The organism is Candidatus Halobonum tyrrellensis G22, assembly GCF_000495475.1.
GTDB lineage: Archaea > Halobacteriota > Halobacteria > Halobacteriales > Haloferacaceae > Halobonum > Halobonum tyrrellense.
On record NZ_ASGZ01000013.1, the window covers coordinates 55,500 to 165,277 of the forward strand.

Annotated in this window: 101 protein-coding genes and 4 tRNA genes; 62 read left to right on the top strand and 43 right to left on the bottom strand. The window is 70.9% G+C overall.

Annotated features, from left to right (window positions below):
• Positions 1–201: 201 nt before the first annotated feature.
• On the top strand, positions 202–1,614 hold the full coding sequence (locus tag K933_RS04540) for an NCS2 family permease (protein ID WP_023393511.1): 1,413 nt from the start codon (positions 202–204) through the stop codon (positions 1,612–1,614).
• 97 nt (positions 1,615–1,711) lie between these two features.
• Positions 1,712–3,133, top strand: a complete 1,422-nt coding sequence (locus K933_RS04545; protein ID WP_023393512.1) for an aryl-sulfate sulfotransferase — start codon at positions 1,712–1,714, stop codon at positions 3,131–3,133.
• A gap of 42 nt (positions 3,134–3,175) precedes the next feature.
• Here the strand turns inward: K933_RS04545 and K933_RS04550 are convergent, their stop codons facing one another.
• From K933_RS04550 to K933_RS04565, 4 genes are all read right to left on the bottom strand, one after another.
• Entirely contained in the window at positions 3,176–3,889 is a 714-nt protein-coding gene (locus K933_RS04550; RefSeq protein WP_023393513.1) for a phosphoribosyltransferase family protein, read from the bottom strand.
• Between the two features lie 193 nt (positions 3,890–4,082).
• Positions 4,083–4,682 (bottom strand): orotate phosphoribosyltransferase, encoded by a 600-nt coding sequence (gene pyrE / locus K933_RS04555; RefSeq protein WP_023393514.1) that lies wholly within the window; start codon positions 4,680–4,682, stop codon positions 4,083–4,085.
• A 52-nt stretch (positions 4,683–4,734) separates the two neighbouring features.
• Positions 4,735–5,217, bottom strand: a complete 483-nt coding sequence (locus tag K933_RS04560) for a hypothetical protein (protein WP_049947598.1) — start codon at positions 5,215–5,217, stop codon at positions 4,735–4,737.
• A gap of 133 nt (positions 5,218–5,350) precedes the next feature.
• Positions 5,351–5,905 (bottom strand): CDP-2,3-bis-(O-geranylgeranyl)-sn-glycerol synthase, encoded by a 555-nt coding sequence (locus K933_RS04565; protein WP_023393516.1) that lies wholly within the window; start codon positions 5,903–5,905, stop codon positions 5,351–5,353.
• 270 nt (positions 5,906–6,175) lie between these two features.
• Here K933_RS04565 and K933_RS04570 point away from each other — a divergent pair, with 270 nt between their 5' ends.
• From K933_RS04570 to K933_RS04585, 4 genes are all read left to right on the top strand, one after another.
• The gene (locus tag K933_RS04570; protein WP_023393517.1) at positions 6,176–7,015 is read left to right on the top strand and encodes a proline dehydrogenase family protein; all 840 of its coding nucleotides are present in this window, start codon (positions 6,176–6,178) and stop codon (positions 7,013–7,015) included.
• A gap of 84 nt (positions 7,016–7,099) precedes the next feature.
• Complete coding sequence (locus K933_RS04575; protein ID WP_023393518.1) at positions 7,100–7,783, top strand: DUF502 domain-containing protein; 684 nt, start codon at positions 7,100–7,102, stop codon at positions 7,781–7,783.
• Positions 7,784–7,826: 43 nt separating this feature from the next.
• A complete protein-coding gene (locus K933_RS04580) occupies positions 7,827–8,354 on the top strand; it encodes a PaaI family thioesterase (RefSeq protein WP_023393519.1) in 528 nt (175 codons plus the stop codon).
• Positions 8,355–8,466: 112 nt separating this feature from the next.
• Positions 8,467–9,705 carry a potassium channel family protein gene (locus K933_RS04585; RefSeq protein WP_023393520.1) on the top strand — a complete coding sequence of 413 codons (1,239 nt, stop codon included), beginning with the start codon at positions 8,467–8,469 and terminating at the stop codon, positions 9,703–9,705.
• 25 nt (positions 9,706–9,730) lie between these two features.
• On the opposite strand, the gene K933_RS04590 is transcribed toward K933_RS04585, so the two are convergent.
• Both K933_RS04590 and K933_RS04595 read right to left on the bottom strand, forming a co-directional pair.
• Entirely contained in the window at positions 9,731–10,042 is a 312-nt protein-coding gene (locus K933_RS04590) for a DUF7536 family protein (protein WP_023393521.1), read from the bottom strand.
• Positions 10,043–10,132: 90 nt separating this feature from the next.
• Positions 10,133–11,482, bottom strand: a complete 1,350-nt coding sequence (locus tag K933_RS04595) for an MFS transporter (protein WP_023393522.1) — start codon at positions 11,480–11,482, stop codon at positions 10,133–10,135.
• A gap of 90 nt (positions 11,483–11,572) precedes the next feature.
• On the opposite strand from K933_RS04595, the gene K933_RS04600 reads away from it, so the two are divergent.
• Positions 11,573–12,919 (top strand): alkaline phosphatase family protein, encoded by a 1,347-nt coding sequence (locus K933_RS04600; RefSeq protein ID WP_023393523.1) that lies wholly within the window; start codon positions 11,573–11,575, stop codon positions 12,917–12,919.
• 15 nt (positions 12,920–12,934) lie between these two features.
• Here K933_RS04600 and K933_RS04605 read toward each other — a convergent pair whose 3' ends face one another.
• The gene (locus K933_RS04605) at positions 12,935–13,564 is read right to left on the bottom strand and encodes an FAD-dependent oxidoreductase (protein WP_023393524.1); all 630 of its coding nucleotides are present in this window, start codon (positions 13,562–13,564) and stop codon (positions 12,935–12,937) included.
• 306 nt (positions 13,565–13,870) lie between these two features.
• Here K933_RS04605 and K933_RS04610 point away from each other — a divergent pair, with 306 nt between their 5' ends.
• The 3 genes from K933_RS04610 (at position 13,871) to K933_RS04620 (ending at position 17,155) form a co-directional block, all read left to right on the top strand.
• Positions 13,871–15,640, top strand: a complete 1,770-nt coding sequence (locus tag K933_RS04610) for a 2-oxoacid:acceptor oxidoreductase subunit alpha (RefSeq protein WP_023393525.1) — start codon at positions 13,871–13,873, stop codon at positions 15,638–15,640.
• Positions 15,637–16,500, top strand: coding sequence for a 2-oxoacid:ferredoxin oxidoreductase subunit beta (locus K933_RS04615; protein ID WP_023393526.1), 864 nt, complete (start codon positions 15,637–15,639; stop codon positions 16,498–16,500). The genes K933_RS04610 and K933_RS04615 overlap by 4 nt, the downstream gene beginning before the upstream one ends.
• Positions 16,501–16,759: 259 nt before the next feature.
• Positions 16,760–17,155, top strand: coding sequence for a hypothetical protein (locus K933_RS04620; RefSeq protein ID WP_023393527.1), 396 nt, complete (start codon positions 16,760–16,762; stop codon positions 17,153–17,155).
• Between the two features lie 10 nt (positions 17,156–17,165).
• Here the strand turns inward: K933_RS04620 and K933_RS04625 are convergent, their stop codons facing one another.
• The 6 genes from K933_RS04625 to K933_RS04650 all read right to left on the bottom strand — a co-directional run bounded on the left by K933_RS04625 (position 17,166) and on the right by K933_RS04650 (position 23,291).
• A complete protein-coding gene (locus tag K933_RS04625) occupies positions 17,166–18,008 on the bottom strand; it encodes a polyprenyl synthetase family protein (protein ID WP_023393528.1) in 843 nt (280 codons plus the stop codon).
• 285 nt (positions 18,009–18,293) lie between these two features.
• A complete protein-coding gene (locus K933_RS04630) occupies positions 18,294–19,262 on the bottom strand; it encodes an electron transfer flavoprotein subunit alpha/FixB family protein (protein ID WP_023393529.1) in 969 nt (322 codons plus the stop codon).
• Entirely contained in the window at positions 19,259–20,050 is a 792-nt protein-coding gene (locus K933_RS04635) for an electron transfer flavoprotein subunit beta/FixA family protein (protein ID WP_023393530.1), read from the bottom strand. Before K933_RS04635 ends, K933_RS04630 begins: the two co-directional genes overlap by 4 nt.
• 131 nt (positions 20,051–20,181) lie before the next feature.
• Positions 20,182–21,174 carry an electron transfer flavoprotein subunit alpha/FixB family protein gene (locus K933_RS04640; RefSeq protein ID WP_023393531.1) on the bottom strand — a complete coding sequence of 331 codons (993 nt, stop codon included), beginning with the start codon at positions 21,172–21,174 and terminating at the stop codon, positions 20,182–20,184.
• On the bottom strand, positions 21,171–21,992 hold the full coding sequence (locus K933_RS04645) for an electron transfer flavoprotein subunit beta/FixA family protein (protein WP_049947599.1): 822 nt from the start codon (positions 21,990–21,992) through the stop codon (positions 21,171–21,173). Before K933_RS04645 ends, K933_RS04640 begins: the two co-directional genes overlap by 4 nt.
• Before the next feature lie 54 nt (positions 21,993–22,046).
• Positions 22,047–23,291 (bottom strand): helix-turn-helix transcriptional regulator, encoded by a 1,245-nt coding sequence (locus K933_RS04650; RefSeq protein WP_152529747.1) that lies wholly within the window; start codon positions 23,289–23,291, stop codon positions 22,047–22,049.
• A gap of 117 nt (positions 23,292–23,408) precedes the next feature.
• On the opposite strand from K933_RS04650, the gene K933_RS04655 reads away from it, so the two are divergent.
• Together K933_RS04655 and K933_RS04660 are read left to right on the top strand one after the other, a co-directional pair.
• Positions 23,409–24,872: a DUF7094 domain-containing protein gene (locus tag K933_RS04655; protein WP_023393534.1), complete on the top strand. Its 1,464-nt coding sequence runs from the start codon at positions 23,409–23,411 to the stop codon at positions 24,870–24,872.
• 147 nt (positions 24,873–25,019) lie between these two features.
• Complete coding sequence (locus tag K933_RS04660) at positions 25,020–25,475, top strand: type IV pilin (RefSeq protein WP_023393535.1); 456 nt, start codon at positions 25,020–25,022, stop codon at positions 25,473–25,475.
• 62 nt (positions 25,476–25,537) lie between these two features.
• Here K933_RS04660 and K933_RS04665 read toward each other — a convergent pair whose 3' ends face one another.
• Positions 25,538–26,233: a methyltransferase domain-containing protein gene (locus K933_RS04665; RefSeq protein ID WP_023393536.1), complete on the bottom strand. Its 696-nt coding sequence runs from the start codon at positions 26,231–26,233 to the stop codon at positions 25,538–25,540.
• 168 nt (positions 26,234–26,401) lie between these two features.
• Between K933_RS04665 and K933_RS04670 the strand changes: the two genes are divergently transcribed.
• Positions 26,402–27,148 (top strand): creatininase family protein, encoded by a 747-nt coding sequence (locus K933_RS04670; protein WP_023393537.1) that lies wholly within the window; start codon positions 26,402–26,404, stop codon positions 27,146–27,148.
• Between the two features lie 35 nt (positions 27,149–27,183).
• Here K933_RS04670 and K933_RS04675 read toward each other — a convergent pair whose 3' ends face one another.
• Together K933_RS04675 and K933_RS04680 are read right to left on the bottom strand one after the other, a co-directional pair.
• On the bottom strand, positions 27,184–27,666 hold the full coding sequence (locus K933_RS04675; protein WP_023393538.1) for a DUF5790 family protein: 483 nt from the start codon (positions 27,664–27,666) through the stop codon (positions 27,184–27,186).
• A gap of 117 nt (positions 27,667–27,783) precedes the next feature.
• A complete protein-coding gene (locus K933_RS04680) occupies positions 27,784–28,194 on the bottom strand; it encodes a dihydroneopterin aldolase family protein (protein WP_023393539.1) in 411 nt (136 codons plus the stop codon).
• Positions 28,195–28,293: 99 nt separating this feature from the next.
• Here K933_RS04680 and azf point away from each other — a divergent pair, with 99 nt between their 5' ends.
• Complete coding sequence (gene azf / locus K933_RS04685) at positions 28,294–29,082, top strand: NAD-dependent glucose-6-phosphate dehydrogenase Azf (RefSeq protein ID WP_023393540.1); 789 nt, start codon at positions 28,294–28,296, stop codon at positions 29,080–29,082.
• A gap of 21 nt (positions 29,083–29,103) precedes the next feature.
• Here azf and K933_RS04690 read toward each other — a convergent pair whose 3' ends face one another.
• Positions 29,104–29,775: a DUF309 domain-containing protein gene (locus tag K933_RS04690; protein WP_023393541.1), complete on the bottom strand. Its 672-nt coding sequence runs from the start codon at positions 29,773–29,775 to the stop codon at positions 29,104–29,106.
• Between the two features lie 58 nt (positions 29,776–29,833).
• Between K933_RS04690 and K933_RS18960 the strand changes: the two genes are divergently transcribed.
• A complete protein-coding gene (locus K933_RS18960; RefSeq protein WP_152529748.1) occupies positions 29,834–30,046 on the top strand; it encodes a hypothetical protein in 213 nt (70 codons plus the stop codon).
• Between the two features lie 372 nt (positions 30,047–30,418).
• Here the strand turns inward: K933_RS18960 and K933_RS04700 are convergent.
• Positions 30,419–30,491, bottom strand: a tRNA-Arg gene (locus tag K933_RS04700).
• A gap of 123 nt (positions 30,492–30,614) precedes the next feature.
• On the opposite strand from K933_RS04700, the gene K933_RS04705 reads away from it, so the two are divergent.
• From K933_RS04705 to K933_RS04720, 4 genes are all read left to right on the top strand, one after another.
• Complete coding sequence (locus K933_RS04705; RefSeq protein WP_023393543.1) at positions 30,615–31,100, top strand: hypothetical protein; 486 nt, start codon at positions 30,615–30,617, stop codon at positions 31,098–31,100.
• Positions 31,101–31,364: 264 nt separating this feature from the next.
• Positions 31,365–32,837: a single-stranded DNA binding protein gene (locus K933_RS04710; RefSeq protein ID WP_023393544.1), complete on the top strand. Its 1,473-nt coding sequence runs from the start codon at positions 31,365–31,367 to the stop codon at positions 32,835–32,837.
• Positions 32,838–32,998: 161 nt separating this feature from the next.
• A complete protein-coding gene (locus tag K933_RS19300; RefSeq protein WP_023393545.1) occupies positions 32,999–33,430 on the top strand; it encodes a histone in 432 nt (143 codons plus the stop codon).
• 5 nt (positions 33,431–33,435) lie between these two features.
• Positions 33,436–34,443: a histone deacetylase family protein gene (locus K933_RS04720; protein ID WP_023393546.1), complete on the top strand. Its 1,008-nt coding sequence runs from the start codon at positions 33,436–33,438 to the stop codon at positions 34,441–34,443.
• Positions 34,444–34,503: 60 nt separating this feature from the next.
• On the opposite strand, the gene cca is transcribed toward K933_RS04720, so the two are convergent.
• Positions 34,504–35,967 (bottom strand): CCA tRNA nucleotidyltransferase, encoded by a 1,464-nt coding sequence (gene cca, locus K933_RS04725; RefSeq protein WP_023393547.1) that lies wholly within the window; start codon positions 35,965–35,967, stop codon positions 34,504–34,506.
• A gap of 218 nt (positions 35,968–36,185) precedes the next feature.
• Between cca and K933_RS04730 the strand changes: the two genes are divergently transcribed.
• From K933_RS04730 to K933_RS04745, 4 genes are all read left to right on the top strand, one after another.
• Positions 36,186–36,258, top strand: a tRNA-Asn gene (locus K933_RS04730).
• A gap of 90 nt (positions 36,259–36,348) precedes the next feature.
• A tRNA-Ile gene (locus K933_RS04735) sits at positions 36,349–36,421 on the top strand.
• Positions 36,422–36,680: 259 nt separating this feature from the next.
• Positions 36,681–37,835, top strand: coding sequence for a Fic family protein (locus tag K933_RS04740; RefSeq protein WP_049947600.1), 1,155 nt, complete (start codon positions 36,681–36,683; stop codon positions 37,833–37,835).
• 96 nt (positions 37,836–37,931) lie between these two features.
• Positions 37,932–38,675 (top strand): hypothetical protein, encoded by a 744-nt coding sequence (locus tag K933_RS04745; protein ID WP_023393549.1) that lies wholly within the window; start codon positions 37,932–37,934, stop codon positions 38,673–38,675.
• Between the two features lie 44 nt (positions 38,676–38,719).
• Here the strand turns inward: K933_RS04745 and K933_RS04750 are convergent, their stop codons facing one another.
• A complete protein-coding gene (locus tag K933_RS04750) occupies positions 38,720–39,535 on the bottom strand; it encodes a DUF6663 family protein (RefSeq protein WP_023393550.1) in 816 nt (271 codons plus the stop codon).
• 168 nt (positions 39,536–39,703) lie between these two features.
• On the opposite strand from K933_RS04750, the gene K933_RS04755 reads away from it, so the two are divergent.
• The gene (locus tag K933_RS04755; RefSeq protein ID WP_023393551.1) at positions 39,704–40,819 is read left to right on the top strand and encodes a sensor histidine kinase; all 1,116 of its coding nucleotides are present in this window, start codon (positions 39,704–39,706) and stop codon (positions 40,817–40,819) included.
• A 433-nt stretch (positions 40,820–41,252) separates the two neighbouring features.
• On the opposite strand, the gene K933_RS04760 is transcribed toward K933_RS04755, so the two are convergent.
• A complete protein-coding gene (locus K933_RS04760) occupies positions 41,253–42,755 on the bottom strand; it encodes an FAD-dependent oxidoreductase (protein WP_023393552.1) in 1,503 nt (500 codons plus the stop codon).
• A 151-nt stretch (positions 42,756–42,906) separates the two neighbouring features.
• Between K933_RS04760 and K933_RS04765 the strand changes: the two genes are divergently transcribed.
• Both K933_RS04765 and K933_RS04770 read left to right on the top strand, forming a co-directional pair.
• Positions 42,907–43,644 carry a metallophosphoesterase gene (locus tag K933_RS04765; protein WP_023393553.1) on the top strand — a complete coding sequence of 246 codons (738 nt, stop codon included), beginning with the start codon at positions 42,907–42,909 and terminating at the stop codon, positions 43,642–43,644.
• Complete coding sequence (locus K933_RS04770) at positions 43,641–43,997, top strand: hypothetical protein (RefSeq protein WP_023393554.1); 357 nt, start codon at positions 43,641–43,643, stop codon at positions 43,995–43,997. Before K933_RS04765 ends, K933_RS04770 begins: the two co-directional genes overlap by 4 nt.
• 79 nt (positions 43,998–44,076) lie before the next feature.
• Here the strand turns inward: K933_RS04770 and K933_RS04775 are convergent, their stop codons facing one another.
• Positions 44,077–45,423: an NAD(P)/FAD-dependent oxidoreductase gene (locus K933_RS04775; protein ID WP_023393555.1), complete on the bottom strand. Its 1,347-nt coding sequence runs from the start codon at positions 45,421–45,423 to the stop codon at positions 44,077–44,079.
• A 209-nt stretch (positions 45,424–45,632) separates the two neighbouring features.
• Between K933_RS04775 and K933_RS04780 the strand changes: the two genes are divergently transcribed.
• The 5 genes from K933_RS04780 to K933_RS04800 all read left to right on the top strand — a co-directional run bounded on the left by K933_RS04780 (position 45,633) and on the right by K933_RS04800 (position 49,520).
• Positions 45,633–46,799: a threonine synthase gene (locus K933_RS04780; RefSeq protein ID WP_023393556.1), complete on the top strand. Its 1,167-nt coding sequence runs from the start codon at positions 45,633–45,635 to the stop codon at positions 46,797–46,799.
• 42 nt (positions 46,800–46,841) lie between these two features.
• Entirely contained in the window at positions 46,842–47,063 is a 222-nt protein-coding gene (locus K933_RS04785; RefSeq protein WP_023393557.1) for a hypothetical protein, read from the top strand.
• 85 nt (positions 47,064–47,148) lie between these two features.
• Positions 47,149–47,832: a metal-dependent transcriptional regulator gene (locus K933_RS04790; protein ID WP_080509199.1), complete on the top strand. Its 684-nt coding sequence runs from the start codon at positions 47,149–47,151 to the stop codon at positions 47,830–47,832.
• Positions 47,833–47,896: 64 nt separating this feature from the next.
• On the top strand, positions 47,897–48,700 hold the full coding sequence (locus K933_RS04795) for a TMEM165/GDT1 family protein (RefSeq protein ID WP_200862285.1): 804 nt from the start codon (positions 47,897–47,899) through the stop codon (positions 48,698–48,700).
• Between the two features lie 76 nt (positions 48,701–48,776).
• Positions 48,777–49,520: a LysE family translocator gene (locus K933_RS04800; protein ID WP_023393560.1), complete on the top strand. Its 744-nt coding sequence runs from the start codon at positions 48,777–48,779 to the stop codon at positions 49,518–49,520.
• Between the two features lie 20 nt (positions 49,521–49,540).
• Here the strand turns inward: K933_RS04800 and K933_RS04805 are convergent, their stop codons facing one another.
• Positions 49,541–50,569 carry a hypothetical protein gene (locus K933_RS04805; protein ID WP_023393561.1) on the bottom strand — a complete coding sequence of 343 codons (1,029 nt, stop codon included), beginning with the start codon at positions 50,567–50,569 and terminating at the stop codon, positions 49,541–49,543.
• An 88-nt stretch (positions 50,570–50,657) separates the two neighbouring features.
• On the opposite strand from K933_RS04805, the gene K933_RS04810 reads away from it, so the two are divergent.
• Entirely contained in the window at positions 50,658–51,704 is a 1,047-nt protein-coding gene (locus K933_RS04810) for an NAD(P)-dependent glycerol-1-phosphate dehydrogenase (RefSeq protein ID WP_023393562.1), read from the top strand.
• 28 nt (positions 51,705–51,732) lie between these two features.
• Here the strand turns inward: K933_RS04810 and K933_RS04815 are convergent, their stop codons facing one another.
• Together K933_RS04815 and K933_RS04820 are read right to left on the bottom strand one after the other, a co-directional pair.
• The gene (locus K933_RS04815; RefSeq protein WP_152529749.1) at positions 51,733–52,458 is read right to left on the bottom strand and encodes a M48 family metalloprotease; all 726 of its coding nucleotides are present in this window, start codon (positions 52,456–52,458) and stop codon (positions 51,733–51,735) included.
• Positions 52,459–52,691: 233 nt separating this feature from the next.
• The gene (locus K933_RS04820) at positions 52,692–53,207 is read right to left on the bottom strand and encodes an NUDIX hydrolase (RefSeq protein WP_023393564.1); all 516 of its coding nucleotides are present in this window, start codon (positions 53,205–53,207) and stop codon (positions 52,692–52,694) included.
• A gap of 123 nt (positions 53,208–53,330) precedes the next feature.
• Between K933_RS04820 and K933_RS04825 the strand changes: the two genes are divergently transcribed.
• The 4 genes from K933_RS04825 (at position 53,331) to K933_RS04840 (ending at position 56,552) form a co-directional block, all read left to right on the top strand.
• Positions 53,331–53,966: a DUF420 domain-containing protein gene (locus K933_RS04825; RefSeq protein WP_049947602.1), complete on the top strand. Its 636-nt coding sequence runs from the start codon at positions 53,331–53,333 to the stop codon at positions 53,964–53,966.
• Between the two features lie 101 nt (positions 53,967–54,067).
• A complete protein-coding gene (locus K933_RS04830) occupies positions 54,068–54,805 on the top strand; it encodes an NAD(+)/NADH kinase (protein ID WP_023393566.1) in 738 nt (245 codons plus the stop codon).
• A 63-nt stretch (positions 54,806–54,868) separates the two neighbouring features.
• Complete coding sequence (locus K933_RS04835; protein ID WP_023393567.1) at positions 54,869–55,321, top strand: DUF7313 family protein; 453 nt, start codon at positions 54,869–54,871, stop codon at positions 55,319–55,321.
• A gap of 235 nt (positions 55,322–55,556) precedes the next feature.
• A complete protein-coding gene (locus tag K933_RS04840) occupies positions 55,557–56,552 on the top strand; it encodes an NAD-dependent epimerase/dehydratase family protein (RefSeq protein WP_023393568.1) in 996 nt (331 codons plus the stop codon).
• Positions 56,553–56,599: 47 nt separating this feature from the next.
• Here K933_RS04840 and K933_RS04845 read toward each other — a convergent pair whose 3' ends face one another.
• Positions 56,600–57,313 (bottom strand): HD domain-containing protein, encoded by a 714-nt coding sequence (locus tag K933_RS04845; RefSeq protein WP_023393569.1) that lies wholly within the window; start codon positions 57,311–57,313, stop codon positions 56,600–56,602.
• Positions 57,314–57,615: 302 nt separating this feature from the next.
• On the opposite strand from K933_RS04845, the gene K933_RS04850 reads away from it, so the two are divergent.
• The 3 genes from K933_RS04850 (at position 57,616) to K933_RS04860 (ending at position 60,006) form a co-directional block, all read left to right on the top strand.
• Positions 57,616–58,332: an alanyl-tRNA editing protein gene (locus K933_RS04850; protein WP_023393570.1), complete on the top strand. Its 717-nt coding sequence runs from the start codon at positions 57,616–57,618 to the stop codon at positions 58,330–58,332.
• A gap of 116 nt (positions 58,333–58,448) precedes the next feature.
• A complete protein-coding gene (locus tag K933_RS04855) occupies positions 58,449–58,919 on the top strand; it encodes a FlaD/FlaE family flagellar protein (RefSeq protein ID WP_023393571.1) in 471 nt (156 codons plus the stop codon).
• A gap of 28 nt (positions 58,920–58,947) precedes the next feature.
• Positions 58,948–60,006 carry a rod shape-determining protein gene (locus K933_RS04860; RefSeq protein WP_049947603.1) on the top strand — a complete coding sequence of 353 codons (1,059 nt, stop codon included), beginning with the start codon at positions 58,948–58,950 and terminating at the stop codon, positions 60,004–60,006.
• Positions 60,007–60,018: 12 nt separating this feature from the next.
• On the opposite strand, the gene K933_RS04865 is transcribed toward K933_RS04860, so the two are convergent.
• Positions 60,019–61,845, bottom strand: coding sequence for a M14 family zinc carboxypeptidase (locus K933_RS04865; RefSeq protein WP_023393573.1), 1,827 nt, complete (start codon positions 61,843–61,845; stop codon positions 60,019–60,021).
• A gap of 379 nt (positions 61,846–62,224) precedes the next feature.
• Between K933_RS04865 and K933_RS04870 the strand changes: the two genes are divergently transcribed.
• Positions 62,225–63,655, top strand: coding sequence for a VWA domain-containing protein (locus K933_RS04870; protein ID WP_023393574.1), 1,431 nt, complete (start codon positions 62,225–62,227; stop codon positions 63,653–63,655).
• 109 nt (positions 63,656–63,764) lie between these two features.
• Here K933_RS04870 and K933_RS04875 read toward each other — a convergent pair whose 3' ends face one another.
• Positions 63,765–64,907, bottom strand: a complete 1,143-nt coding sequence (locus K933_RS04875) for a CBS domain-containing protein (protein WP_023393575.1) — start codon at positions 64,905–64,907, stop codon at positions 63,765–63,767.
• 576 nt (positions 64,908–65,483) lie between these two features.
• Between K933_RS04875 and K933_RS04880 the strand changes: the two genes are divergently transcribed.
• A complete protein-coding gene (locus K933_RS04880; protein WP_023393576.1) occupies positions 65,484–67,013 on the top strand; it encodes an amidase in 1,530 nt (509 codons plus the stop codon).
• Between the two features lie 169 nt (positions 67,014–67,182).
• Here K933_RS04880 and K933_RS04885 read toward each other — a convergent pair whose 3' ends face one another.
• From K933_RS04885 to K933_RS04905, 5 genes are all read right to left on the bottom strand, one after another.
• Positions 67,183–67,653: a universal stress protein gene (locus tag K933_RS04885; RefSeq protein ID WP_023393577.1), complete on the bottom strand. Its 471-nt coding sequence runs from the start codon at positions 67,651–67,653 to the stop codon at positions 67,183–67,185.
• A 1-nt stretch (position 67,654) separates the two neighbouring features.
• Positions 67,655–68,929, bottom strand: a complete 1,275-nt coding sequence (locus K933_RS04890; RefSeq protein ID WP_023393578.1) for a putative manganese transporter — start codon at positions 68,927–68,929, stop codon at positions 67,655–67,657.
• A gap of 431 nt (positions 68,930–69,360) precedes the next feature.
• A tRNA-Val gene (locus K933_RS04895) sits at positions 69,361–69,435 on the bottom strand.
• Positions 69,436–69,491: 56 nt separating this feature from the next.
• Complete coding sequence (locus K933_RS04900; RefSeq protein WP_023393579.1) at positions 69,492–70,034, bottom strand: cob(I)yrinic acid a,c-diamide adenosyltransferase; 543 nt, start codon at positions 70,032–70,034, stop codon at positions 69,492–69,494.
• 5 nt (positions 70,035–70,039) lie between these two features.
• Entirely contained in the window at positions 70,040–70,279 is a 240-nt protein-coding gene (locus K933_RS04905) for a glutathione S-transferase N-terminal domain-containing protein (RefSeq protein WP_023393580.1), read from the bottom strand.
• A gap of 154 nt (positions 70,280–70,433) precedes the next feature.
• Between K933_RS04905 and K933_RS04910 the strand changes: the two genes are divergently transcribed.
• Positions 70,434–71,414: a terpene synthase family protein gene (locus K933_RS04910; RefSeq protein ID WP_023393581.1), complete on the top strand. Its 981-nt coding sequence runs from the start codon at positions 70,434–70,436 to the stop codon at positions 71,412–71,414.
• Positions 71,415–71,493: 79 nt separating this feature from the next.
• Complete coding sequence (locus K933_RS04915; RefSeq protein WP_023393582.1) at positions 71,494–73,092, top strand: globin-coupled sensor protein; 1,599 nt, start codon at positions 71,494–71,496, stop codon at positions 73,090–73,092.
• Between the two features lie 53 nt (positions 73,093–73,145).
• Here K933_RS04915 and K933_RS04920 read toward each other — a convergent pair whose 3' ends face one another.
• Both K933_RS04920 and K933_RS04925 read right to left on the bottom strand, forming a co-directional pair.
• Positions 73,146–73,535, bottom strand: a complete 390-nt coding sequence (locus K933_RS04920) for an acyl-CoA thioesterase (RefSeq protein WP_023393583.1) — start codon at positions 73,533–73,535, stop codon at positions 73,146–73,148.
• On the bottom strand, positions 73,532–74,071 hold the full coding sequence (locus K933_RS04925) for an HPP family protein (protein ID WP_023393584.1): 540 nt from the start codon (positions 74,069–74,071) through the stop codon (positions 73,532–73,534). The genes K933_RS04920 and K933_RS04925 overlap by 4 nt, the downstream gene beginning before the upstream one ends.
• Before the next feature lie 150 nt (positions 74,072–74,221).
• Between K933_RS04925 and K933_RS04930 the strand changes: the two genes are divergently transcribed.
• From K933_RS04930 to K933_RS04940, 3 genes are all read left to right on the top strand, one after another.
• On the top strand, positions 74,222–74,401 hold the full coding sequence (locus K933_RS04930; protein WP_023393585.1) for a DUF7838 family putative zinc beta-ribbon protein: 180 nt from the start codon (positions 74,222–74,224) through the stop codon (positions 74,399–74,401).
• A gap of 127 nt (positions 74,402–74,528) precedes the next feature.
• A complete protein-coding gene (locus tag K933_RS04935) occupies positions 74,529–75,074 on the top strand; it encodes an iron transporter (RefSeq protein WP_023393586.1) in 546 nt (181 codons plus the stop codon).
• Positions 75,075–75,183: 109 nt separating this feature from the next.
• Positions 75,184–75,618 (top strand): universal stress protein, encoded by a 435-nt coding sequence (locus K933_RS04940; protein WP_023393587.1) that lies wholly within the window; start codon positions 75,184–75,186, stop codon positions 75,616–75,618.
• 37 nt (positions 75,619–75,655) lie between these two features.
• On the opposite strand, the gene gcvPB is transcribed toward K933_RS04940, so the two are convergent.
• Positions 75,656–77,095 (bottom strand): aminomethyl-transferring glycine dehydrogenase subunit GcvPB, encoded by a 1,440-nt coding sequence (gcvPB, locus tag K933_RS04945; protein WP_023393588.1) that lies wholly within the window; start codon positions 77,093–77,095, stop codon positions 75,656–75,658.
• 168 nt (positions 77,096–77,263) lie between these two features.
• Positions 77,264–78,595 (bottom strand): aminomethyl-transferring glycine dehydrogenase subunit GcvPA, encoded by a 1,332-nt coding sequence (gene gcvPA / locus K933_RS04950; RefSeq protein WP_023393589.1) that lies wholly within the window; start codon positions 78,593–78,595, stop codon positions 77,264–77,266.
• A 937-nt stretch (positions 78,596–79,532) separates the two neighbouring features.
• On the opposite strand from gcvPA, the gene K933_RS04955 reads away from it, so the two are divergent.
• On the top strand, positions 79,533–80,297 hold the full coding sequence (locus K933_RS04955) for an NAD-dependent epimerase/dehydratase family protein (RefSeq protein ID WP_023393590.1): 765 nt from the start codon (positions 79,533–79,535) through the stop codon (positions 80,295–80,297).
• Positions 80,298–80,455: 158 nt separating this feature from the next.
• Positions 80,456–82,723, top strand: a complete 2,268-nt coding sequence (locus K933_RS04960; protein ID WP_023393591.1) for an NADP-dependent malic enzyme — start codon at positions 80,456–80,458, stop codon at positions 82,721–82,723.
• 74 nt (positions 82,724–82,797) lie between these two features.
• On the opposite strand, the gene K933_RS04965 is transcribed toward K933_RS04960, so the two are convergent.
• Both K933_RS04965 and K933_RS04970 read right to left on the bottom strand, forming a co-directional pair.
• Entirely contained in the window at positions 82,798–85,071 is a 2,274-nt protein-coding gene (locus tag K933_RS04965) for an alpha-L-arabinofuranosidase C-terminal domain-containing protein (protein WP_023393592.1), read from the bottom strand.
• Positions 85,072–85,177: 106 nt separating this feature from the next.
• Positions 85,178–86,296 carry a M24 family metallopeptidase gene (locus K933_RS04970; RefSeq protein ID WP_023393593.1) on the bottom strand — a complete coding sequence of 373 codons (1,119 nt, stop codon included), beginning with the start codon at positions 86,294–86,296 and terminating at the stop codon, positions 85,178–85,180.
• 147 nt (positions 86,297–86,443) lie between these two features.
• Between K933_RS04970 and K933_RS04975 the strand changes: the two genes are divergently transcribed.
• Positions 86,444–87,211: an IclR family transcriptional regulator gene (locus K933_RS04975; RefSeq protein WP_023393594.1), complete on the top strand. Its 768-nt coding sequence runs from the start codon at positions 86,444–86,446 to the stop codon at positions 87,209–87,211.
• Between the two features lie 116 nt (positions 87,212–87,327).
• On the opposite strand, the gene K933_RS04980 is transcribed toward K933_RS04975, so the two are convergent.
• Positions 87,328–88,497 (bottom strand): mandelate racemase/muconate lactonizing enzyme family protein, encoded by a 1,170-nt coding sequence (locus tag K933_RS04980; RefSeq protein ID WP_023393595.1) that lies wholly within the window; start codon positions 88,495–88,497, stop codon positions 87,328–87,330.
• 323 nt (positions 88,498–88,820) lie between these two features.
• Between K933_RS04980 and K933_RS04985 the strand changes: the two genes are divergently transcribed.
• Together K933_RS04985 and K933_RS04990 are read left to right on the top strand one after the other, a co-directional pair.
• Positions 88,821–89,702: a fumarylacetoacetate hydrolase family protein gene (locus K933_RS04985; protein WP_049947605.1), complete on the top strand. Its 882-nt coding sequence runs from the start codon at positions 88,821–88,823 to the stop codon at positions 89,700–89,702.
• 157 nt (positions 89,703–89,859) lie between these two features.
• Positions 89,860–91,368, top strand: coding sequence for an alpha-N-arabinofuranosidase (locus K933_RS04990; protein WP_023393597.1), 1,509 nt, complete (start codon positions 89,860–89,862; stop codon positions 91,366–91,368).
• A 109-nt stretch (positions 91,369–91,477) separates the two neighbouring features.
• Here the strand turns inward: K933_RS04990 and K933_RS04995 are convergent, their stop codons facing one another.
• Complete coding sequence (locus K933_RS04995; protein WP_023393598.1) at positions 91,478–94,204, bottom strand: sugar-binding domain-containing protein; 2,727 nt, start codon at positions 94,202–94,204, stop codon at positions 91,478–91,480.
• 374 nt (positions 94,205–94,578) lie between these two features.
• Between K933_RS04995 and K933_RS05000 the strand changes: the two genes are divergently transcribed.
• Genes K933_RS05000 through K933_RS05015 form a run of 4 tightly spaced genes read left to right on the top strand, consistent with a single transcriptional unit; the run spans position 94,579 to position 98,367 of the window.
• The gene (locus tag K933_RS05000; RefSeq protein WP_080509195.1) at positions 94,579–95,853 is read left to right on the top strand and encodes an extracellular solute-binding protein; all 1,275 of its coding nucleotides are present in this window, start codon (positions 94,579–94,581) and stop codon (positions 95,851–95,853) included.
• A gap of 21 nt (positions 95,854–95,874) precedes the next feature.
• On the top strand, positions 95,875–96,798 hold the full coding sequence (locus tag K933_RS05005; RefSeq protein ID WP_023393600.1) for a carbohydrate ABC transporter permease: 924 nt from the start codon (positions 95,875–95,877) through the stop codon (positions 96,796–96,798).
• Entirely contained in the window at positions 96,791–97,651 is an 861-nt protein-coding gene (locus K933_RS05010) for a carbohydrate ABC transporter permease (protein ID WP_023393601.1), read from the top strand. The genes K933_RS05005 and K933_RS05010 overlap by 8 nt, the downstream gene beginning before the upstream one ends.
• Before the next feature lie 56 nt (positions 97,652–97,707).
• Entirely contained in the window at positions 97,708–98,367 is a 660-nt protein-coding gene (locus tag K933_RS05015; RefSeq protein WP_023393602.1) for a hypothetical protein, read from the top strand.
• An 89-nt stretch (positions 98,368–98,456) separates the two neighbouring features.
• Here the strand turns inward: K933_RS05015 and K933_RS05020 are convergent, their stop codons facing one another.
• Positions 98,457–99,605, bottom strand: a complete 1,149-nt coding sequence (locus tag K933_RS05020; protein ID WP_049947606.1) for an ABC transporter ATP-binding protein — start codon at positions 99,603–99,605, stop codon at positions 98,457–98,459.
• A gap of 178 nt (positions 99,606–99,783) precedes the next feature.
• Here K933_RS05020 and K933_RS18600 point away from each other — a divergent pair, with 178 nt between their 5' ends.
• The 7 genes from K933_RS18600 (at position 99,784) to K933_RS05055 (ending at position 109,236) form a co-directional block, all read left to right on the top strand.
• Positions 99,784–102,678: an alpha-L-arabinofuranosidase gene (locus tag K933_RS18600; RefSeq protein WP_023393604.1), complete on the top strand. Its 2,895-nt coding sequence runs from the start codon at positions 99,784–99,786 to the stop codon at positions 102,676–102,678.
• Positions 102,679–102,825: 147 nt separating this feature from the next.
• Positions 102,826–104,676, top strand: coding sequence for an ABC transporter substrate-binding protein (locus K933_RS05030; protein WP_200862287.1), 1,851 nt, complete (start codon positions 102,826–102,828; stop codon positions 104,674–104,676).
• Positions 104,677–104,766: 90 nt separating this feature from the next.
• The gene (locus K933_RS05035; RefSeq protein ID WP_049947607.1) at positions 104,767–105,777 is read left to right on the top strand and encodes an ABC transporter permease subunit; all 1,011 of its coding nucleotides are present in this window, start codon (positions 104,767–104,769) and stop codon (positions 105,775–105,777) included.
• Complete coding sequence (locus K933_RS05040; protein WP_023393607.1) at positions 105,778–106,788, top strand: ABC transporter permease; 1,011 nt, start codon at positions 105,778–105,780, stop codon at positions 106,786–106,788.
• A gap of 11 nt (positions 106,789–106,799) precedes the next feature.
• Entirely contained in the window at positions 106,800–107,852 is a 1,053-nt protein-coding gene (locus K933_RS05045; protein WP_049947617.1) for an ABC transporter ATP-binding protein, read from the top strand.
• Positions 107,845–108,993 carry an oligopeptide/dipeptide ABC transporter ATP-binding protein gene (locus K933_RS05050; protein WP_023393609.1) on the top strand — a complete coding sequence of 383 codons (1,149 nt, stop codon included), beginning with the start codon at positions 107,845–107,847 and terminating at the stop codon, positions 108,991–108,993. The genes K933_RS05045 and K933_RS05050 overlap by 8 nt, the downstream gene beginning before the upstream one ends.
• 9 nt (positions 108,994–109,002) lie before the next feature.
• On the top strand, positions 109,003–109,236 hold the full coding sequence (locus K933_RS05055) for a hypothetical protein (protein ID WP_023393610.1): 234 nt from the start codon (positions 109,003–109,005) through the stop codon (positions 109,234–109,236).
• A gap of 93 nt (positions 109,237–109,329) precedes the next feature.
• Here the strand turns inward: K933_RS05055 and K933_RS05060 are convergent.
• A partial coding sequence (locus tag K933_RS05060; protein ID WP_023393611.1) for an aldehyde dehydrogenase family protein occupies positions 109,330–109,778 on the bottom strand: 449 nt, incomplete at its 5' end.

Below are 109,778 nucleotides of genomic sequence, written 5' to 3' on the forward strand. Positions count from 1 at the left end.
CCGGACGCGTCGTCGCGGGCCACCGCGCGGGCTGTCACGGGCCGCCGCGCGCCGTCGCGGACACGCGGGTCGCATCGGGTTAGCACGAACGTGCATATATCAGGGGTTCGATCCGCCCTCTGCGGGGTACTATCACCACCCATACGCAAGACTGCCGTCCGAAGACCGAACCCTTAAGAGACGAATACACATGCGTGCCGTATGGCGCTCAGGGACACCTTCGCGCTCGCCGACCGCGACACCGACGTCTCGACCGAGATCAGGGCCGGCATCACCACGTTCCTCACGATGAGCTACATCGTCGTGGTCAACCCGAGCATCCTCGTCGGGCTACCCGAGGGCGCGGAGGGCGGCCCGAAACCCGGGATCATCCTTGGCAACTACTCGTACGCGGAGACGGTCCAGATGGTCGCGGTGGTGACGCTGCTGTCGGCCGCGGTGGCGACGCTCGTGATGGCGGTGTACGCCGACCGGCCGTTCGGGCAGGCGCCCGGTCTCGGACTCAACGCCTTCTTCGCGTTCACCGTCGTCGGCGCGCTGGGCGTCCCGTGGCGGACCGCCCTCGCCGCCGTCGTGGTCGAGGGGGTCGTCTTCGTCCTCCTGACCGCCGTCGGCGCCCGCGAGTACATCATCCGCGCGTTCCCCGAACCCGTCAAGTTCGCGGTCGGTACCGGTATCGGCCTGTTCCTCGCGATCATCGGACTGGAGGCGATGGGCATCGTCGTCGACGACCCCTCGACGCTGGTCACGCTCGGGGCGGTGGCGTCGGACCCGGTGGCGATCCTCTCGGTGCTCGGGCTGTTCTTCACGTTCATGCTGTACGCCCGCGGCGTCCGGGGCGCGATCATCCTCGGTATCCTGCTCACGTCGGCGGCGGGGTACGCGCTCACCGCGTCCGGGGTCGTCGCCCCGAGCGCCGGTCTCACGGGGGACCTCTCGGCGGGCGCGACGTACGACATCTCGCCGCTGGTCGGGGCGTTCGTCGCCGGCTTCGAAGGGGTCGACGCGTTCACGTTCGCGCTGGTGGTGTTCACGTTCTTCTTCGTCGACTTCTTCGACACCGCGGGCACGCTCACGGGCGTCTCGCAGGCCGCGGGCTTCCTCGACGAGGAGGGGAACCTCCCCGACATCGACCGGCCGCTGATGGCCGACGCCGTCGGGACGACGGTCGGCGGGATGCTCGGCACGTCGACGGTGACGACGTACGTCGAGTCGGCGACCGGCGTCGAGGAGGGCGGCCGGACCGGCCTGACCGCGCTCGTGGTGGGGCTGCTGTTCCTCGTCTCGCTCGCGTTCGTCCCGCTGGCGGCGTGGATCCCGCAGTACGCCTCCCACATCGCGCTGGTCGTCATCGGGGTCGTGATGCTCCGGAACGTCGTCGAGGTGGCGTGGGACGACCTCACCGCCGCCATCCCCGCCGGGCTGACGGTGCTCGTGATGCCGTTCACCTACTCCATCTCGTACGGCATCGCGGCGGGCATCGTCTCGTACCCGGTGGTGAAACTCGCCGCCGGCCGCGCCGACGAGACCCGGCCGGGCCACTGGGCGCTCGCGGCCGCGTTCGTCGTCTACTTCGTCGTCCGGACCGGCGGCTTCCTCGCGGCGAACGTCTGAGCCGGGCGACCCGTCGGCGTCCCGTCCGCCGAGTCTGGACCGGCCGCGCCGCGTCGAAGCGCAAGAGTTTCACCGACCGCTCCCCCCGGAGCGGACGATGGCGCTCACCTCCCAGTCCGGTCGGTGGGCCGCGCGCACGCTCGCGCTCATCTGCGTGCTCGGCCTGGTCGCGCCCGCCGCCGTACAGGCGGTCGGTCCCGACCGGGGCGACACCGCGGCGTCGGTCGGCCGCCAGGCCGGGGCGGTCACCGACCCGGCCAACGGGACGACCGTCGTCTCGATACAGGGGTTCCACTTCGAGGGGCAAGGCTCGACCAAGAAGCCCGCGGGTCTCGTCGGCGTCGGACCGCGGGGGTCGACCCTCTGGGAGCTCGACGGCACCAAGCGGGGCGCGACGTGGTTCTACGACGTCGACCCGCTCTCGAACGGCAACCTGCTCGTCGTCTCGACCACCCCGCTCGGCACCGTCGTCTTCGAGTTGAACCCCGAGACGCGCGAACGAGTGTGGGAACAGCAGTTCGACATCCGCGACACCCACGACGTCGACATGCTCCCCAACGGGAACCTGCTCGTCGCCAACATGCGCAACTGGAACGAGTCGGCCGGCCGGAGCGACGACCGCCTGTTCGTCTACAACCGCACGACCGACGAGGTGGAGTGGGAGTGGTACTTCCGCAACCACTACCCCGCGTCGACCGACGGCGGCTACGCGGAGGACTGGAGCCACGTCAACGACGTCGACCGGATCGCCGAGGGCCGCTACCTCGTCTCGCCGCGCAACTTCGACCAGGTGATCGTCGTCGACCGCTCGACCGGGGAGATCACCGAACGCCTCGGGAGCGACGGGAACTACGACGTGCTCTACGAGCAGCACAACCCCGACTGGCTGGTGTCGGAGTCGGGCGACCCCACGATACTGGTCGCCGACTCCGAGAACGACCGCGTCGTCGAGTACGCGCTCCGCGACGGCGAGTGGACCGAGGTCTGGGAGGTGGGCGTCGGCGGCGGGCTGTCGTGGCCGCGCGACGCCGACCGCCTCCCCAACGGCAACACGCTGATCACCGATTCGCTCAACCACCGGGTGATCGAGGTCACCCCGCGCGGCGAGATCGTGTGGGAGTACTACGCGACGTGGGGACCGTACGAGGCCGAACGGGTCGCCCACGGCGGCGGGTCGAACGGCCCGACGATGGCCGACCTGAACGCCTCGGGGAGCTACGAGCTGTCGGGGAGCGCGGGTCTCACGCCCGGCACCGGCGACGGCCTCACGTTCCCCGCGGCGGTCCAAGAGGTGTTCGCGGGCACGCCGCTCGACACCGCCGCCGCCGGGTTCGCGGTCCAGTGGTCGCACGTCGTCCCGTGGATCCGCCCGGTGTGGATGGGGAGTTGGGCGTTCGCGGGGCTGGCGTGCGCGCTGCTCGTCGGTCTCTGCTGGGGGGCGGCCGAACTCGTGGCCGCGCGCGACCGGGTGGTCGGCGCGCTCCGCCGGGCGGGTCGGCGGGTCCGGACGACCCGGTGAGCGGTCGACCCGGGCGGGTCCGACCGCTCGGACGGCACGGGCTTACTCGAACGACGCGAGCGCGCCGACCGGCGCGTCGGTGAGTTCGCGCGCGCGGTCGATCCCCTCGACGCCGGCGGCGATGAGCGCGAACACGCCGACCACCTCGGCGTCGGCCTGAGCGGCGATGTCGAGGAGGAGTTCCTGCGTCTCGCCCGACCGGATCAGGTCGTCGACGACGAGCACCCGCTCGCCCGCGTCGACGGCGCCCGCGGGCAGGTAGTAGGTGAGTTCGATCCCCGACGCCAGCCGCTGGCGCGACTCGATGAACTCCTCGACGGCCGTCTCCTTCGACTTCTTGGCGTACGCCACGCGGGCGTCGAAGTGGCTCGCCATCGCCGCCCCGAGCGTGATGCCGTCCGTCGCCGCCGTCAACACCACGTCGGGCGTCTCGAACCCCAGCGACTCGGCGGCGACGGGCGCGACCAGGTCGAGGAACGGCTGGTCGAAGACGACGCCGGAGTTGTCGACGTACCCCTCGTCGTCGAACGCGACGCGGGCTTCGAGCTCGGCCGCCAGCGTCTCGCGGCCGACGCCGCCGACCACCTCGTTCGCCCGCTCGGCGCCCGGCAGGACGTGCCCGTTGACGTAGCGGTTCAGGTCGCCCGCCGGGAGTCCGGTCAGCGCCGCGAGTTCGTCGTACGTCCGCGTCTCCTTGAGCGTCCGCAACACCGCGACCGCCCGCAACTGGAGGGCGGCCTTCTCGGCCCGGTTCATTTCCCGGATCCTCACGGTCGCGCGAGTATGAACACTTCGATACGACCGTCCGCACGAACTAGACAGGTACGTGGGTGTCGGTGCGGGGAGGGCGGTGACGGCAGCGAGGGCGAGGGAACGCGAGGGTGGCCGTGACAGTGGCGAGAGCGAGGGGGCCGAGGTGATCGGCGGGACCGCCCGCGCGACGTGTCCCCTACCGGTCGGCGTCGGCCAGCAGGTCGGAGGCGGTGAGCAGCGCCTCCAACTCGACGCCGTGGTCGGCGAGCAGTTCGCGGGCGCCCTCCTCGCGGTCGACGACGACCAACACCCGGTCGACGACCGCACCCGCCTCGCGGAGTGCCTCGACGGCGTCGACCGCGGACTGGCCCGTGGTGGCGATGTCCTCCAACACCACCACCGCCTCGCCGTCGGTCAACTCCCCCTCGATTCGGTTTCCGGTGCCGTACTCCTTCGCCGCTTTGCGCGCGATGACGTACGGCCGCCCGGTCTCCACAGCGGTCGCCGCGACCAGCGGGACCGCCCCGAGGGCGACGCCCGCGAGTTTCGCGTCGCCGACCCGGTCGGCGAACGCCGCCGCGATGAGTTCCAGGCAGCGAGGGTCGGTCTCGAAGCGGTACTTGTCGACGTAGTACTCGCTCGTGCCGCCGTGGGAGAGTTCGAACTCGCCGAACAGCACCGCCTCGGCGTCGCGGAGCGCCGCGACCAGGGCGGCGTCGCCGCCCCGGCCGTCCGCGCTCCCGCCGTCGGCGTCGCCGCTGCCGCCCGCCTCGTCCGCGTCGTCCGGGTTCGTCATCACCGAAGCGGCGGGGTCGCGGAGCGAAAAACCACCGGTTCCGACGCCGCGCTCACTCGGACGCCTCACACCGCTGGACCGCGCTCGCGGGGATGGGCTGGGTCACCTCGTGGGTCAGCACCGTCTCCGTCCCCGTCCGCCCCTCGAAGACGACCCGGTAGGTGCTCCCCTGGCGCGGACAGCCGAGCGCCGTCCCCCGCCCGGTGATGCGCGCGACGCCCGGCGCGCTCCGGGTGTCGTTCCACGGCACGCGCGCGCCGTCGCCGTCGACGACGAACACGCGGTCGGCTGCCGGCAGCGAGCCGTTTGGGTGTTCGACGACCACCGCGACGTCGTTGCCGTCGCTCTGGACGGAGGCGACCAGCCCCTCGGGCGGGACCGGACCGCCGATGCCGGTCGCGACGGTGCCCGCGATACCGGCGACGCAGAGTGTGGTGAGGAGCATGCTCGCCATCGCGATATGTGGGAGCGCCACGCGCACCCGCTCGCGGAGGCTCAGCGTCGCCTCGTCGTCCGTCGGCCCCCCCATCGTCACGTCCCGACGGGAGGGGCGTGCCCGCTAAAGCGCGTCGTCCCGGGTATCAAATCTGGGTCTGAGGAGCGAGAGGGCCGACCCCTGCGGCTCGATCCCGACCGCGTCGCGTCGTTCGGCTCCGCGGGACCCCCCGCTACCAGGGTTCGTCCTTCAGCCCGAGCCAGTAGGCGACGGCGTTCGTCCCGACGTGGAGCAGCGGGGTGACGACGACCACGACCGCGACCCGCGCGAGCGAGAACGTCGCGCCGAACCACGCGGGGGCGAACAGCGCCGCGAGCGCGAGCGCGCCGACCACGAAGTCGAGTTGGTCGAGCACGGGGAACGCCGCGCCGCGCTCGCGGCCCGTCCGTCGCTTGAGGAACGACGCCGCCACGTCGCCGCACATCGCGCCGAACGCCAACCCGACGGCGGCCGCGAGCGGGAACCCCGGGAGGTCGAACCCGACCGCGTCGCCGGCGGCGGGCGCGACGGCGTCGAGCGCGAGCGCGAGGACGACCCCGACGGCGGTGCCGACGGCCGTGCCGCGCCACGTCTTGCCGTCGCCGAGCAGGCGCCGCCCGTTGAGCGTCCGCCCGCCGTCGATGGGGCGGCCGCCCCCCGCGAGCACCGCCGCGTTGTTCGGCACGTACGCGGGCAGCATCGCCCACAGCGCCCCCGCGACGAGTTCGAGCGTTCCGAGTCCGGCCATGTCCTCGCCTGCACCGGACCCGTGATTAACCCCGTGGTCCGCGGCCGCCCCGGCCCGTATTCGACGGGACGCGGCGGAGACGGGGGACGGCTCGGCCCGTCGGGCGTGAGTGGGGCGGGACAGGGGACGGGTCGGGCGCGGGTCGGCAGGCCGGCGGAGAGCGATGGAGACGGGGGCACGGGCTGGGCGTGAGCGCGGCGACACCGAACGGGGGTGGGTGGGGTACCCCGACCGCGACACTCAAGAGACGGGGGATCGCAAGGGACGGACGTGATTCCCCCCATCGCTAGCCGGTTCGTCGCAGGGGAGACGCCGGCGGCGGCGTTCGAACACACCCGCGAGACGAACGAGGAGGGCGTGAAAGTCATCCTGAACCTGCTCGGCGAGCACTACCACGACGCCGCGGACGCCGCGGCCGACACCGAGGTGTACGAGCGACTGGTCGCCGACATCGGCGGGACGGACCTCGACGCGTGCGTCTCGGTCAAACCCTCCCAACTCGGACTCGACGTGAGCGACGCGACGTTCGTCGACAACTTCCGCCGGGTCGTCGAGGCGGGCGACGAACACGGCGTGTTCGTCTGGTGTGACATGGAGGACGCCGACACCACCGACGTGACGCTCGACGCGTTCGAGGAGTTGGCGCGCGAACACGACGGCGGCGTCGGCCAGTGCGTCCAGGCCAACCTCCGGCGGACGCGCTCGGACCTCGACCGGCTGGCGGACGTGCCCGGGAAGATACGGCTCGTCAAGGGGGCGTACGACGAGGGGGAGGCGGTGGCGTACACCGACAAGACGGACGTGAACGAGGCGTACCGCGAGGACCTGGAGTTCCTGTTCAAGGAGCGCGACGCCGGTATCGCGGTGGGGAGCCACGACCCGAAGATGATCTCGTACGCCAAGGAACTCCACGACCAACACGAAAGCGAGTTCGAGGTGCAGATGCTGATGGGCGTCCGCGGGGAGGCCCAGCGACGACTCGCCCGCGAGGGGTACGAGGTGTGGCAGTACGCACCCTACGGCGGGAAGTGGCTGTCGTACTTCTACCGGCGGGTGCGCGAGCGCCGCGAGAACCTGACGTTCGCGCTCCGTGCCGCCGCGGGCGTGTGAGCGGCCGACCGACGGGTCAACCCGTGCGGAACCGATGTGGAAGGGCTGATATGGCCCGGCCGCACAGGAGGAGGTGAGAACCGAATGTCATCGTGGAAGCGCGACTTCGCGAGCGGGCTCATCGTCGTCACGCCGATCCTCGTCATCATCTTCGTCGCGACGTGGCTGTACGACGCGCTCGCACAACTCCCGTTCATCCCCACGATCGGCCCGGAGGACCCCCCCGCGAACGTCGCCCCCTTCTACGACTTCGCGGAGGTGATGATCGCGCTGGTCGTGTTCGTGCTCATCGTGTTCTCGGCGGGCTACCTGATGCGTACCACCGCCGGACGGCTCGCCGAGGGGATGCTCGACGACCTGATCAACCGCGTGCCGGGACTGCGGGTCATCTACAACGCCTCGAAGCTCGCGGTCGAGACCGCACTCAGCGGCACCGACGACCTCCAGAAGCCGGTGAAGATCACGCCGTGGAACGGGATGCGGCTCACCGCGTTCAAGACGGGCCAGACCACCGACGACGGCCGGGAGGTCCTGTTCATGCCGACCGCGCCCAACATCACCTCGGGGTTCGTCATCGAGGTGAAACCGGACGACGTGATCGAGACCGACGAGGGCGTCGAGGAGGCGCTCACGCGCGTGCTGTCGGCGGGGTTCGGTGAGGGCGACAGCCCGAGCGGGCGGGACGTGACCGACATCCCCGTCGAGGACCTCGGCAAGTCGCCGTCGAAGACGGACTCCGGAGCCAACGCCGACTCGGACGACGACTGACGCCCGTCAGAACCGTCAAGTGCGCGCCGGCCGCCGGTCCGGTATGGACGACCCCGACGGTCCCGGCGGCCCCGGAACGCCGGACGGACCCGCGACCGACGACCCCGACGACCCGTTCCCCGAACTCGACGCCGACCACGTCGACCTGCTCCAGTCGTTCATCGAGAGCCACGGCTTCCTCTCCTGGCTGAACCTCGCGGTGGAGGAGCTCGACCGCGGGCGGGTCGTGATGTCGGTGCCGTACGACGAGAAACTCGTCAACCCCGGCTCGCCCGTCGGCTCGATCCACGGCGGCATCGCGGCGACGCTCGTCGACACCGCCTCGGGGTTCGCGCTCCGGTCGACGTTCGACGACCCCACGACCGGGTCGCTCGCGACGACCGACCTCAACGTGACGTACCTCCGGCCGGCGACCAGCGACCTCCGCGTGGAGGCGGAGGTGCTCCGGGCGGGCCGGTCGATGGGCTACACCGACACGATGGTCACCAGCGTCGACCCCGACGGCGAGGAGAAGGCCGTCGCGGTCGGGCGGACCTCCTACCGGCTGTTCCGCGACGCGACCCGGGAGTAGCCGGGACGGCGGCTCCCGTCGCGGTGCCGCGGGACGGTCGGTCGGGGTGACGGACCGGGCGACGCGGGCGACCGAGGAACCCTTATGCGGGCGCCGCGCGAACCCACCCGGCATGTACCGCGGGGAGCGCGTCGAGTACGAACCGGTGAGCGTGAAGGCGGTGCTCTCGGAGATGAAGGACACCGCGGAGCTGCTGATCGACCTGGCGTACTCGGCGGTGCTCCACGGCAGCGACGACCTCGCGGCGGAGGTGTTGACGCTCGAACGCCGGATGGACGTGCTCCAGTTGCAGGGGCGGATGAGCGTGCTCATGGCGGCGCGCTCGCCCGAGGACGCCGAGGAACTCGCCCCCGTCCTCGGCGTCATCGAGGCGTCCGAGAAGGTGTCGAACGCCGCGGGCGACATCGCGAAGGTGGTGTTAGAGGAGGTGGGCTTGCCCGACGCGATGCGGGCGGCGCTCCCCGAGGCGGTGGAGACGGTGGTGCGTGCGACCGTCGCGGACGACTCGCCGTACGCCGGGCGGACGCTCGGCGAGGTGAACATGGAGACGGAGACGGGCGTACGCGTCATCGCGGTCCGCCGGGACCAGGCGACCGGGAAGGCGTCGTGGGTCACGAACCCCGGGCGGGAGACGACGCTCCGGGCGGGCGACGCGCTGATCCTCCGCGGGTTCGAGGCGGACCTCCGCGAGGTGTACGAGACGGCGACCGGCGGGGCGTACGAGCCGCCGGCGGCGGCGCCCGCGACGGTCGACGACCTCGAACGCGCGGTCGACTCCATCGTCACGATGAAGAACATGAGCGAACTCGCGGTCGACCTGGCGTACGGCGCGCTGCTGTTCGACAGCCGCGGCGTCGCCGAGGAGGTGGCGGAGTTGGAGGCGGAGGTCGACCAACTGGAGTCGCGGTTCGAGGCGTGGACGCTCCGGGCGGCCGCGCGCATCGACGACCCCGTCCAGCTACGGGGGCTGGTCCACCTCGCGTCGGCGACGGAGGTGATCAGCGACGCGGCCCTGGAGATCAGCGAGGCCGTCCTCCGCGGGCTGACCGCCCACCCGGTGCTCGCGGAGGCCGTCGAGGAGTCCGACGAGGTGATCGTCCGGCTGTCGGTCGCGCCCGACTCGGCGCTCGCGGGCGGGACGGTCGGCGAACGCCGCGTGACCGACGAGACGGGGATGCGCGTCATCGCGGTCCGCCGGCCGGCCGGCGACGACCGGGATGGCGAGTGGGTGGTCTCGCCGGGGCCGGAGACGCCGCTGCGGGCGGCCGACGTGCTGATCGCGAAGGGGACCCGCGCGGGCGCCGAGCGGCTGTCGGAGCTCGCGGGCGACCCGCTGTCGTTCGACGAGTGACGGGCCGGGCGACTCCCGGTCCCGCTCACCGCGGCTCTCGGGCGGTCGACCGGGCGAGCCGGACCGCCGAGACGACCGTGAGCAGCGTCGCCACCAGGAGCGCCGTCGAGGTGGCGAGGACGAACGCCAGCAGGAGGAAGTACCCCTCCGCGCCGAACACCGGGTACTCGCGGCTGCCGACGAACGGGCCGAGCAGTTCGAACACGCGGACCGCGTAGACGCCGACCGCGAGCGACAGGCCGACGGCGAGACCGACCGCGGCGTTCCGGCGGACCGACAGCGCCGAGAGCAGGCCGCCGCCCGGCGGGCGGTCGGGGCGTTGGGTATCCCGGCTCACGGTCGGGGTTACGCGTGGTCGCCCATAGCCTCGTCGGGACGCGACCGTCCCGGCCGCGTCCGGGCGGCGGGGGTCGGCGGACTCGACCGCTCAGGCGTACGCCTCGAACTCCTCGCCGCGCGCGAGGAAGTAGACGGTCCCGACGAGACCGACGACGGTGGCGAGGGTGAACGCGGCCGTCGGCGAGACGTCGTAGAGGTAGCCGCCGACGAGGCCGCTCGGGATGACGACCACGTTCCGGACGAGGTAGTACGACCCCGTGACGCGGCCGCCGGCGCCCGACTCGGCGGGACCGACGATCAGCGCCTTGTGGGCGGGCAGGCCCGCGAACCGCAGCCCCGAGAACGCGAACAGCACGACGAGGACGGCGGCCGCCGACACCTCGCCGACGGGCGCGAGCGACACCGGGTCGCGCGGCGCGGTGATGAGGACGACCGGGAACGCCGCGTACACCGCGAACCCGAGCGCGACGACCGGCTTGAGACCGACCCGCTCGGCGAGACGCGCGACGGGCACCATCGTCAGCAGGGCGACGGCCATCTCGACGGCGAGGAGGACGCCGAAGAACGCCGCCGGCGGGAGCCGACCGACGACGGGGAGCGTGACGCCGACGCCGAACTCGTTGACGACGACGAGCGAGAAGAACGCGTACACCATCCCGTTTGCGAACCGGACGAGCGTGTCCCCCACCAGCAGGGGCCGGAGCGGGTCGGGGAGCGCGCGCAGGTCCGCGCGCACGGAGTCGAGTCCCTCGAACGACGTCCCGAGGCTGTCCTCGCTCGCGTCGTAGAGGACGTGTTGGGCGACGGTCGCGAGCAGGCCGAACCCCGCCGCGACGAGAAGCAGCACTCGGAACCCCGACTCGAACGCGTAGGCGGCGAGCACGCCCGCCGCGAGCAGCGGCCCGAGGAGGAACGCGGTCCGGCGGAACGTCTCGGTGCTGGCGAACCCGGCGGCGAGCCGCGAGGGGGGGACGCTCTGTTTGACCACCGCGAACGTCGCGCCCAGCCCGAACGACTTCCACGCCTGCGAGAGAAACAGTCCGAAAAAGAGGAGGACCACGGCCAGGGAGGTGGGACCGACCGCGACCGACGCGAGGTCGCCCGCGGCCCACCAGACGAGGAAGCCGACCGTGGAGGCGAGCCCGAACGCGGTGAGCGCGGTCCGCGAGCCGATCCGGTCGGAGAGCGCCCCGCCGGGGTAGGGGTACACCGCCCCGATGAGGTCGCCGACCGTTCGGTAGAGCCCGACCACCACCGAACTCGCACCGAGGGCGTCGAGGTAGACGGGCATGTACCGGCCGGTCATCTGGAAACCGAGGCTGAACGCGAACATGGCGACCGACAGCACCAGCACGTCGCCCGACAGCGCGAGGAAGCCGCGGAACGTCCCGAGCGGGTCCGGCTCCGAGTCGGTCGCGTCGGCCGGGGGGTCTCCCATCGTCGTTCACCTGGGTAGCAGCCGGCTAAAGCCCACCGGGGCCGGCATAGAACCTGAAACACTTTACCCGTCGCCTCAGTAGCCCCGGTCATGGGATTGTTCGATCGGCTGCGCGGAGACGACAACCCGCGCGTCGCGTTCCTCGGCATCGACGGCGTCCCCTACTCGCTGCTCTCTGAGCATCCGGACGAGTTCCCCAACTTCGCCGCCATCGACTCGGAGGGTACCAGCGGGGCGATCGACTCGATCGTCCCGCCGGAGTCGTCCGCCTGCTGGCCGGCGCTCACGACGGGCGTCAACCCCGGCGAGACCGGAGTGTACGGCTTCCAGGACCGCGAAGTCGGCTCGTACGACACCTACGTCCCGATGGGGCGGGACGTGCAGGCGACGCGCGTGTGGGACCGCGTGGTCGAGGAGGGACTCGACGCGTCGGTGATGAACGTCCCCGTGACGTTCCCGCCCCAGCGGAACGTCCAGCGGATGGTGTCGGGGTTCCTCTCGCCGGACATCGACAAGGCGGCCCAGCCCGACGAGCTCCGCGAGTACCTCAAGTCGATCGACTACCGGATCGACACGAACGCGAAGCTCGGGCACAAAGACGACAAGTCGGAGTTCATCGAGAACGCCAACAAGACGCTCGACGCGCGCTACGAGGCGTTCAGCCACTACTTCGAGCAGGACGACTGGGACCTGTTCTTCGGCGTCTTCATGACGACCGACCGGGTGAACCACTTCCTGTACAAGGACTACCACCAGGAGGGCGAGTACTACGACGAGTTCATGGCGTTCTACAAGAAGGTCGACGAGTACGTCGGCCGCCTCCGGAGCCAACTCGACGACGACGTGACGCTCGTCGTCGCCTCCGACCACGGGTTCACCTACGAGGACTACGAGGTGGAGATGAACCGCTGGCTCGAACAGGAGGGGTGGCTCACCTTCGAGGACGACGACCACGAGGAACTCGACGACATCGCCGACGAGACGACGGCGTACTCGCTGATCCCGGGGCGCTTTTACGTCAACCTCGAGGGGCGCGAGCCCCGCGGGAGCGTCCCCGAGTCGGAGTACGAGTCGACCCGCGACGAACTCAAGGCGGCGCTCGAACAGTTGGAGGGCCCCGACGGGGAGAAGGTCGCACAGCGCGTCGTCGAGAAGGAGGAGGCGTTCCGCGGCGACCACGACGACATCGCGCCCGACCTCGTGATGATCCCGAACCACGGGTTCGACCTGAAGGCGAAGTTCAAGGCGCACGACGACGGCGTGTTCTCGCACGGCCCGCGCAACGGGATGCACAGCTTCTCGAACGCGACGCTGTACGTCGACGACCCCGAGGCCACCATCGCCGACGCCGACCTGTTCGACATCGCGCCCACCATCCTCGACCTGATGGACATCGACTACGCGCGCGCCGAGTTCGACGGCGCGTCGCTGGTCTGAGCGGTCGACTCGCGTTCAGCCGAAGCTCTCGACTTTCGCCTCCTCGACCGGGTAGCCCGCCTCCGACAGCGCCGCGGTCGCCTCCTCGACGAACGACGCGAACCCGTAGACGAACGCCCGTTCGCCCTCGCGGCCGGTGACCGCGTCGGCCGCGCCGGCCGCGACGTCGCCGTCGGTGACGACCACCGACGCGCCGCGGTCGCGGAGGGCGTCGAGTCGCTCCCGGTGGGCGGGGGTGTCGTCGCGGTAGACGACCGCCGCCTCGTTGCCCGCGTCGAGGGCGGCCTCCGCGATGGCGACCGCCGGCCCGACGCCCGCCCCGCCCGCGAGGACGACCGCACGGGGTTCCCCCTCGTAGTACTCCTCGCCGAACGGTCCCGACAGGTCGAGTTCGTCGCCCGCCGTCAGGTCGGCGAGGTACGCCGAGAACTCGCCGCCGTCGAGACCCACGGTGGTCTCGAACGTCCCGTCGGTGTCCGGCGACGACACCGTGTAGAAGCGCGCGTGCTCCTCGCCGTCGACGGACGCCGACAGGCGGACGAACTGGCCCGGCCGCGCGTCGAACCCGGGGGGCGACTCGAAGGTGACCGCGACGGTGTCGGAACCGACCGTCGACACGGAGCGAACGGCGATCGTAGCGTCCATACCGGGCGTTGTCGCGCGGGCCACCCGAAACTGTCGGAACGCGCCGCGGCGTCCCCGGCAGGTCGAGGGTCGGCGCCGTCGCGACGCCCGCCGTCCGGGCGCCCGGGCGACCGCCGTCCCAGGGAGGCGGCGCGGGCGGCTGCCGAAACGCGGGAAATTCGGGGAGAACGACCGGGTTTCTTTCGGAATTTCGGCTCGGGCTGTCGGATCGTCGTTACTTCGGGAGCGAATACCGAAATCGGCGCGCGTGAGGTGTCTCCCCCTTTCAGAAGGCTTTTCCTCCGACCCCGGGTAGGGCAGACTAGTATGCCAGCGGACTTCAACTGGGCCATCGGCGGGGAGGCTGGCGATGGCATCGACTCTACGGGAAAGATCTTCGCGCAGGCACTCTCCCGGGCGGGTCGACACGTCTTCACGTCGAAGGACTTCGCGTCCCGGATCCGCGGCGGGTACACCGCCTACAAGGTCCGGACGTCGGTCGACCGCGTCGACTCGGTGGTCGACCGCCTCGACGTACTGATCGCGCTCACGCCGCGAACGATCGACGAGAACCTCGACGAACTCCACGACGACTCGGTCGTGATCTACGACGGCGAGCGGACGACGATGCAGGACGTCGAGATTCCCGGCGAGATGACCGGCCTCGACGTGCCGCTCAAGCGACTCGGCGAGGAGGCGGGCGGGGCGATCATGCGCAACGTCGTCGCGCTCGGGGCCGCGTGCGAGGTGACCAACTTCCCGATCGAGAACCTCGACTCCGCGCTCAAGAAGCGGTTCGGCGACAAGGGGCAGGCGATCGTCGACAACAACAAGCAGGCGGCCCGTAACGGCGTCGAGTACGTCGAGAAGGAGCACGGCGACCTCTCGTTCGACTACGACCTGGAGACGACCGACAACGACTACGTCCTGCTCAACGGCGACGAGGCGATCGGCATGGGTGCGATCGCCGCCGGCTGTAAGTACTACGCCGGCTACCCGATCACGCCCGCGACCGACGTGATGACGTACCTGACGGGGCGGATCGAGCAGTTCGGCGGGCACGTCGTCCAGGCGGAGGACGAACTCGCGGCGATCAACCTCGCGCTCGGGGCGGCGCGGGCGGGCGCGCGGTCGATGACCGCCACCTCCGGGCCGGGGATCGACCTGATGACCGAGACGTTCGGGCTGGTCGCCACCTCGGAGACGCCGCTGGTGATCTGCGACGTGATGCGGTCGGGTCCCTCGACGGGGATGCCGACCAAACAGGAGCAGGGCGACCTCAACATGCTGCTGTACGGCGGCCACGGCGAGGTGCCGCGGTTCGTCGTCGCGCCCACCACCGTCGCGGAGTGTTTCTGGAAGACGGTGGAGGCGTTCAACCTCGCCGAGAAGTACCAGACGCCGGTGTTCATCGCCGCCGACCTCGCGATGGCGGTCACCGAACAGACGTTCGAACCCGAGACGTTCGACATGGACGCGGTGGAGGTCGACCGCGGCAACCTCGTCGACGAGGAGACGGTCGGGGACCACCAGACCGACGCCGAGCAGTTCAAGCCGCACGAACTCACCGACGACGGCGTCAGCCCGCGTGCGACCCCCGGCACCGCCGGCGGCGCGCACATGTCCACCGGTCTCGAACACGACGAACTCGGGCGACGGACCGAGGACACCGACATGCGGGTCGAACAGGTCGACAAGCGCAACCGGAAGGTCGAGACCGCCCGCGAGCGCGAGGGGTTCGAGGCGCGGGAGTTCGGCGACCCCGACGCCGACACGCTCGTCGTCTCGTGGGGGTCGAACGAGGGTGCCCTGCGCGAGGCGCTCGAACTCCTAGAGGAGGACGGCGTCGACGTGCGCGTGCTGTCGTGTCCGTACATCTTCCCGCGGCCGGACTTCTCGGAGGCGTTCGACGAGGCGGAGGACGTCATCGTCGTCGAGTGTAACGCCTCGGGGCAGTTCGCGGACGTGCTCGAACACGACACCCTCACCCGCGTCAAGCGCGTGAACAAGTACAACGGCGTGCGATTCAAGGCCGACGAACTCGCAACCCGGATCAAGGAGACCCTCGACAGGGAGACCCTGGAGGCCGACCAATGAGCTCAGACGTTAGATTCACCGACTTCAAGTCCGACAAACAGCCCACGTGGTGTCCCGGCTGCGGCGACTTCGGGACGATGAACGGCATGATGAAGGCGCTCGCGGAGACGGGGAACGACCCCGACAACACCTTCGTCGTCGCCGGCATCGGCTGTTCGGGCAAGATCGGCACGTACATGCACAGCTACGCGCTCCACGGCGTGCACGGCCGGGCGCTCCCGGTCGGCGCGGGCGTGAAGATGGCCAACCCCGACCTCGAAGTGATGGTCGCGGGCGGCGACGGCGACGGCTACTCGATCGGCGCGGGTCACTTCGTCCACGCCGTCCGGCGGAACGTCGACATGTCCTACATCGTCATGGACAACCGGATCTACGGGCTGACCAAGGGGCAGGCGTCGCCCACCTCGCGTGAGGACTTCGAGACGGCGACCACCCCCGAGGGGCCGAAACAGCCCCCCGTCAACCCGCTCGCGCTCGCGCTCGCGTCGGGCGCGACGTTCATCGCCCAGTCGTTCTCCTCGGACGCGCTGCGCCACCAGGAGATCGTCCAGAAGGCGATCGAACACGACGGGTTCGGCTTCGTCAACGTGTTCAGCCCCTGCGTGACGTTCAACGACGTCGACACGTACGACTACTTCCGCGACTCGCTGGTCGACCTGGCCGACGAGGACTACGACCCGAACGACCGCGAGGCCGCCAAGGAGCGCGTCCTCGACGCCGACAAGGAGTACATGGGCGTGCTCTACCAGGACGACGAGTCGGTGCCGTACGGCAAACAGCACGGACTCGACTCGAACATGAGCGAGGTCGACGAGGGCGCGCCCGACGGCGCGACGGACCTCGTGCGCGAGTTCTACTGAACCACTTTTAGCGGGGGCCTCCTCGCTCGCGCGGCTTCGCCGCGCTCGCTCGTCGACCCCCGCCAAAACCCGTTCACGCTCGAAAGGGCCGCTCGCTCGGGCCTCCGGCCCTCGCTCGCGGTCGGCGGAGGTACCGCCGCGGCACCGCACGACACCGCACCGCCTCCGCGCCGCAATCGGATCCGCTCGTTCTGCTCGTTCCGCGGTTTCTCGGCGCGCGGCCGGAAGGTCGAAACCGCCCGCGTCCGAGACCCGAGGTGTGTCGAACGACGAGACGCCGGACACCGCGGAGGCACCGATCGGGGGTAGGATCGTCGAACGCGTCGCCGACGAACGGGGGGTCGACCCCGAGACGCTGTCGGACGCGCTCGTCGAGGTGAACGCCGTCCTCATCGGCCGGCACGGCGAACTGGAGCGGTCGGCCGACCACGTCACCGTCGACGAGGTGCGCGCCTACCGGGTCGAGGAGGGGCGGTGGGACGACCTGCTCGACGGGGCGGGGTTCGACTTCGGCGACGACCTCACCGCCGCCGTCGAGGCGGCACACACCGAGCACGCCCGCCTGCTGTTCGCCGACGCGGTCGACGCCGACGAGCGGTTCGAACCCGGCGAACTCGGCGTGGTCGTCGGCGTCGACACCGCAGAAGAGTTCTGAGTTCGGCGACTCAGCGCTGGCGGACGACGACGAACTCCGCGAGGTCGCGGAGGTAGCCCCGCGCGTCCGACTCGCCGACGCCCGTCGTCTCTAAGGCTTCGAGCGCCAGGTCGGCCTGCTCGCGCGCGCGGTCGTTCGCCTCCTCGGGCGTGAGGTCCGTCACCTGTAGCAGCGACGGCCGGTCGACCGCCTCGTCCTGCCCGGTGGGCTTGCCCAACGCCTCCTCGTCGGCGGTCGCGTCCAACACGTCGTCGCGTATCTGGAAGGCCACGCCCACCCGCTCGGCGTACTCGCCGAACGCCTCGACCGCGAACCCGTCGGTGTCGGCGGCGACCGCGCCGAGTTCGGCGGCCGCGCGGAACAGCGCGCCCGTCTTCCGGCGCGCGAGTTCCATGTACTCCGCCTCGTTCGCGGGGCGGTCGACCAGTTCGACCGCCTCGCCCTCGCCGAGTTCGACCATCGACTCCGCGACCACCTGCATCGCCCGCTCGTCCCGCGAGAACAGCGCGAACGCCTCGCCCAACAGGCCGTCGGAGGCGACCAGCGCCGCGCCGTAGCCGTACTCGGCCCACGCGCTCGGCGTCCCGCGGCGGACCGCCGAGCGGTCGATGATGTCGTCGACGACGAGCGACGCGTTGTGGACGAGTTCGACCCCGACGGCGAAGTCGACCGCGGTCTCGATGTCGCCGCCCGCCGCCTCGCAGGCGAGGAGCGTGACCGTCGGCCGGACGCGCTTCCCCCCCGCGAGCACGACGTGTTCCAACTCGCCGGAGAGTTCGGCCGGGTCGACCGCCCCGGTCACCTCCCGTAGGCGGTCGTCGACCATCGCGACCCGACGCTCCAGATACTCCATTGGCGGCGGTCGGGGCGCGGTATGCAAGAGGCTACCGGAGTGAGGCGCGCCGCTCGCGGGCGCGTCGACGACGGATCGAGCGTGGACCCGCGAACGGCGATGAGCGGCACGACGGGCGAGAACCGACGTGAAGCGAGGACGGACGACGGCGGCGAGCGGGCAGCCGAATCGAACCCGGACGGGCGGTGCGGTCCCCGTCCCCTACGGCGACGGCTCGGCCGGCGGTCGGCGGCGTCGGGCGGTCGCGAACCGCGCGGGCGGCCCGGCCGCCTCGAACGACTCAGACTACTCGAACTGCTCGATGAGCGCGGGCACCACCTCGAACAGGTCACCCACCACCCCGTAGTCGGCGATGTCGAAGATGGGCGCGTTCGGGTCGTCGTTGACCGCGATGATCGTCTCGCTGCCCTTCATGCCGGCGACGTGTTGGACCGCGCCGGAGATGCCGATGGCGAGATAGACGTCGGGCGTCACCTGTTTGCCCGACTGGCCGACCTGCCGGGCGGGGTCGAGCCAGCCGTTGTCGACGAGGGGTCGCGACGACGACAGCGTCGCGCCGGTCGCCTCCACGAGGTCGTAGATCAGGTCGAGGTTCTCCTCCTCCTCGATGCCGCGGCCGATGGAGACGAGGAACTCCGCGTCAGCGATGTCGACGTCGCCGCCGCCGACCTCCTCGAACCCCAGCACGCGCGAGGGGAACGCCGACTCGTCGGCGTCGAACGCGAACGGCCGGATCTCGGCCTCCCCCGGCGCGTCGGTGGGCGGCCACTCGCCGCCGCGGACCGTGACCGCGAACGGCTCCTCGTCGACGGCGACGGTGGTCTCGACCTTCGAGCCGTACATCTCGCGGGTCGCCTCCAGTCCGCCGTCGTACGAGAGTCCGACCGCGTCCGACACCAGCGGCAGGTCGAGCGCGTTCGCCACCGCGGGCGCGTAGTCCAACCCGTTGACCGAGTTGGGCATCACCAGCGCCGTCGGATCGAGTTCCTCGACCAGCGCCGCGGTCGCCGCGGCGTACAGGTCGTGGTTGAACTCCTCGCCCTCGTCGACCGTGTGGACGGCGTCGACCCCCTCGACGTCGAGCATCTCCGCGAACCGCTCGACGTCGCCCGCCACCACCGCCAGGTGGAGTTCGCCGCCCACCGCGTCGGCGAGTTCGCGACACGCGGTCACGAGTTCGAAGCTCACGTCGCGCAGTTCGCCCCGGCGGTGGTCGGCGACCCCGAGCACCGCGACGTCCCCGTCGGCGCTCATTCGCCGACCACCCCCCGATCGCGGAGCACCTCGGCCACCCGCGACGCCTGCTCGTCGGCGTCGCCGTCGAAGTAGGTGGCGTCCGACTGCGTCTCGGGTTCGGTCATCCCGGTCCGTCGGACCGGCGAGTCGACCGCGCCCGCGTCGAGTCCCAGGTCGGCCAGCCCCCGGACCGCGATCTCCTTCGACTGCGCCTGCCGGATGCCGCGCAGGCTGGCGTACCGCGGTTCGTTGATCCCCGTCTGGATGGTGAACACCGCCGGCAGGTCCACCTCGGTCAGTTCCTCGACCCCGCCCTCCAGTTCGCGGTGGACGCTCGCGGTCGTCAGGTCGTCGTCCAGGTCCAACTGGTTGACGACCGCCGCCCACCCGAAGCCGAGTTCGTCCGCGAGCGACACCCCGGTCGCGCCGTAGCCGTCGTCGCTCGCCTGCACGCCCGTCAGAATCAGATCGGGCTCCTCCTCGGCGGCGACCGCCGCGAGCAGTCGCGTCTTCGCCGCCACGTCCAACTCGGCGGCCGCGATATCGTCGTCCCACACGCGGACCGCGCGGTCGACCCCCTTCGCGAGCGCCATCCGGACCGTCTCATCGGCGCGTTCGGGACCGATCGTCGCCGACACCACCTCCGCGTCGTCGGTCGCCTCGGCGATCCGCACGCCCGCCTCGACGGCGTAGTCGTCCCACTCGTTCAGGTCGTACTCCAGGTACCGCTCGTCGATGTCGGTACCCTCGATCTCGAAGTCGTCGGCCGCCGACGCGACCTCCTTGACGGTGACGAGGATCTTCATCGTCCACCCGTGTCGCGGTCGCGGGTAAACAGTTTCGGAAACGGGGTCCGCGCCGCCCGCGAACCCGGCGGAGCGGCCCTCAGCCGACCGTCGCGGCCCCGTCACGCGCGGCGAGACCCCGCGGGGGTCGGCTACGCGTCCGTCTCGTCGCCCTCGAACTGTTCGACGAGCGCGGGCACCACCTCGAACAGGTCGCCCACCACCCCGTAGTCGGCGACGTCGAAGATGGGCGCGCTCGGGTCCCGGTCGATCGCGACGACCGTCTCGCTGTTCTCCATCTGGCCGACGTGCTGGGCCGCCCCGGAGATGCCGACCGCGAGGTAGACGGTGGGCCGGACGTACTGCCCGGACTGGCCGACCTGTCGACTCCGCTCGACCCAGCCGCTGTCGACGACCGGCCGCGAGGCGACGAGCGTCCCGCCGGTCACCTCGGCGAGTCGCTCGACGAGTTCGAGGTTCTCCTCCGAGCCGATCCCGCGGCCGACCGCGATCAGGAGGTCGGCGTACGTGACGTCGATCGCCTCGCCGACCTCCTCGAACCCCAACACCCGCGACCCGAGCGCGGACTCGTCGACCGCCACCTCGAACGGCCGGATCTCGGCCTCGCCCGTGTTGTCCGTCACCGGGAACGCGCCGTCGCGGACCGTCAGGGCGAACGGCGTCTCCTCGACCGCGACGGTGACCTCCAGTTTCGAGCGGTAGATCCGACGGGTCACCTCCACGTCGCCGCCGTCAGTCGAGAGCGCGACCGCGCCGGACGCGAGCGGCAGGTCGAGCCTGTTCGCCACCGCGGGCGCGTAGTCCAGTCCGTTGACCGACCCCGGCATCACCAACACCTCGGGTTCGAGGTCGGCGTACAGCGCCTCGACCGTCGTCGCGTACACGTCGTGGTTGAACTCCTCGCCGTCCGCCACCGTGTGGACGGCGTCGACCCCCTCGACGTCGAGCATCTCCGCGAACCGCTCGACGTCGCCTGCCACCACCGCCAGGTGGAGTTCGCCGCCGACCGCGTCGACGAGGCTCCGCCCCGCCGTGACCATCTCGAAGCTCACGTCGCGAAGCTCCCCCCGTCGGTGGTCGACGACCGCGAGCACGCCGCCCTCGGCGTCGGCGCCGGCGCTCATCCGTCGACGACTCCCTCGTCGCGGAGCAGGTCGGCCACCCCCGCCGCCCGTTCGTCCGTGTCGCCGTCGAAGTAGGTGGTCGACACGCCCCGGTCCGGCACCGACGCGCCCGTCCGCCGGAACGGCGACTCGACCGCCCCCGCGTCGAGTCCCAGGTCGGCGAGGCCCCGCCGCTCGATCGGTTCGGCGTCCGGCCCGTCCCCGATCGGGCTGGCCGCCCGGGGGTCGGTGCTCCCGACCTGGACGGTGAGCACCGCCGGCAGGTCCACCTCGCTCAACTCCTCGACGCCGCCCTCCAGTTCGCGGTGGACCCGCGCGCGCGCGAGCGCGTCGTCGACCTCGACCCGGTTGACGACCGCCGCCCACTCGACGCCGAGTTCGTCCGCGAGCGACACCCCGGTCGCGCCGAACTCGTCGTCGCTCGCCTGCACGCCCGTCAGAATCAGGTCGGGCTCCTCCTCGGCGGCGACCGCCGCGAGCAGCCGCGTCTTCGCCGCCACGTCCAACTCGGCGGCCGCGATATCGTCGTCCCACACGCGAATCGCGCGGTCGACTCCCTTCGCGAGCACCGTCCGGACCGTCTCCTCGGCCCGCTCGGGACCGATCGTCACCGACACCACCTCGGTGTCGGCGCCGGCGGCGTCGGCGTCGTCGGCGGCGTCGTCGAACTGTTCGGCGACCCTGACGCCGGTCTCGACGGCGTACTCGTCCCACTCGTTCAGGCCGTACGCCAAGTGACGACGGTCGATATCGACCCCGTCGATCTCGAACCCGTCTGTCGCCTCCGCGACCTCCTTGACGGCGACGAGGACCTTCATCGACCGCCCGTACCCGCGGTCGCGGGTAAACAGTTTCGGCACCCGCGGCGCGGGTCAGGTCCCGTCGGTCCCGCCCGGTCCGTCCGCCCCGTCGGCGTCGGCCGCGTCGTCGTAGTCGGGCAGCGAGATGAGGTTCTCGCGGCCGAGTCGGAGCTTCTCGACCCGCTCGTCGTCCGCCATCGCCGACAGGAGCTGTGACACCTTCGCGTCCGACCAGCCGGTCTCCTGGACGATGGCGGCCTGCCGCATCCGCCCGCCGTTGCGGTCGAGGAGGCGTTCGACGCGCTCCTCGTCAGAGAGGAGTTCGACGTCCGTCTCGTCTTCCCCGTCAGCGTCCGTCCCGCCGGTGTCGGCCGCGTCGGCGTCACTCCCGCCGGCGGGGTCGGCGGGCGCGTCGTCGCCGGCCGGCGACGTGGCCCCGCCGTCCGTCGGTCGGCCGCTCACCGGGCCGGCGGCCGCCGCGGGCGTCCGGCTCTCCCCCTCCCCGTCGCCCGCGCGCTGTCGGCGGTAGAGGAGGACCGCGACGGCCGCCGCGAGGAGGCCGCCGCCGAGGGCGACGAGCAGGAGCCCCTGGTCGTCGAGTCCCCACGGGTCGGGCGTGGTCGCCGTCGGGGCGAACCGGATCGAAAGCTGGTCGGCGTCGAGGACGGCCGCGCCCGTGATCACGACCCGGCGGTCGTCGATCTGGTAGCGGGGCGGCACGTCGACGTCGGAGGGGATGTACCCCGCCGGCGGCGCGACGACGAGCCGCTGCCCCGACTGGAGCGTGCGGAACCAGGTCGTGTTCTCGGCCGTCCGGAACACGTCCGCGAGCACGAGTTGGCCGGTGTCGTCGCGGCCGACGAACCCGGTCCACGTGAAGTTGAGCCGGAGCACGCCCGCCGTCTCGTTGACGAGCCCGGCGGACCGGTTGACGTCGCGGATCGCCATCTCGCGGCCGGTGGCGTTCTCCGCGACGGCCGCCGCGTTCCGGAAGACGACCGCGCTCGGCCCGCCGACCGCCTCGCCGGCTTCGTACCGGTCGGCGTACGCCTCGAAGGCCGCGCGGTCGGCGTCCGTCTCGAACGGGAACGTCGTGGTGACGCTCCACCGCGCGCTCCGGTCGTCGTGGACCGAGACGACGAACTCGGTCGTCGGCCGACCGAACGAGGACAACTGGACCTGCTGAGGGGAGGGGCCGGACGCGCCCGCGAGCGCGTCGTGGTCGGCGCCGCCGGCCGCCGACGGCGGGGCGGCGACGGCCGCCGTCGAGGGGGCGAGGAGACAGAGGGCGGCGAAGAGGAGGGCGACGTACCGCATCGTGAACTCGGTCACCGTGACCCGGCAAAACGCTTTCCATCGTTCGCCCGGGAGCGGGGAGAAGCCCCGAGACGGGGTTGCAGGGTCTTTTTATGCCGGGCGCGGGTACCCGGCCGTATGAGAGCCTCCCCCGTTCTCGCCGCCCTCCTCCTCGTCTGTGTCGCGGTCGTCGGGGGCGTCACCCCTCTCGCCGGGACGGTGCGGCCCGACGCCCCGGCGCGGAACGCGGCCGCGGTCGGAACCGGAACGGTCGGCGCGTCGGTGCCGGGCGTCGCCGCGGACGCCGACGGCAACGCCACCCCAGCCGCCGACTCGTCCGGCGTCGACGCCCCGCTGCCGCCGACCGACGCGAGCGTCGCCGACCCCGTCCCGGTCGCCGCCGTCAACGCGACGAACGTGACCGGGACGGTGAACGTCTCGCGGGTGCTCTGGCTCCCCTCGGGCGCCACGCCCGTCACGCGGATGGATTCGGTCACTATCGACGCCGGCGTCGCGGTGTCGTTCGGCACCAACCGCTCGGCCGAGCGGATGGAGACGATCGCGGTGCGCGAGCGGGTCCGAAGCGCCGACGGCGCCGAGGCGCGGAGCCAGGCGATCCTCGACGGGATGAACGCCGTCGAGCGCCGCGCGGTCACGCTCCGCACCCGCTCGCGGTCGACGGTCCGGTCGTACGCCAACGGCGAACTGACCGCGACCGACCTCGTGGTCGAACGCGCGCGGATCCGCGCGGAGGCGGGCGCGCTCGCCAACCGCGTCCGCCTGCTGTCGACGCTCGCCGAGGACGTCGAGGGGTTCTCGCTCAACACCGGGCGGACCCAGTCGCTCCTGTACGACCTCGAGACGTTCGGCGGCCCGGTCACCGACCGCGCGGTCGCCGCGCTCCGCGGGTCGGGCGACGCCACCCGACTGTACGTCTCCGCAACCGGTACGAACGTCGTCGTCACCACCGTCACCGACGGCGAGTACGTCCGCGAGACGTACCGGGGGGACCTGCGCAACCTCGACGGGTCGTCGATCCAGCCCGCCGTCGCCCAGGCCGTGACCGCGCGGAGCTACCCCGAGATATGGGACGCGCGGACCGCCACGAGCGGCTCCGGCCGCGGCGGGACGTTCATCTACCGGGTGGCGTACCCGGGGGGACAGCTCACCGCCTTCGTCGACGGAGGGAGCGAGCGCGTGTTCGAGGAGCACCAGCGGATCAACCTCACCACGTTCCCGAGCACGACGGTCGCGAACAACACCCAGAACGGGCTCACCCTCTCGGTGAACCGGTCGTACGCGGGCGGGCCGATCCGACTCGAACTGACCGACGCCTCGACCGGCGAACCCGTCGACGGGACGGTCCAACTCGGCCGCGGCGAGGACAGCACCACGGTCGGGCGGACGGGCGAGGACGGCGTCCTCTGGGCGCTCTCGCCGCGGGGGACGTACTACGTCACCGCGGTCGAGATCGGTACCCCGAACGCCGTCATCGTCGAGACGTCGCCGGTCGAACCGGAGACGGTCGCCGACACGTTCGACGCGAGCGAGGTCGGCGACAACGGCACCGCTACGACCCCGACCTCCGGCGGGACGCAGTGACCCCGGCTCGGCGGCCCGGCCGGCCCGCGCGACGGCCGGTCGACGGGAGCGGACGTGAGCGGTCCCGGCCGTCGGTCCCGGCGCTCGGGTGGGCGTGACCGCCGGACGCGGCTCGACTTTATCACCGATCGGGCGAGCACGACCCCCGTGTCACGCCGTGGGTCCGCCCCGGTCGTCGGGGTCGTCCTCCTCGTGTTCGTCACGGTCGCGCTCGCCGGAACCGTCGCCGCGGTCGGCGTCACCGCGCCCGACCGGCCGGCGGCGGCGACCGCGCTCTCGCTCCGCGTCGACGGCGACGCGGTCACGCTGCGCCACGAAGGCGGCGGGACGCTCGACGCGCGCGACCTCCGGGTGGTCGTCGAGGTGAACGGGACGCGCCTGCGCCACCAGCCGCCGGTCCCCTTTTTCGCCGCCGAGGGGTTCCGCGGCGGGCCGACCGGGCCGTTCAACGCGGCCGCCGACCCCGCGTGGACCGCCGGCGAGTCGGCGTCGGTCCGGCTCGCGTCGACCAACGACCCGGCGCTCGGCCCGGGCGCGCGGGTGCGCGTGACCGTCTACGCGGGCGACCGGCGGGTGGTCAGCCTCGTCACCACCGCGCGGTAGCGCGGTCGCGGACGGCTGGGACGGGGGACTGCGGGCGGGGGCGGAGCCGCCCGGGGTGCCGGTCAGAGGAAGGGGATGCGGCTCAGCCGCCCGCTGGCGGACGACTCCGAGCGCCCGTCGGCCGCGTCGGCCGCGTCGGCGTCGGTGGCGCGCGCGACGGTCGTGATGGCCCGGGGCGTGCCGGGCGCGCGCTGTTGGACGTAGTGGTCCATCTCCTCGAAGCCGGCCTCGCGGAACATCCGCTCGGCCTCCTCGGCGTCGTAAAACAGCATGATCGCGTCGGCGAGCCGCTGGAACACGCGGTTCTTCGGGTAGTCCGGGCCGACGACGAGGACGGTGCCGCCGGGCTTCGTCACCCGGTTGAACTCCCGGAGCGCCGCGACCGGGTCGGGCCAGTACTCGATCGAACCCGACGACCACACCTTGTCGAACGTGTCGTCCTTGAACGGGAGCCGTTCGGCGTCGCCTCGGTGGAACGTGACCTTCCCGCGCTTGCCGAACTTGGCGAACGCGTGCTCCATCTGGTCGACCGACTGGTCGAGCGCGTACACCTCGTCGACGTGGTTGAGCAGCCCCTCGGTGGCGAAGCCGGTGCCCGACCCCACGTCGAGCACCCGGTCGTCGCGGTCGGCGTCGAACCACTCCAGCGCCTGGTTGCGCATCCGGTCGTTCCAGACGAACGGGTTGATCGTGTCGTAGACCGTCGAGAGGTACTTGTAGAACAGCCGCGCGCGCGCCTTGTCCTCGAGGAGTCCCATCGGCGGCGTGTTGGCCCGGACCCGCCATAACCCCCACGGGTGCGGCTCCGCTCGACGGCAGCCGGGGGTGCGGTCGGTCCGCCGCCCGGCCGCCTCCCGGCGGACCCCCGACGGACGGCCGAGGTCGAAGGCGCACAGCTACAAGGCCGCCCGGCCACACGCTCGCGCATGAACCTCACCGAGGCGACGTGGACGGAGGTGCGCGACGCCGCCCCCGACGCCGCGCTCCTCCCCGTCGGGAGCACCGAACAGCACGGCCCGCACGCGCCGCTCGGCACCGACGCGCTCACCGCGGTGGCGGTGGCGGAGGCGGCCGCCGAACGGGTACGGGAGGCGGGCGACCCCGACCCGGTGGTCGCCCCGCCGGTCCACGTCGGCGTGAGCGAGGAGCACCGCGCGTTCGACGGCACGCTGTGGGTCTCGCCCGACACGTTCCGGGCGTACGTCCGCGAGACGGTCGAGAGCCTCGCGAGCCACGGCGTCGACCGGGTGGTGCTGGTGAACGGCCACGGCGGCAACGTCGAAGCGCTCGCGGAGGTGGCCCGCCGCGTCTCCAGAGACGAGTCGACCGGCGCGTACGCGGTGTCGTTCACGTGGTTCGAGGCGGTCGGCGAGCACGCGTCCGACATGGGCCACGGCGGGAAACTGGAGACGGCGCTGCTCCGACGGGTGGCGCCCGACCTCGTCCGGGAAGCGGAGGTAGGGTCGGCCGGCGACGGCGGTAGCCCCCGCTGGGGCGAGTGGGTCCGCGGGGTCAACCTCGCGCACGACAGCGACGAGTTCACCGACAACGGCGTCGTCGGCGACCCCAGCGCGGGCGACGCCGAGCTGGGGGCGGAACTGCTCGACCGCGCGAGCGAGTCGCTCGCGGCGGTGCTGGACGCGGTGCGCGAGCGCGACCGGGGACGGCGCTGACGCCCGGCCGGGCCGAGCGGGTGGGACCCGCTACGCTACGCCTCGGCCTCGTCAGCGTCCGCGTCGTCGGCGTCCGCCTCGGTCCCCTCGTCCGACTCCTCGTCGGTCTCGGCGTCGGTCCCCGCCTCGCCGTGCGCCTCCTCCAGGTCGCTCCGGAGTCCGGGCACCGTGGTGGTGAGTTCGTTCACCCGCTCGTGGGCCCCGTCGAGCGTCTCGACGAGGTCCTGTAGCTGCTCGATCTCCTCCGCGAGGTCGTCGGCGTCCTCGAACGCGTCGGCGCGTTCGCCGAGCACGTACTGCTTCTTGGCCGCGCGGAGTTCCTCGACGGCGTCGCCGGTGTCGAGCGCCGCCGACAGCCCGTTGAGCGCGCCGAGGACGTTGTCGGCGTCGGTCTCCCAGACGTCGTCGGCCTCGGGGAGGCTCGCCCGCGCCGCCCGGAGGTGCCCCTCCACCTCGTCGCGCATCTCGTCGGCCGCCTCGCCGAACAGGTCGTCGTCGTCGAAGCTGGACTGGCTCATGCTCACGCGTTTCGCCCCGCCCGGCTTTAAACCGTCGCGTGAAAGTGAAAGTGAAACGCGGGTTCTCAAGCCGTTTCGACCGGATCCGCACCCGCCGTCCGCGCGAGCGTCGACCCGTCAGCGGTCGCCGTCGGCCGCCCCCGCCGACCCGTCGTCGCCCGCGCCGTCGTCGTCGGTCGAAGTACCGTCGTCGACCACGTCGACGAGTCGCATCCGCGGGTAGCCGTCCTCCATCGCCATCCGCGTGCGGACGGTCACGCCGCGATAGCGCACGCGCATCTCGACGGTCATCAGGTGCCCGGTGAGTTCGGCGTACCCCTCGTCGTGGTCGATGGCCTCCCGGACCGCGTCGTCGTCGACGGCGACCGTGACGGACTCGCAGTGGGGTTGGTTCTCGATCGCATCGGCCATCGCGCGTTCGAGCGAGCGGGCGCTGTCGGGCGAGACGGGCGTCCCCGCGAACTGGTGGTACAGCGAGCCGAACTTGATCCCCGCCTCGAAACACGCCTGCTGGGCGTCCGTAGGCATGGGCATCGCTCGCCCGGCGGGCGGAAAGGCCTGTCGAGCGATCCGGCGGGTGGCCGGGACCGACCGTTATTTACCGGCCGGCGACCCACCCCGGATCGAATGGACGACCCGGTACTCCTCACGGGTGCGGGCGGGCGGGTGGGACGGGCCATCCTCTCGGGCATCAGCGGGGAGTACGACTGGCGCTTGCTCGACCGCGAGCCCGTGAGCGCGGACGCGCTCCCCGCGGGCGTCTCGGAGGACGACACGGTGGTCGCGGACGTCACCGACGAGTGGCAGGTCCGCGAGGCGGTGCGGGACGTGGGCGCCGTCGTCCACCTCGCGGGCGACCCCCGGCCGAACGCGCCGTGGGACTCCGTGCTCCGGAACAACATCGACGGCACCCACGCCGTGTTCGACGCCGCCGCCGCCGCGGGCGTCGACCGCGTCGTCTTCGCCTCCTCGAACCACGCGGTCGGCGCCTACGAGACGGACGAGCGGACCCCCGACCTCTACCGGACGAACGACGACTACCGCCTCGACGGCTCGGAACTCCCGCGGCCGTCGAACCTCTACGGCGTCTCGAAGGCGGCCGGCGAGACGCTCGGCCGCTACTTCCACGACGAGTACGGGCTCTCGGTCGCCTGTGTCCGCATCGGCAACCTCACCGAGGACCACCCGCCCCGCGAGTACGAACGCGGGCAGGCGATGTGGCTCTCCCACCGCGACTGCGCGCACCTGTTCGGCCGGTGTCTCGAAGCGGAGTACGACTACGAGGTGGTGTACGGCATCTCGAACAACGACCGACGCTACTACTCGCTCGAACGCGCCCGCGAGGTGCTCGGCTACGACCCGCAGGACAACTCCGCCGACTACACCTTCGAGGGCGAGCCCAAGGACGCCGCCTGACGCGCGCTCGTAGGGCCGCCGTCAGAACAGCCCCTTCACGTCCTCCTCCTTCCGCCGCCGGTTCGCCGCCTGCCGCTCCAGCCTGTCGAAGACGAACGCCCGCGAGGGGTCGCCCGCGAGCAGGTCGAAGAGTAGCGCCGCGAACGTCGACCGGCCCGTCCCGCGCTCCTCGCGGGCGTAGCGGGCGGCGTCGGCGACGACTCCCTCCGCGGCCTCGCTGAACCCGTCGCCCGCCGCGAGCGCCTCGGCCGCGAGCGCCGCCGCCTCGACCGAGAGGTCGGCGTACGTCACGTACGCGCCCTCGTGGGTCACGCGGGGCGGCGGGCCGCGTTCGACCCGCTCGGGGTCGCGTTCGAGTCCCCGGGCGTAGTCGCGGACGGCGTCCAAGTCGAGTCCCCGCGCGTCCGCAGGCAGGCCCGCGAGGTAGTCGCCCGCGCTCCGCGCCAGCCCCGTCGCGCCGCTCCAGTTGCCGGTCCGGGCGTGGTGGAGCGCGGCGGTGAACTGGATCAGCCCGTGGAGCAGCGGTTCGTCCACGGGGTCCGCGTCCGCGTCGAGGCCGAGCCACACCGCCTCCCACGGGTCGTGGGCCGGGCGGTACTCGCCGTCGGCGTACAGCGCGAGGCCGGCGCGCAGGGCCGGGCGGAACTCGGGGGGGTCGACGTCGCGTTCGGTCCGTCGCTCCGTGTCGGTCACTGCCCGCGGTTCGGCGCGCGCGGGGTTAGACCTGTCCGTCGACCTGGGGGAGTTCCGCGTGGCGAACCTGGCGAACGACTCCCGGGGCCGCGCGCTGGAGAGCGCGCCCGCGACGGTCGAACTCCCCGTCACCGGCGTCGGGGTGGGGTCGTTGGCGTTCGGCCCGCCGGGTGGCGTGACCGGCGCGACGGTCGGCAGTCCCGTCGACGAGGGCCACCTGGACCGCGACGACCTCGGGGCGGTCGGCATCGAGGTCGGAGACGAGGGGTGATCGAGCGATAGCGCGGTGGCTGCGGGCGGTTCGGAGAGCTGTATCCACCCGTCGGACGAGTTGTCGCGAGACGCAGGCTCGTCGCGTTGCGCCGGTAAAATGTAGCGTCCTGACGGAGTCCCACGCGAGCGAAGCGAGCGTGGGGCACGTCAGGTCGCGAACGCAGTGAGCGTCCTGACGGAGATTTGAACTCGCCGAGACTCGCTCCGCTCGTCTCGTCTGCTCAAATCTCCGTGTGCGGCGCATAAACCGGCGCAGGCTCCTCGCTCCGCTCGTCGCGTTGCGCCGGTAAAATGTAGCGTCCTGACGGAGTCCCACGCGAGCGAACGGAGTGAGCGAGCGTGGGGCACGTCAGGTCGTGACCGAAGGGAACGTCCTGACGGAGATTTGAACTCCGGTCCCTGGCTCCGCAAGCCAAGAGGATAGTCCACTACCCTACCAGGACTCACCCCTACCTACTGCGGACCCACATAAGACGGTTACGATAGTCGGGCGCGCGAGTCGGGGAGACGCGAGCGGGCGCGAGCGCCGCCGGCGGCCTTTTCCGCCCGCCGGTCGACGCGCGACCGTGAACCGACGACGGCTGCTCGCGGGCGTCGGCGCGGCAGTCGGCGGCGCGCTCGCAGGCTGTGCGGGCAGCGGGGACGAGAGCGGGGGAGACGGGTCGCCGTCGACGGGGACGCCGACGGACGGCGGCCCGCCGCGCGTGACCGACCGGTCGTTCGCGCGGACGGGCGACTGCGACGCGGGCGAGGAGGGGTTCGCCGCGGTCACGTACGGCGGGTCGACCGTGCGGTGTGAGGGCTGTCTCGCCGGCGCCGACGGCTGCGCCGAGGCGGCACTGGCGTCCGCCGAGTACGACGCCGAGGCGGACGCGCTGTCCGTCGTCGTCGCCACCGAGAGCGAGTCGGACCGCGGGACCGCCTGCACCCAACGGGTCGTCCACCGGAGCTACCGCGAGCTGGTGACGTTCGCCGGCGGCGTCCCGGGCGAGACGGTGGTGTACCACGAGTCGACGGGCGAGCGGACCGAGGCGACGCGCGCGTCCGCCTGAGCCGCGCGGCCGAACGTTCTTGACCGATGGGCGGACCACTCGCCGCGTGCACGCCGAGACATCCGAGACACCAGAGACACCAGAAGCATCCGAGACACGATCCACCCCGGACGCGGGCGACGCGAGCGACACGGCGGCGGTGGTGACGGGCGCGACGGACGGAACGGGTGCGGCGAGCGGTCCGCCCGGATCGCCCGACTGCGGCGGCCCGTTCGGCGGAAGACAACCCTTAAGCGACGCGTCCGCCTGGAACGGGACAGAGCCATGGGCGTGATCGAGGACGTGTACGAGGACGTCGAGGCGGACGTCCCCTTCGAGGAGTTCGAAGCCGCCGTCGAGGAGAAGGTCGAGCAGATGGGAGGACTCGCGGACGAGGAGACGGCGGCCATGCTCATCGCCCACGAACTGCGCGACGAGGAGGTGAACCGCGTCGCCGACATCAAGCCCGGGATGGACGACGTGAAGTTCCTCGCGAAGGTGATGACCGTCGGCGAGGTGCGGACGTTCGAACGCGACGGCGACGACGAGGAGGACGGCCACGTGCTCAACGTCGAGGTGGCCGACGAGTCCGGCCGGATCACCATCTCGATGTGGGACGGGATGGCCGTCGACGCGGCCGATCGACTCCAGCCCGGCGACGTGCTCCGGGTCATGGGTCGCCCGAAGGAGGGGTACAACGGTCTGGAGGTCGCGGTCGACAAGGCCGAACCCGACGACGACGCCGAGGTGGACGTGGAGGCGCTCGACGAGTACCGCGTCGAGGACCTCCAGTTGGGCGCGTCGGACGTGACGCTGGTGGGGCGCGTGCTCGACACCGACTCCGTGCGGACGTTCGACCGCGACGACGGCACCGAGGGTCGGGTCGCCAACCTCACGCTCGGCGACGAGACCGGCCGAATCCGGGTGACGCTGTGGGACGAACGGGCCGACCGCGCGACGGAACTCGCCTCGGGCGAGACGGTCGAGGTGGTCGACGGCTACGTCCGCGAACGCGACGGCTCGCTCGAACTCCACGTCGGCAACAGGGGGTCGATCGAGGCAGTGGACGCCGACGTGGAGTACGTCCCCGAGACGACCGACATCGCCGACCTGGAGATGGACGAGACGGTCGACATCGCGGGCGGCGTCATCGAGACGAGCGAGAAGCGGACGTTCGACCGCGACGACGGCTCGCAGGGGCAGGTGCGGAACGTCCGCGTGAAAGACGACACCGACGAGATCCGCGTGGCGCTGTGGGGCGAGAAGGCGGACAAGGATATCGACCTGGCCGACCGCGTCGTCTTCACCGACGTGGAGATCCAAGACGGCTGGCAGGACGACATCGAGGCCTCCGCGGGGTGGCGCTCGACGGTCTCCGTGCTCGAACGCGCGAGCGGCGGCGGGTCGGCCGAGGCGACGGGCGACCGCGACCCCGGACAGGGCGGTCTGGACGCGTTCGAGTCGAACGGGTCGGACGGGTCGAGCGAGTCGGCCGACGCCGACACCGGCGGGTCGGCGGGGGCGGGCGGGTCCGGCGGCGCGGCCGCGGCGACCGCCGAGACCGACGCGGACGACGCCGACGCCGCCGGCGAAGTCGAGTTCACCGGGACCGTCGTGCAGGCGGGCGACCCGGTGGTGCTCGACGACGGGACCGAGACCCGGAGCGTGAACACCGGCGCGAACCTCCGACTCGGCGAGGAGGTGACGGTCCGCGGGCGCGAGCGCGACGGCACCATCGACGCCGACGACGTGTTCTGAGCCGTTTCGGGGCGCTCCGGCCACGGAACGCGCCGCCCGCCGACCCAGCCGCTCCGAAGCGCGCGAGCGCAGCGACCGCGCCGCGACCGGCGGCCCCGCCGACGGAACCCCTAACCACGGCAACGGAAAGCGTTATACACGCTACACACCGGCATGAGAGTATGAGTGTCGAGTTGCCGTTCTCGCCCGTCGACGACGTCATCCGCCGGAACGCGGGTGACCTCCGGGTGAGTGCCGGTGCCGCCGAGGAACTGGCGCGGCGCATCCAGCGTCACGGGGCGGACCTGGCGGCCGACGCGGCCGAACACGCCGCCGCCGACGGGCGCAAGACGCTGATGCCGGGCGACTTCGGCGTCGAACGGGTAATCGAGCGCGACGACCTCACGCTCCCCATCGCGCCGGTCGACCGCATCGCCCGCCTCGACATCGACGGCCGGTACCGCGTCTCGATGGACGCCCGGGTGGCGCTCGCGGACGTGTTGGAGGACTACGCCGACAACGTCGCGCGGGCGGCCGCGCTGTTGGCGCGGCACGCCGACCGCCGGACCGTACAGGCCGACGACATCGAGACGTACTTCGCGCTCTTCGAGTAGATCAGATGCGCTTCGGCTACAACGAGGCCTGTCTGAACCACGATACGGGCGAGCGGCACCCGGAGAACCCCGACCGCCTGCGCGCGATCCGCGAGGGGCTCAAACGGAAGCACGGCGTCGAGTACGTCGACCCCGCGCCCGCGACCGACGCCGCGGTGGCGGCGGTCCACGACGACGACTACGTCGCCGAGATACGCGACTTCTGCGAGTCGGGCGGCGGCAACTGGGACCCCGACACGGTCGCCAGCGACGGCACGTGGGACGCGGCGCTCGCGTCGGCGGGTCTCGCCCAGTGGGCGGCCGAGGAGGCGCTCGCGGGCGCCGAGGGGCGCGAGACGCCGTTCGCGCTCGGCCGGCCGCCGGGCCACCACGCCGTCGAGGAGGACGCGATGGGGTTCTGTTTCGTCAACAACGTCGCGGTCGCCGCCCAGTCGGTGCTCGACGACGGCGACGCCGACCGCGTGGCGGTGTTCGACTGGGACGTCCACCACGGCAACGGCACCCAGGACATCTTCTACGACCGCGGCGACGTGTTCTACGCCTCCGTCCACGAGTCGGGGCTGTACCCCGGGACGGGCGAACTCGACGAGACGGGCGAGGGGCCGGGGGAGGGAACGACCCTGAACGCCCCGCTGGGGGCGGGCGCGGGCGACGGCGACTACCTCGCGGTCATCGACGACGCCGTCGCCCCCGCCGTCGAGCGGTTCGACCCCGACCTCCTGCTCGTGAGCGCGGGGTTCGACGCCCACCGCCACGACCCCATCTCGCGGATGCGCGTCTCCACCGAGGGGTACGCGCTGATGGCCGGCCGGATGCGGACGCTCGCCGACGACTGTGACGCCGGTCTCGGGTTCGTCCTCGAAGGCGGCTACGGGCTCGACACGCTCTCGGAGGGCGTCTCCATCGTCCACGAGACGTTCGACGGCCGGCCGCCGATCGACAGCGACGACGCTTCCGACGACCAAACCCGGGAACTGGTCGACGACCTGCGGGCGGCGTTCGACCTCGACTGAGACTGACTCGCGTCGGTCGACCGGTCCGGCGGCCCGCGGTCGAGCGACCGCTCGCGTCGCTCAGACCGCCGGCTCGAAGTACGCCCGAAGCTCCGTCCCGAACCCGTCCGCGAGGTCGGCAACGCCGTCGCCGACGAGCAGGTCGTACCCACCCCGGAGCGCCGTCTCGACGCGCGCGCCGAGGGCGGCGTCGAACAGGGCGGGCGAGTCGAGCAGCGCGACGGCGTCGCGTTCGTCGCGTTCGCGCTCGACCACGTACCGGCCGTCGGCGACGAACGGCCCGTACGCGTCGCCGTCGGCGTACGCCGCGTAGAAGCCCTCGGCGTGGTCGCGGACGTGGACGGGGGGTCCCTCGTGCCGTTCGACCGCCGGGAGCGTCCGGCCAGCGAGTTCGAACAGCAGCACCGCCCGGCGGTCGCCGCCGTCCGCGCCGGCGGCCTCGGCCCCGTCGGCCCCCGACGCGCCGTCGCCGTCAGCGGAGTCGGCCGCGAACGTCGCGGTCCGGAGCACGTCGAACCCCCGCCCCGACAGTTCCCGGCGCACGCCGTCGAGCGACCGGCGCAACTGCGGGTACAGTTGGTCGTCGACGATGTCGGGCGCGTCGAACGCCAGGGCCACGGGACAGGTGCCCCGGCGGTCGACGTGCTCGCGGACCGCCCGCGCGCCGAGCGACTCCGACTCGGGGGGGAAGAAGGTCGACTCGTCGGGGTCGGCCAACAGCGCGCGGGCGTGGTGTTGGAACCGCGCGAGGTTGTCGCCCGAGAGCACCGCCGCCACGTTCCGCCCGGGGTCGGTGGGGTCTATCACAACGAGGTCGTCGTCGAACGTCGCCCGGCCGTGGCCCTCGGGGTCGAGTTCGACCGGCGGCGTCCAGTCGGCGGCGGCCGCGAGGGTCGCGCGGAACCCGCCGTGGTGGACGACGAGCAGTTCCGAGAGGTAGCCGGAGAACCCCTCCGTGCGGAGGTCGCTGCCGTAGACGCCGACACCCTTGAGGAAGCGTTTGAACACCCGAACCTCGCCCGCGAGCGACTCGTCGAGGTGTGCCTCGAGGTAGGCGGTGTGGAACGGCGTGCGGTCGACGGACGAGCGGATGGCGGTGGCGTCGGCCACGTCGTAACACGGCACCAGGTCGACGTCGAACCCCTCGAACGCCCCCGTGACGTACGGGTGTTCGGCGTACTCCTCGCGGCCCTCGGGGAGCACCGCGTGGCCCACCCGGAGGCCGTACTCGGCGAGTTCGTCGTCCGCGAGGGCGGTCGGGAACCGCACGAACAGGTCGATGTCGCGGTCGCCCGCGAGCCACGTCCCCCGCGCGGTCGACCCGACCCGGAGCACGTCCGCCTCGGAGGCGGGCGCGGGCAGGTCGGCCACCGCCTCCGCCGCGCGGGTCGCGAGCGCGTCGGCCGCCCCGCGCAACCGCTCGCGTTCGGCGGCGTCGGGCGTCACCCGGTCGCGGACCCGCGCGACCACCGCGGCGAACGCATCGCCGTCGCCACCGGCGTCGGCGTCGCTGTCGTCGGTCATGCCGCGCCCTTCCGCCGGCCGGCTTACCAGCGTGTCGGTCCGGGGCGGCCGGCGGCCGTCCGCGCCGGCTCTCGCGCCCGGGGCGGCCGGGTTCGCCCGCGTCGGCGGACATCGATCCGCGTCGGTCTGCGGCGGTCGGGTCGTCGGCCGACCCGCCCGCGGGCCGTCGGGGAGAAACGAAAGCCATTTCAGATACACGGCGGTACGGACGAGTGCGCGCCGAAGTAGCTCAGTTGGTAGAGCACCTCGCTGTTAACGAGGTGGTCCCAGGTTCGAGTCCTGGCTTCGGCGCCTCACTCCTCGCTCTCAGCCCCGACGCCGGTCCCCGGACCGCTCCCGGATGGGAACTTACTTCACTCGCTCGCCAGTAGCGTCGCCGGAGGGCCCTTAGCTCAGTGGTCAGAGCGCCCTGCTCATAACGGGGTGGTCGAGGGTTCGAACCCCTCAGGGCCCATGTTGATTCGTCCGTCCCTCCCCGCTTGCCGCGGCGTGAGCCGCCCGGACGGGCGGAGATACTCGGTCGGTGGCCGCGTCCGCGCTCGGTCCCGACGAACCGTCTCCCCAAATAGACGAACCGGAGGGAATTCGCGCGGGTTTGTGTTAGAGTCTGATTCGAGACATCCACGTATAAGAAAGAACCGTCTTCAGATATTTCTAACCCAAATAGAACGGCATCTTTTTGTGTAATGACTAGATAGACAGCTCCAAGCAAAATGGTGGACGAGTCGTTGCCGGAAGACGCCCCGGGACGATACGTGCCCTACGGGGAGCGGCCCTACTACCTACCGGACGCGCTCCCACCTGAGCAGTCGTTCGATCTGGACGCTGATTTTCAGCAGTTACTGCAAGACACGATCTATCAGCTCGGCCGCTTGGAGGGCATCGGGGACGAGACGGAGACGAGTCCGTTGCTGTACACGACGATGGTCCGCCGAGAAGCGGTCGAATCGGTGGTCCTCGAAGGGGCCGACATCGAACTCGAGGACGTGTTCCGAACACGCGAACTCGGCGGCGGGGGAACCGTCCAGAAGGACGTACAAGAGGCACTCAACTACGAGCGGACGATCTCCGAGGGGGCAGACCGCGTGACGGAGGGCGGGGAGATATCCCTCGCTCTGATACGTGAACTCCACCGGATGTTGATGGATGGGGTTCGCGGTCACTGCGAACACCCGGGCGAGTTCAGGGCGAAGCCGATGAATCTTCCGCCGGCTTCGGCGTTCAGTGAGCCGTTCGTGCCGCCGGCACCGAACCGTATCCCGGAGTTGATGGCGAACCTAGAGGAGTACGTCAACACGAACAGCAGCTACCACGACTTACTGGAGTTCGCGATAGTTCACTATCAGTTCGAGACCGTTCACCCGTTCGAAGACGGGAACGGTCGCCTCGGACGCATCCTGATCACTCTCCAACTGGTCCAACGCGGCTATCTGACTCGTCCGCTCCTGTATCCGAGCGCATACTTCAATCAGCACAAGATCGAGTACGCGAATCGGATGCGAGAGGTCAGCGAGTACGGAGAGTGGCTGCCGTGGTTACGGTTCTTCGTCGAAGGGATCCGAACACAAGCGGCGGAGGCGGTCGAACGGACCAGTGAACTTCGTGACCTTCGGCGCGAGTACGAGCGTCGATACGGACGCGAGAAGACGGCCGCCGATCGCCTCGCGATGCGGCTGTTCAAGCGACCGTACGTAACTGCGAACGACGTGGCGGACCTACTGGCGGTCTCAGGACAGACTGCGCGAAACGCGATCTCCGAACTCGTCGATCAGGACGTCCTCGTAGAGACGACTGGGAAACAGCGGTATCAGGAGTTCAAGGCAGTGGATATCTTCGAGGTACTGAGTCGGCCGATGGACTCGGCGTAAGCACCCACTCGTTTAGGACACCCCCACCGCCCCGTGACACAAAGAGCGGTTTGTGTGTAAGGCAGCGTTATCTCTCTCCGAGGCGTCACGACGGCTGTGACCACCAGACGTCGGTTCGTCGGAACCGGGGCCCTCCTCGGCGCGGCGCTGCTCGCGGGCTGTACGGGCGGCGACGGAGGGGGCGAGGAGACGGGAACGGAGACGCCGACCGAGACAGGGACCGGAACCGGGACGCTATCGCCGCCGGGCGACGGAGCCGGAACCGACGGCGCGGGCGACACCCGACCCGAGGGGACGGGCGGTCCCGCGGTCACGCTCGCGTCGGTCGACCAGCGGCCGAGACTGCCGATCCGACCCACGGTCGAGGTGGTGAGAGACGCCGCGACCGACGACCACCCGCCGCGACTGCGCGTCACCGTCGAGAACGGCGCCGACGAACCGGTCACGCTGGGCGAGGCGCGGGCGGTCGTCTTCCAGTACGTGACCGCCGAGTCCGAACAGTTGATCCTGCTCCCGCCCGGGGAGGACTACCCCGCCGAGGCGGGCTGCTGGCGGCTCAAAGAGGGAATCGCCGTCACCGAGGAGTACCGCACCGTGACGCTCGACCCCGGCGAGGCGCACTCGTCGGAACTCGATCTGTACGGCGCGCCGACCGAGGAGGACGCCTGCCTGCCGGCGGGCGAACACCGCTTCGAGACGGTCATCAGCGCCTCCACGGGCGGTGGGCTGCCGGCGAACGGGACGACCGCGACCACGGACGGGACGGCCGAGTCGACCGGAACGACCGGGGCGGGGATGCCCGCCGGGGCCACCTGGGGGTTCTCCGTCCTCCTGGAGTAGCGCGTCAAGCGGCGGCGACCGCTCTACAGTCGGACGCTGGCCGCTCAGAAGTAGGTGTCGCGGACCGTCTGCGCGAGCAGACCGTCCCGCTCGAAGGCGATGTAGACGACAACGAACCGGCCGTCGGCCGGCCGGAGGACGAACACCTCGCGGGGGCCGTCGCCCGCCCCCTCGTTCGCCCGTTCGACCAGCGGGTCGATGGGTGTCGTCCCGTCGCGGAACTCGGCGAACAGGTCGCGGCCGCCGCCGCCGGCCGTCCCGGCGGTCGCCGCCCGGCGGACCGGCGAGTTGACCCCGCCGCCGTCGCCGCCCGCGTCGGCGAAGACGTACAGCGCGCCGTTCGGTTCGCCGTCGGTGTCGCGGGTGACCCGCGAGGCCATCGCGTCGCCCGCGGCGCGGGCGTCGTCCCACGCGTCGCGGGCGGCCTCGAACAGGTCGGTCACGCCGTCGGCGAACAGGTAGCGGGTGGGTCGGTCGACGTCGACCGCCGCGAACCGCGCGCCGCCGTCGGTCCACTCGACGGTCGCGTCCACGACGTACCCCGGCTCCAGGTCGGCCACGTCGGCCGCGAGCGGTTCCTCGTAGCCGTCGGCGGCGACCCGCACCGGTTCGTACGCCGCGAGGTCGCCCTCCGCCCCGTCGCCGCGGCCACCGTCCGACCCGACGCTTCCGACACTCCCGACGGGAGCGTCGTCCGTCGACCCGTCGCCCGGAAGCGCGAGCAGGACGGCCACCGGGGGGTCGCCGTCGTCGGTGCAGTCGGCCTCGTCGGTGTCGTCGCTCTCCACGCTCGCGTCCGACCGCTCGTCGGTCCCCGGCACGCTCACCACGCGGTAGCGTCCGGCGGTCGTCGCGTCCATACGCCCGCCGAGGGACCGGCGGGACAAGCGCCTTCCGACCCGGTCGCCGACCGCTCGACGGCCGGCCGTCCCGCACCGGCCACCGCGAGTCGGGGCAGTAGTGCGTAATATCATCGAACCGGATAGGAAAGTTTACCACCTGGTAACTGAACTCATCGGGCGGATGCAGTGATCACGGAGTCGACCGGTGCCGCGGGGGGGAGCCGGGGGACCAGCGGGACGCTCGGTCTGGCACTCGTCGGCACCGCCGCCGCGGCGACGTTCGCGTTCGGGGTCGTCCACGCCGCACACGAGCCGATCGACGACCCGGTCGGGGCGCTCGGGGTGTCGTTCCCGTTCGGGCTGGCGGCCGCGCTCGCCTGCGACACCGTCCGGCTCCGGCGGAGCGACCTCGGTCCCGACGGCGTCCTCCGGGTCGGGAAGTGGACCGTCGGCGCCGGCCTGCTGGGGGGCGTACTCGGGGGGCTCGTCGTCTTCCACCAACAGCAGGAGGCGGCGACGCTGGCCGACCCGACGTACGTCGCCTGCGGGGGCGCCGCGGTCGGCGCGACCGCGGGCTTCCTCGTCGGGGCGTACGACGCGCGTCGGATCGCCACCATGCGCCGGCTGAACGCCGAGCGCGACCACACCGAACGGCTCGAACAGCAGTTGCGGGTGCTCAACCGCGTGCTCAGACACGACATCCGCAACGACGCGAACGTCATCGAGGGGTACGCCGACATGCTCGACGACCGCCGGGTGCGCTCGAACGACGCCGTCGCCGCGATCCGCTCGCGGGCGCGCAACCTGGCGCATGCCGGCGAGAACGCCCGGCTCGTGGAGGAACTGCTCGACACCGAGCGGCTGGCGAGCGAGCGGGTCGACGTCGCCCCGCTCGCCCGGTCCGCGGCCGACCGGGTGGCGGCCGCCTACCCCGGCGTCCGCGTCGACACCGCCATCCCGCCGTCGGCGCCGGTCGTCGGGAGCCGGCTGCTGTCGGCGGCCGTCGTCAACCTCGTCGAGAACGCCGTCGAACACAACGACTGCGACGCCCCGCACGTCCGGGTGACGGTCGAGCGCGACCGCGAGACGGTGGTCGTCTCCGTCGCGGACAACGGTCCCGGCATCCCCGACGAGGAGCGGCGCGTGCTCGAACGCGGCCACGAGACGCCGCTGCACCACTCGTCGGGGCTGGGGCTGTGGCTCGTCAACTGGGTGGTCGAGGACTGCGACGGCCGGGTCGACATCGGCGAGAACGGGCCGTGCGGGAGCGTCGTCAGGCTGAGACTCCCGGCGGCCGAGTGAGACGGACGCCGACACCGACGCCCGAGCGGCCGGCGGAGTGGTCGAGGGCCACACGCCGGTCGTCGACCTCCGCTATCTGGTCGGCCGTGAGCGGGGCGACTCCTCCGAGAGCGCGACCGCGCCGGTCCGGTCGGCGCCGGTCGCGCTCTCGGTGCCGGTCTCCCGGTCGCCGTGGCCGTGCCGGCGGCGGTGTCGGCTCGCGACTCGTCGTCGACTTCGACGGTCTCGCCGTCGAGGACGTCGCTCTCGACCGTCTCGGTGTCGATGCCGTCCAGTCCACCACGTCGACGTGAACGCGCTTGTGGCGCGTGGTCTCGTCCTCGTAGCGCCGGCGCTCGACGAGGTGGCTCTCGAACGGGAGGTCGTCGGCGGTCGGCGGCGACGTGGGCCGCACCGCGCTACTGCCGCCGAGGCGGGGGCGGACCGCGCCGAACTACCCGTTTCCGCCGTCGAGCGCCCCGCTCGCCTCGCGGAACAGGCCGTCGAGTATCTCGGGCGTCGTCGGGTGGAACGCCCGGTCGGGCAGGTCGCGTACGTCCAGTTCGCACTCGACGACCACCTGCATCGTCTTCGCCATCGCGTCGGCGTGGTAGTGGAACCCCTGGTAGCCGAGGACGGTCCCGTCGGCGGCGTCGACCACAAGCCGCGCCCGGCCGCGGGCGGCCGCCTTGGTCTTGAACACGCCGTCCTGGTCGGCCCGGCGGTCGGCGACGACCACCTCGCGGCCGGCGTCGCGCGCCGACGCCGCCGTCTCTCCCACCCGCGCGTACGGGTACACCGCCGCCGCCGCGAACATCACGAAGTGGGTGGTGGGGTGGTACTCCGCGAGCTCCGGCTCGGGGGCCGAACTCGGACTCGGGTCCGACGCGGGTGCGGCGGCCGGGTCCGCGCCGTCCGCGTCCGCCTCGGCGCGCGCCGACGCGAGCACGTTGTCGGCGGCGGTGAACCCCTGCTCTTTGGCGACGTGCAACAGCGGCTGCCGGCCGTTGGCGTCGCCGACCACGTACGTCCGGCCGGCGTCGTCGTCGACGGCCTGCATGGTCGCGTCGACCCACGCCGGCCCGGGGTGGAGGTCGGTCGCGTCCAGGTTCAGCCCGTCGAGGTTCGGCCGCCGGCCGGCGAACAGGAACAGCCCGTCGGCCTCGACGGTCGCGCGGTCGTCGTCGCGGTCGGTGTGGAGGCGGACGCCGCCGTCGTCGAGCGACTCGACCCGCCGTTCGTACGTCTCCGAGAGGATCTCGACGCCGAACTCCTCGCGGTAGACGGAGAGCAGTTCGTCGCCGAAGGCGGGCGGCGCGTCGTCAAGCGGGCGCTCGTCGTGCTCTATCACGGTGAGGTCGACCCCCGCCTCCGCGAGGTAGGGGACGAGTTCGACGCCGACGTAGCCGAAGCCGACGACGACGCCCGACTCGGGGAGGTCCGTCGCGTCGAGTACGTCCGCGCTGGTGAGATACTCCGCGTCGTCGAGCCCCTCGATGTCGGGCACGTTCACCGTCGACCCGGTGGCGACGACGACGTAGTCGGCGTCGATGCGGTCGCCGCCCGACAGTTCGAGTTCGTGCGGGCCGACGAACCGGGCGTGTTCGGCGACGAACTCCACCCCCGTCTCCTCCGCGAGTTCGTGGACCGCGGCGCGGCGGTGTGCGGCGAACGACGACGTGTGGCCGTTCTTCCGCTCGACCGTCCGCTCCAAGTCGATGTCGGGCGGGTCGCCGACCAGTCGCTCGTCGTGGCGGGCGCGGTAGCGGTGTTCGGCCGCCGACAGCACCTCCTTCGAGGGCATACAGCCCCGGAGGATACACAGCCCGCCGCCGGGGTCGCCCCCGTCGACGAGCGTCAGGCGGTCGAGCGGCGCTCCCTCGCCGACGTGGTCGGCCAGCCGCTGGGCGGCGGCCGCGCCCGCGCTCCCGTACGCGCCGAGGATGACGACGTGCATCGTCCGGTGTACCGGCGGGGGGCACAAGTAGTGTGCGCCCCGCGGCCCGCGATGCGGGTCCGCGCGGCGGCCGCGCCGCCGGTCGCTCGACCGCTCGGCGGCGGCGTCCTCGCCCGACAGCCCTAACGTCGCCCGGCCGAAACCGCGGGGCGTGCTCGACGCCGCGTTCCGCGACCGGGCCGTCTACCTCCGGGCGGCGGACGCGCTCGTCGTCGCGGACCTCCACGTCGGCCGCGCGGAGGCGTCGGACGTGACCGTCCCGCTCGACGAGGCGGGCGACCTCCGCGGGCGGCTGGCGGCGCTGCTCGACCGGTTCGACCCCGCCGAGGCGGTGTTCGCGGGCGACGTGCTCCACGCGTTCGACCGCGCGAGCGCCGCCGCCGAGCGCTCGCTCCGCGACCTGGGCGACGCCTGCCGCGAGGCGGGCGCGCGGCCGGTCGTCCTCCGCGGCAACCACGACACGATGCTCGAGGGAGCGTGGTCGGGAGCCGTCCGCGACGCGTACGAACTCCGCCCGGCCGACGACGCGGGTGACGGCGGTGACGCGACCCGCGGCCCGGTCGTCGTCCGGCACGGCCACGAGGCGCCGCCGGACGACGAGGACGCCGGGCTGTACGTCGTCGGCCACGACCACCCCGCCATCGACGTCGAGGGGCGGCGCCGGCCGTGTTACCTCTACGCCGAGGCGGCGTACCGCGGCGCGGACGTGCTGATGCTGCCCGCATTCACCCGGCTGGCCGGCGGCGCCGAGGTCAACGGGATGACCGCCCGCGACTTCCGGAGCCCGTTCGTCGCCGACGCCGACGCGTTCCGCCCGCTCGTCCGCGCGGAGGAGGACGACGAGACGCTGACGTTCCCGCCGCTCGGGGCGTTCAGGCGACTACTGTGACCCGAGGCGACGACGACCCGCCGGGCGGCGGCGCGGGCGAACGGGTCGAGTGGGACGCGCTCGAAGCCGACCTGCGCGCGGCGGGCTACGCTGTCGACCGGCAGGGGACCGGCGACGGCGAGACGGTGTTGCTGGTGACCGTCCCCGCGGACGTGCGGGGACTCGCGGGCGACCCCGAGGGACCGCTCGACCGCCTACTCGCGCTCCTGCCGGGCGTCCGAGTGCCGACCGACCCCGCGGTGATACCCGACGACGTGCGCGCGGCCGCCGCGGCACGCGACGCGACCGCGGAGGTCCACTCCGGAAGCCCGAGCGAACTCCACGTCGTCGTCTCGGCCGACGGGGTGTGGTAGGCGAGCGGGAGGAGCGGACGCGAGGGCGCGCCGACGGGGCGTGAGAGCGGGCGCACCGTCGGAGTCGGAGCGGTCCCGGTCAGGCGTCGACCGGCTCTTCGCTCTCGCTCCCGTCGGCCCGCTCGCCGTCCGGACCGGTCCCGGTCAGCCCTCGCTCGGTGAGCAACGCCTCCGCGGCCGACCGCCCGCTCGCCATCGCGCCCTGGATCGACGACCACGCGGTGTACTCGCCCGCGAGGAACACCGGGCCGTCGGGGGCGGTCACGTCCGGGAGGTCGGGGTGGACCCCGGGCGGCTGGTCGAACTGGGCGAACCGGAGCCGCTCGGTCCGCAGGCGGTCGAACCCGTCGAAGTTACGCTCGGGGAACCACGCGGACAGCGCCGCGCGGGTGTCGGCCGCGAGCGCGTCCGCGTCGCGCTCGGTCGCCTCCTCGCCGAGGAACGTCGCACACAGGAGTTGGGAGCCGTCGGGCGCGTACTCGGGGGCGACGTCGGTCAGCGGGACGACGATGTTGGGCGCGTCGTCGTCGGCGTTGAGCAGGATCTTCCGGTCCGTCGACAGCGTCGAGTCGTCGGGGAGCGCGTAGTACTGCGTCACCGACGGCCGGCCCTCCGTGGGTATCGACTCGACGCCGGTCAACTCGCGGGCGGTCGGCGGGTCGGTGGCGACCACGGCGGCGTCGGCGTCGACGGCGCCGCCCGCCATCTCGACGCGGACGCCCCCCTCTGCGGGGTCGACCGCCTCGACCGCCTCGCCGAGGACCACCTCGGCGCCGGCGGCGCGCGCGCGGTCGGCGAGTTGGCGGGTGACGGCGCCCATCCCGTCGGCGGGGAGCGCGATGTCGCCCGCGGAGAGCGCGCGGAACGTGTACGCGAACACGTGTTTCGAGGTGGACAGCGACCGGTCGAGCGTGATGCCGCCGTAGAAGGGGGCGACGAAGTTCCGGCGGTACTGTTCGGAGAACCCCCACCCGCGGAGGAACTCCTCGATGGACTCGTCGGGGCCCGAGAAGAACCACGACTCCGGCCGCTTCGAGAGGTCGCGCCGGAGCGCGAGCGTCCGGAGTTTGTCGCTCGTCGTCACGCGGCGGTTGAGCGCCGACTCCACCAGGCTCCCGGGGTCGCGCAGCGGGTCCGCGAGCGCCGAGCGGGTGCCGTCGGTCGCAGAGCAGATGACCGCACCCGGCGAGAACGTCCGGAGGTCGAGCGCGTCGAGGTCGAGTTCCCGCTCGACCGCCGGGTAGCCCGTAAACAGCACCTGGAACCCCCGGTCGAGGACGAACCCGTCGCGCTCGCGCGAGCGGACCCGCCCGCCGACCGCGTCGCGTCGCTCGTAGACGGTCACGTCCGCGCCCGCGTCCGCGAGGTGTCGCGCCGCGACGAGACCCGCGAGACCCGCCCCGGCGACGACGACGCTGTCTGGCATACGCGGGCGTTCGGACGGGGCGTACAAATGCGTACCCGCGTGACGGCGTACCACACCGGCGCGCGTCGGCCACCCGACGCCGCGGACGGCCGCGGCGGCCGCGCGGCCGACGTGGGAGGGGCGGTCCGAACCGCCGGGCGCGCTGGGCGGTCCGGGAGGCGCGGGGCCAAACCACTACACCCTTGCGCCGGGGGAGCCTCGGTCCGACCATGGAGACGACGGAGGCGTTCGCGGGGTTGACGTGTGCCGCCTGCGGGGAGTCGTTCGACGCGAGCGAGCACGGCCGCTGCCCCGACTGCGGCGGGCCGCTCGACCCGACGTACGACCTCGACGCGCTCGACGGGCCCGCGCTCGACGGCGACGGCCCGGGCCACTGGCGGTTCGACGCGCTGTTGCCGTTCCCCGCCGAGGCGGGGCTGACCGCAGACGAGGGCGACACGCCGCTGGTCCGGGCGGACGCGCTCGCCGAGGAGGCGGGCGTCGACGCGCTGTGGGTCAAAGACGAGGGGCGCAACCCGACGGGGACGTTCCTCGACCGCGGGATGAGCCTCGCGGTCACCGCCGCGAGTGAGCGGGACCTGGAGCCGCTGGCGCTCGCGGCCGCGGGCAACGCCGGCCAGTCGGCCGCCGCCTACGCGGGAACGGCGGACCTCCGGTCGTACGCGTTCGTCCCCTCGCGGACCGCCTTCTCGAACAAGGCGATGGTGAACGTCCACGGCGGCGAGATGCGCGTCGTCGGCGGCCGGTACGGCGACGCCGCCGCCGCCGTCGACGAGCAGTTGGAGACGGGGTACCACTCGCTCCAGGAGTTCACCACGCCGTACCGCCACGACGGCGCGCGGACGCTCGCGTTCGAGATTCACGAGGCGGTGGAGACGCCCGACGCGGTGGTGCTCCCGGTCGGCACGGGCGAGTTGCTGGTCGGCGTCGTCAAGGGGTTCCGTCAGCTCCGCGACGCCGGCCTGGCCGAGGCGGTGCCGACGGTGTACGCGGTCCAGCCCGAGGGGTGTGCGCCCGTCGTCGCGGCGTGGACGGACGGCGCCGACGCCGTCGAGGCGTGGGAGACGCCGGACACCATCGTCGGCGAGTTGGAGATAGCGGCACCCGCGGGCGGCGGACTCGCGCTCGACGCGCTCTCGACCGCCGACGGCGGCGCGCTCACCGTGAGCGACGACGACGCCCTAGAGAGCGCGGTGACCGCGGCCCAGTCGGCCGCGCTGGAGGTGGGCGGCGCCGGCGGCGTCGCGCTCGCGGGCGCGTGGCAACTCGCCGAGGAGGGGCGGCTCGCGGGCGACCGCGTCGTCGTCGTCAACCCCGACGCGGGCGCGAAGACGCCCGACGTGCTCCGGAGCCACCTGATGGGCAAGGGGATCTGAACCGGGGGAGAGAGCTTTCCGGACGGGGACCGAACCGCCGTCGTGGACCGCTCGCTCGTCCGCGACACGGCGGTGGTCGGCGCCGCCTACCTCGCGGTACTGGTCGCCATCGGAACCGTCCTCGCCCTCGTCGGGGGTACGGACCCGGCCGCGTACCTCGCCGACCTGTTCACCGACCCGCTGTGGCTGCTCGGGATACCGGTCGGACTCTACTTCGGCGTCACGGGCTACCGGCGGACGAGACGGCAACACGGCGAGGCGTGACCCGACGCGGGTCGACGCGGTTGTTCGAGCCGCCGATTATAAGTTTTAGCGTCGTCTAATTCGACACGAGACGATGAGCGACGTCATGGAGGACTACCTGAAGGCCATCTACGTCCTCGAATCCGAGGAGGGACCGCCGGTGTCGACGTCGGCGATCGCGGACCGGTTGGGGAAGACCCCGCCGACGGTGACGAGCATGTTGGAGAAACTGGCCGACCGGGAGCTGATCCACCGCGAGAAGTACAAGGGCGTCGAACTGTCCGACGACGGCCGGACGCTCGCGCTCGAAGTGCTCCGCCACCACCGCCTGATCGAGGCGTACCTCGCCGAACACCTGGGGTACTCGTGGAGCGAAGTCCACGACGAGGCGGACACGCTCGAACACCACATCAGCGAGGAGTTCGAGCGGCGGGTCGCGGCCTCGCTCGACGACCCCGCGGTCGACCCCCACGGCGACCCGATCCCCGGGATCGACCTCGAACCGCCCGCCGACGACGGCTCGCGTCCCCTGACCACCGCGGCGGTCGGCGACCGGGTGGTCATCGCGCGCGTCAGCGACCGCGACGACGAGGAGTTGGAGTACCTCGACCGCGCGGGCATCGTCCCCGGAACGACCGTCGAGGTGGTCGACGTCGCGCCGTTCGGGATGGTGACCGTCGCCGTCGACGGCGGCGAGCAGAGCCTGCCCGAGTCGGTCGCCGCGTCGGTCCGCGTCCGGGCGACGGAGGCGGACAACGGCGTCCCCGACGAGGAGGTATCCGGCGCGTGAGTCGGGGGCGGAACCGGAGCCGGGACCGGGGTCGGCGCCCGGACTGCGGTCGGGGTGACTCCGCGTGGTAGCGTCGGCCGCCCCGTTCGCGCACGTGGCGTTCCCGCTCCAGAGCGGGCTGGACGCGGTGGTCGACCGCTACGCCGGGCTCGGCCCGTTTCTGGCGTCGTTCCTCGCGAACACGCTCGCGACGTTCGGCGACAAGGGACAGCTGGTGGTGATCACGCTCGCGACCCGCTACAGCGCCAAGCGCGTGTTCGCCGGCGCCGTCGCGGCGTTCGCGGCGTGGAGCGCGCTCGAAGTCGCGTTGGGCCAGTGGATCCAGGCCGCGCTCCCCGCCGGGGTGATCACGCTGGTGACCGGCCTGCTGTTCGTCGGCTTCGCGCTCTGGACGGCGGTGTCGGCCGCCCGGAGCCTCCGCGCCGACGACGGCGAGGGCGCGGCGCTGACGAGCGGCGGCATCGACGTGGGGCTGACCGGCCGACTCCTCCCGGAGCGGTCGTACCGCCACTTCGGCGCGCACGGCGGGCTGTTCACCGCGTTCGTCTTCATCGGCTTCGCGGAGTTCGGCGACAAGACCCAGCTGTTGACGATCAACCTCGCCGCGACGTTCCCCGACGCGCCGGTCGCGGTGTTCGCGGGCGTGCTCTCCGCGCTCGCGCTCCGGACGGGCATCGACGCGGTGATCGGCGGCCGGATCGAGCGTCACGTCCCGACCGAGCGGATCGAACTCGGCGCGGCCGTGGTGTTTCTCGCGTTCGGGCTGACGGTGCTCGGGGTCGTCCCGCAGGCCGCGCTGCTCGCGGTGCTCGGCGCCCTCGCGCTCGCGCTGGTCGCCGGGCTGGTCCGGTCGTTCCGCCGGAACTGACGGGCCGCCCCCGGCGGCTCGGACGCGTTCGCACGCCCCCGTGTGACTTAACACGGGCGTCCGCATCCCCAACCACGTGACCACGCTGGCCGTCACCGCCGCCGCGGGGGTCGCGTTCGGGCTGGCGCTCGCGGCGCCGCCCGGCCCGATGAACGCGGTGATCGCCGAGGAGAGCGCCGTCCGCGGCCGGGCCGCGGGCGTCCGCGCGGGGCTGGGCGCCGCCACCGCCGACTTCACCTTCTTCGTGCTCGCGCTCGCGGGCGTCGTCGAGTTCGTCGACCGCTACCCCGCGGTCCGGGGCGCGATGGTGGCCGCGGGCGGCCTCCTAATGCTGTACTTCGCGTACGGCACCGCGCGCGACCTCCGCGGGTCGTTCCTCGACGCCGGCGCGGCGGCCGGAACCGAGGAGGGAGCCGACGACGGGGAGCCGGCGTCGTCGGCGGGCTTCCGCAAGGCGCTCGTGCTCGCGCTCACCAACCCGTTTCAGGCGCTGTTCTGGCTCACCGTCGGCGTCGGCCTGCTCCGGCCGGGACGGATCGACGTGTTCGCCGCCGCGGGCGTCGACCGGTTGGCGGGCGCGCTGGTGGTCGAGACGGGCAGCCCCGCGCTGCTTGCGGGCTTCTTCGCCGGCGTCGTGCTGTGGGTGACGGGCTTTCCGACCGCTATCGCGGCCGCGCGCGACCGGGTTGAGGCGCTCGCCCCGGCGGTCGCCGCCGTCTCCGCGGTCGTCCTCGGCGGGTTCGGCGTCGCCTTCCTGGTCGACGCCGCCGGGACGTTCGGCCTCTTGGCGGCGCTCGCGGCGCTGGGCGGAGTCGCCTGAGGCCGCCGGAGGCGGGCGGGTCAGTCGTCGTCGGGCCGTGACCGCTCCGCGGCCGGGGCGCGCGCCTCCGAGAGGGGCTGGTGGCTCCGTTCGTCCATGATGAACCCGCCGGAGGCGGTGGTGTGTTCGGCGATGACCGCCGCGCGCAGGATGTACGACGTGAGCACGATGAACGGCAGCAGCGCGACGGCGTACGCGACCCCGAAGAACAGCGCCAGGTTCTCGACGCCGAAGGTGGTGCCGGCGAACGACTCCGAGGTCACCGCGAGCAGGACGTACGAGACGAACATGATCGACGGCAGTCCCGTGTACAGCAGGTCCCGCGAGAGGTACGAGAACTCCCGCTTGTAGTAGATGGTCTTGAAGTACTCGCGGGCGGTGGCGAAGTGGCGGAGCGCGTCCATCACCTCCTCGATCCGGGCTTCGGTCTCGTCGGGCAGGTCGGCGTCGCTCGCCCCGAGCAGGCGCGCCTCCTCGATATACGCCGTCGGGTCGTACGCGGAGGCGAACAGCGCCACGTCGAACGACCCGGTGGTCGAGTCGAGGACGCTCTCGGTCCGGTCGAGCGCCTCGTTGGTCCGGTCGATGAACGCCTCGAAGTCGCCGTGCGCCTCCTCCGAGAGCGACGCCGGAACGTCGAGGTCGTCGAGTTTCGTCCGCGTCGCCGCGACGATGGCGCCGAGGAACACGCTCGGGTGCGCCGACGACGTGTCCGACCCGAGCCGGGTCGCGGTCTGCTGGCGGAACTCCCACGAGTCGGAGATGCGCTCGTACTGGTTGCCGAGCGGGGTCAACTCCTGTGAGACCACCAGCGAGTTGATCGAGGCGACGATCGAGACCAGCAGGATGATCCCGCTCAACAGCGTGTTGAACAGCGTCTGTACCGTGTTCTGCTCGCTGAGCAGCTGTCGCATCTCCACCGACGCGACGACGCCGAGACCGACGAGCGTGACGACCACCGCGACGAACAGGACGAGCGTGACGAACCGGCGCTTGCCGGTGAGTACGAGCCAGTCGACCGGACGTTGCAGGTGTGCCGAGATGTCCATACGGCGGTGTGTGCGGCCGGGTCCACAGAGGTAGTGACCAGTTACGGCGGACGGGAAGCCCTTTCACCCGGCGCGGCGACTCCGAGGTATGTTCGGGAAGACGACGTGGATCAAGCTCCCGCGGAACGTCCTCGTCGGACACGGGGTGCTCGACCACGTGGGCGAGGCGGTGGCCGAACTGTCGCTCGCCGGCCGGCCGCTGTTGGTCACGAGTCCGACGCCGAGCGAACTCGTCGGCGACCGCCTCCGCGCGCAGTTCGACGACGCCGCGGTGACGACGGTCGAGTCGGCCAGTTTCTCCGAGGTGGCGACCGTCGTCGAGGCGGCGGAGGCCGCGGACGCGACCTATCTGGTCGCACTCGGCGGCGGGAAACCGATCGACATCGCGAAGATGGCGGCCGACGAACTCGGCGTCGGCTTCGTCTCCGTCCCCACGGCGGCGAGCCACGACGGCATCGTCTCCGGCCGGTCGTCGATCCCCGAGGGGGGCAGCCGCCACTCGGTCGCCGCGGACCCGCCGCTGGCGGTGGTCGCCGACACCGAGGTGATGGCGGACGCGCCGTGGGACCTCACGACCGCGGGCTGTGCGGACATCATCTCCAACTACACCGCGGTGAAAGACTGGCGGCTCGCCCACCGGCTGAAGAACGTCGAGTACAGCGAGTACGCGGGCGCGCTCGCCGAGATGACCGCCGAGATGCTGGTCGGCAACGCCGACTCGATCAAACCCGGGCTGGAGGAGTCGGCGTGGGTGGTCTCGAAGGCGCTCGTCTCGTCGGGGGTGGCGATGTCCATCGCCGGGTCGTCGCGGCCGGCGTCGGGCGCTGAACACCTGTTCTCCCACCAGCTCGACCGGATCGCCGAGAACCCCGCGCTCCACGGCCACCAGGTCGGGGTGGGGACGGTCATGGTCGAGTACCTCCACACCGGCGAGAGCGGCCAGTGGGACGCGATCCGCGACGCCCTCGCGGACATCGGCGCGCCCACGACGGCGCGGGAACTCGGCGTCGACCCCGAGACGGTGATCGAGGCGCTCACCACCGCCCACGAGATACGCGACCGCTACACCATCCTCGGCGACGGCATGAGCGAGTCGGCCGCCCGCGAGGTGGCCGCCTTCACGGGCGTGGTCTGAGTACTCCGCGCCCGGTCGGGGGTCGCGGTCAGTCGGCCCGCTCGCGCCGCGCGGCGGGGGTCGGCTCCTGCCGGTCGGCGCCGAGTCGCGAGAGGCGGGCGGCGAGCGTCGGGTGCATCGAAAGCGAGAGGCGCGCGAGCGGTCCGGGGTCCGGGTCGTCGGGGAGGTGGCCCGCCTCCGCCAGCCGGGTCAACGCGTCGGCGAACGCGCCGCCGGCCGCCCGCGCCGCGAACGCGTCGGCGTCGAACTCGGTCCAGCGGGCGACCCGCGCGGAGAGGTACGCGAGCGGGAGCGCGAGCGCCGCGCCGGCCCACAGCCCCGCGGTCCCGTACAGCGTGGCGTCGACCGCCCACGCGACGGCGTACGCGCTGGGGACGCCCACCCGGAACGGGACGTGCCGGCGCGCGAGGTGGCCGTACTCGTGGCGGACGACCGCCGCCGCCTCCGCGGGCGCGAGCGCGGCGAGCAACCCGGTCGAGACGAACACGCGCCCGTCGCGCGACGAGAACCCCGCGGCGTACGCGACCACGCGGTCGTCGGCGTCGACGACGACCACCCGGTCGGCGGGCACGCCGACCGCCGCGACGGCGTCGGCGACGGGCGCGGGGAGGTCGCCGACCCGCTGGGTCCGGGCGGCGATCCGCGGCGCGATGCGGACGCCGAGAAAGCCCGCGACGATGAGCGTCCACAGCTCCCACCAGTCGAGCATCCACGCCGCGACCGCCTCCAGCGGCGCGAGCGGCACGCTACCCACGAACTCGCTCCTCCGAACGCGGGACGGCCGGCCGGCGAACGGGACGCTGGCGGGACAGCACGCCACGGAGTCGGTCACATCGCGTTGTATGTCTTTCCCCGCTCCGCCCGGCGGTCCGGCCGACCCGCCCGGTTCGGTCCCGAACTGCCGTTCGTGTGTCCGCCCGCGCGACCGGACCGGGGCTGGGCCGCGGGGGCGCCCGCGGCGGCGGACGGGGGCGGCCGCGGCGGGGGTTACGGCGGGTACGCCCCGACCGCCGGGTACGGCACGTCGTCGGGGCGGTCGGCGACCCACCGCACCGCGTCCGTCCCGTCGCCGCGGGGACGGGGGTCGCCGCGGTCGTACGCCGCCTCGAACACCACGACCAACCGGTGGAGCGACGGCCGGGAGGGCGCCGACTCGACCACCCGACGGGCGGTCAGAACGCCGGTGAGGGCGGCGTCGACGCCGGTCTCCTCGCGGGTCTCGCGGACCGCGGTCCGGGTCAGCGGCTCGCCCGACGCCTGCTCGCCGCCCGGCTCCGACCACCCGGTCTCGTCGTCGCGGCGGACCACGAGCGCCCGGCCGTCGTCGCGGCGGACCCACGCGCCCGCGGCGCCGACGGTGCCGGCGTCGAACCGCTCGCGGTCCCGGTCCCACGACTCCGGGTCGACCTCCCGAGCCGTCCGCTTGACGGGGAATCGACCCCACTCGTCGCGGAGACGGTCGAGTGCGTCCGCGACGGCCCCGCGTGACCCCTCCGATATCACGTCAGTAACTACCTCGCGCTCGTCCCCCGTAAGTGTTGGCGGGCCGACGTTCTGTGACCGGGGAGCGGGGCGATTCGAGCGCCGAACCCGAAGACGCAAGGTCGGTCGCGTCCAAGCGCGGCCATGGCAACAGCCGACGCGTCCGGACCGCTCCGGAGCGTGAAGGAGCACCCGCGCGCCACCGTCGCCGTGCTGTCGGTCGTCGGGTACGCGCTCGTCCTCGGGACGTTCGCGGGGGTCGTCCCCGGCTTCCCCACGCTGACCGAGGGAGAGGTGAACCTCCTCAGTCACGCCATCGCGGCCGTGAACGCGGTGACGACGGTGTCGTTGGTGCTCGGCTGGCGGTGGATCCGACGAGGCGAGGTGCGGAAGCACGCCGGCGCGATGAGCGCGTCGTTCGGGCTGATCATGCTGTTTCTCGTCCTCTATCTCACGAAGGTCGGCGGCGGTCCCGGCGAGAAACACATCGTCATCGAGTCGGGGATGTTCCTCGGCGCGTACGCCGACGCGGTGTACTGGGGGTACATCGGGATGCTCGCGGTCCACATCCTGCTGTCGGTGGTGTCGGTGCCGGTGGTGCTGTACGCCATCGTGCTCGGGTGGACCCACACGCCCGAGGAACTCCGGACGGAGACGCCCCACCGGCGGGTCGGCCGTATCGCCGCCGGGACGTGGATCCTCTCGCTCACGCTCGGGGTGGTCACCTACCTCATGCTCAACTGGGTGTACGGCTACGAGTTCGTCCGGGTCGCGGGGTAGGGGACCCGCCACCGGCCCGCCGAATCGACCCACGGCGGACGGCCGCCCACCCGCGGAACCGACCCGCGGGCGTTAAGTCCGCCGGGGGAGAACCGGGGACGATGAGCGACCTCCGGGTTGCGCTGACGGGCGACGACGCCGCGGTCCGCCGCCGCGTCGACGAGGCCGGGTGGACGGTCGTACCGTCGGACGCGCCCGACGCGGACGCGCTCGTGACGGTCGGCGAGCGGGCGCTCGTCGACGCCGCGCTGTCGGGACCGGCCGCGCCGCTGTTGCCCGTAGTGCCCGCCGACGCCGGCGCCGCCGAGGCGGCCGGGGGTCGTCACGCCGTCCGCGCGGCGGAGGTGGGCGCCGCGCTCGACGCGGTGGCGTCCGGCGACGCCGCCGCGGTCGACCACCCGGTGTTGGCCGTCTCCGACAGCGGCGAGCGGGTGGCGCGCGCGCTGTTCGACGTGAGCCTGATCACGAGCGAGCCGGCGGGCATCTCCGAGTACTCCGTCCGCGCCGACGACCGGCGGCTCGACGGCTTCCGCGCCGACGGGGTGGTAGTCGCGACGCCGCTCGGCAGCGCCGGCTACGCCCGTGCGACCGGCGGGCCGCTTCTCGAACCCGGCACGGGACTCGCGGTCGTCCCCGTCTCGCCGTTCGCCACCCGGTGGGACGCGCGCGTCGTCGACGGGCGCGTGCGCCTCCGGGTCGAACGCGACGACACCGAGGTGTCGCTGGTCGCCGACGACCGGGTCGTCCGGCCGGTGTCGCCGGCGGCGACGCTCGACGTGACCCCGGCGGGGAGCGTCGAACTGCTCGACGTGGGGCGCCGGTTCCCGCCGCGGCGGTAGCGGGCGGGGACGCCGCCGCGCGGATTGGAAAGCTACTAATGAGTCGTGGACCGAGGTGGAACCATGCAACCGCTACCGCTGGAGTTCCTCGTCCCGGTGGGGGCGCTGGAGTCCGTCGCGGGGCTCCTGCCGCTCGTCATCTTCGTGCTGGTGTTGGTGAACTTCGGGCTGCGGGTGCTCGCACAGCGCTCGTACGAGTCGGCGGCCGAGGAGGGCGACGACGACGAGGCGCTCTCGCGGTACCTCCCGCTCGAAGCCGTGAACGTCCTCCTGGTCCTGCTGTCGTTCGCGTACCTGGTCGTCCACCCGCACGCCGGGATGGTGCTGTCCGTGCTCGTGCTCGGGATGGTGCTGTCGGACTTCTTCGAGTACGAGGCCCGTCGGGTCGAGGCCCGCAACGGGATGGAGCTCGAACGCCCCAACAGTTCGATCGTGATGTCGGTGCTGGTGTTCCTCTACGCCGCCTTCGAGTCGGTGTTCTTCCTCATCCAGCCCTACTGGACGCAGATCATCTGAGGCGGCCGACCCGCCCTCCGCCCGGCCGGTCGTTCGGCCGTCGCGCCCCCGTTTTCGACCGTTACGTCTCCCCTCGGTCTCACGCCGTGTTCACCGCCGAGCGGCGGTCCGGCCCGGTCGCCCGCCCCCGTCGGTCGCCGACCGGGCGGTCGGCCGACGGGCGCCGGCCCCGACGACACGCGGCAACCGGCCCGCGGACCGCGGGCTTTTCGACGCCGCCCGCCCACGGTCGGGCGTGAGCGACACCGACACGACCCTCGTCGTCGGCGGCACCCGGTTCATCGGCCGGCACGTCGTCGAGGACCTGCTGGCGCACGGCTACGAGGTCACGACGTTCAACCGCGGCAACCACGAGAACCCGTTCGCGGAGGACGACGTCTCCCGGGTGGAGGGCGACCGCACGGACGAGACCGACCTCCGGACGGCGAAGCTGTCGGTCGAACCCGATATCGTGGTCGACTGCGTGGCGTACCACCCGGGCGAGGTGGAGACTGCGGTCGACGTCTTCGCCGACGTGGACGGCTACGTCTACATCTCGTCGGGGAGCGCGTACGCCGCCGAGGAGATACCCAAACGCGAAGGCGAGACGGCGCTGTGCGACTGCACCGACGAGCAGGCGACCGACGACTCCGACGGGACGTACGGCCCGCGGAAGGCCGAGGGCGACCGGGTCGTCGCGCGGGCGGCCGACGACGGCGTGAACGCGATGTCGGTCCGGCCGTGTATCGTCTACGGGCCGCACGACTACACCGAGCGGCTGGACTACTGGCTCGCGCGCGTCGACGCCCACGACCGGGTGGTGGTCCCGGGCGACGGCACCAACCTCTGGCACCGCGCGTACGTCGAGGACGTGGCGTCGGCGCTCCGGGTCGTCGCCGAGGAGGGGACGCCCGGCGAGGCGTACAACGTCGGCGACCGACGGCTGGTCACGCTCGCGGAGATGGTCGACCTGATAGCCGACGTCGCGGGCGCCGACTGCGAGGTGGTGCCCGCGAGCGACCGCGAACTCTCGACGGCCGGCCTCTCGTCGACCGACTTCCCGCTGTACCGCGAGTACCCGCACGTGCTCGATACGACCAAGCTGGCGTCGCTGGGGTGGGAGTCGACGCCGCTCCGGGAGGCGATGGAGCGGACGCTCGCCGAACACCGCGACTCCGAGCGCGACGGCCGCGAGCGTGGTCCCGACCGCGAGACCGAAGCGCGCGTGCTCGGCGTCCTCGATACGGTCTGAGCCGGGGCGACCCGCGGCGTCCGAGCGGCGGGCGGACGCGCCCGCTGTCAGCCGTGGTTGCCGTGGTTCGCGCCGAACTCGTCGGCGTCGTGTTCCATCGCGGTGACCTCCCCCTCCAGCCACTCGCGGAACCAGCGCACGCGCTTGAGCCGTTCGTGTGCGATCGACTCGGCGGTGTCGGACTCGACGCGCGCCGCGTGGTCCTTCCCGCGTTCGTACACCCGTTGGACCATCCGCGCGGCGTCCATGTGGGTGCGGGCCTCGTACCCCATCCGGAGCAGCATCAAGGCGGTACCGTTCGCACCGATCTTGTCGAGCAGGTCCGCCTCGATCAGACAGCGCGTCTCCAGCGGCAGGTCGCCGAGCGGACCCTGATACGAGTGCGCCTCGATCGCCGAACACACCGCCTCGACGAACGAGTCGGGGTAGTCGCCCTGCGAGGAGAGGAACTCGCGGGCGACCCGGGCGCCCTCGGCGGCGTGGGCGTCCTGTTCGGCCTCCAGTTTCGACACGTCGTGGAACACCGCCGCGACCCGCACCACGTCGGCGTCGCCGCCCTCGCGGTCGGCGATCCGCTCGGCGATGTCGACGACGTTGAGGATGTGGTTGAACCGGTACTCAGCGGAGTGCCACGGGTACCACCGCATCCGCCCGCCGTCGTCCTCGCTCTCGACCGAGGCGGCGAGGTAGCCGCGGACGAACCGCTTCATCTCGTCGAACTCCTCGTCGGGCACCCGCGAGCCCTTTATCTCGACGCCCACGGGCCCCACCTCCGTCGACGGTCGGAATCGGGATCGGAAGAGACGTGTGTCGTTCTCATTACGTGAACCGACGGGTGTTTCGTTCTTAGGCGTTACGACAATCCTAACGGTTCCTCGTTCGCGCGCGCGTGCGGTCGGCTCCGGGCCGGATCTATCGGCGGGCGGTCACGTCGACCCGACCGGGAACCGGCGCGCTCGCACGCTCGGTCGTCGGCCCGGGGGCAACGTGGGGCGACCGGCGCGCGGCCGCCCCCCGCGTCGGCGAGCGAACCGCTAAGTGCGCGCCGCTGCTCCCTCCGGACGTGACCGAGCAGCTCTACCTCGCGGACAGTTCCGTCCGGTCGTTCGAGGCGACCGTCGAGCGGACGCTCAACGACCGGGTGGTGCTCGACCGGAGCCACTTCTACCCGACCGGCGGCGGCCAGCCGCACGACACCGGGACGCTCGCGTTCGACGGCGGCGAGGCGGCCGTCACCGACGTAGCGAAGACGGACACCGTCTACCACACCGTCGACGGGCCGACCCCCGAGGCGGGGACGACCGTCCGCGGGGAACTCGACTGGGAGCGGCGGTCGGCGCACATGCGCTATCACACCGCCCAGCACCTGCTGTCGGCCGTCCTCCTCGACGAGTTCGACGCCGAGACGGTTGGCAACCAACTGTACGCCGACCGCGCCCGCCTCGACGCCAGCTACCCCAAGTTCTCCGAGACCGACCTCGCGGACGTGGAGGCGCGGCTGAACGAACTGGTCGACGACGACCTGCCCGTCCGCCACTACACGATGGAGCGCGAGCGGGCGGAGGCGGAACTCGACACCCAGCGCACCCGGATCGACCTGCTACCCGACTCCATCGCCGAACTCCGGATCGTCGAGGTGGGCGACCCCGACGACCCGTTCGACCGGACGGCGTGTGCGGGCACGCACGTCGCGGCGACGGGCGAACTCGACGGCGTCGAGGTGACCGGGCGGACCACCCAGGGGAGCGAGACGGAGCGCGTGACGTTCACGCTCGGGTGAGCGACCGCAGCCGCTCGGCGCCCCGCCCCGACTTTCGTTTCCGATATTTTGAGCCGAAGGGATATACGTCGGATCCCCGACCGGGCAGGTAGCGGCACAGGAGTGCGGACGAACGAATGCTCAACCCGAGCGAGTACGACCCGGAGGAACTGCGGGCGCTGACGGGAGCGGCGGCGCCGTCGCGCGCCGACGAGGGGGACGGGGAGACCCAGTGGGACTGGGTGACCCCGGCGGACTTCCTCGGCCGAGCGGAGGCGTGCGTGCGGGCGACGCAGATGGAGGACGCGTTCCTGCTTCAGGCGGCGGCCGGCGGCGCCGACCGGCCCTACCTCCCGGACCTTCCCGGTTCGGAGGTGGGGACGCGGTTGGTGCTCGACTGGCTGTCGTACCTCGTCGGCGTCGGCGGGCGGCCGAACGCCCGCGACGCGCTCGCGTTCTACCGGCGGGTCGACTGGCTCGGCGCCGACGCCGAACGGGCGCTGGCCGCCCACCTCGGCGGGTTCGCCCCCGGAGCGGGGAACCCGCTCGGCGTCGGTCACCACCGGACGAGCCTCCTGTTCGTCGCCCGCCTCGCCGCGCTCCGATAGCGACCACCAACGACCACGACTCAGAACCATGGCAGCAGAATCCAACTCCCCCGACAGCTTCGAATCGAACGGTCCCGCCCCCGTGGGCGTGAAACTCGGCTCCACGCGGACCGTGCTCCGGTACCCCGACGACGGCGACCTGCGGACGGTCCGCTCGCTCACCTGTCTCGCCACCTACGACGACGCCATCACCGGCGACGAGAAGGTGCTGTTCGGCGAGCAGGCCGCCGCGGAGTACCCCGACAGCGTCGAGTACATGCTCCGGTCGGGCCTCCCCGAGGACGACGACCGGGCGGCGCTCGCCGACCGGTTCTTCGGCGAACTCATCCGCGCGAACGCGGTGCCCGAGGAGTCGGTGGTCGTCTACGCCATCCCGACGATGGAGAACGACGCCGGCCTCCGGAACCTCACCGACGTCATCGAGAGCTCCGCCATCGGCGGCGCCGACATGCGCTCGTACCCCGAGTCGCTCTGCGGCGCCATCCCGGCGTTCGGCGACGGCGTTGAGGCCATCGACGAGGTGTTCGTCTCCATCAACATGGGGTCGACCAACCTCGAAGCGTGCGCGTACCGCCGCGGCGACCAACTCGTCCCCTTCTCGACGGGGTCGGTCACCGGCAACGACGTCGACCGTCGCATCGTCGCGAACGTCGAAGAGGAGACGCAAGGGCGCGTCCACGTCGACCTGACGACCGCCCGCGAGTACAAGGAGCGCCACGGCGACTTCGAGTCGTTCGAGCCGTTCTCGGACGTGATCCAACAGCCCGGCGGCGGCGCCCACGAGTTCACCATCGCCGAGTCCGTGATGGACGCGCTCGACTGGTACCTCGACGCCGCGGTCGACGAGGTGGCCAACGAGTTCCTCCCCGAACTCGCGAACGACTACATGAAGCCCTACCAGCTCGCGCTCGACAACTCCGTCGCGCTCACCGGCGGGATGGCGTGCATCCCCGGTCTGCCCGAGGAGTTCGAGCGCCGCCTCTCGGCGGAACTCGACCGCGACGTCTCGGTGGTCGCGCCCGACGAGCCGGACCTGGCGGCCGCCGAGGGCGCCCGCCGCATCGCCGAACGGCTCGCCGGTCGCTGACCCGGAGCCGACTCAGAGCCGGCGGAGCGACGACCCGCCGCGGGGGGACGTTCTGCCGCGGGCGGACGGCTCGTCGCGGACCGGCGAGACGCCCCGGGCGGGCGCGACGCCGCGGTCGGCCGCCGCACCCTCGGCCGTCCCGGTCGGGAGGGTCACGTCGAGCGTGTACTCGCCGGACCCGACCGTCGTCGTGGCGGCGTCGACCAGTTCCTGCTCGTCGGCGGTGTCGAACGAGAACTCCCCGCCGGGCAGCGTGTACGACACCAGCGACAACTGGAGTTCACACCCCTCCGCGACGGTGAACGCCACCGACGCCGTCCCGTCGCTCACCGCGATGGGGTCGGACGAGACACAGTCGCGTATCTCCGAGGGGAGCGAGTTGATCCACGTGTCGCGTGTGGTGACGCCGTCGGCGTCGCCGTTGACGTACTGGATCAGCCGCTCCTGCCGGCCGTAGAAGTCGTCGTCGCTCTCGCCGAGCGTCTCGTTCGGCTCACCGACCACGAAGTCGACCTGGTAGGGGACGACAGTCTCGCCGCCCTCGCCGGGAACCTCGTCGATGGGGAACTCCTCGCCGCTCAGCGGGATGTCGAAGTAGCTCTCGGCGTCGACCGACGAGAGCTGGGGGTCGTCGGCGAGCGCCTCGAACGTCTCGAGGAAGCCGACGCGCGACGCCTCGACCTTCTGGCCGTACGCGCGCGACCCGACGGAGCTCGACTGGCCGGATATCTCGTACAGCATCCCGGCGGCGTTCGTCCGCGGGCAGAGCGCGTCGAGGTACGACCCCCACAGCGTCGCGTAGCCGTAGCGGGTGACGGTGTCGAAGTCGTCCCACGGGTCGGTGACCTCCGCCAGGCGGTCGTGGACGAGGCGGTTGAGCCGCAGCGAGCGCTCGCTCGTCTCGCGGTCGATGAACGGGTTGACCGCGTCCGCGACCGGTCCCTCGCCGTCGTAGAACGGCGCCTGGTCGAGATACGACGGTCCGAACGCCGCCATGACGCTCATGATCGACGGCTCGGGCGGCTCCGACCCCGGGTCGGTCGGGATGCCCTGGTGGTGGTGCGTGATGGCGTAGTCGGGGTCGGCGCGCAGGAACGAGCGGGTCACCGCGCGCACCTCGGGCGTGAGCCGGAGCCCGCTCGCCGACAGCGTGTGCCCCTCGTAGGGCATGTCGAGCTGCCACGACGTCTCGCCGTCGCCCTCCGAGCCGCTCCACCAGTCGGCGGGGAGGAACCCGTCGTCGTCGCGGAACCGGTCGAGGTCGGACCGGAGGTTGAAGTCGCGATTCATGTCGTAGCCGCTCGGTTGGCCCTCGGAGCCGTAGTGGTAGTACGGCTCGTGCCGCGAGTCCCCTCGCTCCCACGGCTGGGTGTTCTGACGCCTGGTGAGTCGTTCGAGGTCGTCGTCGCCGTCGAGGTCCTCGCCGTACATCGCCCCGTCCGGGTTCATGCGGGGGACGATCGTGATGCTCAGTTCGTCGAGGACGTCCTCGTAGCGGTCCGGTTCGGCGGTCATCTGCCGGAGGGCGACGAGGATGCCGTCCGTCCCGGCGGGTTCGTCGCCGTGGATCTGCGTGATGAGGTGGACGTTCGTGTCCCCCTCGCCCAACTGTACCTCCCAGACCGGCGCGCCGAGTCCGGCCGACTCGCCGATCTGACTGACCGTGATCAGGTCGCTCTGGTCCAGCAGGGCCAGTCGGCGCTCCAACTGCTCGTTGGTCAGGTACGCGTTCGGGTTGACCGGTGCCTCTTCGTCGCTCTCCTGTGCGGTGACCGCCGGGAGACCGGTGGTCGCCGCGGCCAGGCCCGTCGCCGTCGTGAGGAACTGTCTCCGTCTCATGTGGTACTCGTCGACACGGTCGGTGTCGACGCCGGCTAACCTTCCGCCCTCCCATTCAATGTACGCCTACCAGCGATCCGCTCCATCCGTCCGGGGATACCCCCCGGTTCCGGGGAAACGCACGCTCGTTCGGGGTGCGCCCGCCGATCGCCGACCCGTCGGGAGCGACCCGCGTGGGCCGACCCGGCGCCGTCGCCGGTCGACCCGCCGGACGACCGGCCGCTGGAACGGCCACACGACGGGTTACCGAGTTCGGGTGGTAACTACCCGCATGATTACGGTACTGTTTCGGCCGGGGCGTACCGGCTGTGTATAACTATTACCCAACTGACGAACCCGCCCCTAGGCGTTCGGCCGACGGTCGGACGTCACCCACACCATGAGACGACGTGACTACGTGCGACTACTCGGTGGAACAGGAGCGGCGGCGGGACTCGGACTCGCCGGAACCGGCGTCGGCGCGGCGGCGGAGCCGTGTTACTATCAGGTCGACTTCGTGGCGGGTGAGGTGGAGGAGCAACTCGGCGAGAGCGACGACGACTTCTACGGCGCCCAAGAGCGGCTGATACAGTACGCGCTCGGCGAGGGGAGTGAGGTGACCCACCGCGACACGTGGATCAACTCGCTCGACACCGAGACGCGGCGGGCGGTCACGTCCGACCCCATCGCGGTGGAGGGCGGGACGGCATCGGTGTCGTTCACCGTCGCCGACGGCGCGGAGCTCTCACTGTCGCTCGCGGTGTACTCGATGCCGGCGTCGACGTTCAGCTTCGACACCGCCGACGACCAGGAACTGACCGACTCGGCCACCGGCACGTTCGGTCCCGGCGAGCACACCCTCGAAGTCACGCTCCCGTGTGAAGACGGCGGCGAGGAGCGCGTCGAGTGTCCGGTCGACCCCGCCGAGGTGACGGAGTCCGACCTGGTCGACCTGTTGAGCGTCGAGTCGTCGTCGTTCCCGGAGGTGTCGGTGTTCGCGCGCGTGCTGACCGACGCCGGCGACGCGGGCGACCTCCCGGCGGACGCCTTCGAGGTCTGTGAGAGCGGCTACGTCCAAGACGCCTCGGTGTCGTCGTCGACCACCGGCGGCGGCGGCGCGGCGGACATCGTGTTCGTCCTCGACGACACCGGGAGCATGGGGTCGTTCATCGAGGGCGTGCTCGACAACATCCGTACGTTCGCGAACGACCTCGACTCCGGCGACATCGACAGCCGCTACGCGCTGATCACGTTCAAGGACGACGTCGAACTCGACCAGGAGTTCACCGGCGACGTGGCGACCCTCGAAGCCGCTCTCGACGACGTGGTCGCAAGCGGCGGCGGCGACTTCCGCGAGAACGACTTCGAGGCGGTCGAGCGCGCGACCGAACTCGACTACCGGCCGGGTGCCCAGCGGGTGGTCGTCGACATCACCGACGCGGCAGCGCAGGTCGACGACCCCGACGCGTACTCCAACGACGAGAGCGTCACCGACCTCACGATGGCGGACGTCGAGAGTCTGCTCGCGGGGTACACGTACATCGCCGTCTCGCGCGACTTCAGCGAGGAGTACGGCGACTTCTACGACGACTACTACGGCGACGGCGACAAGCAGGTGCTCGCCGAGAACGTCGGCGGGACGTGGATCGACCTCGACAGCCCCGACTTCAGCGCGGTGCTCGAAGAGATCAGCGGTATCCTGACCTCGACGTACACGCTGACGTACACCGCCGCTACCGACGGCGACGCCGAGCGGACGGTGCTGGTGCGCGTCGAGGACCCCGTCGAGGGAACCCTCTATCGGACGCTCACGTACACGGTGCCGTCGTAAGCTAAGCCCGGACCGGGAGCGCGCGGCCGGACGGGGCGCTTTCGCCCCGTCGCCGCCGTCCCACGCCGGGCAGGCGGCGGCCGTCGCGACCCGCCGGCCGGCGGCTACCCTACAGTTCGCCGAGTTTGCGGAGCAACTGCCCGCGGTAGCGCTCGTCGGCGGTGACGCCCTTGAGTTCGAGCACGTTCCGTTCGAGTTTGTCGAGCGCGACGTGGAACGCGTGTTCGGAGCCGTACCCCTCGCCGGACCCCGCGACCTGGCCGTGGGTGGTGCGGAGGCGGATCTGCGCTTGGATCAGCGGCGTGCCGCGGAGCTTCTCCTTGTGTTCGTGAAACCGGACGTGCGCGTGGAGCACGCGCATCTCCTGGTACTTGCCGGACACCTGCGTGATCGACTCGCGGATGTCCTCGCGGGAGATCGTATCCAGGAGGTCGACGTTCGTGATCTGGACGTCCATCGCGTCCTCCTCGGTGAACGTGAGCGCGCGGAGCACGTCGGTCTTGGTGACGACGCCCATCACGAGGTCGTCGTTCTCCTCGGGGGTGACGACCAGCCCGTTGATATCCTCGCTCAACATGGTCTCGACCGCCTCCCGGACCGACATGTCGACGGTGGTGGTCAACACGGGGCTGCTCATCATGTCGTACACCGGCAGGTCGAGCAGGCGGTCGAGGTCGCCCGACCGGTCGCCGCGGCCCTGGCGGTCGTTGTCGCGGACGACGAAGTCGACGATGTCGTGGGTGGTGAGGATCCCCGTCAGCCGGCCGTCGTCGTCGACGACCGGGAGCCGCGAGATGCCGTGTTCGCGCAGCCGGTTGATCGCTTGCCCCACCCGGGAGTCGTCGGCGATGGAGATGATGTCGTCCGTGTAGATGTCGTCGACGTCGAGCGCGTCCAGGTTCTCGAGGACCGCCTCGAGGATGGCGTCGGCCGTCACGATCCCGTACAGCTTCGACCCCTCGTAGACGGGGGCGACCTTCACGTTCCCCTCGACGAGCACGCGCGCCACCTCGCGGACGTCCTCGTGGAGGTCGACCTCGGGGGCGGCCTTCATCAGCGCCGCCGCCTTGGTGTCGTCCTCGATGCGCGACCGGACGAGGTCGCGCTCCCCGATGACCCCCGCGTACTCGCCGTCGTTCATGACGACGACCCCCTTGGGACGCTCGCGGTCGAACAGCGAGCGGATCTTCCCGAGTCGTTCGCCAGCCTCGACCTCGACGAACTCCGGTACGGCGATATCCTCGATGTCCATAACTCTCCGTGATGGTACGCCACCCCGCGTCTTGAAGGTTGGTCCGACTCCCGGCGACCGGGAGCCGTCGAAACCGCCGCCGTCCCGCGGCCGTCCCGGGTCGGGTGCGGCAGCCGCGGGCGGGGCTACCGCTCGCGCGTGACGCCGATTTTCCGCATCTCGCCGCGGGTTCGGGGGTGGGACCCGCCTTCCGCCCTCTCTCCGGACCCGATCGTCGAGCGTGTCTCCGAACGGGGGAGCGACCCGGGAGCCGTCCACCCGGTCCACCCGCGGGCGACGCCGACGCTCGCGGGATACGAGGTCACGGCCAGTCGCAGACACTCGTCGTTTAGTTCAGTTAGTCGTCGCAGACGTGATTTCGATAGTCCTACGCTCCAGTGAAATTCGGGGGACCGGAACGAGCAGAGACGGCAGTAGCCGGACGAGTAGCTACGGGACTATCGATCGGGGGATCGTTCACCTCCAACGCGTGGTAGCGAACACACTCGGCGTTCGTCTCGGCCGTCACGGACGCACGTTTCTTTCCGCGGGCGAAACGTTGAGGTTTCCGGTACTGAATCCTCGTACGAGCTCCCCATGTCCACGCCGCACGCCGACGACTTCGACCCGCTGGAGACCACTGTCGCGGAGATTCACGACGCCATGGCGGCCGGCCGCGTCACCAGCGAGGCGCTGGTCGACCGCTACCTCGCTCGAATCGACGCGTACGACCCCGAGTTGAACGCGGTGCTCGTGGCCGACGAGACCGCCCGCGAACGCGCCCGCGACCTCGACGAGCGGTTCGAGACCGAGGGGCTCACCGGGCCGCTCCACGGCGTGCCCGTCCTTCTCAAGGACAACCACGACACCCGCGACCTGCCGACCACCGCGGGGTCGGTCGCGCTCGCCGACTCCCGGCCGCCGCGCGATGCGTTCGTGGTCGAACGGCTCCGGGCGGCCGGCGCGGTCGTCCTCGGCAAAACCAACCTCCAAGAACTGTCGTTCGGCGTCGACACGGTCAGTTCGCTCGGGGGTGCGACCCGGAACGCGTACGACCTCGACCGCCGACCCGCGGGGTCGAGCGGCGGGACCGCGGCCGCGGTCGCCGCCAACCTCGCCGCGGTCGGCACCGGCTCGGACACCTGTTCGTCGGTGCGCTCGCCGCCCGCGTTCAACGACTGCGTGGGCGTCCGCCCCACCCGGGGGCTGGTGAGCCGGACCGGCATCGTCCCGCTGAGCGGCACCCAAGACACCGCGGGACCCATCGCTCGGACCGTCGGCGACGCCGCGCGCGTCCTCGACGCGATGGCGGGGTACGACCCCGCGGACCCGGTGACCGCCCGCGGCGTCGGCCGCGTCCCCGACGACGGCTACGCCGCCCACCTCGACCCCGACGGGCTGGCGGGCGCGCGAGTCGGCGTCGTCCGGTCGCTGTTCGGGCGCCGCGACGACGACGGGACGACCGGGACCGACGCCGCGGCCGTGACCCGCGTGGTGGACGACGCGCTCGCGGAGATGGCGGACGCGGGCGCGACCGTGGTCGACCCGGTCGACCCGGTCGACCTCGGCCGGCTAGAGAGCGCGCGCGTCCTCGGATTCGAGTTCGCGCGCGACTTCGACCGCTACCTCGCCGAACTCGGCGACGCCGCCCCCCACGACTCGCTCGCCGCCGTCTACGCCACCGGCGAACTGGAGCCCTCGGTCGCCGAGCGGTTCGAGGGGGCGGATATCCTCGACGTCGACGCCGAGGCGCTCGACTCGAACCCGGCGTACCTCAGACGCCTCCGGCGGCGCGAGGAGTTGCGCGAGGAGGTGCTCGCCGCGATGGCCGACGACGACCTCGACGCGTTGGTCTACCCGCCCTCGCGGGTGCCGCCGGTCGCGCTCCCCGACCACCAGCCGTTCGCGGAGATGAACTGCGAACTCGCCGCCCACACCGGCCTGCCCGCCATCGTGCTCCCCGCGGGATTCACCGACGACGGGCTCCCGGTCGGGGTGGAGCTACTCGGTCGAGCGTTCGCGGAGCCGCGGCTGTTCGAGTTGGGTGCCGGCTTCGAGTCCGCGACAGCACACCGCCGGCCGCCCGAGCGGTTCGGACGGCTGGCGGAGTGCCCCGACTCCGCGTGAGGAGTCACGGACGGTCCGCCCTCGCGGCCGGATGGCGACCCGCGACCCCGGCGGGACGGACCGGGGCGACCTCGCGCGACCGCCGCGGCGGCAGCCTCCCGTGTCGGCCGTGGGGACGGGGGCGCCGCCGCCGTGGAAGCGGCGCGACTCGGTGGACCGCCCGCCACACCTACGGCTCCCGTTCCGACCGCGACGCGTCGCGGTCGGCGGGCGTGCTCACCGTCATCACCGGGGCCGGCGAGTCCCGAACCACCCCTTCGGCGACGCTGCCGGTCAGGTAGCGCTCCAGCCCGGTCCGGCCGTGCGTGCCCATCACGACGAGGTCGACGGCGTGGTCGGTCGCGTAGTCGACGATCCGCTCGTCGGGGTCGCCCTCCAGTACGTCGACCACGAGTTCGACGCCCGCGTCGGCGGCGCGGCTCCGGATCGCGTCGAGCGCTTCGCGACTCCGCGCCTCGCCGAGTTCCTCGAGGACGTCGCGGACCTCGACTTTCGAGACCGCCAGCGCGCTCGTTCCCGTGTCGATGACGAACACCGCGTGCAGCGTCGCGCCGTACGTCGCCGCGAGGTCGAGCGCGTGGGCGGCCGCGGCCGCCGCGTGGTCGCCGCCGTCCGTCGGGAGGAGGATCCGGTCGTACATCTCAGAGCACCCCGAATCCGAACTGGGCGTACGGCCAGAAGTAGTACACGGCGACCCCGACGACGACCCCCGGGATCGTGGTGTAGATGGTGGCGACGATGGCGGCCTTCGTATCGATCGCCAACAGCGGGAACAGCGCGTCGCCGTCCTGGCTGATCGCGTTCGCCACCAGCGCCGAGAAGGGGACCGCCTCCTCGAGCGCGTACAGTTGCGCGAACACGATGTGGGCCGCACAGCCGGGGATCAGCCCGAGCGTCGCACCCGCGATGGGCGCCCACACGCCGGCCGCGTTCGCGAGCGCGGCGATGTCGAACCCGAAGACGAGGAGACCGTACTCGTAGAGGAGGTAGCCGGCGATGACCCACACCGTGACCATCGCGGTCTCCGTGGCGGCGTGCTGGAACGTCTTGTAGACGCTGCCGAACGAGTCCGGCAGGCGGCCGGTCTCCCCCTCGCCGATGTAGTGGCGGCCGACGAAGTAGAGGTAAAACGACAGCGTGGTGCCGACGAGACCCGCGACCGTGAACAGCCCGTCGTACGTGGGGGCGACGACCCACGCGGGTTCCTCCGCGCCCCGGGCGAGGTACAGCACGCCCGCGACCAGCGCGCCCGCGAGGACGACCCACCAGAGGACGTGGACCGCGTGACTGAGACGTTCGAGCAGTCGCGACTCGGGGAGGTAGCCCGGCGTGTCGCCGCCGTGGTCGTGAGCGTGGTCGTCGTCGGGCCGTTCGTAGTCGGGGACGCTCGGTCCCCCCTCGGCGACGCTCGCGGTGGCGAAGCCGCCGTCGGTCATCGGGCGGCTCATCCGGTCGACCGCGTCGTCGACCCAGCCCACGCCGAGTCCGAACAGGTCGATGGCGTAGCCGAACAGCACCGCGGCGACGAACGCCAGCCCGTAGGCGTACAGCGCCGCCTCCGGCGCGAGCGCGAGGATGATGAACGCGGAGTCGCCCGCCGTCGCCGCCAGCGCCGCGACGACGGTGCCGAAGCTCACCGTCCCGCGGATGTACAGCGGCATCGCGACGATGGCGCCGCCACAGCCGGGCGTCAGCCCGAGGAGCGCGCCCGTGAGCGGTTGGGCGCGTTCGTGCTCCTCCAGCCACCCGGTGAGCCGCCCGTCGAACGCGTACTGGACCAGGCTGAACAGGAGGACGGTCGCGCCCACGAACCCCGACACCTGCACGAACCCCTCCCGCCAGGAGCCGATCAGGATGTCGAGGACCTCCTGGACGGTGGGACCGAACGTCCCCGCCGGTAGCTGTAGCGGGGTCACGACGCCACGCCTCCCCGCCGACTGCGACGCGCCGAACCGAGGGACCGCACGGAGCGAAGCCTGCCACTCATTCTCACCCGTGTGTGGTGGCTCGAATTGCATAACAGTTGCTACCGAAGCAAAAATTTAGAGTCTTCTAATTCGGGTCGCGTCGCGGTGGTGTTCGGGTGCGACGGGAGCCGTCGGCTCGGAGCGTGTTTCGCGCGGCTCGGGCCGGATTCGAATCGACTAAAACGTCGTGTGATCGGGTCGAACGGTGGGCGGTACGGTCTCGGCTCCTCACCGTGCGTCGTCTCGGAGCCGAGGGGGGCGGATTCGAACCGCGGTCGTTTCGCTCGCTGGCGCTCGCTCCACTCCCTGCTTCGAATCCGCCACCCCGCCCCGGCGACGCGGCTCGTCGCTACGCTCCTCGCGATGCGTCGCCTCAGAACTGGGTCGGGGCGGATTCGAACCGCCGGCCTGCTCCGTGTGAAGGAGCCGTCATAACCGGACTAGACCACCGACCCGCACAGCGACGTAGCCCGCTCCGAAACTTAACCCTTCCCTTCTCCGAGCCCCGGCCTCAGTACGTCGGCTCCTCCTCGGGTTCGCCGTCGCGCGCGTTCACCAGCCGCGCGGCGGTGAACAGCGCGTCCGAGAGGCGATTCAGGTAGCGGACCGCCTCGCCGTTGACCGGTTCGTCGTCCGCGAGCGCGACCGACCGCCGCTCCGCCCGGCGGACCACCGCGCGCGCGTGGTGGAGTTTCGCCCCGCTGTCGCTCCCCGTCGGGAGGACGAAGCTCCGAAGCGGCTCCAACTCCTCGTCCATCGCGTCGATCCAGCCTTCGAGTTCCTCGACGTGGGCCGCGCGGACGACCGGCGCGTCGTCGGCGTCGGGGTTCGGGTCGGGGTTGGCGAAGTCCGCCTGGACGACGTGGAGGCGGTTCTGCACCTCGCGCAGTCGCTCGTCGACGTCGTTGTACCCCGTGGGTCGGACCGTCCCCACGAGCGCGTTGGCCTCGTCGACGGTGCCGTACGCCTCGATGCGCGGGCTGGTCTTCGACACGCGCGAGGCGTCCCGCAGGTCGGTCTTCCCCTCGTCGCCGCGGCCGGTGTAGATTGGCATCCGACTCAGGCGAGCGTCCGGTCGATGTACTCGAGGATGTTGGCCGACTCGTTCATCGTCACGCCGTGGTCGTCGTCGACGAGGACGGGCACGCCACGCTGGCCGCTCACCCGCTTCACCTCGTTCCGCTCGGAGTGGAGCGGCTCGGTCCACTCAGTCTCGTACTCCAGGTCGTTCTCCTCCAGTGCGTCGTGCACCTTCTCGCACCACGGACAGCCGTCGAGCGCGTACAGCGTCAGCGACATACCCGCCCGTTGTGTCGCCGCGGGCAAGTAGCTTCGCCCCTCCGCGCTCCGACCGACCGACGGCGACCCGACCCGCGACCGCGAGCCGCTCCGATTATCAATCCCGGCGACCCACGCGGATGATTTATCTACGGGAAGACGAACTCTCCGGTAGATGTCATCAGACCGTCGAGGGGGGGCGGCGGCGACGATCCCGGAGGCCGACGAACTGCGCGACCGCGACCTGCCGCGGTCGGTCGAACGACTCGTCGATATCTACGACGACGCGCTGGGGTGTCGCGACCGCTACATCTGGGGGTGGCTGGACGCGACGCTGCCGACGTTCGGACTCGACTGCGTCCCGCCGGACCGCCGCGAACTCACGAACGAGGGGCGACTCCTCGTCTCGCTGTACGTCACCATACTGAACGACCTGTCGGATCGCAGGGACGACCACACCGCCTTCGAGGCGGCGGCGCGCGTCCCGGCGGACGGCCGACCCGAGACGGGGAGCGACGCCGACGACCCGGCCGTCCGACTCGCGGCCGCGGCGTGGGAGACGCTCCTCACGCGACTCAGCGACGCCCCGCGGTTCGAGGCGTACCGGGAGACGCTCGAAGCGAACCTAGCCGCGACCGCGGACGCACAGCGGCACACCGCCCGCACCGCCGACGACCCGACGCACGCGGACTACGAGGAGTGTCTGGCCGAACAGTCGCCGACGATGTGCATGGACGCGCTGGCGACGGTCGACCTGATCTGTTCGCCCGGCTTCGACCCCGCGGACGAACCCGCGGTCCGCGAGGCGGTTCGCGCCGTCGAACCGCTCGGCCGGATCGGTAACTGGCTGACGACGTGGGAGCGCGAACTCGCGGAGGGTGACCTCGCCAACGGCGTCGTCGTCCGGGCGGTCGAGTCGGGCGCCGTCTCGCCCGCGCAGGTGGAGCGCGCGCGGACCGACCCGGAGTTCCGCCCGACGTTCCGCGACCTGGTCCACGGGTCGGGGGTCGAACGCGCCATCGGCCGCGACTGGCGCCGCCGGTTCCGCCGCGCGAACGAGACCGACTGGGACGCCGACTCGGTCGACCTCGACACCTACGTGGCAGCGATGGACACCGTTCGGACGCACCACGACGCGAGCCACGGCTACAAGTAGCGCGGCGATCCGCACCACGTCCTCATTTATGATACTTTGAGGGTGAGTGTTTAGACGCTCGGCCGACTCGATCGGTCGAATGAACGGGACAGCGCCGGAGGACGCGGGGATCACCGAACGGGAGCGACGGACGGTCGACGGCGGTGCACTGGCGGCGTCGATCGGGCTCGACGACGCTGAGATCGCCTGGCGCAAGCGGTTCACCGGGTTCGACCGCGAGGACGCGCGGCGGCTCGGGTCGATGGACGACCTGTTCGAACGGATCTCGGACGGACTGGTCGAGGACTTCTACGACACCATCCACGCACACGACGAGACCACCGCGATCCTCGGGCGGTCGGACAAGCCGATGGCCGCGCTGAAGCGGTCGCAGGCCGCCTACCTCCGCGACCTCGGGAACGGGACGTACGACCGGGACTACTTCGAGCGGCGCGCGCGGATCGGAAAGATCCACGACATGCTCGACTTGGGACCGAAGATCTACCTCGGCGCGTACGCGGTCTACTACGAGGGGATCGTCGAGGCCATCGCCGACGACGTGAAGGCGGAGTACGACGACGAGGAGGCGAGCGAGGGGAGCCAGGAGGCGGTTGCGGCCGCGGTCGACGACGTGGTCGAGCGGACGATGTCGGTGCTCCGTCTGCTCAACCTCGACCAGCAGGTGGCGATGGACACGTACATCGAGTCGTACAGCGCGCGCGAGGAGGAGTACGAACGCCAGCAGCGCGTCGTCTCCGAGGTTCACGACACCGTCGACGACCTCCAGACGCAGGCGGCCGAGGTGGCCGAGAGCACCGACCACATCAGCGACATCGCGCGCGAACAGGCCGAAGGCGCCCGCGAGGCGGCCGACGAGGCGGCCACCATGTCCGCGAGCGTCGAGGAGGTGGCCGCCACGGCCGAGCAGGTGGCGTCGACCAGCGCCGCCGCCGAGGACCTCGCCGAGGAGGGCCAGGCGTCGGCGGTCGACGCGATCGACGTGATGGAGGAGGTGGGCGACGCGGCCGACACCGTCGCCACGGACGTCGACCGCCTCCGCGAACGGGTGGGCGAGATCGACGAGATCGTCGACGTGATAGAGCGGATCGCCGACCAGACCAACCTGCTCGCGCTCAACGCCAACATCGAGGCGGCGCGAGCGGGCGAGGCCGGCGAGGGGTTCGCCGTCGTCGCCGAGGAGGTGAAGAAACTCGCCGAGGACTCACAGCGACAGGTGAGCGAGGTCGAGCACACCATCGAGGAGATCCGAACCGACACCCGCGAGACGGTCGAGAGCCTCGACCGGACGCGCGAGCGGATCGACGACGGCGTCGACCGGGTCGACACCACGATGGAGAAACTCGACGGGATCGTCGACCTCGTCGCCGAGACCGCCGACGGGATCGAGGAGGTGTCGGCCGCCGCCGGCGACCAGGCGTCGACCACCGCCGAGATCACCTCGATGGTCGAGGCGGTCTCGGAGCGCGCCGACGGGATCGGCGCGGAAACCGAGGCCGTCGCCGCCGCCAACCGGGAGCAGGCCGACGCGGTCGAGGGGATCGGCGACACCGTCGGGAGCCTGCTCGACGCGGACGACGCGGGCGACACGGACGATGCGAGCGACGCGGACGCCCGGAGCGCCGGCGGTCGCGCGCCCGCTGCCACCGACGGCGGGGTCGGCGACCGCTCGGCCCGGTAGGCGCGGACGGGCGGGCCGAACGGACGGGGGAGCCGGACCGTCCGCGACCGCGGCTACTCGGCGCGGTGCCGCTCGAACGCCTCCCGGAGGCCGTCGTCAAGCGGGGTCGGCCGGCCGTCGTCGTCGAGTGCGACCTGGACCGACTCGGCGGTGGCGACCCGCTCGCCGCCCGCGCGGAGGTCGTAGGCGAACGTCACGCTGGAACTGCCGACGTCGGTCACGTCGAGCGAGACGGTCACGTCGTCGAGCGAGTCGACCGGCCGCTCGAACTCGATGGAGAGCGACGCGAGCACCGCCCGCGACTCCTCAAGCTTCCGTCCCACCTCCTCGCGGAAGAAGTCGATCCGCGCCTGTTCGACGTACGTCGCGTACACCGCGTTGTTCACGTGCCCCATCGTATCGAGGTCGCGGTACCGGGGTCGAACGGTCGTCTCGAACGTCACGTCCGCCCCTCGTCGGCGGGGGGTTTTGCTGTACCGCTCCGTCCGCGCGCTCGCGCCACCCCGAGCGCCCGCCGGCCCGCGACCGCCGAGAGGTACAGCGCGGTCACGCCGACGCCGACGACGAGCGCGTCCGCGGGCGTCGAGAGGAGGCCGAGCGCGACGATGAGCGTCGTCGCGCACGCTGGCGTGTGACGCACGCGAGCGGCCGCCGTTCCGGCGGTCGTGAGTCCGACCGCACACACCGCGCTGACCGCGAGCCGCGCGGCCGCAGGGTCGGCCGGCGGGTGGGCCGCGAGCGCGAACGCGCCGCCCGCGAGCGCGTGATACGAGACGAGTCCCGCGACCACCCCCACCGCGTGGCCGCCGAGCACCCGGCTGGCGGTGGTCGACTCCGCGTCGGTCGCGAGGACGTACGCCGACGGACCGAGACTGGGGAACACTAGCGGGCGACCGGTGACCCACGCGAGCGCCCCCGCGACCGCGAGGAGCGCGCCGGCTCCGACCGACTCGACGGCGATACGGCGGCCGCTCGACACGCCGACGGGTCGGCCCGCCCGGGTCAAGAGCGCGTCGGTCCGGCGACGGCCCGGTCACCGCCGCCGCGACCGGGCCGAGTTGGGACCGCCGAACGCGAGAGACCGGGGTGAACCGGAGTGTTGAAACCCCGCGCGACCGCACGCGGTGGTATGAGCCTCGAGATGGAACACGACTGTCCCGTCTGCGGCGGCGAGGAGACGTTCTGGCGGAGCGCCAGCATGGAACTCCACCTCGGCGAGAAGTCCAAGTGGCGGTGTGCGGAGTGCGACTACGGCTTCATCCTGATCGACGACGGCGCCGACATCGACTCGTCGCGCGCGGACGCCTGAGCCGGCGCCGGGGCGCTCGGCCGTCACCGTCCGCGACCCGACCCGCTCTCGACCCGGCGAGCCGTCGGGCCGGCGCGCGAACGGCCGTCACATATTACGTCAGCTAGACACAACTACCGGTCACACCATGCCCGACAACCCCCAGAAGCAGCCGAGCGACGAAGTCGACGAGAACCAGATCCAGCAGTCGAAGACCGAGGGCGAGGCGTACCAGACCTCGGTGTCGTACATGGCGAACACCGTCGCCCACGACGGCGGCAAGAAGCAGGCGGGCGAGTACGTCGTCGGCTACGCCCAAGAGGAGGCCGAAGGAATGTACGAACTCGTCGACGAGGGCGAGTTCGAGTTCGTCGAACCCGACGACGAGAACTGCCACCTGGAGGTCGTCGTCGCCGACGCCGGCGACAAGCGGTTCGTCCCGGACTGCGGCGTGAGCGCGACGCTCGAACGCGACGGCGAGGAGCACGGCCCGTTCGACCTCCAGTTCCTCTGGCACCCCGGCGTCTACCACTACGGGTCGAACGTCGAACTGCCCGACAGCGGCGAGTACGACCTGCACGTCACGGTCGAACCGCCGACGTTCATGCGCCACGACGAGCAGAACGGCGACCGCTACGGCGAGACGGTCGAGGTCACGTTCGAGTCGGTCGACGTCGAGACCGGTCAGGGCTGACGACGGCACGGCTGTTCCGGGCGTCGCGCCCCCGACGGCGGGGACGCGCGTCGCGACGCCGAACCAGCGGACCGAAACGCCCGTAGTGGCGGAGGACGACCCTCCGCGCATGGCCCGTCAGATCCTCGTTCCGTTGGACGACTCCGACCAGTCGACAGCCGCGCTCGAACACGCCCTCGACGTCTACCCGGACGCGGATTTCGTCCTCCTCCACGTCGTCAACCCCGAGCGGTGGATCTCCGCGGGCGACGAGGAGGAGGGCGACGTCTACTACTCCTCGGAGTTGGAGGAGACGGTCAAGCAGGCGGCCGACGACATGCTGACGGAGACGGCCGACTCCGTCCGCGAGATGGGCGTGGAGGTCGAGGCGGTCCAGGTGCTCGGCCAGCCCGCGACCGGGATACTGGAGTACATCGACGAGAACGACGTCGACGGCGTGGTGATGGGGAGCCGCGGCCGGACGGGGCTCGACCGCCTCCTGCTCGGCAGCGTCGCCGAACGGGTGGTGCGGCGCTCGCCCGTGCCCGTGACCGTGGTCCACTGAGCCGGGCACCGAACGGCGGAACCCGGGCGCCTACTCGTTACTCGTCGGCCGTCGACCCCGCGTCGGCGAGCGCGTGCCACGACAGCCGCGGGTCCCGCGCGGCGCTCGTCTGGTCGATGCGGCGCGCGGCCGTCTTCCGCGGCGCGTCCGCCAGCGCCCCCTCGGAGTCGGCCGCGGCGGCGTTGAACGCGGCCGCCAGGTCGTCGAGCGAGGCGCGGCTCTCCGCCTCCGTCGGCTCCGTCAACATCGCCTCGGGCACCATCTCGGGCCACTTGGTCGTCGGCGGGTGGACGCCGTAGTCGAGCATCGCCTTCGCCACGTCCGCGGCGTCGCGGTCGCCCGCGGTCGCCGCGAACTCGTGGTGGAACGGCCCGTACGGCACGTCGAACGCCACCCGCTCGGCCAGGTAGTTGGCGTTGAGCACCGCCTTCGCGCTGGCGTCGAGCAACCCCTCGTCGCCGAGGCGGTGGATGTACGCGTACGCCTTCACGAGCACCAGCCAGTTGCCCGCGAAGCCGTGGACCTTCCCGATGCTGCGGGCGGGGTCGAACAGTTCGTAGTCGCCGTCGTCGGCTTCTCGCACACGCGGCCGCGGGAGGAACTCGGCCAACTCCGAGACGACGCCGACCGGTCCCGCGCCGGGACCGCCGCCGCCGTGGGGCGTCGCGAACGTCTTGTGGACGTTGTAGTGCATGATGTCGAACCCCATGTCGCCCGGCCGGGCGCGCCCCAGCAAGGCGTTGAGGTTCGCGCCGTCGTAGTAGAGCAGGCCGCCCGCCCGGTGGACGATATCCGCTATCTCCACGATGTCGCGCTCGAACAGCCCCACCGTGTTGGGGTTGGTGAGCATCAGCGCCGCGGTGTCGTCCGAAACCGCCGCCTCCAGCGCCTCCACGTCGACGCGGCCGTCCTCGCCGGAGGGGAGTTCGACCACGTCGTACCCCGCCATCGCGGCGGTGGCGAAGTTGGTGCCGTGCGCCGACGCCGGGACGATCACCTCCGAGCGGTCGTTGCCGTTGCGCTCGTGGTACGCCTTCGCGACGGTGATGCCGGTGAACTCGCCGGCCGCGCCCGCCGGCGGCTGGAGCGTCACGGCGTCCATCCCGCCGATGTCCGCGAGGTACTCCTGGAGGCCGTAGAGGAGTTCGAGCGTCCCCTGGACCGTCTCGGGGTCGCGGTCGGGGTGGACCGCGGCGTTCGGGTCGGCGGCGACCGTCTCGGTGAACGTGGGGTTGTACTTCATCGTACACGACCCCAGCGGGTACGGCCCGGAGTCGACGCTCCAGTTCATCTGCGACAGCCGGGTGTAGTGGCGCGCGAGTTCCGGCTCCGACGGCGCCGGGAGTTCCAGCGAGTCGCGCGTCAACTCGTCGGGGAGCGCGGACCCCTCGCCGGGGTCCACCTCGGCCGCCCGCTTCTCCGACAGCAGCGGCTCGTTCCGCTCGTCGTCGCCGTACCGCGCCTGGTCGTAGTTCACGCGAGACACCCCCGTGTCGAGCGTGAAGTAGACCGGACCGCGGTCCGGACGTGGTTCACGCGAGCCACCTCCGTGTCGAGCGTGAAGGAGACCGGATCACGGTCCGGGCGTGGTTCACGCGAGCCACCCCCGTGTCGAGCGTGCGCGCCGAACGCGGTTCGGCGACGGTCATGCGGCCCCCTCGAACGCGTCGACGAACTCGTCGGTCTCCCCGGCGTTGAGGTCGGTCACGCACACCTGTAGCCGGTGGTCGTCGAGCGTGTGGACCGCGAACCCCCGACCCCGGAGGTCGTCGGCGACCGCGGGCGCGGGCCGGTCGGTCCGGACGACGAACTCGCGGAAGTGGTGGCGGTCGGCGAGCGGCGCCGTCACGCCGCCGATGTCGTCGAGGTCCGCGGCCAACTCGCGGGCGTTCCGGACGCAGTCCTCCGCGAGGTCCGCCAGCCCGCGGGGGCCGAGCCACGCGAGGTGCATCGCGACCCGGAGCGCGACCCACGCCTGGTTGGTGCAGATGTTGCTGGTCGCCCGCTCCTTCCGGATGTGCTGTTCGCGCGTCTGGAGCGTGAGCGTGAACGCCCGGCGGCCGTCGGCGTCCTCGCTCGCGCCGACCAGCCGCCCGGGCACCTGCCGGAGGTACGACTCCCGGCAGGCGAACAGGCCGACGCCCATCCCGTAGCTCGTCGGCAGCCCGAGCGACCCCGCCTCGCCGACCACCACGTCCGCGCCGACGGCCGCCGGCTCCCGGAGGAGGCCGAGCGCGACCGGGTCGGTGCCGAGACAGAACAGCGCGTCGTGGTCGGCCGCCAGGTCGCCGACCGCGTCGAGCGACTCCTCGATGGCGCCGGTGACGGTGGGGTTCTCGGCGTAGACGAGACAGACGTCGCCGTCGAGACGCTCGGAGAGCGCGTCCACGTCGACGTTGGCGTCGTCGTACGGGTACGTCTCGACCGTCAGACCGGCGCCGTCGACGTAGTTGTCGAGCGTGCCGCGCTTGCCGTCGCGCAGGTCCTCGGGCACCAACAGCGTCGACCCGGTTGTCTCGCGGACCCGGTCGGCGAGCAGCGCCGCCTCCGCCAGCCCGGTCGCGGCGTCGTACATCGAGCAGTTGGCGACCGGCAGCCCCGTCAGGTCCACCAGCATCGACTGGTACTCGAACAGCGCCTGGAGGAACCCCTGGGTGATCTCGGGCTGATACTGGGTGTAGCTGGTGAGGAACTCCGAGCGCGACGAGAGGTCGTCGACGACCGCCGGCACGTAGTGGCCGTAGTGGCCGCGGCCGAGGAACTCGGTCAGGTCGTCGTTCCGGCCGAGCGTGTCCGCGAGGTCGGTCACGACGGTTCGCTCGTCGCGCGTCGGGATCCCGAACTCGCCGTCGAACGCCACCTCGTCGGGGACGTCGAACAGGTCCGCCTCGGTTTCGGCCCCCACGACGTCGAGCATCGCCGCCGTCTCGGCGGGCGTGTGCGGGGCGAACGGCGACCCGTCGTCCCGCCGGCTCATCGTCCCCCTCGTCGTCCACGTCCGTGCGGTCCGACCCCCGAATCGCGTCCACGTCTGTCCATAGGTGTGCCTACCGCGGCGCGACCAAGAGTCGTTCGCTCCCGGACCGACCGGCCGGTGGTCGGGCCGGGCGTCCCGCAGGGCGGCCCGTCCGACCCGCGGTTCGACGGAGGGGAGGGTCGTATCGAACTTGAATATATAGACTATGAGAAGAATACACGTTTGCCGGTTGGCGTCTACCACGAGCCGACTATGGGCGTACAGGACCTCACCTCGTAGAGGTCGACGGCGTCGGCGAGAACGGTTCCCCGGCGAACCGAACGGGGACGGACGACGGCTAGACTGCACCGACAGATACGTTCTGTATCATATGTAGTGTTTTGATAGGTGCGCTTGACGAACACCGCGTAGAGCGGAACGGTGTCCGCGGCACGTCCGAGGCGGGAACGGCGGAGATCCGACCCCGGCAATCGGCTCCCACTCGTTCGATCAACGGCTTTGAAGGCACGTACGGGTCGCCATACCCCCGATTCGGGAGCGGCGACGGCGCCCGCGGAACCGCCGGGACCGGAACGCCGACGGCGGGAGCCTCGACGGCGCCGAAACTGCCGTTCGGCGCCCGAGACGCCACCTCACGGCCGCGTAGGCGTGGACCGGAGGCGACCCGGGCGGTCGTCCGGAACCCGCCTCTCCCCGGACCGCCGGGGGCCGGCACTCCCCGGATGTGGGCGAGCGATGCTGTGATCTCGGAGTATAAGATATCTGTGTTCTTCTTCGAGTAGTATCGTATCAGTTACGTCGGCTGGATGGGGTTGTGTCGAGAGCGACCCGAGCCACCGGTCGGGAGTCGCCGCGCGGACGCCGCCGCCGCGCACAGGGGGCGGTCGCTCGCGTCCGCCTCATCCACCTTTATCCTCCCCGGGCGTGAGGGGGACGTATGGCGCGAATCGCTCTCACCGGCGCCGCCGGAAGCGTCGGCTCCGCCGCCCTGTCCGGACTCGAAGCGCACGACGTGACCCCGATCACCCACCGCGACCGCGACGGACTCGACAGCGTCGTCCTCGACGTCGAGGACCGCGACGCCCTCGGCGACGCGTTCGAGGGACACGACGCCGTGGTCCACCTCGCGGGCAACCCCTCGCCGGAGGCCGACTGGGAGAGCGTCCTCCCGGTCAACGTCGACGGGACGTACAACGTCTACGAGGCGGCGCTCGAAAACGACGTCGACCGGGTCGTGTTCGCGAGCACCAACCACGTCCACCAGATGTACAACGTCGGCGAGGTCGACCGCCCGGAGACGCTCAGCGAGGACGCCGACACCGTCCGCCCGGACGCTCCCCACCGTCCCGACTCCTACTACGGCGTGAGCAAGGTGGCGGGGGAGGCGCTCGGCAACTACTACGCGACCCGCCACGGGATGGAGGTGGTCAACCTCCGCATCGGCTGGCTCCTGACCGAGGATGAACTCCGCGACAGACAGGACGACGACGACGAGGCGTTCGCCCGCTACGCCCGCGCGATGTGGCTCAGCCCCGAGGACTGCCGGTCGGGCGTCCGGCGGTCGGTGGAGGCGACGCTCGACACCAACCCGCTCGCGGTCAACCTGATCTCCGCCAACGACGACCGCTACCTGTCGTTGACGGAGACCCAGCGGGAACTCGGCTACGCCCCGCGGGGCAACTCCGCGACCGTCGTGGAGTAGCGGACGGTCCCTCGTCGCGGGTGTCGGCCGCCGACCGCACTCGATCGCACCGCCCACCGCCTCCGACCGCGACGCCGACCCGAATCGACGGTAACCCGCGGGACGCGGGTACGGCAAGAGCTATTTTCTGACGTGGAGAACGAATCGGCAGTAAGCCCATGTCCGACGGAAGCGAACTCGACGACGACGCGCGGGAGTATCACCGGGCCGACCCGCCCGGGAAGATAGAGATATCGACGACGAAGCCCACGAACAGCCAGGCCGACCTGTCGTTGGCGTACTCGCCGGGGGTGGCGGCGCCGTGTCGCGACATCGCGGCCGACACCGAGCGGGCGTACGAGTACACGGCCAAGGGGAACCTCGTGGGCGTGGTCTCGGACGGGTCGGCCGTGCTCGGTCTCGGCGACATCGGTCCGACCGCGTCGAAGCCGGTGATGGAGGGGAAGGGCGTCCTGTTCAAGCGGTTCGCCGACATCGACGTGTTCGACCTCGAACTCGACGCCGACGACGTCGACGGGTTCGTCTCCGCGGTCGCCGCGATGGAACCGGGGTTCGGGGGGATCAACCTGGAGGACATCGGCGCGCCCGAGTGTTTCGAGATCGAATCGCGGCTCGGCGAGGAGATGGACGTCCCCGTCTTCCACGACGACCAACACGGCACCGCGATCATCTCCGGCGCCGCCCTCCTGAACGCCCTCGACATCGCCGACAAGGCGATCGACGACATCGAGGTGGCGTTCTCGGGGGCGGGCGCGGCCGCGACGGCGACCGCGGAGTTCTACGTCTCGATGGGGGTCGACCCCGCGAACGTCACCATGGCCGACATCGACGGCGTGCTCTCGGCGGACCGGGACGACCTGACCGACCGCACGGAACCGTTCGCCGCGGGGGTCGAACCCGGCGACCTGGCCGACGCGGTCGACGGCGCCGACGTGCTGGTGGGGCTGTCGGTCGGCGGCGTCGTCAGCCCGGAGATGGTGCGGTCGATGGCCGACGACCCCGTCATCTTCGCGATGGCGAACCCCGACCCCGAGATCGGCTACGAGGAGGCCAAAAACGCCCGCGACGACACGGTGATCATGGCCACGGGCCGGTCGGACTACCCCAACCAGGTGAACAACGTCCTCGGCTTCCCGTTCATCTTCCGGGGCGCACTCGACGTGCGCGCGACCGACATCAACGAGGAGATGAAACGCGCCGCCGCCGAAGCGCTCGCCGACCTCGCCCGACAGGACGTCCCCGACGCCGTCGTCAAAGCGTACGGCGACCAACCGCTGCGGTTCGGCCCGGAGTACGTCATCCCGAAACCGCTCGACCCCCGCGTCCTCTTCGAGGTAGCGCCCGCCGTCGCCGAGGCGGCGATGGAGACGGGCGTCGCCCGGACCGAACTCGACCCCGACGAGTACGCCGACGACCTCCGCGCGCGGCTGGGGACCTCGCGGGCGATGATGCAGATCGTCCACCGGAAGGCGTCCCGCGAGCCGAAACGGCTGGCGTTCGCCGAGGGGACCAACGAGAAGGTGGTCCGCGCCGCCTACCGGGTCCACGACGAGGGGCTGGCCGAACCGGTGCTGGTCGGCGACCCCGACGAGGTGCGCGCGCGGGTCGACGCGCTCGGACTCGGCTTCGACCCCGACGTGGCGGACCCGAAGGGACCGCGCTCGGCGGCGTACGCCGACCGGCTGTACGACGAGCGCAAGCGGAAGGGCGTCACCCGGTCGGAGGCGGCCGAACTGGTCGAGACCGACCGCGACTACTTCGCGAGCACGATGGTCGACGCGGGCGACGCCGACGCGATGCTCACCGGTCTGACGCGCAACTACGCGTCGGCGCTCCACGCGCCGCTGGAGGTGATCGGAACCGCCCCCGGCGTCGACTACATCGCCGGCGTGTACATGCTCGCGTTCGACGACCGCGTCGTGTTCTGTGCGGACACCACGGTCAATCTCGACCCCGACGCGGCCGTCCTCGCGGAGGTGACGAAACGGACCGCGGCGCTCGCGCGCCGGTTCGACGTCGACCCGCGGGCGGCGCTGCTGTCGTACTCCAACTTCGGGTCGGTCGACAACGAGGGGACCGCCAAACCCCGGGAGGCGGTCGAGCGCCTCCACGCCGACCCCGAGGTGGAGTTCCCGGTCGACGGGGAGATGCAGGCGGACACCGCCGTCGTCGAGTCGATGTTCGACGGGACCTACGACTTCTGCGACCTCGACGGGCCGGCGAACGTGCTGGTGTTCCCGAACCTGGAGGCGGGGAACATCGCGTACAAACTCCTCCACCGCCTCGGCGGCGCCGACGTGGTCGGACCCGTCCTCACGGGGATGGACGCGCCCGTCCACGTGCTCCAGCGGGGCGACGAGGTGCGCGACATCGTCAACCTCGCGAGCATCGCCGTCGCGGAGGCGCAGACGCCGGACCCGCTGTAGACGGCGGGCGGCGTCGCGGTTCGGGCGCCGACGCCGGCGTGACCAGTCGCGTCCCCGCACGGTCCGCGTCCGCCTCACTCGGGGCAGTCGGCGGTGACCCGGACCAGCGAGTACGGCGGGAGCGACACCGTGAGCCGACCCTCGTCGTCGACCACGGCGCGGTTGGTCGTCGGGGTGACGCGCTCGGGCTCCTCGAACGTGTTCCGCTCGTACATCGTGTCGGCGGCGAGGCGGTCGACGGTCACGCAGTCGACGTCGGCCAGCAGGTCGCCCGCCTCGACGGTCACCTCGATGGCGTCCGCGCCGGCGTCACAGTGGACCAGCATCACCGCGAGGTCGCCCGCGGCGGCGTCGACCACCGCCATCGCGTCGACCGCGGGCGCGTCGGTGACCGGGTCGAGTTCGCCGAACAGGTCGTTCGTCTCCGAGCCGAACCGGGTGTCCGTCGAGAACGTCGGACAGGCGAGGTCGACGCCGACGGGCGTCCCGCCCGCCAGCCCCGCGCCCAACTGCTGGCCGTAGTAGCACGGGTCGACCCACACCTTCCCGCGGGACTTCCGGAGGCCGCCGCCGTGGTTCCCCACGCCCGAGTGGGTCACCATCTCGACGCCCTCCGTCCGGATGCACTCGTGGACGACCGTGGCGTCGAACACCGCCTCGGTGATGCTCTCGTTCGTCGGGAGCGTCTCCCGTTCCAGCGGGGGGTCGGCCGTCCCGTCTCGGTCGGTCGCGTCCGCGTCGCTTCCGTCGTCCGCCCCGTCCGCGTCGCCCTCCTCGGCCTCATCGAACCGCGTGAACAGTTGGAGTTCGGTTATCGCCTGTCGCACGCCCGGGACGCCGGCGGCCGCCAGGTCGGCCGCCACCTCGCGGTACTGCTCGCCCAGTTTCCGGGCGAACCCCGAGTGGGCGTTGAACAGTTCGACCGGGTCGGTGTCGACGTCGGCGTGACACTCCACGAGCACGTGGTCGGTGAGCCAGTCGCCGTCGTCGAGGGTCTCCACCAACGGCTGGTTCCAGTCGGTCAGCCGGTTGCCGCACGCGAACACCTCGATGTCGGGGTCGACCGCCTCCATCGCCGCCTCGTACCGTCTGAACCGGTCGGCGTAGCCGTCGGGCGTCGTCCACGTCTTCTGCCACTCGCCGTACAGTTCGTTGCCGATCTCCCAGTAGTCGACGCCGTACGGCTCCGGGTGGCCGTGTTCGGCGCGGAGCGCGCCCATCTCGGTGTCCGTCGACCCGTTGCAGTACTCCACCCACCGCGCGGCCTCCGCGGCGGTGCCGTCGCCGCCGTTGACGCATATCATCGGCTCACAGCCCACCCGCTCGCAGAACCGCACGAACTCGTCGGTGCCGAACAGGTTGGTCTCGACGGCGTCCCACGCGGGGTTCGGCTTCGTCGGCCGCGCTTCGACCGGGCCGACGCCGTCGCGCCAGTGGTAGCCCGACGCGAAGTTGCCGCCCGGCCACCGCAGCACCGACAGGTCCATCTCGGCGAGCGTGTCCGCCACCTCGGGGTCGGTCGTCCCGTGGTGGTCGTCGGGGTGGAGCAGCACCCGGTCGACCACCAGGTTGGCGTCGGCGGCGACGGTGAGGCTGAACCCGAACGGCCGTCCCTCCTCGCTCGCGTCGGCCGCCTCGGCGGGCAAGTCGAGCGAGAAGTCGACCGTCTCGTACGCCTCGCTCGCCGCCACCTCGGCGGTCGCCAGCGGGTCGCCGAACTCGCCGTCGTCGACGGGGTGGAGCGCGAGGCGAACCGACGCGGGGGCGGTCGCGGCGGCCGCGCGGAGCGTCACGCGCCCCTCGAACCCGCGGGTCCGGCCGACGGGGAGGTGACACCACTGCGCGAGGCCCGCGCGCGCGCCGTCGCCGTCCGGGTCGCCTCCGCCGTCGACTTCGACTCGCTGGGCGCGGTCGCCCGCGGTCCCCACGTCGGGGCTGGTCCGGACCCGGTCCTCGTCACCGCCGTCGTCGTCACCGCCGGTCTCGGCGTACGGGAACCACCACAGCGCCGCCCCGTCGCGGTACGCGCTCACGAGACGGTCGGCGCCGGGGACGCCGTGGGTGTCGGCGTACGTCTCGACCCGGTCGGCTATCTCGTCGGGGTCGGAGACGCCGCCGCGGCCGCCGTCGACGTCGTACTCGTACTCCTGGAACTTCCAGGCCGCGAGCGTCGGGTTGAACAGACAGCCCGCTTCGAGCACGTTCGAGACGTTCCACGACGAGTAGAGGTGTTCGCCGAACTTCCCGTACAGTTCCGGCGCCACCGGGTCGCCCTCCCGCGAGGGGTCGAGTTCGACGGTGGCGCGCGACTCCGCGTCGCTCTCCGCGTGCGTGAGGAGATGTGTCACGGTCGTACCTGTCCATCGACCAGCCCGAGTAAATAGGTTGTGAGCCGCGACCGGGCGGACGGACGACCCGGGCGGGCGAACGCGGCGGCCCGTCGTCCGCCGACGACTACCCGCGGACGAGCACGTCCGGCAGGTCGAGGGCGAACTCGCGGTCGACCGCGTCGTAGGAACTCGTCGGCCACTCCCCGGTGTCGGTGAGCACGTCGACGCCGTCGCCGCCGTCGGTACCGTCCGCGCCCACCAGGACGGTGTCCTCCGACTTCGCCCCCTCGACGGTGGGGTTCCACGCGTACGGCGACGGCGCGGTCACCGGGTCGGCCGCCCCCGGCGTCGCGGTCCACTCGCGCGACTCGAAACCGATCGCGCCGCCCTGGTGGTGGCGTTCGGGCTGGTCGCCCCACCCGACCGCGTCGTAGGCGCCCTCGATGGCGTCGAACACGTCGCCCGCGGTACCGCCCGCCGCGGCCGCCTCGCGGGTCGCGCCGACCGCGGAGGCGGCGACGCGGCTCGCCGCGGCGTGTCGCTCGCCGAGCCACTCGGGCGGGTCGAACGCGACGGTCCGGGTGGCGGCCACGTTCAGCCCCGCCGTCTCCGCGACCACCGTGAGGACCGCGTACGCACCGAGTTCGACCGCCTGGGGCGTGAAGTGACGGTGTCGCTGGGCGCGGTCGCTCCCCCCGACGAGCACGACCGGCGATTCGAGCCCCCGCTCGTGGAGTTCCTCGCGGAGCCGACCCGCCGTCTCGTACTCGGTGTCGGCGGCGGCGACGCTTCGCCCGACCGTCTCGACGGCGTCGGCGGTCGCCTCGCTCGCGGCCGCGAGTCGCTCGCGGTCCCCCGGCGTGAGCGGCAGGCGTAGCGGCGCGAGGTCGGCGACACCGAGACCGGGCACGTCGGCGTCGGCGGCCGCGCCCTCGGCCGCCGCCTCCGCGACCGCCTCGGGGAGCGACCGCTCGTGCCAGGTGTACGTCTCGACGGGGACGCCCTCGGGGAGTTCCTCCTCGCGCATGCGGTCGGCCTCGTTGTTCGGCGCGACGGCGCGGGCCGACTCGCCGTCGTAGCCGAGCGCCGCCACGCCCGTCGGCGTCCCCCGCTCGACTACCGTGTCGGTTCCGCCGGTCAGCCACTTCACGTTGCGCGGCCGGAGCAGCCACAGCTCCGCCGCCCCCGCGTCGTCCAAGTAGCGGTCCAGCCGGTCCAGTTTCTCCGTCTCGAAGGCTGTCACTTCCGGACGGTCGACGCCTCGCGGCTAAACGCTTTCCCACCCCGGCCGCCGCATCCTACTCGGCGCCCGCGACCCCCCTGGCCCCCGCCCTCGCTTCCGGCTCTACCGGAACGGTTATGGGTCGAGGTCGGCAAGGTACGGCGAATCATGGCAGCCGAAACGGGGTCCGCGCCGGTCGGGGCGACGCAGACGACGATCCGCGTCATCGAGGCGCTGCGGGAACTGGACGCCGCGGGCGTGTCGGCAGTCGCCGACCACATCGACGTGCCCACGAGCACCGCGTTCGACCACCTCCGGACGCTCGAACAGAACGAGTTCGTCCGCCGCGAGGGCGACGAGTACGTCCTCAGCAGCCAGTTCCTCGAGATCGGCGGCTACTGCCGGAACAACGACCACCTCTACCGGACCGCCGAACCCGAACTCCAGAAGATGGCGAACGAGACGGGCGAGCACGCCAACCTCATGATCGAGGAGTTCGGCCGCGGCGTCTTCTACGCCAAGGCGAAGGGCCGCGAGACGTTCCGGCTCGACACCCACATCGGCAAGCGGGTCAACCTCCAGACCACGAGCGCCGGGAAGGCGATCCTCGCGGAACTCCCCGACGACCGGGTCGAGGAGATCGTCGACGACCACGGCCTCCCGGGGATCACGGAGCACACGATCACCGACCGCGCGGACCTGTTCGAGGAACTCGACACGGTCCGCGAACAGGGGTTCGCCACCGACACCGAGGAGCGACTCAAGGGCGTCCACTGCGTCGGCGCGGCGCTCACCGACGACGACGGCGATCCGATCGGCGCGGTCAGCGTCTCGGGACCCAAAAACGGGATGCAAGACGAGCGGTTCTTCGACGACATCCCCGAACTCGTGTTGCGGACCGCGAACGTGATCGAAGTCAACATGAAGTACCAGTAGCGACGCGACGCGCCGGCGGTTCGCGGTCGGGACGACGGACGGCGGACGAAGGGACGAGAGGGCGACGGACGGCGGACAAAGGGGCGAGGGCGCGAAGGTAGACCGCGCGGGTCGGGTCAGTTCATCTCGCGGCCTTCCCAGCCCTTCTCGAACAGGTTGATCGTGTGGACCTGGTCTTCGGTGTACTCGTGTTCACGCACCACGTCGAGGTCGAGTTCGATGCCGAAGCCGGGCCCCTCCGGGATCTCCATGAAGCCGTCCTCGATGACGAGCGGGTCGACCAGCAGGTCGTCGACCCAGTCGACGTCGTACGTCTGGAACAGTTCCTGGATCCGGAAGTTCGGGACGGACGCACAGAAGTGCGCGTAGATCGCGCTCGCGACCGGTCCCTGCGGGTTGTGCGGGGCGATGTCGACGTGGTCGGCCTCCGCCAGCCCCGCGATCTTCTTCCCCTCGGTGATCCCGCCCGTGTTCATCAGGTCGGGCTGGAACACGTCGATCTCCGTCCGGGTGACGAGTTCGAAGAAGTCGTGTTTGGTCATGTGACGCTCGCCCGTCGCGACCGGGATGGGCGACCGCCGCGACACCTCGGCGAGGCTGTTGATCGAGTCCGGCGGGCACGGCTCCTCGAACCAGGTCGGCTCGAACTCGTCGAGTTTCCGCGCGATGTCGACCGCCTGCCCCGCCGAGAAGCGACCGTGACACTCGATCAGCAGGTCGACGTCCGGGCCGACCGCCTCGCGGACCGCGCGCACGATGTCGACCGAGTGGTTCTTCTCCTTCTTCGTCATCGACTGCCAGGCGGTGCCGAACGGGTCGAACTTCATCGCGTCGTAGCCGTCGTCGACGACGCGCTCGGCCGCCTCGGCGAACCCCTCGGGGGTGCCGCCGGTGTCGGTGTACCAGCCGTTCGCGTACGTGCGGAGGCGGTCGCCGTGGACCTTCCCGCCGAGCAGTTCGTAGACGGGTTCGTCGAGCACCTTGCCCTTGATGTCCCAACACGCCATGTCCACCGCCGAACAGACGGTCGTGTTGATGACCTCCTTCGAGAACCACTCGTCGCGGTACATCTCCAGCCAGATCTGTTCGGTGTTGAACGGGTCCTTCCCGATGAAGTAATCCGACATCTCCTGGATCGCCGCGGCCACCGTCCGGGGCTTGTCGTGTGTCGTCGCCTCCGCGAGGCCGGTCACCCCCGCGTCGGTCTCCAACTCCACGAACACCCACGGTTTCCAGGGGTTCGCGACCATGTACGTCTCGACGCCGGTGATACTTACGTCGGACATCTACCGGGAAGGGGTTCCACGGCGGCATTAAATCTATCGGGATTCGACGACCGGCGATTCGACGGGGACGGCCGTCCTGAGGGGGTGAACCCCGCGTGCACGGGTGTGACGCGGCCCAGCATCCGTCCGCTATCACCGGAATCAGGTCCCGGCAAATACGCCCCCGTTTCCGGTTCGCTCGCGGTCGAGTCCGCCGTCGATTACAAACATATCGCTGTAATTCTCAACCCTCGACCCGTTCCGGTCCTCCCGGAAGCATCGGCCGGCCGGCGGGACCGCTACGGGGAGCAAGATATTTGTGACCGCCCGTATGTGGGAGGGACATGCGATATTATCGCATCGAACGTGACGACGATGTCTCCCTCGTGGCGAGCGACGAGGAGACGGCCTACGACCTGACCGCCACGGAGCCGGGACCGACCTCGTTCCACGAGTTGGCGTCCGCCGCCGCGCTCACCGACGACAGCGTCGACGAGGTCGCCGCCGCGTGGACCGACGACGCGCCGACGGTCGACCGCGACGTCCTCGAAGCCAACCTGATCCGACCGCTCGACCCGGAGGAGATCTGGGGGGCGGGCGTCACCTACTCGATCAGCCAGGAGGCGCGCCAGGAGGACAGCTCCGGCGGGCTGGCCGAGTCGTACCTCAACGCGTACGAGGGCGACCGCCCCGAGGTGTACTTCAAGGCCACCCCGAGCCGGACGGTCGGCCCGGACGAGGCGGTCGGGATCCGGGGCGACTCCGAGTGGGACGTGCCCGAACCCGAGTTGACGATGATCCTCTACAAGGGAGACATCGTGGGCTACACCGTCGGAAACGACGTGTGTAGCCGGTCGATCGAGCGCGAGAACCTGCTGTACCTCCCGCAGAGCAAGATCTACGCCAAGAGCTGCGCGCTCGGCCCGTGCATCTCGACGGGCGACACGATCGGCGACCCCCACGACGTGCGGATGGAACTCACCATCTCCCGGGACGGCGACACCGTCTTCCAAGAGTCCACCTCGACCAGCGAGATGGTCCGGTCGGTCGACGAACTCAACGAGTTCTTCCAGCGGTACAACGAGGTGCCCGAACTCACCGCGCTGTTGACCGGCACGTCGATCATCCCGCCGGACGACGTCACCCTCGAGGACGGCGACGACGTCGCGATCGAGATCGAGGGGATCGGCACGCTGGAGAACCCGGTCGAACTGCTCGACTCCTGACGGCGGCGCCCCGACCGACGACCCCGACCCACGCCCGCGCGTCGGCACCGGAACCCCGCGATCGATTCTTTCGGTCACCCCGGAACGGCGCCGCCCGCGGGGTATTACACGAACAACCGGTCGATTTATACCGCCGGCAGCGAACACGGGATACCGTATGACGAACGCGCAGGTAACAGTCCACACCGAGGCGGTCATCGACCGGATCGAACCCGAGGTACACGGCCACTTCTCCGAGCATCTCGGCCGGTGTATCTACGACGGGGTCTGGCGGAGCGGGAACGACGACGAGGACGGCTACCGCGACGACGTGGTCTCGCTGCTGGAGGACCTGGAGATGCCCGTCCTGCGCTGGCCCGGCGGCTGTTTCGCCGACGACTACCACTGGGAGGACGGCGTCGGCCCCGTCGAGGACCGACCCCGCCGGCGCAACCTGTTTTGGGCGCAGGACACCGACGAACGCCCCGAGGAGTCGAACGAGTTCGGCACCGACGAGTTCCTCCAACTGTGTGAACGGCTCGACACCGAGCCGTACCTCGCCGCGAACGTCGGGTCGGGCGACCCCCAGGAGGCGGCCGACTGGGTGGAGTACTGCAACTACGAGGGCGACACCGAACTCGCCGACCGCCGCCGGGAGAACGGCCACGAGGACGGCTACGACGTGAAGTTCTGGGGGCTGGGCAACGAGAACTGGGGCTGTGGCGGCCGGATGAGTCCCGAGCAGTACGCCCGCGAGTACCGCCGGTTCGCCACCTACGTGGGGACGATGGACAACCTGATGCTCGACCGCGACCTCGAACTCATCGCCTGCGGGTTCGAGGACCACGAGTGGAACCGCCGGTTCATGGAGGAGGTCGGCAACTCCGCGTGGGGGCAGGCGTTCCCGCTCGACCACCTCACGCTCCACCACTACTACGGGCGGACGATGAGCGTCGTCGACGACGAGACCGGCGCCGACGACTACGAGGGGATGCTGGTCGAGGCGCTCGAGATGGACAACCACATCGAGCGCATCGCCGCGGCCGTCGACGCCGTAGCGACGACCCGCGACATCGGCATCATCATCGACGAGTGGGGGACGTGGCACACCGAGGCCGTCTCCGAGAACGGCCTCGAACAGCCCGGGACCGCGCTCGACGCGCTGTCGGCCGCCGCGGTGCTCGACGTGTTCAACCACCACAGCGACGTGATGACCATGTCGAACATCGCCCAGACGGTCAACGTGCTCCAGTGTCTCGTCGAGACGGACGGCGACGACGCGTGGGCGCGTCCGACCTACCGCGTGTTCGACCTGTACGCCCCCCACAAGGGGAACGACGCGGTCACCACGTCCGTCGACGCCCCCACCCGCGATGTCGAGGGGGAGGACGACGACCTCCCGCTCGTGGGCGCGTCGGCGTCGCTCGGCGACGGGGGGACGTTCCTCACGCTCACCAACCTCGACGTCCGCGAGGGGCAGACGGTCGAAGTCGCGCTCGAAGGTGTCGACGTCGACGCCGCCGACGTCGACGCCGAGGTGCTGTTCGCCGACGCCGAACTCGACGTCGCGGTGACCGCCGACAACGCCGACGAGTTCACCGCCGAGGAACTCGACGTCTCCGTCGAGGACGGGAAACTGGTCGCCGACCTCGACCCCGCGACGGTCGCCGCCGTCTCCGTCGAGTAACGCCGACCCGCGGTTCGACTCCGCCGCGTCTCGCTCGGGTCGCGCCGCGACCGACGGCGTCCGCGCGCCGACCACGTGCCGACCGCAGCCCTCACGGCGCGCTACCGAGCTACTCGCGGAGTCGGTCGACGAACGCCGACAGCGCCGCGGTCGCGGTGGGGTGTGAGCCGTAGCCGTCGGCCACGCGGAGGGTGCAGACGCCCAGCCGGCCGTCGCCGACCGACCGCGCGAGCGCGACCGCACCCGAGTTGGCGACCCACCCCTCGGTGTAGCCCGCGAACACCTCGTCGTCGCCGGCGGGGTCGGCGACGTACGCGTACGGGTACAGTCCCTCGAACGCCCACCCCGGCACCGCGTCGACGTCGGAGAGCAGCGTCTGGGAGACGAACGACGCACAGAGGTTCCAGCTCTCCTCGGCGGGGAGTTCGGTGAAGCCGAACTCGTCGGTCCCGTTCATCCGGCCGTCGGCGTCGGGGAGGAGCGCCGCGGTACCGCCGCCCTCGACGAACGCGCGGACCTCGTCGTCGAGCGCGGTGACGAGCGCGGCGTCGGCCTCGTTCAGGTCGACGACCGTCGGCCCGTCGGCGGCCGCGAGTGCCTCGCGGAGGCCGTCGTGGTCGGTGTAGACGCCGAGCGCGATGCCGGCGTCGCGAGCGACGACCGTCACCGACGCCTCGCCCCGCACGTCGTCCGGGCCGCGGGCGTCGCCCGCGTCCGGGTCGGCGAGTTCGGCGGTGACCGACCCGGCGCGGACGCCGTCGACCGCGGGCGCGTCGACCGACACCGCGTTCGCGAGTCGTTCGGTGGCGAAGGGACCGACGCTCACCTCGGTCTCGCCGGTCTCGCCGAACGCCTCCCAGCGGAGGGTCGCCTCGACCCGGTCGCCCGTGTCGTTGACGACCACGAGGTCGGCGTTCACCACCTCGTCGTCCCACGCGACGTGCGCGTCGGGGCGGACCTGGACCGCGACCGGCGCGTTGGCGCGCGCGAACCGCTCGGCGGGGACCTTCTCCTCGCGCAGGTAGTCGAGGAGACCGTTGAACTCCCACTCGATGTCGGTCAGTTCCGTGACGACGTAGCCCGCGACGCCGTCGTGGACCCGCATGTCCGCGATGCTGTCGGCTATCGAGGTGAGTTCGCGGCGCTGCCACGCGTCGGCCAGACCGTCGAGGTCGGCGAACGTCTCCGCGAGGTGGCTCGACTCGAACCGGTCGCGGACGCCCGCGGGCGACTTCAGCCCCGAGAGGAACTCGTGGCGGTACCAGTGGGGGTCGCCGCCGTAGTGGGCTTCGAGCGCGTCGACCGACGGTAGCCCCCAGGTGCCGAACTCCGAGACCAGAAGCGGCGTCTCGTCGGGCGCGGGGCCGTCGCCGCCGTACGCGTCGTAGCCGCCGTAGTTCCCGGCGGGGTCGTCGACGATGTCGTCGAGTTTGTCGCGCCACGCGCCCGCGCGGTCCGGAACCACGAAGTACTCGTGGTAGTCGTTGAGGTCGGTGACGACGTGCGCCCACCCGGAGTTGTCACAGACGAGGCGGGTGGGGTCGCGCTCGCGCGCGGACGCGTAAAACTCCGCGAGGAACGACTGCTTCTCGGCGTCGGTCCACAGCGACTCCCCCTCCTCGTAGAGCCCGCCGATCCCCCACTCCTCGTTGTAGAGGCTCCACGCGATTACGCTCGGCCGGTTGAAGTCGCGCTCGACCATGCGCGCGAACTGCTCTCGCACCGCCTCGCGGGACGTCTCGGAGTAGACGCTCGGGTTCGCCGGCTCCTCCCAGACGAGCATCCCCATCTCGTCGGCGAGTTCGAGAAAGCGGGGGTGGGCGGGCTTGATGTGCTTGCGGAGCATGTTGAACCCCATCTCCTTCGCCGCTCGGATCTCGGCTTCGAACGTGTCGAGGTCGGCGGGCCGGTAGAACGTGTCGGGGTAGAACGCCTGGTCGAGCGCCCCCCGGACGAACAGCGGGTCGCCGTTGAGGTAGATGTCGCCCTCGCGGCGTTCGACGCTCCGCATGCCGAACGTGTCGTCGTACGCGTCGACCCGGTCGCCGTCGCGTTCGAGGTCGACCGCCACCTCGTACAGGTGGGGGTCGTCGGGCGTCCAGTAGGTCGGGTCGTCGAACTCGAGCGTGAGGGTCGCAGTCCCGTCGGCGTCGAGCGAACGCGACCCGCGGGCGGCGTCGGCCTCGCCGGTCGCGTCACCGCCCGCCGGGCGCACCCGGACGGTCGCGGAGAGACCGTCGAACGCGCCGGCGTCGTCCGGAGCGGTCGCGCGCACCTCGACGGAGGCGGTGTCGTCGGTCAGGTCCGGCGTGACGCGGACGTCGCGCACGCGCGTCGCGGGCACCACCGCGAGGTCGACCCGCTGCCAGATGCCGCTGACGCGGGTGTACCACGGTTCGCCCTGTTTCCCGTGAGGGATCTCCGAGATGTCCTCGGGGTCGTCGACGCGGACGACGACCGAGTTCTCCCCGTCGACCAGCGCGTCGGTGACGTCGAACCGGAAGGGGAGGTAGCCCTCGCGGTTCCCGCCGACCCGCTCGCCGTTGACCCAGACGGTGGCGTCGTAGTCGACCGCGCCGAAGTACAGCAGCGCCCGACGGTCGTCGCCGACGGCGTCGACGTCGACCGACCGTCGGTACCAGCCCACCCCGGTGTACTCGCGGAGGTCCGCCTCCTCCTGCCACGAGTGGGGGACGGACACGTCGCGGCTCCCCGACCAGTCGGCGTCCGGGTCGTACCACGCCTCCGACCGGCCGACGTCGTCGGGGTCGGTCGCGAACTCCCAGTTGCCGGCGAGTTCGCGTGTCGGCTCCCGCGTGAGTGTCGTGTGGTGCACACAGGTGTAAGACCCGTCATCGCATATCACGTTTTGCCCTCGTGTCAGTCTCCCATCGCCAGAGCAGTCGGGGGTCGAACACGGCCGGGAGGCGGACCGGGCGCGGCGGTCCGGGGACGAGGTGGGTCCGTACGGGAACACCCATAAACTATCTCTCGATATCGGGGAAGTATTCAAGTGGGGCCACGAGACGCCCGTAGCGGCCCCCGATAGCAGTTCCCCGACGGTCCCGTCGTCGACCCGGGTCGGAGGGGAACATTTATTATAATAACAGGGGTTCCTCTAGTGTGATGTCACACGGTAACACGAATGGTGCGGCCGATGACACGTCGAATCGGGACGCATCACCGAGCCGCGTCGACCGGCGTCGATTCATGAAAGCAGCCGGCGTGACCGGTGTCGCCGGTCTCGGCGGTATCGCTGGCTGTGTCGGTATGGGCGGCGGTGGCGGTGGCGGCGGCGGCGGCGGCGACGGGAACATCGAACTCGACTACTGGACGCTGTTCGGCGGTGGCGACGGGGAGGTGATGAAGTCCATCATCGACAAGTTCAACGACGAACAGCCGCTGGGCGACAACATCAGCATCAACCGCCAGCGGACCCCGTGGGAGGAACACTACAACCGCCTGTTCACCTCGATGACTGGCGGGGACCCGCCGGACATGGCCATCTCGCACGCGTCGTACCTGCGCCGGTTCCAGGACACGCTGGTCGACATCCAGGACAACGTCTCCTCGAACGACTACGTGGACTCGATCCTGAGCGCCTGTCAGATCGACGATGGGCAGTACGCCGTGCCGATGGACTCCCACCCGGTCGGGCTCTACTACAACGTCGACGTCCTCAACGAGGCGGGCGTGGAGCCGCCGATCGAGAGCTACTCCCAGTTCGAGGAGGCGTGCAACGCCATCCTCGAGAACACGGACGCGCTCCCGTTCAGCCCCGACCCCTACTGGGGCGGCGGCGGCGGGTTCAGGCAGTGGTTCATGGGACTCAACCAGTACGGTGGGTCGATGTTCAACGACGACCTCACCGAGGCTACCTTCGGTGACGAGGCGGGGACGGGGTCGTTGGAGTTCCTCGCGAGCGTCTCGGGGGAGCGCGGGTGGGACCAGCCGGACATCTCCGAGGACCGCGTGGCACAGAGCTTCCGGAACGGTTCGGTCGCCATGACCGTCAACGGGACGTGGTACGTCAACGTGATGCGCGAGCAGGAGTTCGAGTGGGGCTTCGACAAACCCCGCGTCTTCCCGGAGGCCGACCAGCTACGGTCGACCGCCGACAGCCACACGATCGTGATCCCCCAGCAGTCGAACGCGAGCGACGAGCGGGTGCAGGCGGCCGTCGACGCCGCCGAGTGGATCACGCAGGAGAACCCCTCGTGGGGCGCCGAGGCCGGCCACCTGCCGGCGTACAACCCGATCCTCAACAGCGACGAACTCCAGAACGCCGACATCTGGGGCAAGACGCTCGAGAGCTTCATGGAGATGGCGAACGACGAACAGCTGGCGTACTGGCCGCAGCTCCCCAACTCCGACCTGTACGCTGGGACCAACTGGACGTGGGTGACCGACGCCTACTCGCAGAACAGCGAGCCCCAGGCCGCGATCGAACAGGGCGTCGAGACCTGGAACTCCAACCTCGGGTAATCGACGGGGAACTCACAGATAATGTCTGTCACCGATCGGTTCGGCGGGGTCGTAGGGAAGTTGAGTTCCGACAGTCGGTCACGTCGGGAGTTCGTCGAGGGCGTCCTCTTCTCGCTCCCGTACCTCGCCCTCTTCGGGGTGTTCCTGCTGTACCCGCTGGTGATGGGCGGGTACATGAGCCTCTTCGAGTGGAACGCGCTCGCTCCCGCGGAGTCCGTCTTCCTCGGGCTGGAGAACTACACGACGCTTCTCAACGACTCGCAGTTCTGGAACGCGCTCGGCAACACGTTCTACTTCGCGCTACTGACGGTGCCGTCGATCGTGGTGGTCGGGCTGGGGCTCGCGTTGGGCGTCAACCGCGACATCAGGGGACAGGGGTTCCTCCGTGCGATCTTCTTCAGCCCGTACATCCTGACGGTGTCCGTCGCGGCGCTCGTGTGGATCGACATGTACTCCACCCAGTACGGCGTCATCAACTACTACCTCGGGGCCGTGATGTCGAACCCGCCCCAGTGGCTCCAGTCGCGGCTGTTCGCGATGCCCGCCATCGCGATGACCACCGTCTGGTGGCTGGTCGGGTTCAGCTTCGTCATCCTACTGTCGGCGCGACAGAGCGTGCCGGAGTACCTCTACGAGGCGGCCAAACTCGACGGTGCGGGGACGTGGCGGCAGTTCCGCGACGTGACCGTCCCGCAGATGCGCGGGGCCATCTTCTTCGTCATCGTGATCAACCTCATCTGGGCGTTCCAAGTGTACGGCCAACCGTACATCATGACGTCGGGCGGCCCGAACCAGACGACGGAGACGCTCGTGATGTACCTGTACCAGGCGGCGTTCAACCAGCGGAACTTCGGCTACGCGGCCGCGATCGGGTACGTTCTGACGGGGATACTCGTCGCCGTCTCCATCGCGAACTACTACTTCCTCGGAGGCGACAATGAGTAACACGACGACGAGCCGGTCCGAACCGTTCAACATCGGCGGGATCACCCTTCGGAGCGCCCTAGTCCACCTCGTGATGTACGGGGCGGCGTTCCTGTTCGTGGTCCCCTACATCTACATGATCTCGACGTCGTTCATGACCCAACAGGACGCCGTCGCCCAGGGGATGAACTGGATCCCCGACCCGGTCACGCTCGGGTCGTACATCCAACTGTTCACCGGGTCGCAGATCATCCAGTGGTCGATCAACACGCTCATCATCTCGTCGCTGACGACGCTGCTCGTGTTGCTCGTGGACTCGATGATCGCGTTCGCACTCACGCGACTCGAGTGGCCGGGCCAACGCTACCTCCTCGCGCTCATCATCGCGAGCTTCATGGTTCCCGGCTTCGTGAACATCATCCCGCTGTACCTCGTGGTGTCCGACCTCGGGCTACTCAACAGCTACCTCGCCGTCATCCTCCCGTTCGCGGCCGGGCCGCTGGGGGTGTTCCTCCTGGCGCAGTTCTTCCGGGACATCCCGTACGAGTTGCAGGAGGCGGCCCAACTCGACGGCTTCTCCAACTTCCGGATCTACACCCGGATGATCCTGCCGCTGTCGAAGTCGATCCTGACGGCGCTGGCGCTGTTCATCTTCGTCTGGAGTTGGAACCAGTTCCTCTGGCCGCTGATCGTCCTCCAGAGCGAGGCGGCGTACACGCTCCCCATCGGCGTGGTCGTCCTGCAGGACAACTTCACCTACCAGCCCGCACTGACGATGGCGTCGGCGGTGGTTGCGTCGGGACCGCTGTTCATCCTGTTCCTGTTGCTCCAAGAACAGCTGATGACGGCGGTGGAGATGCAGGGCGTGACCTGACCTGCTCTGCCGCGGGAGCACAACCTAGTTAACCTCCCCCGCCCGTCGTTTCGGAAATGGAAACCAGGGACGTCGACACGCGGGCGGTGTACCGGTCGTTCGTCTCGGCGGTGCGGTTCTTCTACGACCACGGCCCGCGGCTCGTACTCGTGAGCGTAGCGTGGTTCTGCTGTTCGCTCCCCGTCGTCACCGTCGGCCCGTCGACGCTCGGCGCGTACGCCGCGGTGGCGTCGCTCCGCGAAGGGCACACCGTCGACCGCGGGCGCGTCGTCGCGACGGTGAGGCGACACGGGCTGTCGGCGGCGCTGCTGTCGGGCGTCCCGCTCGCGTTCGCGGCGGTGGCGGCGCTGTACGCCCGGCGTTACCTGCTCGTCGGCTCGACCGTCGCGCTCGTCCTCGGCGTGCTGGCGACGTACGCCGCGGTGTACGCGGCGCTGGTCCTCGTCCCGACGTTCGCGGCGCTCGCCGACGGGGAGGAACTGGAGCCGGCGGTTCGGGCGGCGGTCCGCTGGACCGGCCGGAACGCGGTGGGCGCGGTGATGGTGGGGATGGGGACGTTCCTCCTATTCGTCGTCACCGGCGCGCTGACCATCGGGTTCGTCGTCGTCTTCGGCGGGCTGGTGGCCGCGTTCCACCTCGAAACCCTCCGCGGGCCGCCGCCGAAGTACGAGGCGGCCGACGAGGGCTGGTCGCCGTACGAGGGGTCGCGGCGCTGACCGGAGCGGGGAACGAGAGAGCGGAGAGGGGGACCGGAGCGGGGTTCCAGCCGACGGGGCGACGGGGGGTCGGAAGCGAGACCGGCGTCTCAGGTCTGCTGGGTCTGCTGTACGGTCGGCTCGTACGTCGTTTCGGTCGTCCGCCCGGTGTCGGTCATCACGTTGTTGCCGCTCGCGCGGTCGAAGATGTGCATCTTCTCCTCGTCGAACGTGACGGCGATCCCGTCGCCCTCGGCGTAGTCGTAATCGCCCATCGCGCGCATGGTGAACTCGACGTCGTTCGACCGGAGGTAGAAGTAGTTGTCGTCGCCGACGGGTTCGTGCACGTCGAGTTCGGCCGATATCGCGTTGACCGACTCGGCGTCGGCGAAGCGGACGTGTTCGGGCCGGATGCCGAGCACGAGGTCGTCGGAGGTGGCCCGCTCGCGCACCCGTTCGGCGGTCTTCGGCGACACGTCGTACGAGAGCGCCTCGCCTTCGAGGGTGTCGCCGTGGAACTCCACGTCGAAGAAGTTCATCGACGGCGACCCGATGAAGTCGGCGACGAACAGGTTCGCGGGCTTGTTGAACACCTCGTCGGGCGTGCCGACCTGCTGGAGGTCGCCCGCGTCGAGGATCACCACGCGGTCGGACATGGTGAGTGCCTCCTCCTGGTCGTGGGTGACGTACACCGTCGTGGTGTCGAGGTCGTCTTGGATCCGCTGGAGCTCCGTCCGCATGTGCGCGCGGAGTTTGGCGTCGAGGTTACTCAGCGGCTCGTCCATCAGGAACACCTCGGGTTCGCGGACGATGGCGCGGCCGGTCGCCACCCGCTGCTGTTGGCCGCCGGAGAGCGACGCGGGCTTCTTCCCCAACTGGTCTTCGATGCCCATCATCTCCGCCGCCTCCTCCACCCGGTCGTCTATCTCGGCGTCCGAAAGATCGGAGGTGAGCTTCAGCCCGTACGACATGTTCTTCCGGACCGTCATGTGGGGGTACAGCGCGTAGTTCTGGAACACCATCGCCACGTTGCGGTCCTGGGCGGGGACGTCGTTGACCATCCGGTCGCCGATGCTGATCTCCCCGCCGGATATCTCCTCCAGTCCGGCGAGCATGCGCAACAGCGTCGACTTCCCCGACCCCGACGGGCCGACGACGGTGACGAACTCCCCGTCCTCGATCTCGAGGGAGAAGTCGTCTATCGCGACGATCTCCTCGTCGTACACCTTGCGTACGTGGTCGAATCGGACTTCGCTCATGATCTACTTTTAATACTGTGTAGTAAGATATATAACGATTGTGTTCGGTTAGTTTCATCTTCCAGCCGCGGGGACCGGCCGTCGCGAGCCGGCCCGTCGACGGGGACATGCTCCCTGTCCAACGTTAGTTATATCAATAGAAAAGATATTTGTACCGGGTCACCGACTACCGTGGCGCATGGTGACAGACCGAAGCGACGAGCGGAGCGGTAGCGACGCGGCCGATCAGGGCGAACGGGACGGGGGACGGCTACCCCTCGCCCGGCGGGGGTTCCTCGCCGCCCAGTCGCTCGCGCTCGCGGGGGCGGCCGCGTCGGGGGGTGTGTCGGCGGCACCGCCGAGCGGCGACAGCGGGGTGGAGAACACGGTGGCCGTCTCGCCGGGCGACCGGACCGACCTCGCGGTGTCGGACCAACTGTTCGGCCGGTTGTGTGAACACTACGAGGAGGGGACCATCTACCCGGGGGTGTACTCCGAGCACGTCAAGAACAACTCCTTCTACCCCCGGTCGTGGTCGGAGGAGGACTACTTCGGCCCGAAGACGTTCTTCGACCCCGCGAGCATCCCCCGGCGGGAGGGCGTGCCGTTCCCGTGGGAACCCGTCGAGGGGTCGGGCGGGAGCGTCGGGTTCGAACTCGGCGAGGGCGGCGTCGCGGCGACCGAGACCACGGGGTTCCAGCGGGTGACGCTCGACGGCGGTCGCGGGGGGATCGGCCAGAAGGTCGTGTTGCCCGACTTCCGGACGCTGGGGTACGACCTCTCCGTCTCCGTCCGCGGGGCGGGCGTCGAGACGGTCACAGTGGCGCTCAAGCCGCTCCGCGAGCCCTCGGAGGACACGTTCGAGGTGGGCGAGACGCTCGCGACGGCGGACGTGGACGTGACCGGCGAGTGGGAGCGCGAGGAGGTGACGCTCGAACTCGACTCGGCGGCGGGCGACCCGTACGTCGCGGGGGCGATCGCCAACGTCGATACGCCGTACGGCGAGTACTACCTGGAGTTCACCGCCGGGGGGAGCGGCCACGTCGACCTCGACTGGGTGATGCTCGCCGCGGACGACGCGGTACGCGGCAAGTTCAACCCCTCGACGGTCGAGTTGATGCGCGACCAGGACGCGACGTGGCTGAAGTGGCCGGGCGGCAACTTCACCAGCCAGTACAACTGGCGCGACGGGGTCGGCCCGCTGGCGGAGCGCGAGTCGCGGTTCAACCACGCGTGGGGCGGGGTCGACCCCAACTACTTCGGCACCGACGAGTACCTCGAACTCTGCGAGGTGGCGGACCTCACTCCACACATCACCGTCGGCTGGTGGGACTACCCGCCCGCGTGGGCGTCCGAACGGCAGATCCTCCCGGCGGACGCCGCCGACTGGGTGGAGTACTGCAACGGCGAGGTCGGCGACGACACCGCCGACGAGGGGACCTACCAACTCGACTTCGTCGTCGGCGACCCCGAGACGGAACTCGGCGAGAGCGACGACGACTTCTACGGTCGCCAGGAGCGGCTGGTCCAGTACGCCCACGCCGAACGCGACGCGGTGCTCGACCGCGACACGTGGATCAACTCGCTGCCCGAGGATGTCCGCGACGCGGTGACGGCCGACCCCATCGAGGTCGAAGACGGCACCGCCTCGGTCTCCGTCACCGTCACCGAGGGGGAGGAACTCACGCTGTCGCTCGTGGGCTACACGCTCCCCGACGGGGAGTTCTCGTTCGAGACGGCCGACGAGCAGACGGTGGTCGGGTCGTCGACGGCGACGCTCGGCGCGGGCGAGCACACCCTCGAAATCGACGTGCCGCGGGCGTCGATGGCCGACCTCCGCGCGGAGCACGGCCACCCCGAGACGTACGACGTGGAGTACTGGGGCGTCGGCAACGAGGTGTACGGACCCTGGCAGCGCGGCTCCACCGCCGACCCCGCCGAGTACGCCGCCGGGTCGGACGAGCGGATCGGGTTCGACGCGTACGCGGACGCGATGCGGGAGGCCGACGACTCCATCACGGTGTACGCGTCGGGGATGGACCCGATGTACGAGGAGGCGAACCTGCCAGACCCCGACGAGTGGAACTCGACGCTGTTCGACCTGGCGGGCGACCGCCTCGACGGGCTGAACGTCCACCGGTACAACTGGGGGATCGAGAGCCAGGAGGAGCGCGACGCCTGGTACGAGGCGAACGAGGCCGGCCCGGTGGAGTACAACGAGGTGTTGATCATGTTCCCCACGCAGTTCGGCGTGCTGATGGAGGAGTTGGGGACGGAGGCGCTCGACTACGGGCTCGACGACTTCGAGATAAACGTCAGCGAGTACGGCCTGTTCCCCACGGTCGACGCGGGCGCACCGTACCCCGGCCCGGAGACGATGCCCGGGGGGTCGTACATCGCGGGGATGCTCAACGCGTTCATCAGACACAGCGAGTTCGTCCGCGCCGCCTCCCAGACGTGGGTGCCGGTCCGGATGTTCCCGCCGGCGTTCGTCGACTTCCCCTCCGACCCCAACCCGCTGGCGCCCGCGGGGGCGGTGTTCGGACTCTACTCGGAGATGTTCAGGGGCGACGCCGAGTGGCACGCGGTCGGCGTCGAGACGACCGGCGCCGGGCGGACTATCCCCGAGACCGGTCCCCGGATCCGCCGGATGGAGGACGTGCCGTACGTCGACGCCGCGGCGATGCGGGCGGCGGGCGACGGCGACCTCTGCGTGTTCGCCACCAACCGCAACCTCTGGGAGTCGTCGTCGGTCACCCTCTCGGTGGGCGACGAGTACGCCGGCGAGTCGGTCATTGCCGTGCGGATGCGTACCACGTCCGACGAGCGGCCGCTGCCGCACCTGTTCGGCACGTCGTGGACGGAGCCGACCAACTACGAGACCGTCACCGAGGAACTGTCGGTCGGCGACGACGGGTCGGTGACGCTCGACCTCGACCCCGCGTCGGTCGCGCGCCTCTACGTCGGCGACGCGTCGGGCGCCGCCTACGACGTGACGGACGACGGCGTCTGGCACGGCCTCGACGCGCCCGTCGGGTCGGGCGGCGGTCGCGCGTCGCTCCGGTCGGACGGCCCCAGGGTCGGCGGGGAGTGAGACGGGCGTTCCGGAGTCGCGGACGCGACGCGCACAGCGGCCGGGAGAGACGGTCAGCCCGCGTGTCCGCTCGTCGACCGAATCGACGGTGGATGAACACGTCGAACTATCATAACATTTTTCATCCCGAATATGCTACCGTGTGGTATGCCATCGCCCAGTAAAGGCAGCGATAGCGGCGCGCGTCGCAGGTTTCTCTCCCGCCGAGGGCTGATCCGGTCGGGGATGGCCGGGGCGGCCGGCGGGTCGATGCTCCTCGCCGGCTGTTCCGGCGACGGTGGGGGCGGTGACGGCGGGTCGACGGACGACACCGCCGGCGACGGATCGGCCGACACCACGACCGGCGGCGGCGAACCCGTCGTCGACTCGTTCGTCGAACCGATCACGGTGAACCCGACGAACTACCAGTACAACCACCTCAACCTCACGACGCCGTTCTCGCACGCGATGCAGAGCGACCAGCTCCAGCGCTACTTCATCGACAGCGAGGAGTTCGAGTCGTACGCGGTGTCGGTCGAGGAGTTCGGCGAGGGGAGCGCGGTGCTGAAGGTGCGCGACGGGCTGACGTGGCACAACGGCGACCCCGGCGACCCCGTCGACGCGGACGACCTGTACACCAAGCTCGTCACCGACGACATCGTGAGCGACTCGCTGTCGACGCTGTGGACCGATATCGAACGGACGGGCGACCGTTCGGTGGAACTCACGCTCGACGGCAACGTCAACCGGGACCTGTTCCGCGACGCACTCAACTACTACTGGCTGGAGACGCCCTACCGCATGTACCGCGACTACGTCGAGCGGTGGGAGGACGCCTCCAGCGAGGACACCCTCGCGAGCCTCCGCGAGGAGCTCCGGAACGACGCGTTCGAGGAGCCGAAGGGGAACGGCCCGTTCCAGTTCGAGGAGGTGACGGCCAACCGCCTCCGGATGAGCAAGTACGAACACCACCCGGACGCGGACAACATCAACTGGGAGTACTGGGACCTCGAACGCGTCTCGACCAACACGTCGAGCGTCCTACTGGGGATGGAAGTCGACGGCATCCGGAACTACACCGCCCCCGAGTCGGTCCGCAACGACAGACCCGACGCGCTCCAGGTGGCGTTTCTGCCCGCCCAGTGGGGCCACTCGCTGCCGTTCAACATGGACGACCCCGACTTCGGCAACATCCGGGTCCGACAGGCCATCGCGGAGTTCATCGACCGCGAGGCGTGTGCGACCAACTACGGCACGTTCGCCGCGCCCGTCGAGGCGCCCAGCGGGCTGGTCGGCAACATCGACGGCCAGAACGAGCCCACCGACCGGTGGACCAACAAGGTGTCCGACGAGATGGCCCAACAGCTCCACCGCTACCGCGACCCCGAGCGCGGCCGGCGGCTGCTCCGCGAGGAGGGGTACACCAAGGAAGACGGCCAGTGGCTGCGCCCCGACGGCTCGCGGCTGTCGATGCCGATCAAGGTGCCCGCGGGCTACACCGACTGGCACCCCGTCTACCAGACGATCGTCTCGAACCTCAAAGAGGAGGGGATCCAGTCGCGGATGGTCACCATCGAGGCGACCGCCTACTGGTCGAACCACTACCTCGCGGGCAACTTCCAGGCGGCGTCGACGGGGTGGACGCTCCAGCGGACCAGCCCCTACTACGTGTTCGACATGTACTACAACATCGACGCCTCGTTCATGAACTTCGAGCCGTCGACGCTGGAGGTGCCGCCGGTGGGCGAACCCGACGGCGAACTCCAGTCGGTCGACGTCGAGAGCCTGATGAGCGATCTGCTGGTCTCGTCGGGGGAGGAGAACACCGACCTCACCGACCAGTTGGCGTGGATCACCAACCAGTCGATCCCGATGCTCCCGATCCAGGAGATCAACGACCAGGTGTGGTTCACGACCGACGACTGGAACGTCCCGGCGCCCGACGACCCGCGCTATCAGTCGAAGTGGCCGCTGTGGTGGTTCCCCCGGAACGGGAATCTCACGGCCAAGACGGCCTGATCCGGCGGGTTCGGATCACGCCCGACGCCGCCGTCCGAGAAGGGACAACGAAACAACTATGCCGCGATACGATTGTAAACTCAACGATAGATGTACGCATTGAAACGAGTAGGACAGGCCGCGGTTACCTTGCTATCCGTGATCACCATCACGTTCGCGCTCATCCGGGCGCTCCCGGGCGGGCCGGGCGACGCCATCAGGGCACAGGTGATGCAGAGCGGCGGGTCGAGCAACGTCGACATGACCCAACTCAACGCGCTCGTCGAGTCGTACACCAACGTCGACCCCTCGACGCCGCTGTACGTCCAGTACTGGGACTACGTGACGAGCATCCTGCAGGGCGACCTCGGCCAGTCGATCTGGTACGGACGGCCGGTCAGCGAGATCATCGTCCAGGCGCTCCCGTGGACCGTACTCCTCCTCACCATCGCCATCCTCCTGACGTTCGCGATCGGCATCGTCCTCGGGGCGGCCATGGCGTACGCCGAGGGGACCGACTTCGACGTCGGGTCGACGGTGGTGTCGATGCTGTTGAACTCGGTGCCCTACTACATCGCGGCGATCCTACTGGTGTACTTCCTGTCGATCCAGTTCGGCGTCTTCCCCCAGTCGGGGAACGTCTCGTCGGGGCTGGAGCCGTCGTTGTCGCTGTCGTACGTCGGCGACGTGTTGTACCACGCCGTGCTCCCGGTCGCGTCGCTGGTGATCACGGGGTTCGGCGGGACGGCGATCACGATGCGCGGCAACGCGATCCAGGAGATCGGCGAGGACTACATCCGCGTGGCGCACCTCCGCGGCGTCCCCGGACGGCGGATCGCGGTCCGGTACGTCGGGCGGAACGCGATCCTCCCGATGTACACCCAGTTCATGATCTCGGTCGGATTCATGTTCGGGGGGTCGGTCATCCTCGAACAGATCTTCGCGTACCCAGGGCTGGGCTACTACCTGCTGGAGGCGATCAGCACGCGCGACTACCCGCTGATGATGGGCGGCTTCCTCGTCATCGCGGTGGCGGTGATGATCTGTGTGCTCATCGCCGACCTGACGTACAGTCGGATCGACCCCCGGATCAGCGACGACGACGCGAGGGAGGCGTACTAGATGTCCGAACGGAGTTCGACGTTCGGTCCCGCCGACGAGTCGGCCGCCGACGGGTCGGCGACCCAGTGGGAGGTGTACCGCGAGTGGTTCGACATCGCGGTGCTCACCCCGATGCGGGTCGCGTGGAGCGACTGGCGGACGCGGCTCGGGTCGCTGATCGTCCTGTTCTACCTGGTGTTGGCCGCGGTGGCGTGGGTGTCGGCCACAGACTGGGGCCCCACCATCGTCGCCACGCCCAGTTCCGGGCAGGGTCCCCGGCTGACCGGCGCGTTCCAGGACATGGCGTACCCGCTGGGGACGAACAACCTCGGCGAGAGCATCCTCTCGGCCATCGTCCACGCGACGCCGGCGATGATCCAGCTGATCGTGGCCGGAGCGGTGTTCTCGACGGTGCTGGCGACGCTGATCGGCGTCGTCTCGGGGTACAAGGGCGGCGCGGTCGACCGGGTGCTCACCACGGTCACCGACATCGCGATGACGCTTCCCGGCCTGCCGTTGATCATCCTGCTGGCGGCGATCCTCGAACCGCGCAACCCGGCCGTGATCGGGATCATCCTCACGATCAACGCGTGGGCGGGGCTGGCGCGGGCGATCCGCTCGCAGGTGCTGTCGCTCCGGGACGACTCGTACGTCGAGGCGTCGCGGGTGATGGGCGCGCCCGTCTCGCGCATCCTGAAAGACGACATCGTCCCCAACGTGATGCCGTTCGTGCTGATCAACTTCGTCAACTCCGCCCGCGGGGTGATCTTCGGGTCGGTCGCGCTGTACTTCCTCGGCATCCTGCCGTCGTCGAACCCCAACTGGGGGATCATGCTCAACAGCGCGTACACCAGCGGCGCCATCTACTCGCTCGACGTGCTCCACTGGCTGTTGATCCCGATGTTCGCGATCATCCTGCTGTCGTTCGGCCTCGTGCTGTTCGCACAGGGGACCGAGAAACTGTTCAACCCGCGCATCCGTGCGCGCCACGCCGAGTCCATCGAGGACGACACCGCACCCTACCAGGAGTAACCATGACGACGATGCAACCCACAGACGTCTCGACCGTCGAGGACCCGATCTTCGAGGTGCGTAACACCTCCGTGTCGTTCGACATGGCGCGGGGCGAATCGAACGTGCTCGACTCGGTGAGCATGGACGTCCGCCGCGGGGAGGTGCTCGGCGTCGTCGGCGAGAGCGGGTCGGGCAAGTCGATGTTCGCCTCCGCGCTGCTCGACGCGGTGGTCGACCCGGGGATGGTCACCGGCGACATCACCTTCCACCCCGAGTCGGGCGAACCGGTCGAGATCCTCGGCCTGCCCGAAGACGAGATCAAACGCATCCGCTGGGAGCAGATCGCGATGGTGTTCCAGGGCGCGATGTCGTCGTTCAACCCGACGATGACGGTCGGCGCCCACTTCGAGGAGACGCTGTCGGTCCACGACCGCCCGGTCGAGGCGGGGATGGACCGCGCGCGCGACCTGCTGTCGGAACTGTACCTCGAACCCGCGCAGGTACTCGGCTCGTACCCGCACGAACTGTCGGGCGGGATGAAACAGCGCGCGCTCATCGCGTTGGCACTCGTGCTCGACCCGGAGGTGCTGGTGATGGACGAGCCGACGGCCGCCCTCGACCTGCTGATGCAGCGGAACATCATCGAACTGATCAAACAGATCGCCGCCGAACGCGACCTCACCATCGTGTTCATCACCCACGACCTCCCGCTGGTGGCGAACCTGGCCGACAGGCTCGCGGTGCTGTACGCGTTCGAGTTCGTCGAGGTCGGCCCGGCGTACGAGGTGTTGACCGGCGCGAAACACCCCTACACCCGGGCACTGTTGAACTCGACACCCAACCTCGACACCCCGCGCGAGGAGATGCAGCCCATCGCGGGGGCGGCGCCCGACCCGGTGTCGGTGCCCGACGGCTGTTCGTACCACCCGCGGTGTCCGCTCGCGGACGAGCGGTGCGTCGAGGAGGACCCTCCGCTCGACGCCGACGACCCGGCGGACGACCACGCGGCGGCGTGTCACTACGTGGAGCGGGTGCGAGAGGAGATCCCCCTCACGCTCCAGGAGGTGCGGCGTCATGAGTAGCGAGGGCGGGAGCGACGACCACGTCGTCTCGCTCCGGGACGTCGAGGTGCACTTCGAGTCTGACTCCGGGCTGTTCGGCTTCGGCGGCGACGCGGACGTGGTGAAGGCCGTCGACGGGGTCAGCCTCGACGTGCCGGAGAACGACATCGTCGCGCTGGTGGGCGAGTCGGGCTGCGGCAAGACCACGCTGGGCAAGACGGCGATCGGCGTCCAGCGGCCGACCGGCGGGAGCGTCCACTACGAGGGCCAGGACGTCTGGAAGGCGAAGGACCGCGAGGGCGACGTGTCGATCCCCCACGAGGAGATCCGGCAGTCGCTCCAGATCATCCACCAGGACCCCGGCGCGTCGCTGAACCCGAACAAGACGGTCCAGCACACGCTGTCGGCCCCGCTCCGGATCCGCAAGCCCGGCATGGACACGTTCGAGCGGCGCGACCGGATCCACGAGATGCTCTCGCGGGTCGGGATGGAGCCGCCGGACGACTACGCCAAGCGCTTCCCCCACCAGCTGTCGGGCGGCGAGAAACAGCGCGTCGCACTGATCCGCGCGCTGTTGATGAACCCCGACCTGATCTTGGCCGACGAGGCGGTGAGCGCGCTCGACGTGAGCCTCCGGATCGACATGATGGACCTGATGCTCGAACTCCAAGACGAGTTCGGCACCTCGTTTCTGTTCATCAGCCACAACCTCTCGAACGCGAGCTACATCGCGGGCAAGGCCGACGGCCGGATCGGGATCATGTACCTCGGCGAACTGGTCGAGATCGGACCGATCGACGAGGTGCTCGGCAACCCCCAGCACCCGTACACGCGGGCGCTGATGTGGGCGACCCCCAACCTCGACCCCGACATCGAGGACCCGCCCGACTCGCCGCTCCGCCGGATCGACGTGCCGGACCCGCGGAACCCACCGAGCGGCTGCCGCTTCCACACCCGGTGTCCGGAGGCCCGGGAGGTGTGTACGACCGAGTCGCCCGACCTGTACGCCGACGGGGCGTCCGACGCCGAGGCGGCGTGTTTCCGCGTGCTCGACGACCACGAGTACTGGGACAGCCCCGAGTTGGACGAGGAGGGCGACGACCGCACCGACCTGGTCGACGAGAGCGACCACGGCGGCCTCGCCGACGGGGCGGCCGAGTAGCGGTCCCGCATGTCGTCGCGACCCCGGAACCCGGAGCGAACCACGAGCGAGGTCGTCTTCCGTATCGTGTTGGTGCTGTCGGCCACGCTCGCGGTGTTGGTGCTCGCGGTGTTCCCGTTTCAACGGCCCGGGACCGGAAGCTGGGTGGTCTCGGTCCTCGCGCTGTGCGTTCAGGCGCTGCTCATCGCCGTGGCCGGGGTGGGGCTGTACCTCGGCTGGCAGCCGCTCCGCGCGTTCGACTGACGGGCGCGCGGAACGCGCGAGCGCGGAGCCTTACGTCTCTCGGCTGCGAGAAGAATCGGAAAAACGGCGCCGCCGACGGACGGTCGACCCGTCTCAGTAGCCGTCGTAGACCGTCTTCTCGATCGTGTAGAATTCGAGCCCCTCGTCGCCCTGCTCGCGCCACGTCTCCGACGACGACCGCTTGAACCCACCGAACGGCACGTGCAGTTCCAGCCCCGTCGTCTTCTCGTTCACCTTCGCCACACCCGCCTCGATGTCGTCGATGAACCGATTCGCCTCCGTGTGGTCGTCCGTCACGATCGACGCCGAGAGTCCGTACTCGACGCCGTTCGCCACGTCCATCGCCTCCTCGAAGTCGCTCACCTTCAACACCGCCACCACCGGCCCGAACACTTCCTCCTGGGCGATCCGCATCTCCGGCTCTACCTCCGTGAACACCGTCGGCTCCACGAAGAACCCCTCGCCGAGATCCGGTTCACCGCCGCCCGTCGCCAGCGTCGCGCCTTCGGTTTCGGCGACGTCGACGTACTCGAGCGTCGAGT

What these genes read in the sequence shown, in the direction of transcription:
- K933_RS04580 (WP_023393519.1), top strand. Translation starts at nt 7,827, where the DNA reads ATGGACGACCCCGACGGTCCCGGCGGCCCCGGAACGCCGGACGGACCC.
- K933_RS04900 (WP_023393579.1), bottom strand. Translation starts at nt 70,034, where the DNA reads ATGCCAATCTACACCGGCCGCGGCGACGAGGGGAAGACCGACCTGCGG.
- K933_RS04635 (WP_023393530.1), bottom strand. Translation starts at nt 20,050, where the DNA reads ATGAAGATCCTCGTCACCGTCAAGGAGGTCGCGTCGGCGGCCGACGAC.
- K933_RS05005 (WP_023393600.1), top strand. Translation starts at nt 95,875, where the DNA reads ATGTCTGTCACCGATCGGTTCGGCGGGGTCGTAGGGAAGTTGAGTTCC.
- K933_RS04615 (WP_023393526.1), top strand. Translation starts at nt 15,637, where the DNA reads ATGAGCTCAGACGTTAGATTCACCGACTTCAAGTCCGACAAACAGCCC.
- K933_RS05055 (WP_023393610.1), top strand. Translation starts at nt 109,003, where the DNA reads ATGTCGTCGCGACCCCGGAACCCGGAGCGAACCACGAGCGAGGTCGTC.
- K933_RS04915 (WP_023393582.1), top strand. Translation starts at nt 71,494, where the DNA reads ATGAACGGGACAGCGCCGGAGGACGCGGGGATCACCGAACGGGAGCGA.
- K933_RS04780 (WP_023393556.1), top strand. Translation starts at nt 45,633, where the DNA reads ATGGAGACGACGGAGGCGTTCGCGGGGTTGACGTGTGCCGCCTGCGGG.
- K933_RS04650 (WP_152529747.1), bottom strand. Translation starts at nt 23,291, where the DNA reads ATGCGGTACGTCGCCCTCCTCTTCGCCGCCCTCTGTCTCCTCGCCCCC.
- K933_RS05040 (WP_023393607.1), top strand. Translation starts at nt 105,778, where the DNA reads ATGTCCGAACGGAGTTCGACGTTCGGTCCCGCCGACGAGTCGGCCGCC.
- K933_RS04545 (WP_023393512.1), top strand. Translation starts at nt 1,712, where the DNA reads ATGGCGCTCACCTCCCAGTCCGGTCGGTGGGCCGCGCGCACGCTCGCG.
- K933_RS04675 (WP_023393538.1), bottom strand. Translation starts at nt 27,666, where the DNA reads ATGAGCCAGTCCAGCTTCGACGACGACGACCTGTTCGGCGAGGCGGCC.
- K933_RS04865 (WP_023393573.1), bottom strand. Translation starts at nt 61,845, where the DNA reads ATGAGACGGAGACAGTTCCTCACGACGGCGACGGGCCTGGCCGCGGCG.
- K933_RS04860 (WP_049947603.1), top strand. Translation starts at nt 58,948, where the DNA reads ATGGCAGCAGAATCCAACTCCCCCGACAGCTTCGAATCGAACGGTCCC.
- K933_RS04645 (WP_049947599.1), bottom strand. Translation starts at nt 21,992, where the DNA reads ATGAAGGTCCTCGTCGCCGTCAAGGAGGTCGCGGAGGCGACAGACGGG.
- K933_RS04775 (WP_023393555.1), bottom strand. Translation starts at nt 45,423, where the DNA reads ATGCCAGACAGCGTCGTCGTCGCCGGGGCGGGTCTCGCGGGTCTCGTC.
- K933_RS04905 (WP_023393580.1), bottom strand. Translation starts at nt 70,279, where the DNA reads ATGTCGCTGACGCTGTACGCGCTCGACGGCTGTCCGTGGTGCGAGAAG.
- K933_RS04835 (WP_023393567.1), top strand. Translation starts at nt 54,869, where the DNA reads ATGCAACCGCTACCGCTGGAGTTCCTCGTCCCGGTGGGGGCGCTGGAG.
- K933_RS04670 (WP_023393537.1), top strand. Translation starts at nt 26,402, where the DNA reads ATGAACCTCACCGAGGCGACGTGGACGGAGGTGCGCGACGCCGCCCCC.
- K933_RS05050 (WP_023393609.1), top strand. Translation starts at nt 107,845, where the DNA reads ATGAGTAGCGAGGGCGGGAGCGACGACCACGTCGTCTCGCTCCGGGAC.
- K933_RS04940 (WP_023393587.1), top strand. Translation starts at nt 75,184, where the DNA reads ATGGCCCGTCAGATCCTCGTTCCGTTGGACGACTCCGACCAGTCGACA.
- K933_RS05035 (WP_049947607.1), top strand. Translation starts at nt 104,767, where the DNA reads ATGTACGCATTGAAACGAGTAGGACAGGCCGCGGTTACCTTGCTATCC.
- K933_RS04955 (WP_023393590.1), top strand. Translation starts at nt 79,533, where the DNA reads ATGGCGCGAATCGCTCTCACCGGCGCCGCCGGAAGCGTCGGCTCCGCC.
- K933_RS05000 (WP_080509195.1), top strand. Translation starts at nt 94,579, where the DNA reads ATGAAAGCAGCCGGCGTGACCGGTGTCGCCGGTCTCGGCGGTATCGCT.
- K933_RS04760 (WP_023393552.1), bottom strand. Translation starts at nt 42,755, where the DNA reads ATGCACGTCGTCATCCTCGGCGCGTACGGGAGCGCGGGCGCGGCCGCC.
- K933_RS05030 (WP_200862287.1), top strand. Translation starts at nt 102,826, where the DNA reads ATGCCATCGCCCAGTAAAGGCAGCGATAGCGGCGCGCGTCGCAGGTTT.
- K933_RS04665 (WP_023393536.1), bottom strand. Translation starts at nt 26,233, where the DNA reads ATGGGACTCCTCGAGGACAAGGCGCGCGCGCGGCTGTTCTACAAGTAC.
- K933_RS04930 (WP_023393585.1), top strand. Translation starts at nt 74,222, where the DNA reads ATGAGCCTCGAGATGGAACACGACTGTCCCGTCTGCGGCGGCGAGGAG.
- gcvPA (WP_023393589.1), bottom strand. Translation starts at nt 78,595, where the DNA reads ATGAGCCGGCGGGACGACGGGTCGCCGTTCGCCCCGCACACGCCCGCC.
- K933_RS05045 (WP_049947617.1), top strand. Translation starts at nt 106,800, where the DNA reads ATGCAACCCACAGACGTCTCGACCGTCGAGGACCCGATCTTCGAGGTG.
- K933_RS19300 (WP_023393545.1), top strand. Translation starts at nt 32,999, where the DNA reads ATGAGTGTCGAGTTGCCGTTCTCGCCCGTCGACGACGTCATCCGCCGG.
- K933_RS04575 (WP_023393518.1), top strand. Translation starts at nt 7,100, where the DNA reads ATGTCATCGTGGAAGCGCGACTTCGCGAGCGGGCTCATCGTCGTCACG.
- K933_RS04790 (WP_080509199.1), top strand. Translation starts at nt 47,149, where the DNA reads ATGGAGGACTACCTGAAGGCCATCTACGTCCTCGAATCCGAGGAGGGA.
- K933_RS04640 (WP_023393531.1), bottom strand. Translation starts at nt 21,174, where the DNA reads ATGAGCGCCGGCGCCGACGCCGAGGGCGGCGTGCTCGCGGTCGTCGAC.
- K933_RS04825 (WP_049947602.1), top strand. Translation starts at nt 53,331, where the DNA reads ATGGCAACAGCCGACGCGTCCGGACCGCTCCGGAGCGTGAAGGAGCAC.
- K933_RS04680 (WP_023393539.1), bottom strand. Translation starts at nt 28,194, where the DNA reads ATGCCTACGGACGCCCAGCAGGCGTGTTTCGAGGCGGGGATCAAGTTC.
- K933_RS18600 (WP_023393604.1), top strand. Translation starts at nt 99,784, where the DNA reads ATGGTGACAGACCGAAGCGACGAGCGGAGCGGTAGCGACGCGGCCGAT.
- K933_RS04655 (WP_023393534.1), top strand. Translation starts at nt 23,409, where the DNA reads ATGAGAGCCTCCCCCGTTCTCGCCGCCCTCCTCCTCGTCTGTGTCGCG.
- K933_RS04565 (WP_023393516.1), bottom strand. Translation starts at nt 5,905, where the DNA reads ATGGCCGGACTCGGAACGCTCGAACTCGTCGCGGGGGCGCTGTGGGCG.
- K933_RS04870 (WP_023393574.1), top strand. Translation starts at nt 62,225, where the DNA reads ATGAGACGACGTGACTACGTGCGACTACTCGGTGGAACAGGAGCGGCG.
- pyrE (WP_023393514.1), bottom strand. Translation starts at nt 4,682, where the DNA reads ATGACGAACCCGGACGACGCGGACGAGGCGGGCGGCAGCGGCGACGCC.
- K933_RS04710 (WP_023393544.1), top strand. Translation starts at nt 31,365, where the DNA reads ATGGGCGTGATCGAGGACGTGTACGAGGACGTCGAGGCGGACGTCCCC.
- K933_RS05020 (WP_049947606.1), bottom strand. Translation starts at nt 99,605, where the DNA reads ATGAGCGAAGTCCGATTCGACCACGTACGCAAGGTGTACGACGAGGAG.
- K933_RS04805 (WP_023393561.1), bottom strand. Translation starts at nt 50,569, where the DNA reads ATGGACATCTCGGCACACCTGCAACGTCCGGTCGACTGGCTCGTACTC.
- K933_RS04540 (WP_023393511.1), top strand. Translation starts at nt 202, where the DNA reads ATGGCGCTCAGGGACACCTTCGCGCTCGCCGACCGCGACACCGACGTC.
- K933_RS04600 (WP_023393523.1), top strand. Translation starts at nt 11,573, where the DNA reads ATGGGATTGTTCGATCGGCTGCGCGGAGACGACAACCCGCGCGTCGCG.
- K933_RS04975 (WP_023393594.1), top strand. Translation starts at nt 86,444, where the DNA reads ATGGCAGCCGAAACGGGGTCCGCGCCGGTCGGGGCGACGCAGACGACG.
- K933_RS04960 (WP_023393591.1), top strand. Translation starts at nt 80,456, where the DNA reads ATGTCCGACGGAAGCGAACTCGACGACGACGCGCGGGAGTATCACCGG.
- K933_RS04810 (WP_023393562.1), top strand. Translation starts at nt 50,658, where the DNA reads ATGTTCGGGAAGACGACGTGGATCAAGCTCCCGCGGAACGTCCTCGTC.
- azf (WP_023393540.1), top strand. Translation starts at nt 28,294, where the DNA reads ATGGACGACCCGGTACTCCTCACGGGTGCGGGCGGGCGGGTGGGACGG.
- K933_RS04990 (WP_023393597.1), top strand. Translation starts at nt 89,860, where the DNA reads ATGACGAACGCGCAGGTAACAGTCCACACCGAGGCGGTCATCGACCGG.
- K933_RS04980 (WP_023393595.1), bottom strand. Translation starts at nt 88,497, where the DNA reads ATGTCCGACGTAAGTATCACCGGCGTCGAGACGTACATGGTCGCGAAC.
- K933_RS04610 (WP_023393525.1), top strand. Translation starts at nt 13,871, where the DNA reads ATGCCAGCGGACTTCAACTGGGCCATCGGCGGGGAGGCTGGCGATGGC.
- K933_RS04935 (WP_023393586.1), top strand. Translation starts at nt 74,529, where the DNA reads ATGCCCGACAACCCCCAGAAGCAGCCGAGCGACGAAGTCGACGAGAAC.
- K933_RS04875 (WP_023393575.1), bottom strand. Translation starts at nt 64,907, where the DNA reads ATGGACATCGAGGATATCGCCGTACCGGAGTTCGTCGAGGTCGAGGCT.
- K933_RS04855 (WP_023393571.1), top strand. Translation starts at nt 58,449, where the DNA reads ATGCTCAACCCGAGCGAGTACGACCCGGAGGAACTGCGGGCGCTGACG.
- K933_RS04625 (WP_023393528.1), bottom strand. Translation starts at nt 18,008, where the DNA reads ATGGAGTATCTGGAGCGTCGGGTCGCGATGGTCGACGACCGCCTACGG.
- K933_RS04985 (WP_049947605.1), top strand. Translation starts at nt 88,821, where the DNA reads ATGCGATATTATCGCATCGAACGTGACGACGATGTCTCCCTCGTGGCG.
- K933_RS04630 (WP_023393529.1), bottom strand. Translation starts at nt 19,262, where the DNA reads ATGAGCGCCGACGGGGACGTCGCGGTGCTCGGGGTCGCCGACCACCGC.
- K933_RS04595 (WP_023393522.1), bottom strand. Translation starts at nt 11,482, where the DNA reads ATGGGAGACCCCCCGGCCGACGCGACCGACTCGGAGCCGGACCCGCTC.
- K933_RS04585 (WP_023393520.1), top strand. Translation starts at nt 8,467, where the DNA reads ATGTACCGCGGGGAGCGCGTCGAGTACGAACCGGTGAGCGTGAAGGCG.
- K933_RS05015 (WP_023393602.1), top strand. Translation starts at nt 97,708, where the DNA reads ATGGAAACCAGGGACGTCGACACGCGGGCGGTGTACCGGTCGTTCGTC.
- K933_RS04550 (WP_023393513.1), bottom strand. Translation starts at nt 3,889, where the DNA reads ATGAACCGGGCCGAGAAGGCCGCCCTCCAGTTGCGGGCGGTCGCGGTG.
- K933_RS04830 (WP_023393566.1), top strand. Translation starts at nt 54,068, where the DNA reads ATGAGCGACCTCCGGGTTGCGCTGACGGGCGACGACGCCGCGGTCCGC.
- K933_RS04880 (WP_023393576.1), top strand. Translation starts at nt 65,484, where the DNA reads ATGTCCACGCCGCACGCCGACGACTTCGACCCGCTGGAGACCACTGTC.
- K933_RS04605 (WP_023393524.1), bottom strand. Translation starts at nt 13,564, where the DNA reads ATGGACGCTACGATCGCCGTTCGCTCCGTGTCGACGGTCGGTTCCGAC.
- cca (WP_023393547.1), bottom strand. Translation starts at nt 35,967, where the DNA reads ATGACCGACGACAGCGACGCCGACGCCGGTGGCGACGGCGATGCGTTC.
- K933_RS05010 (WP_023393601.1), top strand. Translation starts at nt 96,791, where the DNA reads ATGAGTAACACGACGACGAGCCGGTCCGAACCGTTCAACATCGGCGGG.
- K933_RS04910 (WP_023393581.1), top strand. Translation starts at nt 70,434, where the DNA reads ATGTCATCAGACCGTCGAGGGGGGGCGGCGGCGACGATCCCGGAGGCC.
- K933_RS04740 (WP_049947600.1), top strand. Translation starts at nt 36,681, where the DNA reads ATGGTGGACGAGTCGTTGCCGGAAGACGCCCCGGGACGATACGTGCCC.
- K933_RS04885 (WP_023393577.1), bottom strand. Translation starts at nt 67,653, where the DNA reads ATGTACGACCGGATCCTCCTCCCGACGGACGGCGGCGACCACGCGGCG.
- K933_RS04720 (WP_023393546.1), top strand. Translation starts at nt 33,436, where the DNA reads ATGCGCTTCGGCTACAACGAGGCCTGTCTGAACCACGATACGGGCGAG.
- K933_RS04750 (WP_023393550.1), bottom strand. Translation starts at nt 39,535, where the DNA reads ATGGACGCGACGACCGCCGGACGCTACCGCGTGGTGAGCGTGCCGGGG.